This is a genomic window from Leclercia sp. AS011 (assembly GCF_037152535.1).
In the GTDB taxonomy this organism is placed as follows: Bacteria; Pseudomonadota; Gammaproteobacteria; order Enterobacterales; family Enterobacteriaceae; genus Enterobacter.
Window position 1 is genome coordinate 171278 of sequence record NZ_JBBCMA010000004.1, and the last position, 114136, is coordinate 285413.

Here is a 114136-nt window from a genome sequence, read left to right on the forward strand (position 1 = left end):
CGCCGCGCGCAGGTGCGCCCGCTCCAGCGCCTGGTGAATACACTGGCAGGCCAGCCGCCAGTTGGTGTCGAGATCGAACTCCATCGAGCCGGGGACGTTCTCGACGCTCAGGTGTTTCCACTCCGCCTGGCCGACGGCGACCTGATTGCCCTGCAAATCGAAAATCACGGCGCGAACGCTGCCTGTCCCTGCATCTAACGCTAAAAGGTAACTCATGAGCTTGCCTCGTGTCAGGCGCAGGGCTGCTCTTATCCGGCCAGAGCCAGCACCGCGCGGGCTGTCGTCTCTTCCGTCACCAGGCCATTGATACGGCGACCGTTCAGTGCGGCATAAATCGCATCGGCTTTCTCTTCTCCTCCGGCGACGCCGACGATAACCGGCAGCTGCGCCAGTTCATCGAGGGTGACGCCGAGTAATTCCCGGTGGATCTCCAGCTCCTCTACCCGCTCCCCGGCGGCATTGAGGAAATACCCCAGGATGTCGCCCACCGCTCCTTTGCGGGCAAACATCAGCTGCTCGCCTTCGCTGATATAGCCGGAGCGCAGGATGGTAGCGTCCCGGCGCTGGTTCACCGAACCAATCCCCACCACCGCCACATCGGCGGCGGTGGCAGCGAGGATCACATCCCGCACGCTGGATTCCCGTTTTAAGATCCCGGCCACTTCCGCGGATGAGACCCGCAGCGGGGCGGGGATCATGCTGATGCTACAGGCGGCATCCAGCTGGCCGATGCCGGTCATGTAGGGCCCGACGCCGCCGGAGAGGGTCACCAGCCGCACCTGCTGGGAGCTGATAAAGCCGCTCAGATGCTGAATGCAGCTCATGGTGGTTTCACCAAAGCCCACCGCCAGCAGCTGGCCGGGCTCCAGCACGCCCATTAACGACTGCGCGGCACCAATCCCTAACCGCACGCTCATCGGCGGGGTGTTGAGGGCCGGCAGCACGCGGGCCAGCTTCAGGCCGAAGCGCTGTTGCAGCTCGGTCTCCAGCGCCAGACAGCCCTCGTAGCGGGAGTTGATCTGCACCCGGATCACCCCGGACTGCCGACCCTTCTCCAGCAGCCGCGAAATCTTGAGCCGCGGTAATCCCAGCCGCTCGCCAATATCGTTCTGCGTCAGGCCGTCGTGGTAGTAGCACCAGGCCACGCGCGCCACCAGTTCCTCTTCCGTCAGCGCCAGTCCGGCAAATCGTCCCTCTTCGGCAACGCGTTTCTCAGCCATATTTGAACTCTTATAAAAATTTAGATCATATGTTCGCCCTGCCGCAGGTTGAATCTGTGAGCCACACGGCAAAACGGATATTCCGGAATGTTTCTGCATTATCGGGATCATATCCATCAAACTGTGATCCCTGCACGGTTGTAAATATAGTTCACCGTCTACGCTTTTGAACATTATTAATTTCAAAAATCATTTGTTCAATGGCGGAGCGATAATGACAGCACTTATCGAGGCGCGCGGGATCCAGAAGCAGTTTTCCGGCGTTCCTGTACTGAAAAACATTGATTTCACTCTGCTTGCGGGACAGGTGCACGCCCTGATGGGCGGCAATGGCGCGGGGAAATCCACCCTGATGAAGATTGTCGCCGGGGTTGAAACGGCCGACAGCGGTGAACTTTCTATCGCCGGGCAGCCTTTTGCTCGCCTGAAACCGGGCCAGGCGCATCAGCTCGGCATCTATCTGGTGCCCCAGGAGCCGATGCTGTTTCCGAATCTCAGCGTGCGGGAAAACATCCTCTTTCGTCTGCCGCGCGGGCAGGGCACCGCTCAGCGCCTTGCCGATAAGCTGGAGCAGCTCCAGTGCCAGCTCAATTTAGAGGCCGCCGCCAGCACCCTGGAAGTGGCGGATCAGCAGATGGTGGAGATCCTGCGCGGGCTGATGCGCGAGGCCAGGATCCTGATCCTCGATGAACCCACCGCCTCGCTGACGCCCGGAGAAACCGAACGCCTGTTCCGCCAGATCCGCGCCTTACAGGCCACGGGCGTCGGCATCGTTTTTATCTCCCACAAGCTGCCCGAAATTCGCCAGCTCGCCAGCCACGTCTCGGTGATGCGCGACGGGGCAATCGTCCTCAGTGGCGAAACCGCACAGTTTGATGACAATGCCCTGATTGCCGCCATGACCCCGGTCAGCCGCGACCAGGCGCTGAGCGACACGCAAAAGCTGTGGCTGGCCCTGCCGGGCAATCGCCGCACCCAGGCCCAGGATTTTCCGGTGCTGCGGGTGGAGACGCTGACCGGAGAGGGGTTTATCGATCTGAGCCTCGAGATCTACGCCGGGGAGATCGTCGGCCTGGCCGGGCTGGTGGGATCCGGACGCACCGAATTTGCCGAAACGCTGTACGGCCTGCGCCCACCGCGCGGCGGCAGGATCTGGCTCGAAAACCAGCAGATCGACAATGATCCGGTCAGCGCCCGGCTGGAGAAAGGGCTGGTCTATCTTCCGGAGGACAGGCAGGTGTCGGGCCTGTTCCTCGACGCGCCGGTCCGCTGGAACACCGTTGCTCTTAACGAACCCTCGCTCTGGCAGCAGCGCAAGCGCGAGGCGGCGGTGGTGGAGCGCTATCACCGGGCGCTGGGGATCAAACTCAATAGTGCCGATCAGACCGTGCGCACCCTGTCGGGGGGCAATCAGCAGAAGGTGCTGCTGGCCCGCTGCCTGGAAGCCAATCCGCTGCTGCTGATCGTCGATGAACCGACCCGCGGGGTGGACGTCTCGGCTCGCGCCGACATTTATCAGCTGATCAAAAGCGTGGCGGCGCAAAACGTGGCGGTGCTGATGATCTCCAGCGACATGGACGAGTTCCCGGGTCTGGCGGATCGGGTGCTGGTGATGCATCAGGGGGTACTCAGCGGAGAACTGCCGCGCCACGCCGTCAGTCTTGACCGCATGATGGCCCTGGCCTTCGGAGGACAGGCATGAAAACACTGCTCAAAAACCGCGAACTCAGCGCCCTGCTGGCGATCCTCGCCCTGTTTGTGGTGCTGGTGGCGCTCAACCCGGCCTACCTCAGTTTGCAGACCCTGGGGATGATCTTTGCCAGTTCACAGATCCTGATCCTGCTGGCGCTCGGGGCGGGGCTGGTGATGCTGACCCGCAACATCGACGTGTCGGTCGGCTCGATTGTCGGGCTGTGTGCCATCGCCGTGGGGGTGTCCCTGAACAACGGTTACGGCCTGCCGGTGGCGATCCTGTTTGCGCTGGCGATCGGCGCGCTGGCGGGGGCCTTCAACGGCCTGCTGGTGGTGGGGCTGCGCATTCCGGCGATTGTCGCCACCCTCGGCACGCTGGGCCTGTATCGCGGCGCGATGCTGCTCTGGACCGACGGGAAGTGGATTGAAGGTCTGCCGGTAAGCCTGAAATCGCTCTCGGAACCGCTGGCGCTCGGGGTGTCGCCGCTGGGGATAGTGGTGCTGGTGATTGCCGCCCTCGGGGCCTGGATCCTGTCGCGCACCGCCTTTGGCCGGGATTTTTACGCCGTCGGGGATAACCTCGCCGCCGCCCGCCAGCTGGGGGTCGCGGTGAACCGCACCCGGATGGCGGCCTTTACCCTTAACGGCGTACTGGCGGCCTGCGCCGGGATCGTCTTTGCCGCGCAGATTGGCTTTGTGCCGAACCAGACCGGCAGCGGGCTGGAGATGAAAGCCATCGCCGCCTGCGTGCTGGGGGGCATCTCCCTGCTCGGCGGCACCGGGACCTTAATCGGCGCGCTGCTGGGGGCCTTCTTCCTGACCCAGATCGACACCGTGCTGGTGCTGTTCCGCCTCCCGGCCTGGTGGAACGACTTTATCGCTGGCCTGGTGTTATTGGGCGTGCTGGTGCTCGACGGACGGCTGCGCCAGGCGCTGGCGCGACATCAGCGGGCGCTGAAGTACAGCCGTTTCCAGCCAGGCAATAAAGGGGGGAAGCACGTCACCCCGTTTCGCAAACGCAACAAAGAGGTGGCGTAAATGAAGCTTAACTGGGAGTGGATGCTGCTGCTGTTACTGGTGCTGGAGATCCTGCTGTTTGGCACCCTCAATCCACGGATGCTCGACATCAACATGCTGCTGTTCAGCACCAGCGATTTTATCTGCATCGGCATCGTGGCCCTGCCGCTGACGTTAGTGATCATCAGCGGCGGGATCGACATCTCGCTCGGCTCCACCATCGGCCTGTGCGCCATCGCCCTGGGAGTGATGATGCAGGCGGGGGTGCCGATGCTGGCGGCGGTCCCGCTCACCCTGCTGCTCGGGCTGCTGTGCGGCCTGCTCAACGCGGCGCTGATCCACTACACCGGCATCAGCCCGCTGGTGATCACCCTCGGCACGCTGTACCTGTACGGCGGCGGGGCGCTGCTGCTCTCGGGAATGGCCGGGGCCACCGGCTACGAAGGCATTGGCGGCTTCCCGGAGAGCTTTACCGCCTTCGCCAATCTGACGGTGCTCGGCCTGCCGATCCCGCTGGTGCTGTTCGCGTTTATCACCTTCTTCTTCTGGCTGATCGTCCACCGCGGGCGCTTTGGCCGCCACCTGTTCCTGATAGGGCAGAACCCGCGCGCGGCGCGCTATGCGGCGCTGTCGGTTAATGGTATGCCCTATGCCCTGTATGGCCTGGTAGGCGTGGCCTCGGCAATTGCCGCCCTGGTAATGGTCTCCTATTTCGGCTCGGCGCGTTCCGATTTAGGACGCGACCTGCTGATGCCCGCGCTTACCGCGGCGGTGCTCGGCGGGGCGAATATCTATGGTGGTTCAGGTTCGGTACTGGGTACTGCACTGGCGGCATTGCTGGTGGGGTATCTGCAACAGGGGTTACAGATGGTTGGCATCCCCAATCAGGTGTCGAGCGCGCTGTCAGGGGCGCTGCTGGTTGTGGTGGTGATGGGGCGTTCGCTGAGCCTGCACCTTGAAGGGGTGCGGTCTCTTCTCACAAAAAATACCCGGAGCGTATGATGAAAATAAAACTGATGGTGCTGGCCGTGGCGTTAAGCGTGGCGACGGCGCAGGCGGCGGATCGCATCGCGTTTATCCCGAAACTGGTGGGGGTCGGCTTCTTTACCAGCGGCGGCAACGGCGCAAAAGAGGCCGGGAAAGCGCTGGGGGCGGACGTCACCTACGATGGCCCGACCGAGCCGAGCGTCTCCGGGCAGGTGCAGCTGATCAATAACTTCGTTAACCAGGGCTACAACGCCATTATCGTCTCGGCGGTGTCGCCGGATGGGCTCTGCCCGGCCCTGAAACGCGCCATGCAGCGCGGGGTAAAAGTACTCACCTGGGACTCCGACACCAAACCGGAGTGCCGCAGCATCTACATCAACCAGGGCACCCCGGAACAGCTCGGCGGCCTGCTGGTGGACATGGCCTCGAAGCAGGTCACCAAACCGGCCGCCAAAGTGGCCTTCTTCTACTCCAGCCCCACCGTCACCGATCAGAACCAGTGGGTGAAAGAGGCGAAAGCCAAAATCGCCAAAGATCATCCCCAGTGGCAGGTCGTTACCACCCAGTTTGGCTATAACGATGCCACCAAATCCCTGCAAACCGCCGAAGGGATCTTAAAAGCGTATCCGGATCTGGATGCGATCATCGCCCCGGACGCCAACGCCCTGCCAGCGGCAGCCCAGGCGGCGGAGAACCTGAAGCGGGAAGGGGTGGCGATTGTCGGCTTCAGCACGCCCAACGTGATGCGTCCGTACGTGGAGCGCGGCACGGTGAAAGCCTTCGGCCTGTGGGATGTGGTGCAACAGGGCAAAATTGCGGTCAATGTCGCCGATCGTTTGTTGAAAAAAGGCGATCTTAACGTCGGCGACAGCGTGGAGGTGAAGGATATCGGCACCCTGAAGGTCGAACCGAACAGCGTGCAGGGCTATCAGTATGAAGCGAAAGGCAATGGCATCGTGCTGCTGCCGGAGCGGGTGGTGTTCACCAAAGAGAACATCAACAACTACGACTTCTGACAGGGGGGAACATGGCTGATTTAGACGACATCAAAGAGGGTAAGAACTTTGGCCTCGACCGACCGCAGCAGAACGTGCCCTTCACCCTGAAGGGCTGCGGGGCGCTGGACTGGGGGATGCAGTCGCGGCTGGCGCGCATCTTCAACCCGGCCAGCAACCGCACGGTGATGCTGGCCTTCGATCATGGCTACTTCCAGGGGCCGACCACCGGGCTGGAGCGCATCGATCTCTCCATTGCGCCGCTGTTCGCTGAAACCGACGTGCTGATGTGTACCCGAGGTATTCTCAGGAGCCAGGTGCCGCCCGCGACCAACAAACCGGTGGTGCTGCGCGCCTCCGGGGGCAACTCGATGCTGGGCGAGCTCTCCAACGAGTGCGTGGCGGTGGCGATGGAGGATGCCCTGCGCCTGAATGTCTGCGCCGTGGCGGCGCAGGTCTATATCGGCAGTGAGTACGAGCATCAGTCGATCAATAACATCATCAAGCTGGTGGATGCGGGCAACCGCTACGGCATCCCGACCCTGGCGGTGACCGGGGTCGGCAAGGAGATGGCCCGGGATGCACGCTATTTCTCCCTCGCCAGCCGTATCGCCGCCGAGATGGGGGCGCAGTTCGTCAAAACCTATTTTGTGGAAGAGGGCTTCGAGAAAGTGACCGCCAGTTGCCCGGTACCGATTGTTATCGCCGGGGGCAAAAAGTTGCCGGAGCACGAGGCGCTGGAGATGTGCTTCCGCGCCATCGACCAGGGCGCGTCGGGTGTCGATATGGGGCGCAATATCTTCCAGTCTAGCGCGCCGCTGGCGATGCTGAAGGCGGTGAAGAAGGTGGTACACGAGAAGATGAGCGCCCGTGAGGCGTACCAGTTCTGGCAGGAGGAAAAACAAGGGGAATCACAATGAACGTGACGTTAGTGGAGATCAACATTAAGCCGGACCGGGTGGACGAGTTTCTGGAGGTGTTTCGCGCCAACCATGAAGGGGCGATCCAGGAGCCGGGCAACCTGCGGTTCGACGTATTGCAGGATCCGCGGGTGAAAACCCGGTTCTTTATCTACGAGGCTTACAAGGATGAAGAGGCGGTGCTGGCGCATAAGCAGACCCCGCACTATCTGGCGTGCGTCGAGAAGCTTGAGGACCTGATGTCGGAGCCGCGTAAAAAACGCTGTTTTGTCGGGTTGATGCCAGCGTAAAAAACGCCCGGTGGCGCTTCGCTTACCGGGCCTACAACGGCTGGTTTTGTAGGCCGGGCAAGCGCAGCGCCGCCCGGCGTTTTTCAGGCCAGCTCCAGCAGCTGAACCTGCGCCGTGGCCCCTGGCATCAACCTTTGCAGGTTGCTGACCAGCTCCTCCCCGGCCGCTTCCAGCGCCGCTAACGGCATGGCGGGCAGGCTTTCGAGAATAAACCACATGGTCTGCGCCTGGCTGTCCAGCCGGGTGCGCACTCCCTGTCGCCAGTTCCAGCGTCGGCAGGTTACCCCCACATCATCACGCCAGATAACCTCGCCCGCCTCGGGATACTCCACCCCCGGCTGCCCCTCTTTAACGGTATCAAAAGGCTCGCTGCCGTCGGCCAGCGTCAGGCGCGGTGCGCCGGTGTAGGCGGCGAGGTTTTCCCCGCCCACCGGAATGGCATAGCGGATGCTGACCGCATTGTAGATATCCACCACCGGATCGAGCGGCGGCAGCGCACCGTCTTTCAGCACCCGCTTACGCAGGGCGCTGGCGGAGCAGGGGGTACGTTTCGGTTTAGCACCGAAGGCTTTAAACGCCTCATCCCAGGCGGCGAGATGCGCCTCCGCCCAGGGAAAATCATCGTTTAACATCTGCTGGCAGGCCTGGGCTAACGCGGCAGAGGCCACTTCAGGGGCGGTAACCGGCGCGGCTTCGACCACGATGCTCAGCGCGCGGAACCCCGGCGCGATCCCGGCAAGACGCGGATCTATTGACGGCGTGAGGAGGGACATAAATAATCCTGTATCGACTGTTTTAGACCATGGTAATGACCAGTGACCGATAAAGTCAATATAATGACTGCGCAGGGCGCAGATGTGGCCCAGGTAAGCCTGGCGGTTGCGAATCGTATCCGCAACTGGCGGAAAGAGAAAAAGCTGTCGCTGGACGAGCTGTCGCGCCGGGCCAGCGTCAGCAAAGGGATGCTGGTGGAGATCGAAAAAGGGGCCGCTAATCCCAGCATTGCGATCCTCTGCAAGCTGGCGGCGGCGCTGGGCGTTTCGGTGGCCGACATCGTCAACGTCGCCAGCGAGCCGCAGGTGCATCTTATCGAGGAAGCGGCGATCCCGGTGCTCTGGCAGGGGGAGAAGGGCGGCAGCGCCCGGCTGCTGGCGGGCACCGCGGGCCCGGATATGATTGAACTGTGGCGCTGGGAGATGCAGCCGGGCGAAAGCTTCAGCTCGCCCGGCCATCCGGCAGGCACCTTTGAGCTGCTCCACGTGGAAGCAGGAGTATTAACGCTGAAGGTGGAGGAGAGCGTGATGCAGGTAGTGGCTGGCGCATCGGCGGTGGCGAAAACCGACGCGGCGCACAGCTATGCGAACGACGGGAAGAGCGTGCTGCGGTTCACCATGACGGTAGCAGAGTTTCACCGGTAGCAGGTGAGATGCCGGGGGCGCTACGCTTGCCTGGCCTACAAAACCCAACGTCGTTGTAGGCCGGGCAAGCGCAGCGGCGCCCGGCGTGTTTTACGCTTCGGTCACACTCACCCGCAGCGCCGCCAGCGCCTTACGGGCCGCTTTCAGCACCAGCTCACACTGCTCAATCGTCAGCGTCAGCGGCGGTTCAATGCGAATGGTCTTCGAGTTGTTGAGCGTGCCTGCCACCAGCACCCGCTGGCGGAACATCTCACTCGCGAAGCTGTAGCCGGTTTCGTTATCGACAAACTCAATCGCCATCAGCATCCCTTTGCCGCGCGCATCCTGCACCAGGTCGGGATATTCACGCCCTAGCTGGAGGAAACCATCCAGCAGCATGTCGCCTTTCTGCTCCGCCTGAGCGGGCAGGTTCTGTTCCAGCAGCACGTTGATGGTCGCCAGCGCCGCGGCACAGGCCAGTGGGTTGCCGCCAAAGGTGGTGGTGTGCAGGAACGGGTTGTCGAACAGCACTGAGAAGACCTCTTCGGTGGCAACGGTGGCACCAATCGGCATCACGCCGCCGCCCAGCGCTTTGGCCAGGCACAGGATGTCCGGCTGCACGTTCTCATGCTCGCAGGCAAACATCTTGCCGGTACGCCCCATCCCGGTCTGCACTTCATCGAGGATCAGCAGCGCGCCAAACTCATCGCACAGCTGACGCACCGCCGTTAAATAACCCACTGGCGGCAGGATCACCCCGCCTTCGCCCTGGATAGGCTCGAGGATCACCGCGGCCACGTCGTCGCCGGTTTTACGGCATTCGGACAGCGCGGAGCGCATGGCGTTGATGTCGCCGAACGGCACGTGGCGGAAGCCCGGCAGCAGCGGCATAAACGGCTTACGGAAGGTGGATTTCGCCGTCGCAGAGAGAGCACCTAACGACTTGCCGTGGAAGGCGCCGCTGGTGGCAATAAAGGTGAATTTCCCGCGCGGCGACTGGTACGCTTTGGCGAGTTTGATCGCCGCTTCGACCGATTCCGTGCCGCTGTTACAGAAGAAGCTGTATTTCAGTTTACCTGGCGTCAGTGCCGCCAGCGTTTTTGCCAGCATCGCCCGCAGGGGATCCAGCAGTTCCTGGCTATGAAGGGGTTGTTTTGCAAGCTGATTTTGTACGGCGGAAACCACAACTGGATTACGGTGCCCCACGTTGAAAATACCAAATCCACCCAGGCAATCTATAAACTCCTGTCCCTGGGTGTCGACAAGCGTATTAAGACTTCCCGCCTGCCACTCTACGGCTCCGTAATCCCCGCCTGCTGTTACCGATTTTCTGTATTCCAGGAATCCAGGATTGACATGCTCTTTGAAGTAATCAATCACCTCGCGGTTAAGTTGTTTCATCTCCTCATGATCAAGCGTTCGCTTCTCAATGAGATTCAGGGCGTGCGCGGTACAGGCAAGAGCCGACGCGCTGGAGGGTAACCTGTTCAAGATGTGCTCCCGGGAATGGCGTATCACATGATACTGGATTAAGTATTGCAGGCTTTGCGCCACATCCGGTGAGGGGGCAAAAATCGGGATAAACGCCAGGTTAAAATAATGTTACACAATATTTAATCATGCGAAACGGGATTTCGGCGGCAGCGCCCCGGCATTTTCAGAAAGCAGAATGCCCGATGGCAGTGCATTTGCCCTGTTTCAGGGCGGAACGGGCGGGTAACAGGGAGAGGCGGATTCTCCTTTGGGAGTAGTTTCGCTGCGAAACCATTTAATATCAATAGATTAGAAAAGCGTACAAAAAATGCGGTTTAGTCCCGTTTTGCGATCTCAGGCATGTTTAACAACTAAAGATAAATTCGTTAACGCCGAAAAAACGTTACGCCACAAAAATAACATTCAAGTAACCTGCAAGGGATGCCTATGTCGCCTCAACAATTTGTCACACAGTGTGAACACCCACTGAAAGATGACACCACTCTGATGTCCACCACCGATCTGCACAGCTATATTACCCAGGCCAATGACACCTTCGTCCAGGTGAGTGGGTACTCTCTGGGCGAGCTGGTGGGCCAGCCGCACAACCTCGTTCGCCACCCTGATATGCCAAAAGCCGCCTTTGCCGACATGTGGTACACCCTGCAACAAGGGGAACCCTGGAGCGGCATCGTCAAGAACCTGCGTAAGGATGGCGATCACTACTGGGTGCGCGCCAACGCCGTGCCGATGGTGCGCAACGGCCAGACCACCGGGTATATGTCCATCCGCGTGAAAGCCACCCCGGAAGAGATTGCCGCGGTTGAACCTTTATATAAGGCACTCAACGAAGGGCGCAGCAAAAAGCGGGTGCACAAAGGGCTGGTGGTGGCGAAAGGCTGGATCGGCAAGCTGCCCGCGATGCCGCTGCGCTGGCGGGTACGCAGCGTAATGACCGCGCTCTTTCTCGTGCTGGCGGGCACCCTGCTCGCCACCGACGCGAGCTGGGCGGCGCTGGGGGCCAGTGCGCTGGTGATGCTGCTGGGCACCCTGCTGTTTGAGCAGCAGATTGTGCGTCCGGTGGAGAACGTGGCGCGTCAGGCGCTGAAGGTGGCAACCGGCGAGCGCAACAGCGTCGAGCATCTCAACCGCAGCGACGAGCTGGGGCTGACCCTGCGCGCGATAGGGCAGCTTGGCCTGATGTGCCGCTGGCTGATTAACGACGTCTCCAGCCAGGTGGTCAACGTGCGTGACGGCAGCGACCTGCTGGCGAAGGGCAATGACGATCTCAACGATCGCACCCACCAGACGGTGTCGAACGTGAAGCAGACCGTGGAGACCATGAACCAGCTGGCGATGACGGTGCAGAACAACACCCGCACCGCGGTGGACGCCGACAAGCTCTCTATCGCCGCCAGCGACGCCGCCACCGAAGGCGGGCACGCCATGCAGACCGTGGTGAACACCATGGACGAAATTGCCGACAGCACCCAGCGGATCGGGTCCATCACCAAGCTGATTAACGACATTGCCTTCCAGACCAACATCCTGGCGCTGAACGCGGCAGTAGAAGCGGCCCGGGCGGGCGAGCAGGGGAAAGGCTTTGCGGTGGTGGCCGGAGAAGTGCGCCATCTGGCCAGCCGCAGCGCCAGTGCTGCCAACGATATCCGCAAGCTGATCGACGCCAGCGCCAGCAAGGTGATGTCGGGCTCCGAGCAGGTACACGCCGCCGGACGCACGATGGACGACATTGTGGAGAAGGTACAGAACGTTACCCGGCTGATCGCCGAGATCAGCCAGTCGACCTCTGAACAGGCGTCAGGCTTGTCGGAGCTGACCCGCGCGGTCGCCGAGCTGGATTCCATTACCCAGAAAAATGCGGCGCTGGTCGAAACCAGCGCCCAGGTCTCCGCGATGGTAAAACACCGGGCCAAACGCCTGGAAGATGCCGTCACCGTGCTCCATTGAGTCAGTAAGGTTCCAGAAAAGCCGTTTACTCCCGACAGCGTAAACGGCTTTATTATTTGTGCGTTGTGATTATTTTTATCAGTTATTGTTAATGTAATATTAAATAACTAAATAAATCGCCTCAGTTAATTATTCCTGCCTAAGTCAGTTTTCCCCGATGCTCTGTCAAAAATACCACCTCCGGTGGTGACGTAACGATCGATGAGGCGAAATTAATAGCTATCGCCTATCCATTGCCGGAATTATGAAATATAAAAACGATCAAAGTCATAAAGTTAGCGCTTAAGTTACCGATAACGCAGATCGTCTGAGAAATGATCACATTGATGGAGTAAATATGTTCTTACATGACGTAAAGATCGGCACAAAATTATTTCTGGCGTTTGGGTTCTTTATCGTCCTGATGGGGATAAGTGCGAGTTTATCTCTGCTCAGCCTGAACCGGGCGAATAACGGGATGCAGTCCATTATCGCCAGCGATTATCCCACCACGGTAAAAGCTAACCAGTTAATCGACAACTTCCAGGAATTTATTAGCACCCAACAGCTCATGTTGCTGGATGACCAGGGCACGTACCGGGCCCAGTCAGAGCAGCAGCTGAAGGCGATCAGCGAGCGTATCACCGGGATCCTCGGCGACCTGAACACGGCCCTGCAGGATAAAGAGTCCCAGCAGGTGCTGACCGATATTCGCGGAGTGCGCCAGCAGTATCTCGACTCCCGCTATCGTATCCTGCAGGCGGTGCAGAGCAACGACCGGGCGGGGGCCATTGAGGAGATGATGACCAACACCCTCAGCCTGCAGCAGGCCTATAAGGCAAAAGTGCAGGCGCTGATAGCCATTCAGAACAAACATATGCAACGCGCAGGCGTGGAGGTGGACGGCGACTTCAGAAGCAACCGCCTGCTGCTGATCCTCATCACCCTGTTCAGCGTGGCGGTGGGCAGCCTGATGGGCTGGTTTATCGTGCGCTCGATTACCCGTCCGCTGGGCGAGGCGGTTGATTTTGCCCGCTCCATTGCCGACGGCGATCTTACCGGGAGCATCGCCTCGCACGGTAAAGACGAAACCGGCCAGCTGCTCACTGCGCTGATGGAGATGAAAAACCGTCTGCTGGAGATTGTGCAGCAGGTGCAGTTCGGCTCGGAAAATATCTCCACCGCGGCGGCACAGATTGTGGCGGGCAACCAGGATCTGGCTGCGCGCACCGAAGAGCAGGCCAGCTCCGTGGAACAGACGGCGGCGTCGATGGAGCAGATCACCGCAACGGTGAAAAACACCGCATCACATACCGGCGAAGCCACGCATCTCTCCGCAGACGCGGCCAAAGTGGTGAAAAGCAATGGCGAGATGATGAAGCAGGTCACCAGCAAAATGCGTCTGATTAACGAGACCTCCAACCGGATGTCCGACATCATCAACCTGATCGACTCCATCGCCTTCCAGACCAACATTCTGGCGCTGAACGCGGCGGTAGAGGCGGCACGCGCCGGTGAGCACGGTCGCGGTTTTGCGGTGGTGGCCGGTGAGGTTCGCCAGCTGGCTCAGAAGAGCGCCACCTCGGCCAGCGAAATCCGCCAGCTGATTGAGAGCTCAACCAGCCAGACCCAGGACGGCATGGCGCTGGTGGAAAAAGCCAGCGGATTGATTAACGGTATGGTGGGCAACGTTGAGGAGATGGACGGCATCCTGCGCGAGATCCGCCAGGCCAGCCATGAGCAGACGGAGGGCATCTCGCAGATCAACAGCGCGATTGGCCTGATTGACTCCACCACGCAACAGAACTCCGCCCTGGTGGAGGAGTCTGTTGCGGCGGCTTCATCCCTTAACGAACAGGCGATGAACCTGAAGGATCTGGTGAAAGTGTTCCGCGTCAGCGCAGCAGCCACCGCTTAATCCAGCTGATTGATCTCCAGCGACGCGCGGTCGATAACTGCAATAATCTGTTTCAGCTGCGCGTCGCTCAATCCTTCCTGATTGACCTTTAAATCCAGCACCGCTTTAAAATTGTCGAGGGCCCGCTTCATCTGCGGGTTTTTACGCAGCTGGAAACCTACGCAGCGTGCTTTGATGCGCGCCTGAATGTTCTCAAGCTGTTCCAGGTTCTCATCCAGCCAGCGCTGCCCGGCTACGGTGATGGCAATCTGTTTGCGGCCATTCTCTTCGTCGCTGAAGGTGATAAAGCCCTGATCCTGCAAAAAATCCAGCGTCGGATAAATCACGCCAGGGCTCGGGGTGTAGTTTCCCTGGGTCATGCTCTCAATGTCTTTAATCAGCTCATAACCGTGGCTGGCATTGCGGGTCAGGAGGTCCAGAATCACCAGCCTTAACTCACCGTGACCAAAAAAGCGCTGACGGCGTCCGCCGCCTTCGTGTGCCTGTCGCATTAGGATTTCCCTCAAATTTGATATATCTAATTTATATCTAAATGAGTTTTAGATGCAATCTAAAAGATCTTGCATTTTTTCTTATTAGCAATCATTATCATTTAACTTTCATTTTAGATATATCGATTTCACTTTCACGAAGGCAAATTATGACCACAACCCGCTACCCTCAACGTGTCCGTAACGACCTGCGCTTTCGCGAGCTGAACGTGCTCCGCGTGGAGCGTGTCAGCGCCGGTTTTCAGCGCATCGTGTTAGGCGGCGAGGCGCTGGAGGGCTTTACCTCCCGCGGCTTCGACGACCACTCCAAAGTCTTTTTCCCGGAAAAGGGCACGACCTTTATTCCCCCGGTGGTGACGGACGAGGGCGTGGAGTGGGGTGACGGCGTGCGTCCGCAGGCGCGGGATTACACCCCGCTGTATGACGCGGCCCGTCACGAGCTGGCGCTCGACTTCTTTATCCACGACGGTGGGGTGGCAAGCAGCTGGGCCGTGGACGCAAAGCCGGGGGATACCCTCTCCATCGGCGGTCCGCGCGGGTCGCTGGTGGTGCCGGAAGATTACGCCTGGCAGCTCTACGTCTGCGATGAGTCGGGCATGCCCGCCCTGCGTCGTCGTCTGGAGGCCCTGCGCGCGCTGCCGGTGCGCCCGGAGGTTCACGCCGTGGTCACCGTTGCCGATGCCGCCTGTCAGGACTATCTGGCGCACTTAAGCGAGTTCAACATCAGCTGGGTGGTGGGGCATAACGAGCAGGCGGTTGCGGATCGTCTGGCGACGCTCAGCGTGCCGGCAGAGGATTACTTTATCTGGCTGACCGGGGAAGGGAAGGTGGTGAAAAACCTGAGTCGCCTGTTTGAAACCGACGCCATCGATCAGAAGCTGGTGCGTGCCAGCGCTTACTGGCACGCCAAATAATCAGGCCACGTCGTCGAGCTGCGCTTCGCTGACCTGATGTTCCAGCGAGGTGCGCACCTCGTGCAGGGCTCTCTCCTGCTGGGCAAAGTAAGTTTCCATATTGCTCAGCGAGGAGACCAGCAGCCAGGACTCCTCCTTTTCAAGCTCCGCCAGCTCGCTCAACAGGGTGTCGATCTGCTCCCGCACCTGGGCCATCTTTTTGCGGATACGCGTCAGGTCGTTCAGCCTGTCGCTGGCCATCATCGGCTCCAGCCCCTGATGCAGACGGGCCACCAGGGAGCGGATCGCTTTCACGTCGCCACGCTGCTTCGCCTGGTTCAGCTGCACCATCATGGCGTTGGCCTCTTCCTTCAGATCGTCCGCCACCAGATCCGGGTGACAGAGCTTGCTCGCCTGGCGCCAGAGTCGTTTTAACTCGTTCTGATCCTCTTCGGAGAGGTCCTTGCCCTTGCGCAGGCGGATCTCCGCTTCATGCTGCTGCTCGCGGTATTTTTCGTACTCGTCGTTGGCCTCGTCCCGCGCCTGGCGGGCAGGCTCCTCTTCGCGGGTCAGGCCCGTTTCCAGCTCCTGGGCTTCGGCCAGCAGGTTGGCGATCAGGTTACTTTGCTGTTGCAACTGCTTACGCGCCGTGGCGGCCTGCACCGAGTCGGCGGGCAGATCGCGCCAGTGCTGAGTCAGGGTGGTCAGCACCTCCACCGCCTGGGCGACATACTGCTGACAGCGGCGATAGTCCGCTTCCCGACGGCGCGCCTCCGCCTGCTGACGGCGCAGATTCAGCTCCGCCAGGGTTTTGCGCAGGGCAAGGATCTGGCTCATCAGCGGGCCGAGACGGGTGAGGTAGAGGTCGTTAAATTCGTCCAGCTGCTGAACGCGAGCGTTACGCCTGTCGATCAGATCGCGCAGACGCTCTTCCAGCGCCTTCAGCTCCAGCTTGCTGGCAGCCAGCTGTGGATCCCGCCACGTTGTGACGGCGCGCTGGCTCTGTAACCAACGGGCAATAGCCGCTATCGCCCCGGTATAGTTTTTCTGCTCAAGCGCCACGACGATCGCCTGCAGCTCATCGTCAAAGGCTTCGCTTTTTAACCGTGCCAGCTGGCTCTCGATGATGTCGTCATCTTCCAGCTCGATGGCATTTTTAATGATTTCCAGCCGTTTGATCGGTGTGCTCATGATGCTTTTCGCTTTTGCGCTTAAGTATTTGAGTTAAGGATAGTTGTCAGGAAAACAACAGGGAATAATACACATGTCTGATGAATGGCGCGACGGGGGAGTGCGTTAATTTTGCGCCAGAGAGTGAAGTTGTCGCATAGTACTTTTTTAATACATATTACTTATAGTTACCTGTTGGCATTATATCTCCTGTGCTATATTGCCGCTGGATTAATATTTTATTTCATCAGCATTAAACAAAATTTAATCTTGATGTTAGAGGTTATCGAGGGCGGAAAGTGGAGAAATTACGCGATCTGTCGATAAGCTTGTACATAGTATTAGCTCTACGTAATATGCATTAGAACATTTGCTGTACGAATATGAGTAATCGTAAAGGGATGTTCGTTTTGAATGACGATTGTTAATCACCGTTCCCCTTTACATGTTTGTATTCCCACAACACTGTTGTCCCTGGCAAAGTCATGCAGGAAACAAAAATACTGACTTGTGAATCAAGAGTAATACCATGAAAAATTATGATGATTTGCAGCGTTTCAAGGATAAAACGCGCACCGGTGACATCCATTTCAAGGATCTGTCGGCGCAAAACAAACAGGCGTCGAACAGCGGCTGGGCGATTATCAATCAGCTGGCAGGTGTAGATAATGACGCAGCACTGGCGAAGGCCGGCAGCGTGGCGGTGCCCGTTCCGCAGTCCGTTAAACCCGGTGAACTGGATGCGGCTTTTGCCAGCCTGACGAAGACGCCCGTGGCGGAGCCTGCCGGTTCAGCCCCGTCTATCCTGCAGAGCTTAAGTGCTGACAGCGCAGAGAAAGCAGCGCAAGCGCAGCTTAACCCGGCGGCATCTTCTCTGTTCGATCAGCTGCGCCCTGAGGCCACCCCCCACGCGACCGTGAAAGAGACGCCTGTCGCGGCGGCGCCTTCCGCATTCCAGGCCGCGCCCGCGCTCGCGCCGGTCGCTGCACCCGTACCCGCACCTGCTGAGGCAGTGGCCCCGCCAAAACCGGCGGAGCCGGTGCGCTTCGATCAGCTGTTTGCCACCAAAACGTCCGGGCGCGCCAGCCATCCGGTGAAAGATCTTCCGTTACAACCGCTCCTGGAGAGAATCGCTTCATGCCGTTAGTGTGTATTTGCTCGCCAAAAGGCGGAGTAGGGAAAACCACGGTCACGGCCAACCTCGCTTATGCTCTGGCTCGTTCCGGCAATAAAGTTCTGGCCATTGACTTCGATGTACAGAACGCACTGCGCCTGCACTTTGGCGTGCCCTTGTCGGACGGACGCGGCTACGTTGCGCGGGCCAATGAGTCGGCAGACTGGAGCCAGTCGGTGTTGACCGCGGGCAACAATATGTTCGTTCTGCCCTATGGCGAAGTGACGGAAGAACAGCGCATGGTGTTTGAGCATAACCTCACCAGCGACAGCAACTTCCTGGCGCGAGGCTTAAGCTCCCTGCTGAACTATCCGGGGCTGGTCATCCTGGCCGACTTCCCGCCAGGGCCGAACCCGGCGCTGAAGGCGATCTCGCCGCTGGCCGATCTGCATCTGGTGACGCTGCTGGCCGACACTGCGTCGCTGTCCCTGCTGCCCCATATTGAAAACCACCGGCTGACCGGCGGCGCACCGCCAGATAACAAGGCCGGATACTATTTCCTGGTGAACCAGAGTGACAACCGCCGCCATATCAGCCGTGACGTCACTGCCTTCTTACAGCAACGCCTCGGTGACCGCCTGCTGGGCGTGATTAACCGGGATGAAAGCGTGCCTGAGGCCAATGCCTCACAGCAGTCGATACTGGATTTCAACGCCACCTCGGCGGCTGCGTTCGATATCGAGCTGGTGAGTAAGCGTATCGCGGGTATTTTGGGGATCCAGGTCGGTGACGGGGCCGTGCACGCCAATCTGAGAACCTCCAGCTTCTGACGACAATTTCAGGACGTCCTATGAAAAAGGCGCTGTTTTATTTACTGCTATTGGTCTTAGCACCCATCGCCGTATTAATTATTATCACTCCAATGGACAGCCAGAAGCAGTATATCTTCGGCTTAATCAGTATTGGGGCATTGTTGTTGCTGGGCTTTAGCAAACATCATCGTGTGTCGGTGATCATGATGATTGTGGCAGTGTTAATGTCCACACGATATATCTGGTTTCGTGCCACGCAGACGCTGCACTTTAATTCCGAAATAGAGGCCATACTCGGCATCGGGTTATTTCTTGCCGAACTCTATATCTGGATAACCATTATTTTAAGTTATCTGCAAAACCTGTTTCCGCTCCAGCGTAAGATCGTACCGCTGCCCGATGATATGGCGCTGTGGCCGACGGTGGATATCTATATCCCGTCGTACAACGAAAGTCTGGACGTGGTGCGCGATACGGTGCTGGCGGCGCAATGCCTGGATTACCCGGCCGACAAGCTCAAGATCTACCTGCTCGATGACGGCAAGCGTAGCGAGTTTGCGGTATTTGCCGCCAACGTCGGGGTAGGGTACATCACCCGTAACGACAACTCCCACGCCAAAGCGGGCAACCTCAACCACGCCATGAAGCTCACCAAAGGCGAGCTGATCTGCGTCTTTGACTGCGACCACGTGGCGACGCGTATCTTCCTGCAGGCAACCGTCGGGGCCTTCCTGCAAGACCCACGTCTGGCGCTGATGCAGACCCCACACTACTTCTACTCGCCGGATCCGTTCGAGCGTAACCTCTCCGCGGGCCGCGATATTCCCAACGAAGGCCAGCTGTTCTACGGGCAGATCCAGCGCGGGAACGATAACTGGAATGCCACCTTCTTCTGCGGCTCCTGCGCGGTGATCCGTCGCAGCGCGTTAGAGGAGATCGGCGGCTTTGCGGTTGAGACTGTGACCGAAGATGCCCATACCGCGCTGAAGATGCAGCGTCTGGGCTGGAAGTCGGCCTATCTTAATATTCCGCTGGCGGCAGGGCTGGCGACCGAGCGTCTGGTGGTGCACGTCATTCAGCGTACCCGCTGGGCGCGCGGCATGACCCAGATTTTGCGGGTCGATAACCCGCTGCTGGGCCGCGGCCTGAAGTGGCAGCAGCGTCTTTGTTACCTCAACGCCATGCTGTCGTTCCAGTTTGCGCTGCCGCGCGTGGCGTTCCTGACCGCGCCGCTGGCGTACCTGCTGTTTAACCTGAACATTATTCACTCCTCGGCGAGCCTGATTTTCGCCTACATGCTGCCGCACCTGTTCCTCTGTATCTATGTGAACTCGCGGGTCAACGGGCGTTTCCGCTACAGCTTCTGGGGGGAGATCTACGACCTGGTGCTGGCCTTCCATCTGGTGCTGCCGACGGTGATCACCCTGATCTTCCCGAAACGCGGCAAGTTCAACGTGACCGATAAAGGCGCGCTGCTGGACGTGGGCTATTTCGATTTCAGCATTGTGCGCCCACACCTGATCATCGCCGTGCTGCTGGCGGCAGGGGTGGTGGCCGGGATTACGCGCGCCGTCGCCCACGACTACTTTAACGTGGATCCGATGGTTATCGCTCTTAACGTCGGCTGGGGCCTCTACAGCCTGATCTTCCTGCTGGCCGCCATTGCCGTGGCCCGTGAGACCCGTCAGACGCGTAAAACTATCCGTATTGATGCCAACGTGCCGGTGGTGATCCACTACGCCAGCGGCATCTCCTCGCGCAGCCATACCCTGGATCTCTCCATGGGCGGCTGCCGTATTGCGGTGGTGGATGACCGCCACCTGACCGATGAAATCGAAGAGATCGAGCTGCAATTGCAGTCCGGTGCCATCAGCATTCCGGTGAGCGTGATTGCCCACGACGAACAGTACATTCGCCTGATGTTTGCCGAGATCCCGCTGGACCGCCGTCGCGAACTGGTGCGGGTGGTACTGGCCCGCGCCGATGCGTGGATCAACCCGCCAAAACCGCAGGACAACCCGTTCCGCTCGTTGTTTATCATCATTCGCAGCGTGTTCGATCTGTTCTGGCTGACCTGGAAAGACCGTCGTGAAAAGCGCCGTCATCGCCATGAGAACGCACGCCGCGGGAATAACGCCAACGAGGACACTGCTGTATGAAAGGGATGACCCGTAAAGCGCTGCAGATGGCGCTGATGTTTGGCGTGCTGGTGCAGCCGGTGACGGCGGAAGAGCCGACCACCGTGGAATCGCTGCTGCCGGTGGATCTCCCGCCGCCGGTAACAGAGACGGCGCAGCCTGCGGCAGATGCGACGCCTGCTGCGGCCGAAACGGACCCGGCCACGTTGCCTGCCCCCGACACGCTGCCCGCTTTCCAGACTCCACCGGTCGCGGAGACGACCCCGGTGCCTGAGGCTGCGCCTGCCACACCAGCGCCCGATGCCGCGTCTGCGGCGCCGATGGGCATCACTCCTGGCATCACCAGCAGCATCACCGTTGCCCAGATGGGGCAGCCGAACGGCGTGGTGTTGAGCGGTGGTCAGCTGCAGGGCGGGATCGACTTTACTCTCTCTGCGGACCAGGTGATCACCAACGCCCAGCTGGAGCTGAACCTCAAGGTCTCTCCGGCGATGGCCGCCCGCAACACCACCCTGCAGCTGATGCTCAACGGCCAGCCGCTGGGGACGGTGCCGCTGGGCTCCGCCGACAGCAATGTCTCGAGCTATCAGCTGGATATTCCGGCGGCGATGGTGGTGTCCCGCAACAACATCAGCTTCAAAATTAACGACGGAGATGCGCTGCTGTGCCAGCGCGATCTGTCCGACAGCTACCAGGTCACCATCATGCCGAACACCCGGCTGGACCTGGAGGCGCAGCAGCTGAACATCAGCGCGGATCTCAGCCACTTCCCGCGCCCGTTCCTCGATGAAATGCAAATGACGCCGACCACGCTGACCTTCGCGTTCCCGGCCAAAACCCTGCCGGAGCAGGTGGGCGCTGCGGCGCTGATCGCCTCCTGGCTGGGGATCGAAGCGGACTATCGCGGCATCGCCTTTGATGCGCTGCATGACCAGCTGCCGGAGAAAAACGGCATCCTGTTTGGTAAACCGGGCGAGTCCATCGGCGGCTTAACCCTGCCGGCCTCGAACGGGGCCACGCTGCAGGTGGTCGATAACCCGGGCAACCCGATCTACAAGCTGCTGCTGGTGGTGGGAAATAACGAGCAGCAGCTGAAAAGCGCCGCGTGGCGTCTGACCCGCGGGCAGTTCAACGCCCAGACCACCAGCCTGCCGGTTGAAGCGCAGAACATCCCGGTCAGCAAACCTTATGATGCCCCGCGCTGGATCTCGACCGATCGCCCGGTGCTGCTGAGCGAGCTGATGCGTAAGGATCAGAGCCTGACGGTGACCGGCATCTGGCACGAGCCGCTGACCCTGGCCTTCCGCGCCGCGCCCGACCTGTTTATGTGGGATGGCGACACCATTCCGCTGAAAGTGGCCTACCGCTTCCCGTCCGAAAGCTGGATTGACGAGCAGCGTTCCTACCTGTCGATGACCTTCAACGGCGCGTTCCTGCGCAACCTGCCGGTCAACAAACAGGGGCTGCTCGAAAGCCTGTGGCATAAGCTCGGCGGCGATGCGCGTCAGGAGAATGTTGAGGTGCCGCTGGAGCCGTATCTGATTTATGGCGACAACCAGCTGCAACTCTATTTCAACATCCAGACCAAAGAGACCGCGCCGTGCAGCGTGCTGCTCAATAACAACATCAAGAGCCGTATCGACGAAGACTCGAGTATCGATCTGAGCAAAACGCGCCACTTCACGCTGCTGCCGAACCTCTCGTATTTCGTCGGTGCCTCGTTCCCGTTCACCCGTCTGGCGGATTTCTCCCAGACGGTGCTGCTGCTGCCGGAGAACCCGAGCGAAAGCGAGATTAGCACCCTGCTGGATCTCTCTGCCCGTTCCGGTAACGCCACCGGCACCGCGCTGAACAACAACCGGGTGATGTTTGGCCTGCCGTCCGGCGGAGCGAACCTGCTGCGCCTGAGCAACAGCGACGTGCTGGCGGTCTCCTCGTTGAATCAAACCGCCTTTAACCGCGCCCTGCTGGCGCAGTCGCCGTTTGTCAGCAACGAGCACAGCTTTGGCGTGCGCCAGCCCAAAATGTGGGAAAAAGCGCAGCGTCTGCTGGAGGGGGACTGGAACGCGTCGGGCGTGGATGCCGACCGCTACTTCTCGTCTAACGAATCCTGGCGCGGCTTTGTCAGCTTCCGCTCCCAGTGGAACCCGGAGCGTCTGGTGGTGATGGCGATCGGCAGTGACGACGCCCAGCTGGCGCGTCTGCATACCGACCTCAACTCCGCCCGTATAAACGCCGGCATCCGCGGCGATACCGCGATCATCACCGATGAGAACGGCGTGCGCAGCTTCCGCGTCGGCCCGCAGTTCCCGAGCGGCCAGATGCCCTGGTACATGATGGTGGTGTGGTATGCCACGCAGCACTCCGCCATGCTGGCGATTTTTGGACTGCTGTTCGCGTCGATTATTGGCCTGAGCCTCTACTCGTTACTGAAAAAACGCGCGCACAAACGTCTTAACCCACAGGATTCAGATCGTGAGTAAGGGTGGTAACACTATGGACAATAAAAACAAAACCGCCGGACATCTGCCTGTACTTTGCCTGGTCAGCGGGCTGGCGATCGGGGGCCTCCAGGGTGCCCAGGCGGCAGATGCCACGCAGTCGGCCAATAACCCGGCGCTGAAAGCGCTGTTCGATCAGGCCAACTACTGGCACGAGAAGTCTCACGATAACCTGGCAATGGAATCGCTGAAGAAAGTGCTGATGGTCGACGCCAACAACACCCAGGCGTTGTACCTGATGGCCCTGTGGTCGCAGCAGGCCGGTGACATCAAAGGGGCGGCCCAGTGGCGCGAGCGTTTAGCGGCGGTTTCGCCGCAGGATGCCAATTTGCAGGCGCTGGATAATGCCAAACAGATGCAGCAGGTGCCGCGCGGCCAGCTGGAGCTGGCCCGTCAGCAGGCGCGCAGCGGCAACATTCCCGCCGCGCTGGCCACCTGGCAGAGCCTGTTTACCGGCAACCAGCCGCCGCCGAGCCTCGCCCCGGAATACTATCTGACCATGGCGGGGGACAAGTCCCTCTACCCGCAGGCGGTGAGCGAGCTGCGGCAGCTGCGCGTGCAGTATCCGCAGGATAACAACGTCAAAATCGCGTTGGGCAAAGTGCTGACCTACCAGGAGAGCACCCGTCGCGAGGGGATGAACATCCTGCAGGATCTGGCGAGCGGCAATCAGGATGCGGATAAATCCCTGCGTCAGGCCCTGCTGTGGCTCGGGCCGCAGGCGGGCGACGAAGCCTACTACCAGACCTTCCTCCAGCGTCATCCGAACGACACGGCGGTGCAGGATTATTATCGCAAGAGCATCGGTGGGGCGGCCAAAGGCGAAGGCTATGCGGCGCTGAACAGCGGCAATACCGATACCGCGCGCGGCCAGTTTGAGCAGGTGCTGAAGGCCAACCCGGAAGATGCCGATGCGCTGGCCGGGATGGGCTACGTGGCCCTGCGCAAGGGCGACTACGCCGCGGGGGCGCAGTACCTGAACCGGGCGGCCAGCCTTGGCGGTGCGGCCTCTGACGAGCGCAAACAGCAGGCGCAGGATGCCGAATTCTACGGCCAACTGGCCCAGGCCCAGGCGGCGTATAAGCAGGGTAACGTCAGCCAGGCGCTGGCCCTGAGCGCCCCCCTGACCCAGCGCAGCGGCGAGCAGGGGGCGGCGGCGAAGCTGTTCCGCGCCGACGTCCAGCGGCATAACAAAGACTACACCGCGGCAGAGCAGACCCTGCGCGGCCTGCTGACCGAGCAGCCGAATAACGGCTCGGCGCGGGAAAACCTCTACTACGTCCTGCGCGAGCAGAACAAAACCGCCGAAGCCCAGGCGATGTTGCAGACCCTGCCCGCCAGCCTGCAGGCGAGGCTGGCACCGCGCGTCTCCGGCGGCAACCCGACCGATCCGCTGCGTCGTCAGGCCCAGCAGGCTGCGGCCAGCGGCGATCCGCAGCGCGCCATCGCCCTGTTACAGCAGGGCACGGCCCGCTATCCGTCCGATCCCTGGCTGCGTCTGGATCTGGCCCGTCTGCTGCAGAAGCAGGGGCGAAGCGCGGAGGCGGCTAACGTCATGACCCCTGCGTTCCGTCCGAACGCCAGCAACAGCGAACTCTACGCGGCGGCCCTGTTCGCCAGCGAAAACAACGCCTGGCAGCAGTCGCAAACCCTGCTGTCGCGCATTCCGGCCTCCAGCCAGAACAGCGATATGCGCGAGCTCTCCCAGCGGGTGAATTACAACCTGCAGATGGACGTGGCCGAACGCTATCTGGCCCAGGGCGACCGCACCGCGGCGGCCAACACCCTGAAAGCGCTGGCGGCACGTCCGCCGCAAAGCCCGGCCGATGCGGGCAAGCTGGCGCGGATGCTGGCCCAGAGTGGCGATGTCACCACTGCGGTGAGCGTGGTGCATGACAACATGCGCCGCGGGGTGCAGGGTAACGCCGGGGATTATGCCGATCAGGTGGCGGTCCTGAACCAGGCCGGACTGGGCGGCGAAGCTCAGGCCTGGCTTGCCAGCCCGGAGCTGCAATCGCGCAGTACCCCGACCCAGCTGGCGAGCATTCGCAACGGCTACGTGATCAACGAGGCCGATCGTCTGCGCGTGCAGGGCAACTACGCGGCGGCTTACGACAAGCTGATCCGCGCCATGCAAAACGATCCGCAGAACACCGACCTGATGTTTGCCATGGCCCGCGTCTATCAGTCCGGGAAGATGAACAAAGAGGCCGGGGTGGTTTACGACTACCTGATGACCCGCGACACGCCGCAGCAGGATGCACGCGCCGGGGCCATCGACGTGGCCCTTGCCAGCAACAATGTGGATAAAGCGAAGCAGCTTTCCGCCGGGCTGACCAACGACAGTACCCCGGAGCGCTTGCTGCTGCTGGCCCGGGTCTCCGAGGCTCAGGGCAACCATCAGCAGGCGATGAGCTATCTGCGCACCGCGCGCGGCAAGCTGCTCGGCCTGCAAAACAATACCGGCGAAACGGCCCCGATGCTGGGTGGCCTGGCGCTGGCGGACAACCCGTTTGTTGGCACCTCCAGTTCGGGCGCGGTGGCAGATCCTGCGTCCCTCTACGGCCAGGCGATGCCGTGGCAGGTGGCCCAGCTGGCGCGTAATCCACAGACCGCCCCGCCAGGCACCGTGCGTACCGATCTGCCGGTGGAAACCGCCCAGGCCGGGACGCTGCGTCAGGTGGATAACATGATGGAGATGCTGGTGGACAAAACCGCCACCTGGGCGCGGGGCTCTACCGCTCTGCGCGCCCGTGATGGCGAAGAGGGGCTGAGCAAGCTGACGGAGATCAAGGCCCCGCTGCAGTGGTCCACGGTGCCGTTCGGCGATTCGCGTCTGGATGTGAACGTCACGCCGATCAGCCTCGATGCTGGTACCTCTTCCGAGGAGTCCAGCCGCCGGTTTGGTACCGGGGCGCTGATCCAGGGCGGGGTGGCCGAGGAGCTGTATAACGCCTCCACCACCACGCCGCCTGAGCTGCCGAACATCGACAAGATCAAGGTGCCGTCCCAGGGCTCGCAAAGTGCGCAGGGCGTGGAAGTGGCGATGGCGCTTACCGGCGAGCAGTACAAACTTGATGTCGGCTCCACGCCGCTGGGCCAGGATCTGAACACCCTGGTGGGTGGCGTGCAGTGGTCGCCGCAGCTGACGGATTACCTCAAGCTGGTGCTGACCGGCGAGCGTCGCGCGGTGGTGGACAGCCTGCTGTCATACGTCGGGGTGGAAGACAAGTACAGCGGCAAGAAGTGGGGCCAGGTCACCAAAAACGGCGGCAGCGCCCAGCTGAGCTATGACAATACCGATGCGGGCTTCTACGCCGGATTTGGCATCTACGACTACATCGGCGAGAACGTGCCGAGCAACACCAGCGTCAACGGTTCGGCGGGGGTCTATTTCCGTCCGTACTATGCTGCCGATCGCGAGTTAAAAGCCGGCATCAACATGAACTACATGAACTTCGACAAGAACCTGAGCTACTTCAGCTACGGTCAGGGGGGGTATTTCAGTCCGCAGGATTACATCAGCGTCTCCTTCCCGGTGGATTACACCCAGAAGTTCGACAACTGGAAGCTGGGCTTAGGGGCGTCGGTGGGGTATCAGTCCTACTCCCAGGATGAGAGCCCGTACTTCCCGACGGATAAGGCCATGCAGAGACAGCTGGAAGATTATGTCTCCCGTGGCTTCGCCAAAGAGGCATTCTACAAAGGCAACAGCGAGAACGGGCTGGGGTATAACCTGCGCGCATCCACCGACTACAAACTTAATAAAGACATGACCATCGGCGGGCAGGTGGGGTATGACACCTTCGGGGATTACAACGAAAGTACCGCGACCCTCTACTTCCGCTACCTTCTGGGGAACAAGTGATGAATGACCAACAGCTTTTACAGTATTACCAGAATCAACAGACGCAGTCCGGTTGGTTTTCGCTGATCCACGTGATGGTTGAGAAGATGGTCGCCAACGTCGGCGAGGCGCAGAGCCGCTCGTTCCTCGTGCAGATGGGCGACGCGCTGGGCGAACGCTTCCCGCTGGCGCTTGCCCACACCCTGGGCGAACTCGAAGCGCAGATCAATGCCCGGCTCGCGGCTTTTGACTGGGGCTATATTGATATGGATGCCAGCGACACGGCGATCCGCATCGTGCATACCGCCATACCGGTGCCGCCGGAAGAGGCAAAACAGATGGCGTGGAACCACGCCTTCAGCGCAGTGCTGGAGGGGCTCTACGCTCGCTGGCTGCGCGAGCAGGGCGGCAAATCACACGTATCGCTGTGGCGCGAGGCTTCCCCCTCGGCTACGGTTATCCATTTCAGATATCAAAACAATCAATAAGGATCGGCCATGTGGCAGCGAAGTAAAACCCTGATTCTGGTGCTGGGGATGATATTAAGTCATCAGGCCTTTGCCGGCCCCGCCTGGGACAGCTACAAAGCGCGATTTTTAATGGCGGATGGCCGCATCATTGATACCGGCAACAACAGTGTGAGCCACACTGAAGGGCAGGGCTTCGCCATGATGATGGCGGTGCGTAACAACGACCGCGCCGGTTTTGACAAAATCTGGGGCTGGACCAAAAAGAACCTGCAAAACCCGCAGACGGGGCTGTTCTACTGGCGTTATAACCCGGTTGCGCCGGACCCGATCGCCGACAGAAACAACGCCACCGATGGCGATACCTTTATCGCCTGGGCGCTGTTAAAAGCGGGCACCCAGTGGAACGACAGCAGCTATCTGAACGCCTCAGACGCCATCACTAAATCGCTGCTGGCCCGCAACGTGATCAGCTTTGCCGGTTACCGCGTGATGCTGCCCGGCGCGAAAGGCTTTAACCTCAACAGCTATGTGAATCTTAACCCGTCCTATTTCATCTTCCCGGCCTGGGAAGATTTCGCGAAGCGCAGTCATCTGACGGTGTGGCGTGATCTCATCAACGACGGGCAGAAGCTGCTGGTGAAAATGCGCTTCGGTAACACCCAGATGCCCGCGGACTGGGTTTCTCTCTATGCCGACGGGCACGTGACCCCGGCGAAAGAGTGGCCGGCGCGCTTTAGCTACGATGCGATCCGCGTCCCGCTGTATATCAAGTGGGCCAATGCCTCCAGCCCGCTGATGGCCCCGTATACCGCGTACTGGGGACGTTTTGCCCGTAATCAGACGCCTGCCTGGGTGAATGTCACCACTGGCGATCCTGCGCCTTATATGATGGAAGGCGGCCTGCTGGCGGTTCGTGATTTGGCGATGGGACAACTCCCGGCGGGCGATCCACAGATCACCACCCAGGAGGATTATTATTCTGCGAGTCTGAAGATGCTGGTGTCGCTGGCGAAATAGAGACAGTAAAAACCGGCCCGAATACGGGCCGGTAGCAGGATTAATGTGCCAGACCGAAGGTGTATTTGATGATAGCGGACAGGAAGGTGAAGTCCGGATCCGCAAAGGTCACCGCCGTCACGCCCAGGTGGTTAAACAGCGGCAGCACCAGCGCCGGCAGGAAGCAGAGCAGCAGACCATTCACGAAACTCGCCAGCACCGCCCCACGGAACCCACCCGTTGCGTTACCAAAGATCGCCGCGCTACCGCCAGTTATGAAGCTGGCCATAATGCCCGGGATAATGATCGGCAGACCGATGAACGGGAAGATCGCCACGCAGCATAGTTCCGCGACAAAGCTCACCAGGAAGCCCACCAGTACCGCGTTCGGTGACTTGTCGAACAGCACCATCGGATCCACAGCCGGAACAGAACCCGGCGCCACCACCTGCGAAAAGCCCCTGAACGCAGGCACGATCTCTTCGGTAAACATCACCACGCCTTTTTTAGCGATATAGAGACCGCCCGCGAAGGTGGCGGATTTCTCCAGCAGCCAGACAAAGTAAGGTTTGTTCGCCAGCACGTTGTTGAGGAAGGCCTCTTCCGCAAAAATGGAGGAGATGCCCAGCAGGAAGAACATGGTAATAAAGGTCGCCACGTCCGGGTTTTTCAGGAAGCTGAATTTACCGCTGACTTTCACCTCTTCGACGTTGACCGAGGTATCGCCAAACCATTTCCCAAGATACGAGCCGATAATATAGGAACTGGAGGCGGCATGGGCGATACAGTAATCGTTATGGCCGATAATTTTACGGCTAAAGCGCGACAGAATGGTCGGGAACACCGCCATATAAGCGCCGATCACCAGCGAGCCGAAAATAATGGCGAACTGCTCGCTATAACCTAATCCCACCAGGGCGGCGGTGACCGAAAAGGCCATAAAGACGATCAGGTGCAGCGACAGGTAAATGGATTTAAATCGGGTATAACGGGCCAGCAGCACGTTAATGATCATCGCGAAGAATAATATGAACGCCGCCGGTCGGCCGAGGGTATCGATGGTCAGCGCCATAATCGCTTCGTTGCTGGGCACGACCCCACGCAAGCCAAACGCATTGGTAAAGATATCGCTGAACATGGTTAATACGCCGCCGAGAATACTCCCGCCGGTTTTAATTAATACAAAACCAATAAAGGCGAGGAGGGTGCCTTTAATAATATCGGTGAGACTACTTCTTTGTAATGCCAGACCTAAAAAAGCAATGAACGCGACGATAATCGCGGGCGTGCCAAGTATTTTAATAATGTAATCCACGATAGTTTTCCGTATTTAAGAGAGTATCAAAATAGTCAGTTAAAATTTTCAGGCCGAACGCATCCCCGAGAGTTATCCCGATAGTTATTTTCTGGCGCTGTAAAATAAATAGTTAAATAAGTCTGTTAGTTTTGGGTAAAAGCGTCTCCGCAATCACGATTTAAAATATGATCACAAATAAATGTTTTGTTTTTAATGCCGTTTGAATGCGCTAAGACATGCTCATCATTTTTCACACCTGTTAGTCATCTGCATAAAAACCCTGCTATCTGTATGGTCGGATATCTTAACAACATCCGAAAAGTAAATTGTGATGGAGATACCTAAAACGCCATTTCATTTTACAAAAAATGACGATTCGTTTTTGATGGGGCGTTGAAGTCGGGATTCTGGAAGGCGGCTCGCAGAGATGAAAACCGGGACGGGATTTTGCTTTTAGCGGGACGGGGAGAGGAGTAGGGTGAAGGCGTTGCAGGAGAAACTGCAGCCGGGCGTAGGAACCCGATTCAGTACAAGGCGACCCAGATTCACTTTCTGGTGTCCTGCCAGCGCGTATCCCGATAAAATTACGGTGGCGCTGGCGGAGCAGCCGAAAGGCTGGCCGATCCCCTTGTACGTCGGCATTCCTACCTCCGTCAGCGTCACCCCCCGAGCGTAGGAACTCTGGCGGTGATCTCATTCTTTGTACAAGGAGGCTGCCTTATGGCTACGATCCCAACCCCGTCTTATCCCGAATTTGACGAAAGCGTTATTCATCACCTGCTCACCGCGCCGCTCCCCGCCACGGCCGACCTGTTTGAAGTCACGGACCTGTGCACGGCCTATGTGAATGTCTTACTGGAAACGAAAGAGGTGTCCACGCGTCTGGCGTTTTGCGGACGGTTATCTCATGTGCTCGCTCGTCTGGCACAGCTGTGCGATGAAGATTTACCCCCGCACCTGGTGGCGCAGCTTACGGTTGATGAGCCGCCCGAATCCGCGATGCCGCACTGCTGGCAAGACACCTGTTTGATGGTGGAGTATCTGCGCTCGCTGAATCAGGCGTTACTGGGAAATACGCTGCCGGAGAAGGTGGCGGAGGACCTGGCGGGACTGCTGCATGACATGGTGTATATCCTGCGGGATTATGTGCGGGAGCCGTACCGGACGCATTAATATTGTCTGTAATGAGGCTGGCGGTTGCCGCTGGTCTTAATTTATTTTCAAAGCAGGCAACGGAAGTGAGTGCACAATATATTAATATTCTTTATGAACCACTCACTATACAAACGAAAAAGGAGTCAGATAATTTCTTATCTGACTCCTTTTTTATCTTGTGGCCCCTGCTGGACTAGAACCAGCGACCAGAAAATTATGAGATTATTGTTATATGCTTAAAATCGTAAGTTATGCTTTATGAAGAATTAATTATTAATCTAATGTAGAGTAGTGCAATCTAATATGAATTTTCTTGTGCAACATTAATCCTCAGATTTGGCACATCAGTCTCTCAAGTCTTAAACGCTCGAAGCCAGTACATTTAGCTGCCTTGTGAAGTAGTATAGCATTTACTTTTCGAGCCCAAGTTAGTTCTTCAGATAGCTCATTGTAAATAGCTCCAGAGGAATACCTATCCTTTAAACCTCGTGAGATCTTTTGATGATTTGCAAGCGGGCTGTTAAGCCAATGTTCTACAAATTCGTGCGGTTTAATGGATTTTAGTATATCAATATATGCATATTTCCCTTGGCTATTATAGCCGGGAGCCACTAATTCTGAGAAATCGCAAGGTATATTTGTAAAAGACTCAAGAATTTCTTTGATGTACTGCGGGTACATTTTTTTGTTTGCAATTATCATGAAGTGATCAACTAAATCGAACATCTTTGTAGAAACATGTCTATATTCATCTTTGATCCAATAACTATATCCATGCGATGAGTCTCTGAAATTATTAAATCTTTTATTGTTCTGTGATGGGGGGAGTAAATTATCATTAATCAGGCGCTTAAGATAGCAATGTAGTTGATTAAATACTTCATCATAAGTTAGTGAATGTGCCTGAATTAATGACATTAAAAGTTTTAAATTAAATATGTGAAGTATTATTCCTGGATCAGTAAGCTTATTATTTCTTAGCTCATATTCGATATCATTTAAAACACCTTTAGTTTCTTCTGACGTCTTTTCGTCAAAGTTCATCAATCGTAACCATGAAGGCGAGTCGGCGGATTCCAAAAATCTATTAGCACTAATATCATTATTGATTGAATTACTATCATAGTAGCCTTTAGAAAGACAGTTAATCAATGTTTCATCGTTAAAAGTATTTCGTGAGAGATCTATTGTTAGACCATTTTTTTTATAAGAGTCACTTAATTTCAGTATTGCTGGTGCATTGGTCTTATCTTTTGAAACATGATATTTGATGCAGACGGCTGCTCTGTCAGTTAGATCTACCTCGTGAATATTTCCGTATCTGAACGCTATAGAAAATGCTGTGAAGAAAGTAAATACATCATCCATAACGTTATGATTTTGTTTGTATTTTTCATCTATATTGTCAAATAAACGTAAGCAATCTTTTAAGGTGTGCTTCAAGATCCGCATTGATTTGCAATTTGAGGCAAGGAATGTATTAAGAATGCATTTTTTAATTGAATTAGGTATGCATTCTTTGTTTTCTTCTTTGATAAAATATTGAAAAATATCTTCAATGTTTGGCTCTACTTTTAATGTTTGTCCAATGACTTTTTCTTTAGACTCACCAAATGATAACTTTATTTTTTCGTCATGAGCAATCGCAATTACTTTACAACCATGATGCTCAACATACTTGTTTATTACTCCTAGAATACTATTTATGTCAACTGAACAGCGTTCGATATCATCAAAAACAATAACCTTATCAGTTTTCACCTCTTCTTTTATTACAGCGTTTGCTACTTTTCCAATTATCCCACCTAACCCAAATGTCATAGCATCTATACCAACGTTAGCGTCGCTTATACCATTAGCCGCGCCTTTTGCGAAAGCTTTAATGGGAGACATCTTATAAAAAACGTTAGCATATATATCTTCAACGGTTGAAATATCAAAGAGACTTACATAATACATTTCATTTTCTGAAAATATATTTTTTATTTGATGGGTCTTTCCTGACCCCCATTCACCAGTAACAAGAACGGCGTAACCTGGTTTAATTAGGGTGTTATAATAATTGATGTATGTTGTAAAATATGTAAGATTATTCATATAAATTCTCTTATCTTGTTAAAGGGTTAAGGAAGAATACATCATTCTGGATAGTCCGGAGTAAAGGCGGATATCGAATTTATTTAGCTGTTTAGGTTAGCCCTGACTCTTTTAAAATCGGTTTCTGCGTGCTCTCTGGCTTTGATGGCTCTTTCTAATGCAGATTTGATTCGCGAAGATATACTTTGTGAATGACCTATTCCATAGGCAGATTCTTCTAACTGGAATTCTTTCAAACATTCTAAAGCTAATCTAAGGCTGCATTCTGCTTGATGGTCTATGTAGTTAAAAATATTTGAAGGTATTTGTACCTCTCGTTTCCACCAGTCATTTACAAAGGCTTCAAGATCAAAGAGCGAATCGTAATAAGCTATTAGCTTAATAGCTTTACTTGTGGGTAAGTCTCTAAATTGAGGAAAGTTAGGATATAACAAGGGAAGGTAAGGTAAAAAATCTTCCTTTAAATCACATAAATTAACTGTATTGTAGATATCAGGTTTTAAAGGGTATGTCTGTACACCACTTCTATTATTTTCTTGCGCAGTGATACTATAGTTAATTATTGCACGCTCCTGAATATTAAGAACTCTGGCTACAGTACGCAAAAGTTCAGGAGTGAGATATTTTTCTGCATCCTTTTCTTTTTGTTTCTTCGACTCAATTTCTTTTTTACGTGAATTGAAATCTGAGATCCACGCCCCGAGCAATGATGCACCTGCTCCGAATAATGCCCCTGCCACAGCAGAAAACTTCATTGTTAGAAGGAATATCATTCCTAATGCGAAAAGTGTTATTGATGGTCCTAAATGCGGGTTGGTTCTGAAAAAAATCACTACTGAATAAAACGCATTTTTCACTTTCATGTCAGTTGAACCTCATATCCAAGCAAGGAACGTTCCTTTTAGGGAATTGGATTTAACATCTAATGCGACACGATTACGACAATCATTCACAGATACAAAAAAGCCACCTTAAATAGGTGGCATAACCATATGATTATAAAGGAAAAATTTGGTGGCCCCTGCTGGACTTGAACCAGCGACCAAGCGATTATGAGTCGCCTGCTCTAACCACTGAGCTAAGGGGCCGTGGCGGAGGATTATAAAGTAACTCCTCGCCGCAATCCAGCCATACCCACCTGCCTGCTGTTTTTATAAACAACCCATTTTCAATCTCTTATACTTAGAGCCTGAACCATTAAGCGGGAGTAATCATGATCAACGACATCCTTGCGCCAGGCCTGAGGGTGGTGTTCTGCGGCATCAATCCGGGCAAGTCCTCTGCCCATACCGGGTTTCACTTTGCCCATCCGGGAAATCGCTTCTGGAAAGTGATCTATCAGGCCGGGTTTACCGACAAGCTGCTGAAGCCGGAAGAGGAGCAACAGCTGCTGGATACGCGCTGCGGCATCACCATGCTGGTGGAACGGCCGACGGTGCAGGCGAGCGAGGTGAATCTGCATGAGCTGCGCAGCGGCGGACGGGAACTGATTAAGAAGATGGAGGACTATCAGCCCGCGGCGCTGGCGATCCTGGGTAAGCAGGCCTACGAGCAGGCGTTCAGCCAGCGGGGCGTGCAGTGGGGAAAGCAGAGCATTACCATCGGCGTGACCCAGGTGTGGGTGCTGCCTAATCCGAGCGGGCTCAACAGGGCGACGGTGGAGAAGCTGGTGGAGGCGTATCGGGAGCTGGATGAGGCGCTAGTGACGCGGGGGCTTTAGATCCTCTGCTGGCTGATGCCCTCAGCCTGACCGCTCTATGGGAGAAGGCGCGAACTGCCGGGTGGCGGCTACGCCTTACCCGGCCTACGGGATCCGTAGGCCCGTGCAAGCAAAGCGCCGCCGGGCGTTTTTTAGGGGGCACGCTGCCACAGAGCGAAGGGAAAAAAGCCAAAAAAAAAGCTCCCGATTGGGAGCTTTTTTACGTTCAGGACTGTTAGTCGTCCAGGAAGCTACGCAGTACTTCAGAGCGGCTTGGGTGACGCAGCTTACGCAGCGCCTTCGCTTCGATCTGACGGATACGTTCGCGGGTCACGTCGAACTGTTTACCCACTTCTTCCAGCGTGTGGTCGGTGTTCATATCGATACCGAAACGCATACGCAGGACTTTCGCTTCACGGGCGGTCAGGCCAGCCAGTACGTCGTGCGTGGCGGCACGCAGGCTCTCGGTGGTGGCAGAGTCCAGCGGCAGCTCGAGGGTGGTATCCTCGATGAAGTCACCCAGATGCGAATCTTCATCGTCGCCGATTGGCGTTTCCATGGAGATTGGCTCTTTGGCGATCTTCAGCACCTTACGGATCTTGTCTTCCGGCATCAGCATGCGCTCGGCCAGCTCTTCCGGCGTCGGCTCGCGGCCCATCTCCTGCAGCATCTGGCGGGAGATACGGTTGAGCTTGTTGATGGTCTCAATCATATGCACCGGAATACGGATGGTGCGCGCCTGATCCGCGATAGAGCGGGTGATCGCCTGACGGATCCACCAGGTTGCGTAGGTGGAGAACTTGTAACCACGGCGGTATTCGAACTTATCAACCGCTTTCATCAGACCGATGTTACCTTCCTGAATCAGATCCAGGAACTGCAGACCACGGTTGGTGTATTTCTTGGCGATAGAGATAACCAGACGCAAGTTCGCTTCAACCATCTCTTTCTTCGCACGGCGGGCTTTCGCTTCACCGATGGACATGCGACGGTTAATGTCTTTTACCTGCTCAATGGTCAGGCCGGTCTCTTCTTCAATCTGCTGCAGCTTCTGCAGGCCACGGTGCACATCGTCAGCCACGTCACGCAGCTTTTCGGACCATGGCTTGTTCATCGCGATAGCCGCGTTGAACCAGGTTTCGCTGGTTTCGTTGCCGGTGAAGAGGGTGATGAAGTTCTTCTTCGGCATTTTGCACTGTTCAACGCACACTTTCATGATGAGGCGTTCCTGGGTACGGACGCGGTCCATCATGACGCGCATGCTGTTAACCAGGTAATCGAACTGTTTTGGCACCAGGCGGAACTGTTTGAACACTTCAGAAAGCTTCAGGATCTCTTCCTGAGCGGCGGCGTGGCTGCGGCCTTTGGCTTTAATGATGTCGCGGGTGACGACATACTGCGCACGCAGTTCACCGAACTTCTCACGCGCCAGTTCAGGGTCGATGCTGTTGTCATCGTCGCTGCTGTCGTCGTCGCTCTCTTCTTCGTCTTCGTCTTCGTCATCATCCATCTCTTCCTGAGACAGTTCAGACCCGACGTGCGTCGCCGTTGGCGCCATGTCTTCTTCCGCGTTCGGATCGACAAAGCCGGTGATCAGGTCAGACAGACGCGCTTCTTCTGCTTCAACGCGGTCGTACTGCTCGAGCAGATAGGTAATGGCTTCCGGGTATTCGGCAACGGAGCACTGAACCTGGTTGATCCCGTCTTCGATACGTTTAGCGATGTCAATTTCGCCTTCACGGGTCAACAGTTCAACGGTACCCATTTCACGCATGTACATGCGCACCGGGTCCGTCGTGCGGCCGATTTCAGACTCAACGCTCGACAGAACCTGTGCAGCAGCTTCTTCTGCATCTTCATCGGTGTTGTTTGAGTTTTCAGCAAGCAACAGATCATCGGCATCAGGGGCTTCTTCCATCACCTGAATACCCATGTCATTGATCATTTGGATGATGTCTTCGATCTGATCGGAGTCGACGATATCTTCCGGCAGATGGTCATTGACCTCGGCATAGGTCAGATAGCCTTGCTCCTTACCACGTTGGACAAGAAGTTTCAGCTGTGACTGCGGGTTTTGCTCCATAAGACGGTATCCACACTTATTCGTTTGATTGGTGTCGGCGATACGGCTGCCAACCTTTAAAGCGAGGGCGTACTTGTATTTGTGCCGCTGCCTCTCAGTGCGGCTGTCGGGATCTGCCCGAACGGTATTCGGCACTTAAGCCGTTAAATTCTTTTACTTCTTCGCCAGTTCCTGGTTAATCATCCAGAGCTCCCGGCGCTCTTCGCTGCTTAAACCCTGTGTGCGCTCGCGAGCAATCAACTCTTCCTGGCGCAGTTCAAGCATCGAATCAAACATATGGTTGAGCGAGTCGGTGAAGGTCTCTTCAGCGATATCTTTATCTGCTATATCGTCCCACATCGACAGTTTTTCAAGGGTTGCGGACGCTTTTGTTCCGCGATAGTGCTCTAAAAGCTGCCCGGTGGTCAGACCTGGCTGTGACAGACAAGTGTTGACCAGTTCTGCAAATAAGCCAAGTCCAGGCAGCTTGTCGTGGTCCAGACCCGCCAGAGAAGGCACTTTTGGCGCCAGCTCCGGGTTTTGCACCAGCAGTCCTATCAGTATACGCATGGTTGTGCGTTTTAGCTGAGGGACGGGGCGCACCGCACCGCTATCCGCCTGCTTTGGCATTAAACGTTCAAGCTGACTGTCATCCAGAATGCCGAGTTTCTTGCCCAGCTCCTGGCGCAGATAGATGCGCAACGTTTCGCCCGGCACCTGAGTAATCAGCGGCAGGGCCAGCGTGCTCAACTGGGCGCGGCCATCCGGGGTGCTCAAATCGACCTGCGGCATCAGGCTGTTAAACAGAAACGTGGAGAGCGGCTGAGCCTGCTCCATCCGCGCTTCAAAGGCCGCTTTACCCTCTTTACGCACCAGCGTATCCGGGTCTTCACCGTCGGGCAGGAACATAAAGCGTAACTGACGCCCGTCGGTCATATACGGCAGTGCCGTTTCCAGCGCCCGCCAGGCGGCTTCGCGTCCGGCCCGGTCGCCGTCGTAACAGCAGACCACGGTGTTGGTCACCCGAAACAGCAGCTGAATATGGTCGGCGGTCGTGGAGGTGCCCAGAGACGCAACGGCATAGTTAATGTCGTACTGCGCCAGCGCCACCACATCCATATAGCCTTCGACCACCAACAGGCGCTGCGGTTCAGCGTTATCCTGCTGGGCTTCATACAGGCCGTACAGCTGGCGGCCCTTATGGAAAATATCGGTTTCCGGGGAGTTGAGGTATTTCGGCAGGGCATCGCCCAGCACGCGGCCACCAAAACCAATAACCCGGCCACGCTTGTCGCGAATGGGGAACATCACCCGCTCGCGGAAGCGGTCATAGCTACGTCCCTTGTCATTAGTGACCAGCATGCCCGCATCGATGAGGGACTTACGATCTTCGCTATTGCCGCCAAAACGCTTTAACACGTTATCCCAGCCGGGAGGGGCGTAACCAATAGCGAAACGCGCAATAACATCGTCGCTCAGTCCGCGCTTGTTCAGATACTGACGCGCAGGCTCAGCCGCAGAGTGCTTAAGAGACTGTTGGTAAAATGCGTTCAGGCCGTCCATCAGCTGATACAGCGTTTGTCGTTGATGACGCTCTATCTGACTTGGCCCGCTGCCTGCTTCATACGGCACTTCAAGGTTGTGCATGGCAGCCAGCTCTTCGACGGTTTCAACGAACTCGAGCTTGTCGTAGTTCATTAAAAAGTCGACGGCGTTGCCGTGCGCGCCACAGCCGAAGCAGTGGTAGAACTGCTTTTCACCGTTCACGGTGAAAGAGGGGGTTTTTTCGTTATGGAATGGACAGCACGCGTGGTAGTTCTTGCCCTGCTTCTTCAGCTTTACCCGCGCGTCGATGAGATCGACAATGTCGGTTCTTGCCAGCAGATCATTGATAAATACGCGTGGGATTCGTCCAGCCATAGGCCCCGTGATTACACTTCATCCTTCAAACTGTCTCTGCGTTGGCTGCGCTCGTTCACCCCTGTCACTTACTTAAGTAAGCTCCGGGGATTCACTCACTTGCCGCCTTGATACAGTGTGAATGATTTTGTGTAAATCCTGATTCATAAACGAAAACAAGCCGCGCATTCCTTCCGGAAGCACGGCCTTACGACTACTACTCTGTCTGGCAATTGAGGACGTGCGTCCTCAAAAGATTAGTACAGACGAGTACGGCGTGCGTTTTCGCGAGCCAGTTTCTTCGCGTGACGTTTCACAGCAGAAGCTTTAGCGCGCTTACGTTCGGTCGTTGGTTTTTCATAGAACTCACGACGACGAACTTCAGCCAGAACACCTGCTTTCTCGCATGAACGCTTGAAGCGACGCAGTGCTACGTCGAACGGCTCGTTTTCACGTACTTTAATTACCGGCATGTAACTCTCACCTTTATAAATTCGGTTTGCCGCTGGCATCAACGCCAGCTTATTTCAAAATGGTGCGGAATTTTACTGCAATTGCTGCTGCTTTGTAAAGCACCGCGGCCGTTTTTGAAAGGGACTTTTATAAGGGTGAGGAGTATACACGAAGAGAACTCCAGGGGTGAGGAAAGTTTTACATCACCCCGCCCAGGCTCTACACTGCGCGGTATCTGAGTGAGGTAAAACAAGTCATGCGTGTACTGGGTATTGAAACATCCTGCGATGAAACCGGCATCGCGATTTACGACAATGAAAACGGGCTGGTCGCCAACCAACTGTATAGTCAGGTGAAATTACATGCTGACTACGGCGGCGTGGTGCCGGAGCTGGCCTCCCGCGACCATGTGCGTAAAACGGTGCCCCTGATTCAGGCGGCGCTGAAAGAGGCGGGCTTAACGGCAAACGATATTGATGCGGTGGCCTACACCGCCGGTCCGGGTCTGGTCGGCGCGCTGCTGGTCGGCGCGACCATTGGCCGTTCGCTGGCGTTCGCATGGGATGTCCCGGCTATCCCGGTTCACCATATGGAAGGGCACCTGCTGGCACCGATGCTGGAAGAGAATCCACCGGAATTTCCCTTCGTGGCGCTGCTGGTCTCTGGTGGCCATACCCAGCTGATTAGCGTCACCGGCATTGGCAAGTACGAGCTGCTGGGCGAGTCCATCGACGACGCCGCCGGTGAAGCCTTCGACAAAACCGCCAAGCTGCTGGGGCTCGATTACCCGGGCGGCCCGATGCTGTCGAAGATGGCCTCCCAGGGGACGGAAGGGCGCTTTGTCTTCCCGCGTCCAATGACCGATCGTCCGGGCCTGGATTTCAGCTTTTCCGGCCTGAAAACCTTCGCGGCAAACACCATCCGTAATAATGACGACGACGATCAGACCCGCGCCGATATCGCCCGTGCTTTTGAAGATGCGGTGGTGGATACCCTGATGATCAAGTGCAAGCGCGCCCTGGATCAGACCGGCTTTAAGCGCCTGGTGATGGCGGGTGGCGTCAGCGCCAACCGTACGCTGCGTGCCAAACTGGCCGAGATGATGCAGAAACGTCGCGGAGAAGTGTTCTATGCCCGTCCGGAATTCTGTACCGATAACGGGGCGATGATCGCCTACGCGGGTATGGTACGTCTGAACGCCGGGGCGACGTCCGATCTGAGCGTCTCAGTGCGTCCACGCTGGCCGCTGGCGGAGTTGCCGGAGGCGTGACGGTTATCAACCCGGGTGTCAGATTGCACTATCAAACATCCGGGTTGTGGTTAACAGGTAGTAAAGGTGGTAGTCGTTAGAGACATTTAATTTTTCCATCGCCCGCAGTTTGTGTGCACTCACGGTTTTAATGCTCAGGTGCAACCGCCTCGAAATAGTGGTCAGATTCATCCCCTTGCAGATCAAGCGCAGAACTTCCGTTTCCCGTAGCGAGAGCGCCTCGTTGGCCGCTTTTCCTTTTTGAAAGAGCGTGTTCATCAGCGCGTGCTCGACAAAAACCTCGCCGTTAATGACCGCATGGAGCGCCTGATGAAGGATGGTTTCATTCATATTGCGCGTCAGGTAGGCGCTGGCGCCCGCTTCCAGCGCCAGACGGATCATTAGCGGATTGGTATCGGACGAGAGCATGAGTATTTTCAGCGTCGGATAGTTATACGCCAACCATTTGACCAGCGTCAGGCCCTCCATATCTTTTACCGAATGGATAAGCGTACTCCCCAGCAATAGGATATCCGTCGTGTGCTGCGCGAGTAAGGCCATTAGCTCGCCATTCGATGCCGCTTCGCCAGAGATGCCAAAGCAAACGGGGAGGAGGGCGTCGGAAGCATGTCCGGCACCGTCCAGAATCATGGCCTGTACACCCCGACGAATAAGGGTATGTTCATCCGCAATCGCAATATTAATGGTCATCAGGTTTCCTTAAGCGTTTTCCGCAACGTGGTCGAGCGCTACGTAGCCAGAGGAATATCTTATCGGAATCGGATATTGGCTTACTGCTGTGACAATAAATATTATTATATGAAAGTATGCTTGCCTTAATTATCTCGATTGCCCGGTTGACTATTTTGGTTATTTTTATTCCCATCTCCGGTTGACAGAATTACGCGGTTTAGGGTTGCGCCCAGTAATATAACGTCGGGAATATTCTTGCTTTTAAAAAGAGCACTCTTATTGGTGGGCGTGCGTTTTTCATTCAGGCTGAAAATAAGGAATGTTATTTATTACATGTCATAAAGGATGTTGGCTAAAATGAAAAAAAGTATTCTCTCTCTGTTAATTTGCGCGGCTGTGACCTGTTCGGCCTACGCCGAAATAGCGCCCGCCAATGTCGGGCTCGCTCAGGAAGGCGTTACCTACACGGCAATCGTGATAAAGCTTAAGCCCAGTAAGCCGCTGCTGAAATCGACCGCGACGACCGCAACCACAACTTCACATGAACTGTCGCTCAGCGATCCCTCTCTGGTGCCGACCCGCATGTTTCGTTCAAATAAACTTCGTAGCACCCAGTCGGATGAGTTAGCTAAGCTGGATGCCACCTACGGCTTTGATCGCTATATGCGTGTGGAGCTTCCTGAAAACAAAAGCCAGGATCAAAACTATATTAACCGGGCTATTGCTGAGCTGGAGCAAAATCCCGACGTTGAGTTAGTTTATGCAGAACCGATGCCGATCTCGCTGGATGAATACCGGCATGATAATACCTCGACACCGGCCTTACTTAAATCAGTCGGCGCGGCCTCCCTGACGGCATCCGCTGTTCCTGACTTCCGCAACCAACAAGATTATTTAAAATCGGCAACGGAAAAACGGCCGGGTTATTACATGGGGGGCGTGGGTCGTGAAAGCCTGAACGGCTATGCCGGTAGTGATGGCACGGGCATCACTATTATCTCTTCTGAGAACTGCGCATGGAATACGGACCACATCAACCTGCCGACGATGTCCTTATTACAGGGGGATAGCTCCTGGGTTCCGTCGTGTGGCGAACATGATTCAGCCTCAGTGGGCATTATGGCGGGGAGGGATATCGGCGCGGGCATTCGCGGTTTCACCTGGAACAGCAAGGTGGGCTACGCGGGCTGGCAAACCACCAATATGTATAACATGATCCCCCTGCTGAAAGCGGGCGATGTGGTGCAGGTAGGTATGCAGGCCGAAAGCATCAAGCCTGCCGGCTGCACCAAAGACTGTTTAACTCCGTGGGAGGCGCAGCCCGCCTTCTTTGATATTACTAAGGCGCTGACGGATAAAGGCGTTTATGTCATCGCCGCCGCCGGTAACGGCAACGTTAATCTCGACGATCCGCTGTACAACGGCAAGTTTGATCTCTCTGTCAAAGACTCCGGCGCAATTATTGTCGGGGCGATGTGCGCAAAAGATGGCAAAAGAGCCTACTTCAGTAGCTATGGATCGCGTGTGACCAGCGCTGCGTGGGGCTGCTGGGATGTCGTCACCACCGGGGGCGGCGATTTATACAAAGACGGGGTCAATACCTACACCCAAACCTTCTCCGGCACCTCGTCAGCGAACCCTATTATCGCGGGGGTGGTGGCGAGCCTGTCAGGGATTGCAAAAGCGAACGGTATCACCGTCACGCCGAAACAGATGCGTCAGATCCTGCAGGAAACCGGTACGCCGCTGGCAAACGGAGATTCAGCGAAGATTGGTACTTACCCGGATATGGAGCGCGCCGTTGCCCGGATTATGGCCCTGAAATCGGGGGGCGATACCACCCTTCCGGCCCCGACTGCGGTAGCGGGCGCAGATTACACCATGGTTTCTCCAGCTACCGGCGTCAGCACCTGGCCGCTGGACGGCAGTAAGAGCCTGAATGCGACGTCGTATAACTGGAGCGTGACCAAAGGTTCCGGCACCTTCTGGCTGCAGGAGAAGCTCAACGGCACGCTGGTGAGCAGCGTGAACAGCGCCAACGCCTGGGCGGTGATCCCGGCCAACACCGAAGGTGAGGTGACCTATACCCTGACCACTACCGGGGCGGATGGCCGTACTGCTCAGGACAGCATGACCATCAAAGTCAGCAAACCCGCGGCCCCGGCGCTGGATGCCCCGGCCTATAACGCAAAAATTGCCTATCCGACCAAATGCACCAAAGTCTCTTACGACGGCAAAATCTGGATGAACCAGTGGTACGTCAACCCGGGCCAGGAAACCCCGGGCAACGGCGGAAGCTGGGGCGTGTGGCGTCAGCAGGGCGCAACGGGCAACAGCTGTAAATAACCCTCACAGCCTGGCGTTATGCCAGGCTTTTTTACATCTTCAGCATCCCTTTCTCTTCCAGGAAGGCAATAATCGTCCCCAGCCCGTCGCCCGCTTTCAGGTTGGTAAAGGTCCAGGGCCGCTCGCCGCGCATGCGGTTGGTGTCGCGCTCCATCACCTCCAGCGATGCCCCCACGTAGGGGGCGAGATCGGTTTTGTTGATCACCAGGAAATCGGATTTGGTGATCCCCGGCCCGCCCTTGCGCGGGATCTTCTCCCCTTCGGCGACGTCGATCACGTAGATCGTCAGATCCGCCAGCTCCGGGCTGAAGGTGGCGCTCAGGTTATCCCCGCCGCTTTCGACAAAGATCAGATCCAGATTGCCGAACTTCTCGCTTAAGGCTTCCACCGCTGTGAGGTTCATCGAGGCATCTTCACGGATCGCGGTATGCGGACAGCCGCCGGTCTCCACTCCGACAATACGCTCCGGCTCCAGCGCACCCGCTTCGGTGAGGATACGCTGATCCTCTTTGGTGTAGATATCGTTGGTCACCACCGCCAGCTGATACTGGTCGCGCATCGCTTTACACAGGGCTTCCAGCAGGGCAGTTTTGCCCGACCCCACCGGGCCGCCGACGCCGACGCGCAGGGGGTGTTTGTACTCAGACATAGAGACTCCTCAGGAACGGAATAACCGTGAATATTGGGTTTCGTGACGCGCCGAGGCGATGGCGGAGAGCGGCGTGGCCGCCCCCAACTGGTCATCGCGGCGCAAAAGCGCCTGCTCCAGCCCGTCGGCATAACGCTCGCACAGTTCGATGATCAACAGCTGGGCCGCCTGCTGTCCAAAAGGCACCAGCTTGACGCCCGCCATCACCGCGCTCTCAATCCAGCTGTAGCCGAGGCTTAACGCCATTTCACGCAGGCCGATCCCCCAGCGCACGCCGAGCCACGCCATGCCGCACAGCTGGCTTTGCGCGAACAGCGGCAACCAGTCGGGCGGGCAATCAGCCTCCCAGCTTTTGATCAGCCGGGTGAAGGCCGCCCCGCGGTTGCGCTCCTCTTCCCGCAGCTCGCGGGTCTCGCGGCAGGCGAGCAGATACGCCGTCCAGCGCGCGGCAGCTTTCATATCCTGCTGCTCGCAGGCGCGGTACAGGCGGGCAAACAGCGGCAGATCGACGCAGAAAAAGCTCTGCTCCATCTGCTGACACTGCCAGGCTTTGAACGCCGCCGGGGTGGTGACCCAGCCTGCCTCCGCGGCCCACTCCAGCCCCTGCGACCAGGTATAGGATCCCACCGGCAGGCTGCTGCTGGTGAGCTGCATCAGGCGCAGCTGGCGGGACGGATCCATCAGCTCATCAGCGCCAGCAGGGCAGAGGCGATCAGCCCCCCGCCGAAGATTTTACGCAGCCCGTCGTGACGACGCAGCAGCAGGCCCGCAGCAAAGCTGACGCACAGCACCGCGGCGCTGGCGAGCATAAAGCCGCTGGTGAACAGCCAGAAGCTGTGGCCTGCCATCTCAACCCCGTGCGCCCAGCCGTGGAACATCGCCAGCGCCGGCACGGCCAGCAGCAGGCGGTTTTCGGTTTTGAACATCATCGCGCCGCATACTGCCAGCGAGGCGATAATCAGCATCTCCATGCCGCCAAAGCCGCCCAACAGGCTGCCCGCGACGGCTCCGGTCAGCATCATGCCAAGGGTGGCAAAGGGCATCAGCAGTTTGCGGCCGCTCAGGGCGGCGAGCACGCCAGCGCCGGTCAGCATCAGGAGATGATCCAGCCCGGTCAGGGGATGGAAAAAGCCAGCCTGAAAACTGTCGCTGCCGTGTCCCGGATGGGCCAGCGCAGGCAGGGAGAAGGCCAGCAGCAGCAGGGGTAACAACTTGCGCATAATGAATCCTTAATGTGAATGAGCGTGAGAGTGCGAATGGGAATGGCCTTCGCTGGCGTAGGCACCCGCTTCCGGTTCGAACGGCAGGCTGGCGAAGGTCACCTCCAGATCGAACAGCTGCAGCATCTCGTCCAGGACGTGATCGTGGTGATAGCGCAGCTCGCCGGGCAGGATTTGCAGCGGCACGTGACGGTTGCCCAGGTGATAGCAGGCGCGGGCCAGCAGGAAAGGGTCGGCGCAGCGCACCACCGACAGCGGCTCGGCGGCGGCAATGACCTCCACCACCTCACGACCGTCGTCGCTGATGAGCAGGTCGCCGCCGCGCAGCAGCAGGCCGCGCGGCAGCATCAGCCCGGCATCGCGCCCGTCGTCCAGCACCACGCGGGCGCGGCTCTTGACCCGGACATCAATCGGCAGCGTCACGCGGGCGGTGACGGGGTGCGAATGGTCGAGGCGTTGGGTTAAAGCGATCATGAATCCTCCTCAGAACAGGAAATAGCGTTGCGCCATCGGCAGGATCTCTGCCGGGGCGCTGGTGATCAGTTCTCCGTCGATGCGCACCTCGTAGGTTTGCGCGTCGACGGTAATGTTCGGCTGCAGGCCGTTGTGGATCATGTCGGCCTTTTTCACCGTCCGGCAGCCTTTCACTACCGCGGTGGCGCTTTGCAGGTTCAGCTGCTGCGCGATGCCGTTATCGGCAGCGGCCTGCGGGAGAAACGTCAGGCGGGTGGCGTGGCGGGCGGCACCCAGCGCGCCAAACATCGGCCGGTAGTGCACCGGCTGCGGGGTGGGGATCGAGGCGTTAATGTCGCCCATCGGCGCGCAGGCGATCATCCCGCCTTTGACGATGGTGGCGGGCTTCACGCCAAAGAAGGCCGGGGACCAGACCACCAGATCGGCCAGCTTTCCGGCCTCAATCGACCCGACCTCATGGGCGATGCCGTGGGTCAGCGCCGGGTTGATGGTGTATTTGGCGATGTAGCGCTTCACCCGCAGGTTATCGTTATCGCCAGTCTCCTCCGCCAGCGGGCCGCGCTGCACCTTCATGCGGTGCGCCACCTGCCAGGTGCGGATGATCACTTCGCCCACCCGACCCATCGCCTGCGAATCCGACGAGGTGAGCGAGAAGGCCCCGATGTCATGCAGCACGTCCTCGGCGGCGATGGTCTCCCGGCGAATGCGCGATTCGGCAAAGGCCACGTCCTCGGCGATATCCGGGTCGAGATGATGGCAGACCATCAGCATGTCCAGATGCTCGTCGATGGTGTTGACCGTGTAGGGCAGGGTCGGGTTGGTGGAGGAGGGTAGAATGTTGGGATGCGCGCAGGCGGTGATGATATCTGGCGCATGACCACCGCCCGCCCCTTCGGTGTGGAAGGTGTGGATGGTGCGCCCGGCGATGGCCGCCAGGGTGTCTTCGACAAACCCGGCCTCGTTGAGGGTGTCGCTGTGCAGCGCCACCTGGATATCCATCTCATCCGCCACCGTCAGGGCACAGTCGATGGCTGCGGGGGTTGAGCCCCAGTCCTCATGAATTTTCAGGCCAATGGCACCCGCCGCAACCTGCTCGCGCAGGGCATCCGGGTTGGAGGCGTTGCCTTTGCCCAACAGGCCAACGTTGACCGGCAGGGTGTCGACGGCCTGCAGCATCCGCGCGATATACCAGGGTCCCGGCGTGCAGGTGGTGGCGTGGGTGCCCGCGGCAGGCCCGGTGCCGCCACCGATCATGGTGGTGACGCCCGAGACCAGCGCCTCTTCCGCCTGCTGGGGGCAGATCCAGTGGATATGGGTATCGACCCCGCCCGCGGTGACGATCTTGCCTTCGGCGGCGATCACCTCGGTGGCGGCACCAATCGGGATGGTCACGCCGGGCTGAATGTCCGGGTTACCGGCTTTGCCGACGGCGACGATCCTGCCCTCCTTCACGCCGATATCGGCTTTGACGATCCCCCAGTGATCGACGATCAGCGCGTTGGTCAGAACCAGATCCACGCAATCCTGCGCCGTCATCTGTCCCTGGCCCATGCCGTCGCGGATCACCTTCCCGCCGCCGAATTTCACCTCTTCGCCGTAGATCGTCAGATCCTGTTCCACCTCGATCCACAGGTCGGTATCGGCCAGCCGCACTTTATCCCCAGTGGTGGGGCCAAACATGTCGGCATAGGCCTGACGGGAGATCTCAGCCATGATCCACCTCGCCCATCACCTCGCCGCGAAAGCCGACCAGTCGCTGTGCGCCTGCCACCTGCACCAGCGTGACGGCGCGTTTTTGGCCGGGTTCGAAGCGCACGGCGGTACCGGCGGCAATGTTCAGCCGGTAGCCTCTGGTGGGCTCACGATCGAACTTCAGGGCCGGGTTCACTTCGTAAAAATGGTAATGGGATCCGACCTGGATAGGCCGATCCCCGTGGTTCTCGACGATCGTCGTCAGCGTGTTGCGCCCGGCATTGATAACGATCTGTCCGGGTTGTATCTGATATTCGCCTGGGATCATGTTGCCCCCTTACAGGATCGGATTGTGAACGGTGACCAGCTTGGAGCCGTCCGGGAAGGTGGCCTCCACCTGAATATCCGGGATCATCTCCGGCACGCCCTCCATCACCTGGCTGCGGGTCAGGACGTGGCGACCGGCTTCCATCAATTCCGCCACCGTCTGCCCGTCGCGCGCCCCTTCCATAATGAAGGCGCTGATCAGGGCCACCGATTCCGGGTAATTGAGCTTCACGCCGCGGGCGAGACGGCGCTCGGCCACCAGCGCGGCGGTAAACAGCAACAGCTTGTCTTTTTCTCTGGGGGTCAGTTCCATCGTGCGTCTCTCAGGTGTGCCAGATTCGGGGCGGGCAGGGAGCTTTAGCGGTGAGCGGCAGGCGCAGGCGCTGCCAGATCTCGCGCATCGCCTGCTGGCAAATCAGGTTGTCATGGGCCAGAAAACGGACCGACAGCAGGCCGTCGGTGAGGGTCGCTCCCGCGAAATGCTCCAGCGCTGCCAGCGCCTCGCGGGCCTCCTCCAGCAGCGTTTCGCTGGCCGGGTAAAACAGCAGGGTGCCGATCCACGGGTGTTCCGCCACCGGGGTCAGATCGCCGTCGGCCAGGTGCTGGCGCTCGATCAGCAGCGGCTCGCCTTCGAGCCAGACCTCAAGGCGACTCTCAATGCGCCCGTGGCTGAAGGTTTCGCCGATCACCGGGCGGCCGAGGCAAAACAGCTCCCAGGCCAGCAGGGTGCTGCTGCGCTGGAGATGAAACACCGAGCGCAGGGTGGCATTCGCGCCAGGGAAAAAAATGGTGTCCTGCGGCAGCCACTCCAGCGTTGCGTGCTCGTCGAGGGTGAAGTGCTGATCCAGCCGCGCCAGTGCGCCTGTGCTGCGATAGAACTTGCTGGCACCGGGCATGGTGATTAGCGCGTGGCTGTGGGCCTCGAGGTGGACGTCGATCGTCAGTTCATCCCCGCCGACAATCCCGCCCGGCGGGTGCAGCAGATAGAGGTGGCAGGTCTCCTCTTCGGGATAGAACGGGCGTTGTACGGTAAGTGGGCCGACATGGCGGGCAGCGTGAAGGAGGGTTTTTTCAGGGGTGTGACAAAACCGCAAAGCAAGCGAGGCCTGCCAGCCTTTTGCCGTTTTATCAACCCTCTGAGGTGCTAACATGCTTGATCCATCTGCTCGCTATCGGGATTTTTTTAGTATGCCCTGGCGGAAATGAAGGCTGTCATATGAGTCACTTATGGATGGGGTGGAAATGCCCGGCGGCGCTGCGCTTGCCGGGCCTACGGGATGTGCATGTTGTGGGTTTGTAGGCCGGGTAAGGCGCAGCCGCCACCCGGCTTCTCCGTCGCCTGAGGGTGGCCCCCTTATCACGTTCACAGGTTCTGGAACGTCATGTTCTGCTGGACATGAGGTGACGGAACCATTCCACTCTAGCTACATAAAGCCTTACCAGACAGGTATTACCTTACCGGTAATCCTCCGCATCAATATCATACCCGGAGGGTTCCCAGCGGATCGCCAGCAGCGAAACCAACCCAATCAGCGGCGCAAGGGCAATCACCCAGAACACCGCCGTATCCATCGACGCCACCAGCAGTGGGAACATAAACAGCGACAGCGTCGAGCTGCTGCGCATCAGCGTCTGGTTCAGCCCCACGCCAACCCCGCGCAGCGACGTTGGGTAGCTGAGTGAAGCAAAGGTCATGGTGTGTGCCCCCGGACCAAAGCCCTGACCGAACAGGAACAGGGCCAGCATCGCCACCGCCGCGATCCCTTCCGCTGCACCCTCCGGGCGACCAATAATCGCCAGCACCACCAGGGCAATCAGCTGACAGGTATAACCCCCCAGCGACATCCGCCATGCGCCGAAGCGCGGCACCAGCCGCACCGCCAGCAGGCCGCCGACAAACGCGAACAGCAGGTTCAGCGCCAGCGAAATGAGAATGGTGGTCAGCATCGACTGCACAAAGAAGCTGGAGATAATCACCGGCAGGCCAAAGGCCACGGCGTTATAGGCAAAGGACGACACAACCGACAGCAGGGTGGCCAGCGTGGTGCGCTTCAGATAGACCCCGCGGAACAGATTCAGGTAGTTACGCCAGCTGGCTTTATTCACCACCGGGGCGGGCTGGTTGAGCGCCTCCTGCGGCACGTGGGCGTTAATGTTGTACGCCTTGCGCAGGATCGCTGCCGCCTCTTTCAGGTTGCCCTGATTCGCCGCCCAGACCGGCGATTCGCTCATGTACTTACTGCGGATGGCGATGATCACCAGCGCGGGGATCGCCCCGAAGCCGAGGATAATGCGCCACAGCCAGTCGCTGTGCGTCTCCGGCAGCACGCCATAGAAGAAGAGCACCAGCAGATAAGAGATGCTGATGGCGGCATACCAGGTGGGGCACCACATGGCGACGCTGGCGGCTTTGTTGCCGGGGCCTTTCAGCCTGGCGAACTCGCTTAAGAAGGCCATCGCTACGGGGAGGTCGATCCCCACCCCCAGCCCCATCACAAAGCGCGCCCCGGCCAGCACGTACTCGTTCGGGGCAAAGGCACAGGCGATGGCCGCGACCACGAAGAACACCATGTCGGCCATAAACACCCGGTAGCGCCCGATTTTATCCGTCAGGTAGCCGCCAATCAGCGCCCCGACAATGGCGCCGAAGGTGATCGCCGAGGCCACCATGCCGGTGCCCGCAGGCGTGAGGTTGAACTCGCGGGTGATGTCTTTGATACCGAACGCCAGCGCGCCCAGGTCATAGGCATCGAGAAAAATACCGCCCAGCGCAATACCGATAACGATGCGCGCATTGGCCCGGCCCTGTGAACCTTCATTAACCAGTTGGGTGACGTCCGCCGCGTTGCGAACCCATTTGATCTCCCTGTCGGGGGCGTTTCCTGCCGTTGCAAGTGAGGTTGGATCTGCGATCTCTGTCATTTTCTTATGTTGTGTTGGCTGTACGAACAAAAAGAGTACTCACAGCAAGAAAACGATCTAAATCACATTTGGTTATAAGGCATAACTAAGGGATGAAGGCGAAAGGGAGCAAAGACGCTTACTGCGGATCTTTCTTTTTTCTCTTCAGCCTGGCCCAGATCTTGGTTTCCTGGCGACGCCACAGGCGCTGAATGTTGTCATGATGACGCAGCAGGATCAGGCAGGAGAGCATCGACACCGGGAAGGTGAACTGGGGTTTGAACCACCAGACGTAAAACGGGGCAATCAGCGCGCTGACGATGGCCCCCAGAGAGGAGTAACCGCTGAGCAACACGCTGAGCAGCCAGGTACCGGCCATCACGCCGGTGAGATCCCAGCCAATAGGGGCAATGGCACCGAATGCGGTGGCTACGCCTTTACCGCCTTTGAAACCAAAGAAGACCGGCCAGATGTGGCCCAGACAGGCGGCGATGGCTATCAGCCCCAGCCAGAAGGGCGTCACGCCCAGCGCATACGCGCCCCAGACGGGAAGCATGCCTTTCAGGACGTCAAAAATCAGAACCGCTACGGCTGCTCCTTTGCCGCCAATTCGTAGTACATTGGTCGCCCCCGGATTCCCGGAGCCGTTCTCGCGTGGGTCGGGTAACCCGGCGATACGGCAGACCAGAATGGCGCTGGAAATTGAGCCGCAAAGGTAGGCAAGGAGGATCATTCCAGGCGCGATTGCACTCATAACGCTGTTCCGTTTTGAAAATATCGTTTTGTACTTAGCATCTGTGGATAATACGCATAATTCGCCGGGAGTGGTATCCGGTTTAGCCAAAAACCAGGCAGGTCGTGATGGATATAGTATTTATAGAGCAACTTTCGGTAATCACCACTATCGGGGTGTATGACTGGGAACAGACCATCGAGCAGAAATTAGTGTTCGATATCGAAATGGGCTGGGATAACGTCGCCGCCGCGAAAAGCGACGATGTGAACGACTGTCTGAGCTATGCCGACGTCAGTGAAACCGTCATCAGCCACGTGGAAGGCCAGCGTTTTGCGCTGGTGGAACGCGTGGCGGAAGAGGTGGCGGAACTGCTGCTCAGCCGCTTTAATTCCCCGTGGGTGCGCATCAAAGTCAGCAAGCCGGGCGCGGTGGCGCGGGCGGCTAATGTGGGCGTTATTATTGAGCGTAGCCAAAATCTGAAAGGAAACATTTAACGGTATAATAGTTAAACCAATTCCTGTTAAATCAGTCTTACAGCTGTTCCTTCTGCGGTTACCCTCCGGGTAACCCGTTTTTTCTGTCTTTTTAGGGGTTTATTGATGAGCGATATGCACTCCCTGCTGGTGGCAGCAATACTGGGTGTGGTCGAAGGATTGACAGAGTTTTTGCCGGTTTCCAGTACGGGCCATATGATTATTGTTGGCCATCTGCTGGGATTCGAAGGCGAAACGGCGAAAACCTTTGAGGTGGTGATCCAGTTAGGATCCATTCTGGCGGTGGTAGTGATGTTCTGGCGCCGCCTGTTCGGGCTGATTGGCATTCACTTTGGCCATCCGCCGCATGAAGGCACCGGAAAAGGGCGGTTGACCCTGGTGCACATTCTGCTCGGGATGATCCCGGCGGTGGTGCTGGGCCTGGTGTTGCACGACACCATCAAATCGCTGTTCAACCCGATTAACGTGATGTATGCGCTGGTGGTCGGTGGCGTGCTGCTGATAGCCGCTGAACTGCTGAAGCCCAAAGAGCCACGCGCGCCGGGTCTGGATGATATGACCTACCGCCAGGCCTTTATGATTGGCTGCTTCCAGTGTCTGGCGCTGTGGCCGGGCTTCTCCCGCTCCGGGGCGACGATTTCAGGCGGGATGCTGATGGGCGTGAGCCGCTATGCGGCCTCTGAGTTCTCGTTCCTGCTGGCGGTGCCGATGATGATGGGCGCGACCGCGCTGGATCTCTACAAGAGCTACCACTTCCTGACCGCAGGCGACATTCCGATGTTTGCCGTGGGCTTTATCACCGCCTTCATCGTGGCGCTGATCGCCATCAAAACCTTCCTGCAGCTGATCAAGCGCATCTCGTTTATCCCGTTCGCCATCTATCGCTTTATCGTGGCGGCCGCGGTCTACGTGGTCTTCTTCTGATGACCGACTGCCCTCAGTCTTTTGGCTGTGGGCAACGCTGTTCCTTCCAGTCCGCTACCGCCTGAATCCGCCGTTTAGTTAACTCTTCCCGAATCTCTGGCCCTTTGAATCCCGCCTGGATCACCGCCTGGGTCGGCACGGCTTTTGCCACCTCCCAGGCTTCGCGCAGCAACCGCCCCTGCGGATAGTCGCTGGCTTCAAACCCGGTGCGTCCGCGCACGTCGGCTTCGCTGGTTAAGGCGATCTGCTCCACGCGCTGCGGTTTACGCCAGGCGTCGATGTTGTCGAACAGCTTGACGATGGTGGCCGGTTTAAGGATTGGGAAGGTGTGGATCAGGTCGTGGAACTCGGCGACCAGCTTCGCCAGATCGCGGATCTCGTTCGGCACCCGCATGCGCTGACAAACCTTTTCCACCAGCCTGACGCCCGCCGGGCCGTGTCCGTGATGGCGCGGCCACAGTTCGGGCGGCGTTAAGCCCTTGCCGAGATCGTGACAGAGGGTGGCAAAGCGCACGTCCACCTCCGGGCTGAGCATCGCCGCCATGCTTAACGTCATCAGGGTGTGGATGCCGGTATCAATTTCCGGGTGCCACTTCGCCGGGGCGGGTACGCCAAACAGCGCGTCCACTTCCGGGAACAATACTTTGAGTGCCCCGCAGTCGCGCAGCACCTGGAAGTAAACCTGCGGGTTGCGGGTGGTGAGCGCATTCTCAGTCTCTTTCCACACCCGTTCCGGGGTGAGGTGCTCCAGCTCGCCCGCGTCGGTCATCGCCGTCATCAGCGCCAGGGTTTCGTCGGCGATGCGAAAGCTCAGATGGGCATAGCGGGCAGCAAAGCGCGCCACGCGCAGCACGCGGAGCGGATCTTCAGAGAAGGCGGGGGAGACATGGCGCAGGATGCGGTTCTGCAGATCCTCTTTACCGCCGTACGCATCGACGATATGACCGTTTTCATCCTGCGCGAGGGCATTGATGGTCAGATCGCGGCGCTGCAAATCGTCTTCGAGGGTAACGTCAGGGTCGGCATGGCAGATAAACCCGGTATAACCCACGCCGGATTTGCGTTCGGTACGCGCCAGAGCATACTCCTGGCGGCTTTGCGGGTGCAGAAACACGGGGAAATCGCGGCCTACCTGCTGGTAACCCGCATCGAGCATGGCCTGAGGGGTGGCTCCCACCACCACCCAGTCCTTATCTTTGACCGGCAGACCTAACAACGCATCACGAACCGCACCACCGACCAGATAAATCTTCACGCCACACTCTCCCGTATCCAATATTGGCAAAATAATACGTAAGTGTGGCAGAGATGGCGACTTAGTTCATCCAACGGTCTTTACGTTTACGGCTCGGTACCAGATGCGGCAGCACCAGACCCAGCAGCAGACCTATGCCCAGCACGCCGCCGCCATACATAAACCACTGCATGATGATGGTGCGCTGTTTGTCATCCAGCTGCAGGTTGGCCGCGCTCACCTTTTTCTGGGCGACGATCAGCTCGTTCTTCAGCTTCTGGTTCTCATCTTTGAGACCGTTGATCACCCCGTCGCTCTGGGCAACTTTCTGCTGCATCTCAGCGGTGCGCTGATTCCAGGTGGCGTCGATGTTGGTCAGCTTATCAGTCAGGGTTTTGACCTGGTTTTCCAGATCCGGCACGCGGGTGCGCAGGCTCGGGTCGGTGCTAAGCTCTTTAAGGGGGATCCAGGCGGTACGGCCGCTGCTGTCGCGCACCTGGCCATAGTTGGATTCCGCGTTGCTCTGCAACAGCACCACTTCCTCGCCGGCATTAATCGTACCCACGAGGCGATAATTGTCACCCGGACCGCTGCGTACCCAGGTGTTCAGTTCGTCAGAAACGTAGCGCTTCTCTTCTGCGTGGACCACGGTCGCGGCGCTAATAGCAAGTAATGTCAGTCCGATCAGGCGTAATTTAGGCATCAGGCAGTCGTTATTTTCATAAAAAGTGGAACGATATTAGTGGAAACAGTCTTCAGGCTCAAAGGATTCGTCAGCATTCGGAATCCTCTGTGCGCTGATTGCCACTGTAGCAAACTTTACGCCCGTCAAATTGCCCATTGCGTGGCAATCTGGCGCAAAATACTATCTACTGACAAAAAAGTGGCGAGTAAGTTCGCCGTAATTTACCCCACGATATTGCAATCAAAAGAACAAGGCCATGGCTCAGGAAATCGAATTAAAGTTTATCGTTGAAAGCGGCAGCGTTGACGCGCTGCGAAACCATCTGCATCAGCTGAACGGCGAGCATCACGCGCCGGTGCAACTGCTCAACATCTATTACGAAACGCAGGACCTGTGGCTGCGCCGTCATGACCGTGGGCTGCGCATCCGCGGCGTGGACGGGCGTTACGAGATGACCATGAAAATCGGCGGTCGCGTGGTCGGCGGTCTGCATCAGCGCCCGGAATACAACATTGATATCAGCCAGCCCGAGCTGGAGCTGGCGCGTTTCCCGGCGGAAGTGTGGCCGGAAGGCGGTCTGCCAGAGGGGCTGGCAGAGAGCGTCAGCCCGCTGTTCAGCACCGATTTCTGGCGCGAGAAGTGGCTGGTAAACGAAGGCAAAAGCCGGATTGAAATCGCCCTCGACCTGGGGGAAGTGAAAGCTGGTGAGTTCCAGGAGCCCATCTGCGAGCTGGAGCTTGAGCTGCTGGATGGCCACGCCGACGACGTGCTGAAGCTGGCCCGCAAGCTGGTGACCCAGAGCGGTCTGCGTCAGGGCAGCCTGAGCAAGGCCGCCCGCGGCTATCATCTGGCCCAGGGCAATGCCCCGCGCATCCTGAAACCCACTGAAATTCTGCATGTCGCGCCAAAATCCTCGGTCGAGCAGGGCTTTGAAGCCTCGCTGGAGCTGGCGCTGAGCCAGTGGCAGTACCACGAGGAGCTGTGGATCCGCGACGTGAAAGGGGCAAAAGAGCACGTGCTGGCAGCGATGGCGCTGGTGCGTCACAGTCTGGCGCTGTTCGGCGGTATTGTGCCACGTAAAGCGAGTGCTCACTTACGTGATCTGCTGACCCAGGCCGATGCCCTGATGGCCTCTGACGTCTCTGCCGAGACGGCGATCTACAGCCCGCAAACCGCCAACGCGAAGCTGGCGCTCACCGAGTTCCTGGTGACCCGCGGCTGGCGAAGCTTCCTCGATGCGAAGGCGCAGGCCAAAATTGCGGACTCCTTCAAGCGTTTTGCCGATACCCACCTGTCCCGCCACGCCGCTGAGCTGAAAACCATTTTCGGGCATCCGCTGGGCGATCAGTACGGCGATCAGCTGATCCGTCTGGGGCGTAATATTGACAGCATTCTGCTGCTGGCTGGGGCCTATGACGGCCCGGTCGCCCGCGCCTGGCTGGAGAACTGGCAGGGGCTGCTGTATGCCATCAAAACCCGCCAGCACATTGAAATTGAGCATTTCCGCAACGAAGCCATTTCGCAGGAGCCATTCTGGCTGCACAGCGGAAAACGTTAACGCAGGCAAGGAACCCCCATGATGCCGCTTTCTTCACCCTTACAGCAGCAGTGGCAGACGGTATGTGAGCGTCTGCCGAAAACATTACCCGCCTCGTCATTAAGCGAGCAGGCCCGGCAGGTGCTGACCTTCAGCGACTTTGTGCAGGAGAGCGTCACCGCCCACCCTGACTGGCTGGCCGGGCTTGAAGCCTCGCCGCCCCAGGCGGACGAGTGGCAGCACTACGCGCAGTGGTTACAGGAGGCGCTGGCGGACATCAACGATGAAGCCGCGCTGATGCGCGTGCTGCGCCAGTTCCGTCGTCGGGTGATGGTACGCATCGCCTGGGCGCAGGCGCTGATGCTGGTGAGTGAAGAGAGCACGTTGCAGCAGTTAAGTCACCTGGCGGAGACGCTGATCGTCGCCGCCCGCGACTGGCTGTACGACGCCTGCTGCCGTGAATGGGGCACGCCGTGCAGTGAAGACGGCACGCCGCAGCCGCTGCTGATCTTAGGCATGGGCAAACTGGGCGGCGGGGAACTCAATTTCTCCTCGGATATCGACCTGATCTTCGCCTGGCCGGAGAAGGGGGCTACCCGCGGCGGACGTCGCGAGCTGGATAACGCCCAGTTCTTCACCCGGCTGGGGCAGCGGCTGATTAAGGCCCTGGATCAACCCACTCAGGATGGCTTTGTCTACCGCGTGGATATGCGCCTGCGCCCGTTCGGCGACAGCGGCCCGCTGGTGCTGAGCTTTGCCGCGCTGGAAGATTATTACCAGGAGCAGGGGCGCGACTGGGAACGCTACGCGATGGTGAAGGCGCGGATCATGGGCGATAACGGCGATGCCTATGCCAACGAGCTGCGCGCCATGCTGCGCCCGTTTGTCTTCCGTCGCTACATCGATTTCAGCGTCATTCAGTCGCTGCGTAACATGAAAGGGATGATTGCCCGGGAAGTGCGTCGCCGTGGCCTGAAAGACAACATCAAGCTGGGGGCGGGCGGTATCCGCGAGATCGAGTTTATCGTCCAGGTCTTCCAGCTGATCCGCGGCGGGCGTGAGCCCTCGCTGCAGTCCCGCTCCCTGCTGCCCACCCTGGCCGCCATCGCCCAGCTGCACCTGCTGCCGGAAGGCGATGACCGGATCCTGCGCGAGGCCTACCTCTTTTTACGCCGGCTGGAAAACCTGCTTCAGAGCATTAACGACGAACAGACCCAGACCCTGCCGGGAGATGAGCTTAACCGCGCCCGCCTCGCCTGGGGGATGCGCGTGGACGACTGGCAGGCCCTGACCGACGCGCTGGATGCCCATATGGCTGCCGTGCGCCGTATTTTTAACGACCTGATCGGCGACGATGAGAGCGAATCCCAGGACGATGAGCTGTCCGAGCACTGGCGCGAGCTGTGGCAGGATGCCTTGCAGGAGGACGACACCACTCCGGTGCTGACCCACCTCAGCGATGAGGATCGCCATCGGGTGGTGGCGCTGATCGCCGATTTCCGCCTTGAGCTGAACAAGCGCGCCATTGGCCCGCGCGGCCGCCAGGTGCTGGATCACCTGATGCCGCACCTGCTCAGCGACGTCTGCTCCCGGGCCGATGCCCCGGTGCCGCTGTCGCGCCTGACCCCGCTGCTGAGCGGGATCATCACCCGTACCACCTATCTGGAGCTGCTCAGCGAATTCCCCGGGGCGCTCAAGCACCTGATCTCCCTCTGCGCCGCCTCGCCGATGATTGCCAGCAAGCTGGCGCGCTATCCGCTGCTGCTGGACGAACTGCTCGATCCCAACACCCTTTATCAGCCGACGGCCACCGACGCCTATCGCGATGAGCTGCGCCAGTATCTGCTGCGCGTGCCGGAAGAGGACGAAGAGCAACAGCTGGAGGCGCTGCGTCAGTTTAAGCAGGCGCAGCTGCTGCGCGTGGCGGCGGCGGATATCTCCGGCACGCTGCCGGTGATGAAAGTGAGCGATCACTTAACCTGGCTGGCGGAAGCGATTATTGATGCGGTGGTCCATCAGGCATGGGTGCAGATGGTGGCCCGTTACGGCCAGCCGAAGCACCTGGCCGATCGTGAAGGCCGCGGTTTTGCGGTGGTGGGCTACGGCAAACTGGGCGGCTGGGAGCTGGGCTACAGCTCCGATCTGGATCTGATTTTCCTCCACGACTGCCCGGTTGACGTGATGACCGACGGCGAACGTGAGATCGACGGGCGTCAGTTCTACCTGCGCCTCGCCCAGCGCATCATGCATCTGTTCAGCACCCGCACGTCGTCGGGCATTTTGTATGAAGTGGATGCGCGTCTGCGTCCGTCCGGCGCGGCGGGCATGCTCGTCACCTCCACAGAATCCTTTGCGGATTACCAGCAGAACGAGGCCTGGACCTGGGAGCATCAGGCCCTGGTGCGCGCCCGGGTAGTGTATGGCGATCCGCAGCTAAAAGCGCAGTTTGATACCATTCGTCGCGACGTGCTCACCGCTACGCGCGAAGGCCCGACGCTGCAAACCGAAGTGCGCGAGATGCGCGAGAAGATGCGCGCTCATCTGGGGAATAAGCATAAGGATCGCTTTGATATTAAAGCGGATGAGGGCGGGATCACCGACATTGAATTTATCACCCAGTACCTGGTGCTGCGTGACGCGCACAGCAAGCCGAAGCTGACCCGCTGGTCCGATAACGTGCGCATCCTGGAGCTGCTGGCGCAAAACGACATTATGGACGAGCACGAGGCGCTGGCCTTGACCCGCGCCTACACAACCCTGCGCGATGAGCTGCACCATCTGGCCCTGCAGGAGCAGCCCGGTCATCTGCCGCTCGACTGCTTTAACGCCGAGCGGGAGCTGGTGCGGGCCTGCTGGCAGAAGTGGCTGGTGGAACCGTGCGTAACAAAACAAGTGTGATATTATCGCGCGCAAATTGTGAATCTTTCTGGAGTCAGGAATGAAAGTAACACTGCCAGAGTTTGAACGTGCTGGAGTTATGGTGGTTGGCGATGTGATGCTGGATCGCTACTGGTATGGGCCAACCAGCCGCATTTCCCCGGAAGCCCCGGTCCCGGTGGTGAAGGTGGATACCATTGAAGAGCGTCCTGGCGGCGCGGCAAACGTGGCGATGAACATTGCTTCTCTCGGCGCGCATTCGCGTCTGGTGGGGCTGACCGGTATCGACGACGCCGCGCGGGCGCTGAGCAAGACGCTGGCGGATGTGAACGTCAAATGTGATTTCGTTTCTGTCCCGACGCACCCGACCATCACCAAGCTGCGCGTACTGTCGCGCAACCAGCAGCTGATCCGCCTCGACTTTGAAGAAGGGTTTGAAGGCGTGGATCCTGAGCCGCTGCACGAGCGTATCAACCAGGCGCTGGGCAACATCGGCGCGCTGGTGCTCTCCGACTACGCCAAAGGCGCGCTGGCCAGCGTTCAGCAGATGATTAAACTGGCGCGCACTGCCGGTGTGCCGGTGCTGATCGATCCGAAAGGCACCGATTTCGAACGCTATCGCGGGGCAACGCTGCTTACGCCGAACCTCTCCGAATTCGAAGCGGTGGCGGGGAAATGTAAAACCGAAGATGAGATCGTTGAGCGCGGCATGAAGATCATCGCCGATTTCGACTTCTCTGCCCTGCTGGTGACCCGCTCCGAGCAGGGGATGACCTTGCTGCAGCCGGGCAAAGCGCCGCTGCATATGCCAACCCAGGCCCAGGAAGTGTATGACGTCACCGGTGCCGGTGATACGGTCATCGGCGTGCTGGCAGCCACTCTGGCCGCGGGTAATACCCTGGAAGAGGCCTGCTACTTTGCCAATGCCGCCGCGGGCGTGGTGGTGGGTAAACTGGGGACCTCAACCGTTTCACCAATCGAACTGGAAAACGCGGTGCGCGGTCGTGCCGACACCGGTTTTGGCGTGATGAGCGAAGACGAGCTGAAAGTGGCGGTGGCCGCCGCACGTAAGCGCGGTGAGAAAGTGGTCATGACCAACGGCGTGTTCGACATTCTGCACGCGGGCCACGTCTCGTATCTGGCGAACGCCCGCAAGCTGGGCGACCGTCTGATTGTGGCGGTCAACAGCGATGCCTCCACCCGACGTCTGAAAGGCGAGACCCGTCCGGTGAACCCGCTTGAGCAGCGCATGATTGTGCTCGGCGCGCTGGAAGCGGTGGACTGGGTGGTGTCGTTCGAAGAGGACACGCCGCAGCGCCTGATTGCCGGGATCCTGCCGGACCTGCTGGTTAAGGGCGGTGACTATAAGCCTGAACAGATCGCCGGTAGCGAAGAGGTGTGGGCCAACGGCGGGGAAGTGATGGTGCTCAACTTTGAGGACGGGTGTTCAACCACCAACATCATTAAGAAGATCCAGAAAGACAGCGAGAAATAAAAAACGGGCCGAAAGGCCCGTTTTTTGCCGGGTGGCGGCTTCGTCTTACCCGGCCTGCTCAATACCGTAGGCCCGTGCAAGCGCAGCGCCGCCGGGCGTTATTCCACGTCGTTAACCGGTGGGATCGCTGGTGCCGGGCGCACTTCTTCAACAACGCTGCGGTTTTCCAGCTCGGTCAGACGCTGTTCCAGCAGGGCGATTTTCTCGCGGGTACGCAACAGCACCTGCGTCTGCACGTCAAACTCTTCACGGCTGACCAGATCCAGCCGCATCAGCTGCGACTGCAGCACCTGGCGGATTTTCTTCTCAACATCATCACCAAACTCACGAACGCCTTTCGGCATGGATTCATGGACCTGGCGGGCAAGTTGTTCAATTTTTTTTGGGTCGATCATGGTAGTTCCCTTGAAGAAAAGGTGTTAACGACCATTGTAGCGCGTAACCGCGATCCTTAAACCAGAATTGTGTGAAGCTTATGCGTTGCCGAACATAATCATTAGCGTTATAGTTATCCCGCTTATTCTCAGGGCGGGGCGAAATTCCCCACCGGCGGTAAATCAACCTTCGCGTTGAAAGCCCGCGAGCGCTTTGGGTGCAAACTCAAAGGTCAGCAGATCCGGTGCAATTCCGGGGCCGACGGTTAAAGTCCGGATGGGAGAGAGTAACGAACCAGCCGGGCGAGGCCCGCTCACGTTATTTTTTTGCCGTACTACGGCGCTCCTAAGACTGCCCTGATTCTGGTAACCATAATTTTAATGAGGTTTTTTTACCATGAATCAGACGCTCCTTTCCTCTTTCGGCACCTCTGCTGACCGTGTAGAACACGCGCTTGCTGCGCTTCGCGAAGGTCGCGGCGTGATGGTGCTTGACGATGAAGATCGTGAAAACGAAGGCGATATGATTTTCGCCGCCGAAACCATGACCGTTGAACAGATGGCGCTGACCATCCGTCACGGCAGCGGTATTGTTTGCCTGTGCATCACCGAAGATCGCCGTAAGCAGCTCGAATTGCCGATGATGGTCGAGAACAACACCAGCGCCTATGGCACCGGTTTTACCGTGACCATCGAAGCGGCCAGCGGTGTGACCACAGGTGTGTCTGCTGCTGACCGCGTGACCACCGTGCGCGCCGCCATTGCCGATGGTGCAAAACCATCTGACCTGAACCGTCCGGGCCACGTATTCCCGCTGCGCGCCCAGCCGGGCGGCGTCCTGACCCGCGGCGGCCATACCGAAGCGACTATCGACCTGGTGACCCTGGCCGGTTTCAAACCTGCCGGTGTACTGTGTGAACTGACCAATGATGATGGCTCTATGGCGCGCGCGCCGGAGTGCATCGAGTTTGCCGCTAAACACAACATGGCCGTGGTCACTATCGAAGATCTGGTGGCGTATCGCCAGGCGCACGAGCGCAAAGCCAGCTGATAACACAGCATAAAAAAACGCCGGGATAACCCGGCGTTTTTTTTAGCCAATTCCTGCCGTCTGGAGTAGCACCAGACTGAGCCCCATCACCGACATTCCGCACAGCACGCCGTAGCTGGGATTGTTATTCGGGTCGATCTCTTTGGCAAGCGGCATCAGCTCATCTACCGACAGCGCCACCATAATCCCTGCCACCGCCGCCATAATGGCCGCCATCACCACTGGCGATATCAGGCTGCCGAGGATTAACCACGCCAGCACGCCGCCTGCGATCTCCGCCATGCCGGAAATGCCCGCCCAGAACACCGCTTTACGCTTGGATCCGGTGGCCGCATAGACCGGGCCCGCCACTGCCAGCCCCTCCGGAATATTGTGCAACGCCACCGCCAGGGCAATACCGAAACCCAGCTCCAGGTTGTTGCTGGCGGTCACGTAGGTGGCGACGCCTTCCGGGAAGTTGTGCAGGCTGATGCCCAGAGTGAGCAGCAGGGCGGTACGTCTCAGATTACCGGGCAGCGGCTTGCTTCCTTTTTGCATCAGATCCTGCGGATGCGCGTGGGGCAGCATTTTGTCCAGCGCGAAGTAGCCCAGCAGACCAATGACAAACATCCCGTAGCCGAGTACCGGCGACATCCCCTCCGTGCCGAGGGCGGCAGGCAGCATCTCCATCAGGGAGATGAGCAGCATGATCCCGGCGGCAAAGCCGAGGGAAAAGGCCAGCACGCGGTTAGAGGGCTTCTGGCCCAGGACTCCGAGCATGGCGCCGATAAAAGTGGCGGCACCTGCAAGAATAGTCAGAATCAGGGGGACTGACATTCACCTCTCCTTATGATAATGATTCTCATTCACATTAAAGGCTAAACTCACGTAAAGCGAGCGGGTACAGACGCCTTTACAGATCCCTTACATTCAAATTTCCTGATGATCTTCATCATGGTTCTCTGAGTTCATCTTATCCGGATAACGGGTAAGGTAAAGCTATCAAATCGACACCTTGTGTAAGGATATCATCATGACTTCTTCTCGTATGCCAGCGCTGTTTTTGGGTCACGGTAGCCCAATGAATGTGCTGGAAGATAACGTCTATACCCGCGCCTGGCGACATCTGGGCGAGACGTTGCCGCGTCCGAAGGCTATCGTGGTGGTCTCTGCACACTGGTTTACCCGTGGCACTGGCGTTACTGCCATGGAAACGCCAAAAACCATTCATGATTTCGGCGGTTTCCCGCAGGCGCTGTACGACACGCACTATCCGGCTCCGGGTTCCCCGGCGCTGGCGCAGCAGCTGGTGGATCTGCTGGCCCCGATCCCCGTCACCCTGGATAAAGAGGCGTGGGGTTTTGACCATGGCTCCTGGGGCGTGCTGATCAAGATGTACCCGGATGCGGATATCCCGATGGTTCAGCTCAGCATCGACAGCACCAAACCGGCGGCCTGGCACTTAGAGATGGGCCGTAAGCTCGCGTCTCTGCGTGATGAGGGCATTATGCTGGTGGCCAGTGGTAACGTGGTGCATAACCTGCGTACCGCCCGCTGGCATGGGGAAAATACGCCTTATCCGTGGGCCACGTCATTCAATGATTATGTGAAAATGAACCTCAACTGGCAGGGACCGGCCGAGGAGCACCCGCTGGTCAATTATCTGGCACACGATGGCGGCTCGCTCTCGAACCCGACGGCGGAACACTTCCTGCCGCTGCTCTATGTCCTGGGCGCATGGGACGGCCATGAACCCATTACCACACCGGTGGATGGCATCGAGATGGGCAGTTTGAGTATGTTGTCGGTGCAGGTGGGGTAAAAACACGCCGGGTAGCGGCTTCGCCTTACCCGGCCTACAACACCCCAGGCCCGGTAAGCGGCAGCGCCACCGGGCATGGCTTACTCCACAAAAATATGCGGATAGAAGCGGGACAGATCCTGGGTGATCAGCGCCCGATCTTCGCGAATACCAATCCCGGCTGGTTGATCGTTGATCAGCCAACTGCCGATCAGCATATAGCTGTCGCCGTACTTCGGTAACTGACAGAACTGTTGGACGATCATCCCTTCTTCGCCATACGGGCCTTCTACCGCTTCCACGGTATTACCGTTTTCGATAATCGACACGTTGGCACCCTCGCGGGAGAAAATCGGCTTTTTGACGTACTTATCCATCTGCGGATAGTCATCTTCCGCGAAGTACGCCGGCAGCAGATTCGGATGATCCGGGAACATCTCCCACAGCATTGGCAGCAGGGCTTTGTTGGAGATAATGCTCTTCCACGCCGGTTCCAGCCAGCGCACGCCGGCATCTTCCAGCTTGGTGGAGAACACTTCGCGCAGCATGTATTCCCAGGGATAGAGCTTGAACAGATTACTGATCACCTGATCCTGGGTGTCGGTAAACTGGCCTTTTTCGCCAAGCCCGATGTCTTCGATATAGAGGAATTCAGTGGCGACCTCTGCCTCGGCGGCGCAATCCTGCAGATACTGTACCGTACCACGATCTTCGACCGTGTCACGACAGCAGGCAAAGTGCAGCAGGTTGAAGCCGTGCTGCTCGCGCAGTTCAGCGAAACGCTCGATCAGCTTCTCCTGCAGGCTGTTGAACTGGTCGCTGCCTTCCGGCAGATGGCCCGCGTTCTGCTGATCTTCCAGCCAGATCCACTGGAAGAAAGCCGCCTCATACAGGGAGGTGGGGGTATCGGCGTTGTTCTCAAGCAGCTTCGGCTCGCCGGTGCCATCCCACGCCAGATCGAGGCGCGAATAGAGTGACGGCTGATGGGTCGCCCATGACTGACGCACAAAGCCCCAGGTGTGCTTCGGAATGCGGAATTTGGTCAGCAGCTCATCGCTGGCAATGACCTTTTCCACCACCTTCAGGCACATCTGATGCAGCTCTGCCGTGACCGCCTCCAGCTTTTCAACCTGGGCGAGGGTCAGTTTGTAATAGGCATCTTCACACCAGTACGGCTCGCCGTACATGGTGTGAAAGTTGAAACCGTATTCGGTGGCTTTATCGCGCCAGTCCGGGCGCTCAACAATACTGACTCGTTCCATTATCAGCCGCCCATAGAGCGTGTTGAGGTACCGGCCGCGCTACGCTGCATGGTGTTCTGTTTGGCAACAGAATCACCGAAGCCGCCGCGGGTCACGGTGTTGGTGGTGGCCGGTTTTGGTGCCATCGCGGTTTTAGGCACGTTCATAGTGCGGCCTGGCTGGGCGGCACCGTAACCTTTCCCGCTGGCATCGGTGTACTGGCCGTAAGCCGGGCTGGCCGGGTTCTTAGAGCTGAACAGGGGCTGCTGTTGGTAACCCGCGCCGCCGCTCATCAGACGGCCCATCATGTAACCCGCCATCAGCGGCATCCAGAAGCTCCCGCTGGACTGTGCCTGCGCCTGGTTTTCTGCTGGCGCGGTACCGGCCTGAGCCGGGGCTGGTGCCTGCTGGCACTGGCCTTCACCGAACTCGGCCACGCAGTCTTCACGGCTGGCGTATTTCGGCGCGGTACGTTCCGCTTCCTTCAGGGCGTTGTTGTACGAGGCCGTACACTCCGCGCTTTTGCCGGTAGCTGCCGCACAGTCGTCGGCATTCTGATAAAGGGAAACCGTTTCGTCGGTTTTTTCACAGCCTGCCAGCATAAACGCGGCGCTCAGCGCCAGAGCGACAGGGGTGAAATGACGCGCGTTCCAGCTTTTGCGGAACGAGGCGTGATTAATGGATTTTGTCCGTTTCATAATTGTCTTCCAGGACCCAGTGGTAAAACACAGAAAATAACGCTCAGAATAGAGGATGAGTGGTGGAAATTGAAGCGACGGGGGCGAAACCGAGGGATCTTTACGTTGGCTTACGTATTTTTGTCGGACAGAGGGGATTTACCCGGTCTGGTGAACCCAGACCGGGTAACAGCATCAGTTGCTGGTGGTGCGTGCAGCAGCGGCGGTGTAACCGTCAGCAGAAGCGTCCTGCTGTGGGTTTTCCGGGGCTACGGCTTCAGGCGTGGTGGAGATCGGCTTACCTAATGCACTGTTCAACGCCACCAGATCCTGCTCGTTCAACGTACCCAGCGCTTGCTTGATGTTCAGCTGGTTAATCAGGTAGTTGTAACGGGCATTGGAGAGCTGTTGTTTGGCGTTATACAGCGTGGTGGTCGCGTCCAGCACGTCAACGATGGTACGGGTACCGACCGCGTAACCAGCTTCTGACGCATCCAGTGAACTCTGGGCAGAAACCACGGCCTGTTTGTAGGCGTTGATGCTGCTGACAGAGGCGTTCACGTTATTGAAGGAGGAACGCACGGTCTGCACAACGCTGCGGTGCGCGCTTTCAAGCTGTTCGCTGGCGCCGACAAAGTTGTACTGCGCCTGTTTGACCTGCGAATTGACCTGGCCGCCCTGATAGATTGGCAGGGAGAAGTTCAGGCCGATTTTGTTCTGACCCACATCGCTGTCGTTGTACTGAGCACCGCTGGTCCGGGAACCGCTGTAGCTGGTGTTAGAAATGCCGCTGGAGGCGCTCAGGCTCAGGGTTGGCAGGTGACCATCCTGTGCCAGGCGGATCTGTTCGCGGGCCAGATCCTGGCTCAGACGAGCCTGCAACAGGCTGAGGTTACGGTTTTCAGCTTCTTTCAGCAGGGCATTCACCGCCTGCGGCTTATCGGTTTTGAAGTGATCAACGTTCAGCGAGGCCAGTTGCGGATAGTAGTTACCGGTGACCTGACGCAGCTGCTCAAGGGCGTTATCCAGATCGTTACGCGCGGTCACTTCGTTCGCCAGCACGTTATCGTACTGTGAACGGGCGTTCTGCACGTCGGTGATCGCCACCAGGCCCACGTTGAAACGCTGGGTCGTCTGGTCGAGCTGGCGATAGATCGCTTGTTTCTGCGCTTCAGTGTAAGAGAGCGAATCGATCGCGCTCAGGACTTTGAAGTAGGCGGTAGCGGTATTGAGGATCAGCGTCTGCTGGTCGGTCTGATAGGTGACATCCTGAATACCGGCAGATTTCTCCTGCAGGCTCAGGTTACGCCATTTGGACATATCAAACAGCGTCTGGGTTAACTGGAGTGAACCGCTGGTGACGTTGGAGTCGATACCGTTCGCATCACGGTAACCATTGTTATAGGTATAATCGGCACCCAAACCCAGCTGTGGTAATAATGGGCTGCGTGCTTCATTAATTTTTTCAAAGGCAGCATCACGATCGGCAGCGGATTTACGCAGTTCCGGGTTGCTCAGACGTGCCTGCTTATAGACCTGTATCAAGTCTTCTGCCTGGCTCACCGCGCTGAAACCCGTCAGGCTCAGGCCGATGAGGATGGGGAGCAATTTCTTCATTTGCTTTCCTTGTTGTGAAGCTTAGTTAGCGCTGATCTAATTAAAAAATATCTACCGATTCTAGCAGACTTCGCCACTGCAAAAGGTTGGCGTTCCGTGCCATGCGGCAGTAACTTGCACCAATTTACCATACTGTAGTAGAAACCGCAGTTTAGCAGAATTGAATTTCACCTTAACGCCACCATTTATACCGGGATGCAAACATGGATAAACCAGAGAAGTTGCCAGTGACTTTTACAAAAAACGATGTAGAAATTATTGCACGAGAAACGCTCTACAGCGGATTTTTTTCACTGGAATTATACCGTTTTCGCCATCGTTTGTTTAACGGTGAAATGAGTGGCGAAGTCAGGCGCGAAATTTTTGAGCGCGGGCATGCCGCAGTCTTGCTACCCTTTGACCCAGTGCGTGACGAAGTGGTACTGATAGAGCAGATTCGCATTGCCGCGCTGGATACCAGCGAAAGCCCATGGCTGCTGGAGATGGTGGCCGGGATGATCGAAGAGGGCGAAACGCCGGAAGATGTCGCCCGCCGCGAGGCGATGGAAGAGGCCGGGCTGGAAGTGGGCCGGACAAAACCGATCACCAGCTATCTGGCCAGCCCCGGCGGCACCAGCGAGCGCCTGTCAGTTATGGTTGGCGAAGTGGACGCCACGACCGCGCAAGGGATTCACGGTCTGGTTGATGAAAACGAAGATATTCGGGTTCATGTGGTAAGTCGGGAGCAGGCTTACCAATGGGTAAAAGAGGGGAAAATCGACAACGCGGCTTCTGTCATCGCTTTGCAATGGCTCCAGCTGCATTATCAGGACTTACGAAACGAGTGGAAAAAATGAAGCGTTATACACCTGACTTCCCTGAAATGATGCGTCTGTGCGAGACCAATTTCGCACAATTACGCCGACTACTGCCGCGTAATGACGTGGCCGGTGAAACAGTGAGCTATCAGGTGAGCAACGCGCAGTATAGGTTAACCATTGTTGAATCAACCCGTTACACTACGCTGGTGGAAATTGAGCAAACCGCGCCCTCCATCAGCTACTGGAGCCTGCCGTCAATGACGGTGCGGCTTTACCATGACGCGATGGTGGCTGAAGTGTGTTCAAGCCAGCAGATCTTCCGCTTCAAAGCGCGGTATGATTACCCAAATAAAAAGTTGCATCAACGCGACGAAAAGCATCAAATTAACCAGTTTTTAGCCGACTGGCTAAGATATTGTTTAGCACATGGAGCAATGGCGATTCCGGTTTGTTAGCGTCGTAAACCTACCTAAGGACACCATTTGGAAAGCCTGTTGAACCTGACTGTTGCTGGTGGGGCGCCAGTCAGGGTATTGCAAATTACTGATACTCACCTGTTTGCCAAAAAGCATGAAACCCTGTTGGGTGTGAATACCTGGGAGAGTTATCAGGCTGTTCTGGAAGCCATTCACGCTCAGAAGCGCGAATGCGATCTGATCGTCGCCACGGGCGATTTGGCGCAGGATCAAACCTCCGCGGCTTATCAGCACTTTGCTGAAGGTATCGCGAGTTTTAACGCGCCCTGCGTCTGGTTACCCGGTAATCACGATTTCCAACCTTCAATGTACAGCGCGCTGCAGGATGCGGGTATTTCCCCTGCCAAGCGGGTCCACTCGGGCGACAACTGGCAAATCCTGCTGCTCGACAGCCAGGTCTTCGGCGTGCCGCACGGCGAGCTGAGCGATTTTCAGCTGGAGTGGCTCGAAGCAAAGCTGACGGCCGATCCCGATCGCCACACCCTGCTGTTATTGCATCATCATCCTTTGCCGGCAGGATGCAGCTGGCTCGATCAGCACAGCCTGCGCAACTCTGCTGCCCTCGATCGGGTGCTGATGAAATTCCCGCGGGTGAATAACTTACTCTGCGGCCATATTCACCAGGAGCTGGATCTCGACTGGAACGGGCGTCGCCTGCTGGCTTCGCCGTCCACCTGCGTGCAGTTCAAACCGCACTGCGCGAACTTCACCCTCGACACCATCGCCCCTGGCTGGCGCTGGCTGGAACTGCATGCCGATGGCTCCCTGACAACCGAAGTCTGCCGTCTGCAAAGCTCGCAGTTCCGCCCGGATACCGCGTCAGAAGGTTACTGATGTCTGCGCTTCTCTATCTGCACGGCTTCAACAGTTCCCCGCGCTCGGCAAAAGCGACGCTGTTTCGACAGTGGCTGGAGGTGCATCATCCTCACGTCGAGATGATTGTCCCGCAGCTGCCGCCATATCCTGCCGAGGCCGCCGAAATGCTGGAGGCGATTGTCCTGGCCCACGGCGGCGAGCCCTTTGGTGTGGTGGGGTCATCCCTCGGCGGCTACTACGCCACCTGGCTGTCCCAGTGCTTTATGGTGCCAGCGGTCGTCGTCAACCCGGCGGTGCGGCCTTTTGAGCTGCTGGTGGGCTATCTGGGGCACAACGAGAACCCCTACACCGGACAGCAATATGTGCTAGAGTCACGCCATATTTACGACCTCAAAGTGATGCAGATTGATCCGCTGGAAGCACCAGATCTTATCTGGCTGCTGCAACAGACGGGTGATGAAGTGCTGGATTACCGCCAGGCGGTGGCGTATTACGCCTCCTGCCGCCAGACTATAGAAGAGGGCGGTAATCATGCCTTCACGGGCTTTGAGGATCATTTCACCCAGATTGTCGACTTTCTTGGTCTGCACAGCCTCTGACAATCGCTGCGAATTGCTAGTTTAAATCATGACGCAAACCTATAACGCTGATGCCATTGAGGTACTCACCGGGCTTGAGCCGGTTCGCCGCCGTCCGGGGATGTACACCGATACCACGCGCCCAAACCATCTGGGCCAGGAAGTAATTGATAACAGCGTCGACGAAGCGCTGGCGGGTCATGCCAAACGCGTCGACGTTATTCTGCATGCCGACCAGTCGCTGGAAGTGATCGACGACGGCCGCGGCATGCCGGTGGATATCCACCCGGAAGAGGGTGTGCCTGCCGTTGAGCTGATCCTCTGCCGTCTGCATGCGGGCGGCAAGTTCTCCAACAAAAATTACCAGTTCTCAGGCGGCCTGCACGGGGTCGGTATCTCTGTGGTCAACGCCCTGTCAAAACGGGTTGAAGTCACCGTGCGCCGCGATGGCCAGGTGTACAACATCGCCTTTGAGAACGGCGATAAAGTGCAGGATTTGAAGGTGATCGGTACCTGCGGCAAACGCAATACCGGCACCAGCGTCCACTTCTGGCCGGACGAGAGCTTCTTCGATAGCCCGCGTTTCTCGGTCTCGCGCTTAACGCACATTCTGAAAGCGAAAGCGGTCCTCTGTCCTGGGGTGGAGATCACCTTTAAGGATGAGGTCAACAACAGCGAGCAGCGCTGGTGCTACCAGGACGGTCTGAACGACTACCTGGGCGAAGCGGTGAACGGCCTGCCAACACTGCCGGAAAAACCTTTTATCGGTAATTTTTCCGGTGATACGGAAGCGGTGGACTGGGCGCTGCTGTGGCTGCCGGAAGGCGGCGAGCTGCTGACCGAAAGCTACGTGAACCTGATCCCGACCATGCAAGGCGGCACCCACGTGAACGGCCTGCGCCAGGGGCTGCTGGATGCGATGCGTGAGTTCTGCGAATACCGCAATATCCTGCCGCGCGGCGTGAAGCTGTCGGCGGAAGATATCTGGGATCGCTGCGCCTACGTGCTCTCCGTGAAGATGCAGGATCCGCAGTTTGCCGGGCAGACCAAAGAGCGTCTCTCCTCACGCCAGTGTGCGGCGTTCGTCTCCGGCGTGGTGAAAGATGCCTTCAGCCTGTGGCTGAACCAGAACGTACAGGCCGCAGAGATGCTGGCCGAAATGGCTATCTCCAGCGCCCAGCGTCGTCTGCGCGCCGCGAAGAAAGTGGTACGTAAAAAGCTGACCAGCGGCCCTGCGCTGCCGGGCAAGCTGGCGGACTGTACCGCGCAGGATCTGAACCGCACCGAGCTGTTCCTGGTGGAAGGGGATTCGGCGGGCGGATCGGCCAAACAGGCGCGTGACCGTGAGTATCAGGCGATCATGCCGCTGAAGGGTAAGATCCTTAACACCTGGGAAGTCTCTTCCGATGAGGTGCTGGCGTCGCAGGAGGTGCATGACATCTCGGTGGCGATCGGTATCGATCCGGACAGCGAGGATCTGAGCCAGCTGCGCTACGGCAAAATCTGTATCCTCGCGGATGCGGACTCCGATGGTCTGCACATTGCCACCCTGCTGTGCGCGCTGTTTGTGAAGCACTTCCGCACTCTGGTGAAGAACGGTCACGTCCACGTGGCGCTGCCGCCGCTGTACCGTATCGACCTTGGTAAAGAGGTTTACTACGCGCTGACGGAAGAAGAGAAAGCGGGCGTGCTGGAGCAACTCAAGCGCAAGAAGGGCAAACCGAACGTGCAGCGCTTTAAAGGGCTGGGCGAGATGAACCCGCTGCAGCTGCGTGAAACCACGCTGGATCCGAACACCCGCCGTCTGGTGCAGTTGACCATCAGCGATGAAGACGAGCAGCAGACCAATGCGGTAATGGATATGCTGCTGGCCAAGAAGCGCTCGGAAGATCGCCGCAACTGGCTGCAGGAGAAGGGCGACCTGGCGGATATCGAAGGTTGATATAACGACAGGTTTTGTAGGCCGGGTAAGGCGGAGCCGCCACCCGGCATTCCTTCAGGCCGCACAATGATTCTTCCGGTACTGTAAGGGCGTCTCTCCGATGCCCTTTTTAAATGCGCTGATAAAATAGGTCACATCAGAAAACCCTACCCGCGCGGCGATCTCCCGCACGCTCGCCTCTGAGTGCAGCAAACTTTCGCAGGCTTTCCGCAGGCGCAACGTATTCAGGTAATCGTGAATTTTCTCTCCCGTTTCGGCATGGAATTTCCGTGACACGTAGCTGCGGGATTTCCCCAGCTCCTCTGCCAGCGCATCAAGGCTGAATTTTTGCTGGTAATGCTCGTCCAGCCAGAACATCACCTGGCTGGCGATGCCCTGGCTGTTGCCGGGCTGGCCTTCGTCATCGTGTGGCAGCATGGCAAACAGCCCAATCAGCAGGCTGGCGACGCGCTCGCTGTTCATCGGCGGCGGGTAACAGCTGAACAGATGATCGAGATGGCTGTGGCAGTGCGCCATATCCGCCACCCAGGCTTCGCCTCCGCGCTGGGACAGCTTCTGCAGCCGCTGCTGGGTCTGGGGGAAGTCGCGCAGTGCCTTCAGAACCGCATGCTGATCGAGATGAATAATGGTGCGGCGGTAGTTGGCCTCGGCCTGGGGATCGACCATCACCTTGTGCAGGGTAAAGGGCGGAAAGAAAAACAGCCGTCCCGGGCGCATTGTGTAGTGGCGATTATCGACAATCGCCACGCCAAACCCTTCTTCGACATAGAGAATTTCCAGACACTGGTGCCAGTGGTGGTAGCGCACGGTGTTGGCGAACAGGCGACTGAACGACACGATGGCGTCGTTCAGGGTAATCAGCTCAAGGCGTTCCGCCGTGGGTGTCTCACGCATAGTGCAATAAAACTCAACTTTTCCCTTTTCCTGCCTCTTTATAAACCACCTTTTTAAATTTCCTCAACTGCGGGTTTATTCATCTCTCACTCCTGTGACCCGGGTAACATTTCTGCCCCTCGCGGATTAACTATTCTTTGCCGCAGTTGATTACGAGGACCAGCCTATGTGCGCGGCAAACAAAGAAAAATCAAATCCGTTGTCATCCCGCCAGGATCTGGTGGCGGCGCTGAACACCCTGCTGGCAGCGGTGGATACCCAGTTCCCGACGGGCAGCTCCCGCTTTTCGCTGGGTGACACCAGCGCCCACTACGCCACGGAGGTGGCGCAGATGGAGGGGCTCTCCCGGGTATTGTGGGGGCTGTTTCCGCTGATGGCCGCAGGCGATACCACGCCGTTCAGCGATAAATACATCGCCGCCATTAAGCAGGGCACCGACCCGCAGAGCGCAGGCTACTGGGGCGAAACCGGGCCTTACGATCAGCGGCTGGTGGAGATGGCGGCCTATGGCCTCGGGCTGGCGCTGCTGCAGGACCGACTCACGGAGCGGTTTAGCGAACGCGAGCTGATGAATCTGCACGCCTGGCTGAATCAGATCACCGACGCCCAGATGCCGGACAGCAACTGGAACTATTTCGCCATCATGGTGCAGCTCGGCTTTAAGCGTGCCGGGCTGCCGTATGACCAGCAGGCTATCGATCGCCGCTTCGTGATGATGGATGCCTACTATCTGGGGGAGGGCTGGTACTCCGACGGTCCGGGTCGGCCAAAGGATTACTACATCTCGATGGCGTTTCACTTCTACGGCCTGATCTACGCCACTATCAGCGGTGATGAGGCCCGGGCGGAGGTGCTGCGCCAGCGTTCGCGTCTGTTTGCCGAAGACTTTATCTATATGTCTGCCGCCGACGGTGCTTCGGTGCCCTTTGGCCGCAGCCTGACCTACCGCTTCGCGATGGTCGCTTTCTGGAGCGCGGTGGCCTTCTCCGGGCTGGAGGTGTTCACGCCGGGCATCGTGAAGGGGATTATCCTGCGCCATCTGCGCTGGTGGCAGCAGCAGCCGATAACCGATCGCGACGGGATCCTGACCCTTGGGTTTGCGTATCCAAATCTGGCGATGTGCGAGGACTATAACGCCCCCGGCTCGCCCTACTGGGCGCTGAAAACATACCTGATCCTGGCCCTGCCGGAGAGCCATCCGTTCTGGCAGGCCGACGAGCAGCCGCTGCCCCGGCTTGCCGAAAAGCGCGTCATCCCCCATGCCCAGCAGATCCTGATCCACACCGATCATGTGACGATGCTTACCGCCGGGCAGCTGGAGCTGAACAACTACGTCAACACCGAGGCGAAATACACCAAATTTGCCTACTCCAGCCGCTTTGGTTTCACCATCGAGCGCGGGCGTTTTGGCCTCAAGCACGCTGCCTGCGATTCCATGCTGCTGCTGGCCGATGGCGACAACTACTTCCGCGGCCGTCGTGAGTGCGAGGAGGTGCGCGTCGATGAGAACTACATCTTCTCGCGCTGGTCGCCGTGGCATGACGTTCACATTGATACCTGGCTGGTGCCCTTCGGCGAGTGGCATCTGCGCCTGCACCGCATCAACAGCGCGCGCACCTTACAAACGGTCGAAGGCGGGTTTGCGGTGATGAAAACCGAGCCGCAGCTTGTGGGGCGCGGCAGTTACCTGATGGCTGATAACGGCAGCAGCGCCATTGTCGATCTCTCACCAGACATCACCCGCCAACCGGACTGCGTAGTGACGCCGCCGAACAGCAGCATCATGTTTGCCGAATGCGCCGCCATTCCGCTGCTGACCAGCACCATCCCGCAGGGAGAAAGCTGGCTCTGCTGCGCGGTAACCGCGTCTGCACTGAATAAAAACAGGGCGGAAAGCCCACAACTGGACATCACCCATAACCAGGTCGCGATCCGCGCCCCTGGAAGCGAACGTCAGCTGTCGTTCATTTTATAAAGCCCTTACCCTGGATACCGGCGAGGATGGTATGAATAACAAAACTGAATATTACAAAATCAGCAGTTTTATCTTTCTCTATTTCTTTACCTGGTCGGCGAGTATTGGCCTGCTGGCAATCTGGCTCGGCCAAAAAGCCAATCTCAGCGGGTCGGTGATCGGCACCGTCTTTGCGGTGAACGGCATCTTCTCCGTTATTCTCAAACCGATCTACGGCTATATTCTGGATAAGATCGGCATGAGCAAATACCTGCTCTATTTTGTGGTGGCAATGTCCGCCCTGATGGCGCCGTTCTTTATTTATGTTTATCAGCCGCTGTTAATGTCCAACACCATGCTGGGGATTATTATCGGCGCGCTCTATTTAAGCTTCGCCTGGTATGCGGGGGTGGCGGCGTGCGAATCCTATTCTGACCGTTTCAGCCGCCTGAACGGCATGGAGTTTGGGCAGATCCGCATGTGGGGATCCCTCGGCTGGGCGGTGGCTTCTTCGTTCTCCGGCCTGCTGTTTAACCTCTCCCCGTCCTACAATTTTATTATGGGCAGCGTGGCGTCGGTGATCATGCTTATCGTCCTGCTGAGCCTGAAGGTAAACACTAATTCGGCCCATGCCGGTGAAGTGCTGACCAAAGAGAAAATCGCCCCGGCGGATGTCTATGCCCTGCTGCGCAGCCGCAAATTCTGGGCCTTCTGCCTGTACGTGGCGGGCGTGGCGTGGATGATGTTTATCGCCGAGCAGCAGTTCTCCCGCTATTTCGTCACCTTCTTCGATGATGTTCATCAGGGGAACGCGGTGTTTGGCTATCTGGGTACCGTGCAGTCGGGGATGGAATTCGTCATGTACATGGTGATCCCGCTGTTCGTGAATTTTATCGGTGCCAAACGCGGGCTATTAATTGTCGGCCTGATTGTCGGGGCGCGGTTAATTATCTCCGGGATGTGCGACTCCCACCTGTTAATTTCGATCCTCAAGCCGCTGTACGGCCTGGAGATCTGCCTCCTGCTGGTGTCGGTATTTAAATATATCGCCGAGCATTTCGATAAGCGCGTCAACGCCACCATGTATCTGCTGGGCTATCAGGCGATGCTCTACGTCGGCAACGTGGTGGTGTCGTCCCCGGCCGGATATATGTATGACCGCATCGGCTTTGAGCAGACCTATATCATCATGGGCGCCACGGCGCTGACCTTTACCCTGATTTCTGCGTTTACCTTATCCGCCTGCCAGAGCAAATGGCGCGGCGCTAAAACGCTGAACGTTGCAGAACATCACTAATTTACGCCGTCAAAGAAGGAATCGAATTATGTTACGTCACATCACCGAGGAACGTCTGGCCGATATTCCCGCCCCCGTGGATGAGCGCGCCTTTAGCGATGAATTAAGCACGGCGCGCAGCCACGTCCTCGACCTGATTAGCCGTCATTTAACGGCGTTCGGCGACAAATTTCCGGCGGAAACCTGTAAGGACGGGTATTACCCGCTGACGGACAACGTCGAGTGGACCACCAGCTTCTGGACCGGGCAGCTGTGGCTGGCGTGGGAGATGAGCGGTGACGACAAATTCCGCGCCATGGCTGAGAAACACACCCGCTCGTTTGGCCTGCGCATCGCCGGGCGCAACGACACCAACACCCACGATCTCGGCTTCCTTTACACGCTCTCCTGCGTGGCGGACTGGCGGCTGACCGGTAGCCGCGAGGCGCGCGGCTTCTCGCTGCTGGCCGCCGAAGCGCTGCTCGAGCGCTTCCACGAGAAAGCGAAGATCATCCAGGCGTGGGGCGATCTGGCGGATCCCGAGCAGGCCGGGCGGATGATCATCGACTGCAACATGAACCTGCCGCTGCTCTACTGGGCGACCGAGCAGACCGGGGATCCGCGCTTTGCCGAGGCCGCTAAAGCCCACGTGATGCAGGCGGCGACGTATCTCATCCGCGAAGATGCCTCAACCTTCCACACCTACTATATGGACGTGGTTACCGGCGCGCCGCGCTACGGCAATACTCAGCAGGGCTATGCGGATGACTCCTGCTGGTCGCGCGGCCAGGCCTGGGGGATCTACGGCTTCCTGCTGAGCTACATCTATACTGGCGACGCGACGATGATCGCCCTGTCGAAGCGTCTGGCTAACTACTTCCTCAACCGCCTGCCGGAGGATCACGTCTGCCACTGGGATCTGGCCCTGGTGGGCACCGACGCCCTGCGTGATTCCTCGTCGGCGGCCATTGCGGTCTGCGGCCTGCTGGAGCTGGTGAAACATCTGCCGGTGACCGACCCGGATCGCGAGCGCTATCTGGCGTGGGCGAAAGGGATCATGTCCTCGCTGACGAAGCACTATCTGATGGGCAAAGAGGAGAAGGGCAACGGCCTGCTGAAGCATTCGGTCTATCACCTCGCCAGCAATAAAGGCGTGGATGAGTGCGCCAGCTGGGGGGACTACTTCTACGTTGAAGCCCTGGTGCGTTTTACCCAGAGCTGGAAACTGTACTGGTAAGAGAAAAGCCCGGTGGCGCAATGCTTACCGGGCCTGGGGATCACGCCTCTGGAATACGCAGCGTCTGGCCCGGATAAATTTTATCGGGGCTGGAGAGCATAGGGCGGTTGGCCTCAAAGATTTTGTTGTATTTCGACGCATCGCCGTACACGGTTTTGGAGATGGCGCTCAGGGTATCGCCCGATTTAACCGTGTAGTAGGTGGCTTCATGCTGGGTGTCGGTGGCGGTGATGGTGTTCTCCACCTCGCTGACGCCCGCGATGTTCCCCACCGCGACCTGGATTTTTTCCTTCTGCTCCTGGGTCAGCCCGTCACCCGTCACCACGGCCTTACCGTCATTGACGTTGACCTGCACCTTGTCGGCACCCGGTATGTTGAGCTTCTTAAGATGCTCCGAGACTTTATCGCTTTGACCTTTGTGATCGGTCAGGTTGTCCCACAGCTTTTCACCTGCTTCTTTAACGAAGTTAAAAATTCCCATTCCTTCCTCCAGATAACAATGAAATCAGGAATAAGCATAGCAGGTGCGCTTTAAGGTGATAAAAAAAGCCCGGTAGCGCTGTGCGTACCGGGCTTCTGTTTTGCCCGGTGGCGCTACGCTTACCGGGCCTACAAGACCGTAGGCCGGGCAAACGCAGTGCCGCCCGGCGATACTGCGGAGGTTAAACCCCGTTCTCCAGAATACGGATATGCGTTTCCAGAACATCCCCTTTCACCGCCTCGCTCCACGCTTTCATGTGCGGAGTCTGCAGGTGGGCTTCGAGGTGGGCCACGGTTTCCCACAGCTCAACCATCACAATGGAGTCCGGGGCGGTAGTCTGGAAGCTGACGCCTGCGGCGGTGTCCACCATCGGCGCGTAGCCGTGGCAGCCTGCCTCTTCCAGAACGGTTGGGATAATTTTTGCGAACTGATCCAGCACCGCCTGACGGTGATGTTGCCCAGGACGGGTGCGAATTTCAGCAATAACGGTAAGCATGGTCATTTCTCCTGATAACATGCCAACAGTTAAGCAAAAATTTCCGCGAGATGCTTGCGATATTCTGCGATATAGCGTGGCACATCCGGCATTTTAATCACGTCGTTGGTGATAAAGGTTGGCAGCGCCTCCATTCCCAGGAACTGGTTGGCCTTATGGAACGGCAGGTAGACACCGTCAACGCCCACGCCGTGGAAGAACTGATCTTCTTCGGTAAAGGCTTCCATCGGCGCGTTCCAGGTCAGGGAGAGCATGTACTTTTTCCCCTGGATCAGGCCGCCGGAGCCGTATTTCTTCGACGCATCAGAGCGGGTGCGACCGTCGCTGGCATACAGCGCGCCGTGGCCTTCGGTAAAGACGTCGTCCATGTACTTTTTCACGGTCCATGGCGCGCCCATCCACCAGCCAGGCATCTGCCAGATCACCACGTCGGCCCAGAGGAAGTTCTGCACTTCGGCCTGGATATCGTACTCACCGTCGGTGCGCACGACCTTAACATCATGCCCGGCGTCGCGCAGGAAGCCGTCCGCGACCTCGGTCAGGGTGTCATTCAGTTGGCCATTAGAGTGGGCGAATTTTTTCGCGCCGTTGATAATCAGGATATTGCTCATTAAGTTGTCCTCAGAGTAGCGAGTCTGAGGGCCATTCTACGCGCGACAGCGGTGCGGTGAAATTAGCAAAATGTGCAAAGTCTTTTGCTGAAACAGCAATAATACCTTACCAGCCGATCCTGACTTCAAATCCACCATTCTGCCCGTTGCCGAGCGTGACCCTCATCCGGTGCAGCGTGGCGATGCGCTTCACAATCGACAGCCCCAGGCCGCTGCCGGTCTGATCCTGACCGGGCGGACGATAAAAACGCTCTCCGATCCGCGCCAGAGCCTCGGGGGCAATGCCCGGACCGGTGTCGCGCACGGTAAAGCTGTGGGTGTCGAGTGTCACCTCCACCCGGCTGCCGCGCGGGCTGTAGCGCACGGCGTTATCCAGCAGGTTACGCACCAGCAGGCTCAGGAGTAAGGGTTGCCCGGGGCGGGTGATCAGTGGGTCGTTGATGGTCAGGCGAATGTCGATCCCGGCCTGCTGCGCCGGGTGATAGCACTCCATCACCGCCGACTGGAGTAGATCGGCCATGTTCAGGGTTTCGACATCGTCCAGATTGTCCAGCGAATCCAGGCGCGACAGCGTCAGGAGCTGTTCCACCAGCCGCGAGGCCCGGTCAATGCCGGTGTGCAGCTGGGTCAGGGCTTTCGCCTGCGCCTGCGGGTCGTCCAGCGACAGTTGCGCCACCTCGGTCTGCACCTTCAGGGCGGTCAGCGGACTGCGCAGCTCGTGGGCGGCATCTGAGGTGAAGCGGCGCTCCCGGGCCATCATTTGCTGGGTACGGGTGAAAAGCTGATTCAGGGCGTCCACCAGGGGGCGAACCTCCACAGGCACGCCGTGCGTCGCCAGCCGGTCGGTGGCATCCGGGGAGCGGGCGCGCAGGGTCTGGGTCAGCTTTTTCAGTGGCCAGAGTTCGCGGCTCAACAGGACAATCAGCAACAGCAGCATTACCGGCAGGGCCACCAGCCACGGCGTGAGCTGCGATCTGACCACCTCCAGGGCCATCTCCTGGCGGTACTCCCGCTCCTGGCCAACCACCACCCGGTACTTGCCGTCCGGCGCGGTGAGCCATAAGAAGCGCCATTCGTCGTTATCGTCGTTGAGCTGGCCGTTATCAAAGCCTTCCCGGCGATAGTGATACGGAATATCGCGCCCGTTTTCACCGTCGTTGAGCACCATTTTGCCGTCGGGGGTGAAGATGGCAAAGGCCAGGGCATCGTCATCCAGATGCCCGTGTTTCGCCTTTTTCGGCACCTCGCGCATCCGCTGCGGGGCGCGGATCTCATCCAGATCCATGGTCAGCAGCCTTTTGGCAAACAGCATCTGCTGGGTGTCGAACAGCTTATCGAGCTTGTCGCTGGTCTGGTGCCAGGCGACAAGGCTGGCGGCAAACCACGCCGTCAGCGACAGGAGCAGGAACAGCAGCGTCAGGCGCAGCTTGAGGCTGAGGCGTTGGGTCAGTTTCATGCGTCACCCAGGGTATAACCGATGCCGTGCACGGTGCGGATAAAATCGCTGCCGAGCTTGCGGCGCAGATGATGAACGTGGACTTCGATGGCGTTGCTCGAGACATCGTCGTCCCAGGTATAGAGCTTCTCTTCAATCAGCTTGCGCGGCAGCACGCGGCCCGCATTGCGCATCAACAGCTCCAGCAGGGCGAACTCTTTCGGCTTGAGCACCAGGGTGTCGCCGTTGAGGCTGGCCACCAGACGAGTCGGATCGAGCGTCACGCCCCCGTGACGCAGTTCGCTGCGCGCCTGCCCGTGGCTGCGGCGCACCAGGGCCTCAAGGCGGGCGGCCACTTCGATCAGCGCAAAGGGTTTGCAGAGGTAATCGTCGGCCCCGAGGCGCAGCCCCTCGACGCGCTGGTCGAGCGCATCCCGCGCGGTGAGGATCAGCACCGGCTCGCTGCGGCCCTGTTCCCGCCACTCGCGCAGGATCTGCAGCCCGTCGATGCCGGGCAGGGTCAGGTCGAGCACCACGGCATCATAGGGGGCGCTGTAGAGCGCCGCTCTGCCGGTTTCGCCCTCGGTAAACCAGTCCAGGCTAAAGCCCAGTTTCGTCAGCCCGGCCTTAATACCGTCGCCTATCAGCTTGTCGTCTTCTACCAGTAAAATGCGCATGTTCCCTCCCTGTTGCGGCCAGTAAACCCTCTCTAACCTTCGGCTGTACAGTAAAAAAATTTAAATTTTCCGCTTAAGAAGTTGTTAAGGTTTACCCTGTTTAATGGACTGCGAAACGACATTAAAGGGAGAGTTAAGATGAAAAAATTCGCTGCTATTGCTGCCATCATGATGATCACCACTGCGCCGGTTTTTGCGGCTCAGGGCGGGTTTAACGGCCCGTCGGCGACGGCAACCCAGACGCAAACCCAGCAGGGCGGTTTTGTCGATAACGACGCCAACCTCACCACGGCGCAGAAGGTCAAGGATCAGAAGGACGACAGCTGGGTAAAACTGCGCGGCAACATCACCGAGCGCCTGTCCGATGACCGCTACACCTTCCGGGATGAGAGCGGTACGGTGGTGGTAGAGATTGACCACAAGCGCTGGAACGGCGTGACCGTCACCCCGCAGGATAAGGTTGAGCTGCAGGGTAAGGTCGACAAAGAGTGGAACGATTTCGAAATCGACGTCAAACAGGTTATCAAGCTGAATAAATAACCCGCAAAGGGGCCGCCAGAGCGGCCCTTTTTCTTTGTGACTCGACTCGCCAGATGAGGTAGTATCTGCGGCAATATTGCCTGAAACCAACTGGTTTCTGAGTTGAGGAATCCCATTTAATGAGCGATATGGCAGAGCGCCTCGCGCTACATGAATTCACGGAAAACGCCTACCTGAACTACTCCATGTACGTCATCATGGACAGGGCGTTACCGTTTATCGGTGATGGGCTGAAACCCGTTCAGCGCCGCATCGTGTATGCGATGTCTGAGCTGGGTCTGAACGCCAGCGCCAAGTTTAAAAAATCCGCCCGTACCGTGGGTGACGTGCTGGGTAAATACCATCCGCACGGCGACAGCGCCTGTTATGAAGCCATGGTGCTGATGGCCCAGCCGTTCTCTTACCGTTATCCGCTGGTCGACGGCCAGGGGAACTGGGGCGCGCCGGACGATCCGAAGTCCTTCGCGGCGATGCGTTACACCGAATCCCGTCTCTCTAAATATGCCGAACTACTGCTCAGCGAGCTGGGCCAGGGCACCGTGGAGTGGGTACCGAACTTCGACGGGACGATGCAGGAGCCGAAAATGCTGCCTGCGCGTCTGCCGAACATCCTGCTGAACGGCACCACCGGCATTGCCGTGGGGATGGCGACGGACATTCCGCCGCACAACCTGCGTGAAGTGGCGAAAGCGGCCATCACCCTGATTGAACAGCCGAAAACCTCGCTGGATGAGCTGCTGGATATCGTCCAGGGGCCGGACTACCCGACCGAAGCGGAAATCATCACCTCCCGGGCGGAAATCCGCAAAATCTACCAGAACGGGCGCGGCTCCGTGCGCATGCGCGCGGTATGGACCAAAGAGGACGGCGCAGTGGTGATCACCGCGCTGCCGCACCAGGTTTCCGGCGCGAAAGTGCTGGAGCAGATCGCCGCCCAGATGCGCAATAAAAAGCTGCCGATGGTGGATGACCTGCGCGATGAATCCGACCACGAAAACCCGACCCGTCTGGTGATCGTGCCGCGTTCCAACCGCGTGGACATGGAGCCGGTGATGAACCACCTGTTCGCCACCACCGATCTGGAAAAAAGCTACCGTATCAACCTGAACATGATCGGCCTCGACGGGCGTCCGGCGGTGAAAAACCTGCTGGAGATCCTCACCGAGTGGCTGACCTTCCGCCGCGATACGGTGCGTCGTCGTCTGAACCACCGTCTGGAGAAAGTGCTTAAGCGCCTGCATATCCTTGAAGGTTTGCTGGTGGCGTTCCTCAATATCGACGAAGTGATTGAGATCATCCGTACCGAGGACGAACCGAAGCCCGCGCTGATGTCGCGCTTTGGCATCAGCGAAACCCAGGCCGAAGCGATCCTCGAGCTGAAGCTGCGCCATCTCGCCAAGCTGGAAGAGATGAAGATCCGCGGCGAGCAGAACGAGCTGGAAAAAGAGCGCGATCAGCTGCAGGCGATCCTCGCCTCCGAACGCAAGATGAACACCCTGCTGAAGAAAGAGCTGCAGGCGGACGCCGATGCCTTCGGTGACGACCGTCGTTCTCCGCTGCACGAGCGCGAAGAAGCGAAGGCGATGAGCGAGCATGACATGCAGCCGTCCGAGCCGGTGACCATCGTCCTTTCTCAGAGCGGCTGGGTGCGTAGCGCCAAAGGCCACGACATCGACGCCCCGGGCCTGAGTTACAAAGCGGGCGACAGCTTCAAAGCCGCCGTGAAGGGCAAGAGCAACCAGCCGGTGGCCTTTATCGATACCACCGGGCGCAGCTACGCCATCGATCCTATCACGCTGCCGTCGGCGCGCGGGCAGGGCGAGCCGCTCACCGGCAAGCTGACGCTGCCGCCGGGGGCGACGGTTGAGCATATGCTGATGGAAGGCGACGAGCAGAAGCTGCTGCTGGCCTCCGACGCGGGCTACGGCTTTATCTGTACCTTTAACGATCTGGTGTCGCGTAACCGCGCGGGCAAGGCGTTGATTAGCCTGCCGGATAACGCGCACGTTATGCCGCCACTGGTGATTGAGGACGAGAGCGACATGCTGCTGGCAATCTCTGCCGCAGGCCGGATGCTGATGTTCCCGGTCAGCGATCTGCCGCAGCTGTCGAAAGGGAAGGGCAACAAGATCATCAGTATCCCGTCAGCGGAAGCGGCAAAAGGCGAAGATGGCCTGGCGCATCTCTTCCTGCTGCCGCCGCAGAGCACCCTGACCATTCATGTCGGCAAGCGTAAGATCAAACTGCGTCCGGAAGAGCTGCAGAAGGTGGTTGGCGAGCGCGGACGTCGCGGTTCACTGATGCGCGGCCTGCAACGCATTGACCGCGTGGAGATCGACTCTCCGAACCGCGGCAATGCGAGCGATAACGAAGCGTAACAATGCCTCCCCCCCTCCGTTCAGGAGGGGGTCTCGCGAAAAACATCCGTTATAAAAACAAAAGAGTTACCCGCTTACAGTTGCAGTATAATCGTCAGCTGTCAGGGGTTTTTGAGGTCGCTATGCTATTAATTGTTCGTTCCATTCTTGCCGTTATTTACTGCATTCTGGTCTGTGTTTTCGGCTGTATTTACTGCCTGTTCAGCCCGCGTAATCCAAAGCACGTTGCCACCTTTGGCCACATGTTTGCCCGTCTGGGGCCGCTGTTTGGTCTGAAAGTAGAAACGCGTCTGCCGGAAGGGGCAGAGAACTATGGCAACGCTATCTATATCGGTAACCATCAGAACAACTACGATATGGTCACCGCGGCCAAAATCGTCCAGCCGCCAACCGTGACCGTGGGCAAAAAGAGCCTGCTGTGGGTGCCGTTCTTCGGCCTGCTCTACTGGCTGACCGGCAACCTGCTGATCGACCGTAACAACCGCGCCAAAGCGCACGGCACTATCGCTGAGGTGGTGAACCACTTCAAAAAGCGCAAAATTTCCATCTGGATGTTCCCGGAAGGGACCCGCAGCCGGGGTCGTGGCCTGCTGCCGTTTAAAACTGGCGCGTTTCACGCCGCAATTGCGGCAGGTGTTCCTATTATTCCGGTGTGTGTTTCCAACACATCGAATAAGATAAACCTCAACCGCCTGCGTAACGGCCTGGTGATTGTCGAGATGCTGCCGCCGGTCGATGTCAGTCAATATGGCAAAGATCAGGTGCGCGAGCTGGCGGCCCACTGCCGCGAATTAATGCTGAATAAAATCGCTGAGCTCGATAAAGAAGTCGCAGAGCGCGAAGCCGCTGGCAGGGTTTAAGCCGGCTTGAAGGGAAAACGAATTCCCGCGTTGTCAGTACGTTTATACATGGAGCTAATATGTCACTCAGTCGCCGTCAGTTTATTCAGGCATCGGGTATCGCCCTTTGTGCAGGTGCGGTTCCGCTGAGGGCAAACGCCGCCGGGCAGCAGCAGCCGCTGCCCATCCCGCCGTTACTCGAATCCCGTCGCGGCCAGCCGCTGTTCCTGACGTTACAGCGTACCCACTGGTCGTTCACCCAGGGCACGCGGGCGAACGTCTGGGGCGTCAACGGACGCTACCTCGGCCCGACCGTGCGCGTCTGGAGCGGCGATGACGTCAAACTGATCTACAGCAACCGCCTGGCGGAGAATGTCGCCATGACCATCAGCGGTTTGCAGGTGCCGGGCCCGCTGCTGGGCGGCGCGCCGCGCATGATGTCCCCGAGCGCCGACTGGGCGCCGGTTCTGCCCGTTCGCCAGAACGCCGCCACCCTCTGGTATCACGCCAATACGCCAAACCGCACCGCGCAGCAGGTCTATACCGGCCTGGCGGGGATGTGGCTGGTGGAAGATGAGATCAGCAAATCCCTGCCGATCCCCAATCACTACGGGGTCGATGACTTCCCGATCATCATTCAGGACAAGCGGCTGGATAACTTCGGTACGCCGGAGTACAGCGAGCCGGGCAGCGGGGGCTTTGTCGGCGACACGCTGCTGGTGAACGGCGCGCAGAGCCCGTATGTCGAGGTGTCACGCGGCTGGGTGCGTCTGCGCCTGCTGAATGCCTCCAACTCGCGCCGCTATCAGTTACAGATGAGCGACGGCCGGGCGCTGCACGTGATTGCCGGGGATCAGGGCTTCTTACCCGCTCCGGTGCCGGTGAAGCAGCTGGCGCTGGCCCCGGGCGAGCGACGCGAAATCCTGGTGGATATGACCAACGGCGATGAAGTCTCCATCACCTGCGGTGAGGCGGCGGGCATCGTTGACCGTCTGCGCGGCTTCTTTGAACCGTCCAGCATTCTGGTCTCGACTCTGGTATTGACCCTGCGTCCCACCGGCCTGTTGCCGCTGGTGACCGACACCCTACCGATGCGCCTGCTGCCGGAGGAAATCCTGAGCGGGACGCCGGTGCGTACCCGGGATATCAGCCTCGGCGACGATCCGGGCATCAACGGCCAACTGTGGGATGTAAACCGCATTGATATTACCGCCCAGCAGGGCACCTGGGAGCGCTGGACGGTGCGTGCCGACATGCCGCAGGCGTTCCATATTGAAGGGGTGCGGTTCCTGGTGCGTAACGTCAACGGGGCGATGCCGTTCCCGGAAGACCGGGGCTGGAAAGATACCGTCTGGGTCGACGGACAGGTGGAACTGCTGGTCTATTACGGTCAGCCTTCCTGGCCGCACTTCCCGTTCCTGTTCCACAGCCAGACGCTGGAGATGATGGACAGGGGCTCCGTAGGACAAATGTTAATCAATCCGGCACCGTAAGTTTTGCCGGGTGGCGGCTTCGCCTTACCCGGCCTACATGCCCCGTAGGCCCGGTAAGCGCAGCGCCACCGGGCAATAATATCTACGCACAATACTCCTTCATTTCCCACAATGATCCAGCGTATAATCCCGCTCCTTTTGTCTATTTTTTCTTCGGAAGCATTATGAGCGCAATTTCCCTGATCCAGCCGGATCGTGACCTCTTCTCCTGGCCCCAGTACTGGGCGGCCTGCTTTGGACCGGCGCCGTTCCTGCCGATGTCTCGTGAAGAGATGGACCAACTCGGCTGGGACAGCTGCGACATTATTCTGGTGACCGGCGATGCCTACGTCGATCACCCGAGCTTCGGCATGGCGATCTGTGGACGCATGCTTGAAGCCCAGGGCTTCCGCGTCGGGATCATTGCCCAGCCGGACTGGAACAGCAAAGAGGACTTTATGCGCCTCGGTAAACCGAACCTGTTCTTCGGCGTCACCGCGGGCAACATGGACTCGATGATCAACCGCTATACCGCCGACCGCAAACTGCGTCACGACGACGCCTACACCGCAGATAACGTGGCCGGCAAGCGTCCGGATCGCGCCACTCTCGTCTACACCCAACGATGCAAAGAAGCATGGAAAGACGTGCCGGTCATCCTGGGTGGCATCGAGGCGAGCCTGCGCCGTACCGCCCATTACGACTACTGGTCTGATACCGTGCGCCGTTCGGTGCTGGTGGACTCCAAAGCCGACATGCTGATCTTCGGCAACGGCGAGCGTCCGCTGGTGGAAGTGGCGCACCGTCTCTCCCAGGGCGAGCCGGTAGGCAACATCCGCGACGTGCGTAACACCGCCATCATGGTGAAAGAGGCCCTGCCGGGCTGGAGCGGGGTGGACTCCCGTATCATCGACATGCCGGGCAAAATCGACCCGATCCCGCACCCGTACGGCGACGATCTGCCGTGTGCGGATAACAAACCGGTTGAGCCGAAGAAAGCCGAAGCCAAAGCCATCACCGTGCAGCCGCCGCGTCCAAAGCCGTGGGAAAAGACCTACGTGCTGCTGCCGTCCTTTGAGAAAGTTAAAGCTGACAAAGTGCTTTACGCTCACGCTTCCCGAATTCTGCACCACGAAACCAACCCGGGCTGTGCCCGCGCGCTGATGCAAAAGCACGGCGAGCGCTATATCTGGGTCAACCCGCCGGCGATCCCGCTCTCCACTGAAGAGATGGACAGCGTCTTTGCCCTGCCGTACAAGCGCGTGCCGCACCCTTCATACGGTGACAGCCGTATTCCGGCCTATGAGATGATCCGCTTCTCGATCAACATCATGCGCGGCTGCTTCGGCGGGTGCTCCTTCTGCTCCATTACCGAGCACGAAGGCCGCATTATTCAGAGCCGTTCCGAAGAGTCGATTGTTAACGAGATCGAAGCCATTCGCGACACGGTACCGGGCTTTACCGGCGTCATCTCCGATCTGGGTGGCCCGACGGCCAACATGTACATGCTGCGCTGTAAGTCGCCGCGTGCGGAGCAGACCTGTCGTCGTCTCTCCTGCGTCTATCCGAGCATTTGCGAGCACATGGACACCAACCACGAGCCGACGATCAACCTGTATCGTCGCGCCCGCGACCTGAAGGGCATCAAGAAGATCCTCATCGCTTCCGGGGTGCGCTATGACATCGCGGTGGAAGATCCGCGCTACATCAAAGAGCTGGCGACTCACCACGTGGGCGGCTATCTGAAGATTGCCCCGGAGCATACCGAAGAAGGGCCGCTGTCGAAGATGATGAAGCCGGGGATGGGCAGCTACGACCGCTTCAAAGAGCTGTTCGATACCTACTCTAAACAGGCCGGGAAAGAGCAGTATCTGATCCCGTACTTCATCTCTGCCCACCCGGGTACGCGTGATGAGGACATGGTCAACCTGGCCCTGTGGCTGAAGCAGCGCCGCTTCCGTCTGGATCAGGTGCAGAACTTCTACCCGTCACCGCTGGCGAACTCGACCACCATGTATTACACCGGCAAGAACCCGCTGAGTAAGATTGGCTATAAGAGTGAGGATGTGGTGGTGCCGAAGGGGGATAAACAGCGTCGCCTGCATAAAGCCCTGCTGCGTTATCACGATCCGGCTAACTGGCCGCTGATCCGTCAGGCGCTGGAAGAGATGGGTAAAAAGCACCTGATCGGCTCGCGTCGCGACTGCCTGGTACCTGCGCCAACCCTGGATGAGATGCGCGAAGCGCGTCGCCAGAATCGCAATACCCGTCCGGCGCTGACCAAGCACACGCCGATAGTGCATCAGCGTTCGAACGGTAATTCCAGTGTGAAGAAGCCCGTGAAGCGCAAAGCGTAAATAAAAAACCCCGGCTTGCCGGGGTTTTTTTTAACGCAATTAACCGCCAAACTGGTCCGGATCCGGCCCTAAACGCTTGCCTTTATCCAGCTTCGCAATTTCACCCAGCTCGTCTTTATCCAGACGGAAATCCCACACGTTGAAGTTCTCCGCGATGCGCGACGGGGTAACGGATTTCGGGATCACCACCAGGCCGCAGTCCAGATGCCAGCGAATGACAATCTGTGCCGGGGTTTTGCCGTACTTGTCGGCGAGGTCGCGGATAATTTTCTGATCGAAGACTCCTTCGCCGCCCTGTGCCAGCGGGCTCCAGGATTCAGTCTGGATCTTGTGGGTCGCATTCCATGAGTGCAGCTGACGCTGCTGCATCAGCGGGTGCAGTTCAATCTGGTTGATCACCGGGGCAACGCCCGTCTCATCAATCAGGCGCTGCAGATGGTGGACCTGGAAATTACAGACCCCGATGCTCTTCACCAGCCCGGCTTTTTGCAGGTCAATCATCCCTTTCCAGGCTTCGACATAGTGGTCGATGGCCGGAACCGGCCAGTGCATCAGGTACAGATCGACGAAATCGAGTTGCAGCTTGTCCAGGCTCTCCTGTAGAGCCTCCGCCGGACGTTTCTGGTCATCGTTCCACAGCTTGGTGGTGATGAACAACTCATCGCGCGACATGCCAGCGCTGGCCAGCGCTTTGCCCACGCCGTCCTCATTTTTGTAGGCCGCCGCGGTATCAATGGAGCGATAGCCGACTTCCAGTGCTTTATGAATGGCGGAGACGACCTCGTCGTTACCGGCTTTCCATACGCCGAGCCCCAACTGGGGCATTACGTTGCCGTCCTGAAGCTTGATTACGGTTTGGTTTGCCATTTTTCCTCCTTCATTGGACATCCACCAGAGGTAGTCCTCTGGTGGCGTATGTGCATTAAGCCTGGCCTAAATGCCGAAAAACGAAAGGTAAGCGCGTAAAATCGCTTAGCGAGCAGCCTCGTAAATACGGCGGCTCACATCGAGAGTAATGTCGTGATGCTCACCGATCTGCGTCATGCCGTGTTCTTCCAGTTTCGCCAGCAGGGCAGGGATGGAGCTCCCGTCCAGGCCGTAGCCGGAGAGGCGCGTTGGCACGCCCAGCTGCTCGAAGAAGTTGCGGGTGGCGACGATAGCGGCATCGATACGCTCGTCGTCAGAACCCTCGGTGATCCCCCAGACGCGCTCAGCGTACTGCAGCAGTTTTCCGCGTTTGGTGTCGCGTTTTTCATTCCACAGCGCAGGCAGCACCACCGCCAGGGTCTGGGCGTGATCGAGGCCGTGCATCGCCGTCAGCTCGTGGCCCAGCATGTGGGTGGCCCAGTCCTGCGGCACGCCCGCGCCAATCAGGCCGTTCAGCGCCTGAGTCGCGGCCCACATGACGTTGGCACGCACTTCGTAGTTTTCCGGCTCTTTCAGCGCCAGCGGACCGTCTTCGATCAGGGTCAGCAGAATGCCCTCTGCGAAACGATCCTGAATTTTGGCGTTTACCGGATAAGTGACGTACTGCTCAACGGTATGAACAAAAGCATCCACCACGCCGTTCGCCACCTGACGCGGCGGCAGGGTATAGGTGTAAACCGGATCCAGCACCGCAAATACCGGCTGCACGTGCTCGTTCATGAAGGCCTGCTTGTCGCCGGTGGTTTTACGGGAGATCACCGCGCCTTTGTTGGATTCGGAGCCGGTAGCGGGCAGGGTCAGCACGGAGCCCATCGGGATGGCGCTTTTGATGTCGCTGCCGCCGGTCTGCAGGATGTGCCACGGATCGATGCCGTCAGCGTAGTGGGCTGCCGCGGCGATAAATTTGGTGCCGTCCAGCACCGAACCGCCGCCCACGGCCAGCAGGAAAGTGATCTGCTCATCGCGGGCGATTTTCACCGCGTTCATCAGAGTTTCGTAAGAGGGGTTTGGCTCGATGCCGCCGAACTCGCGCACGTCCAGACCTTCCAGCGCGCTGTAGACCTGATCCAGCACGCCGTTCTTCTTCACGCTGCCGCCGCCGTAGGTGATCAGCACGCGGGCGTCGGCCGGGATCTGCTCGCGCAGATCGGCGATGGCGTCTTTACCAAACAGAATGCGGGTCGGGGTATGGAGATTGAAATTGTTCATTGTTCGTTCCCTTAGGTGGGTGAAAATATCGGGCTAACTGATGGTGCCCATTGTGGCGAGCGCAGGCTCGCCTCTCAATGCACATTCCTGCCGTTGTCTTGCCCATTTCTACAGGGTACTGGAGAAACTGTGAAAAACCGCGCACACTGCAACGGTCACAAACCCTGGTCGGATTGAGCAAATATGAACCGCGATGAAACCTGCCTTCAGCTAACGGCGCAAATTAAAACACTGAAAGATAATGGAAAGAATCTCGATGCACTGTTGCCGGACGTGCGCCTGCTGTACGGCACCCAGCCCGGTACCCGCACCCCGGTGATGTACCAGCCGGGTATCATTTTTCTCTTTTCCGGGCATAAAATTGGCTATATCAACGAGCGGGTGTTCCGCTATGACCCGCGCGAATATCTGCTTCTGACAGTACCTTTACCCTTCGAATGTGAAACCTTCGCGACAGAAGCCGTACCGCTGGCCGGGATCCGTTTAAATGTGGATATCCTGCAGTTGCAGGAGCTGCTGATGGATATTGGCGAAGACGAGCTGTTTTGTCCGTCGATGGCGGCCAGCGGGATCAACTCCGCCACGCTGACGGATGAGATCCTCTGCGCCATTGAGCGCCTGCTGGATGTGATGGCGCGCCCGCTGGACGCGCGCATCCTCGGGAAGCAGATTGTGCGCGAGATCCTCTATCACGTGCTGCTGGGGCCGGGTGGCGGGGCGCTGCTGGCGCTGGTCAGCCGTCAAACCCACTTCAGCCTGATCAGCCGGGTATTGAAGCGTATTGAGAGCCAGTACACCGAAAACCTGAGCGTCGACCAGCTGGCGGCTGAGGCCAATATGAGCGTCTCAGCGTTTCACCATAACTTTAAATCGGTGACCAGCACCTCGCCGCTGCAATATCTCAAGAGCTATCGCCTGCACAAGGCGCGGATGATGATGATCCACGACGGCATGAAGGCCAGCGCGGCCGCGCTGCGGGTGGGGTATGAAAGCGCGTCGCAGTTCAGTCGGGAGTTCAAACGCTACTTCGGGGTCACGCCAGGGGAAGATGCGGCGCGGATCCGGATGATGCAGGGGTAGGGAGGACGTTACAGGCCGGGCAAACGCAGTGCCGCCCGGCGCAGTTCCTGTCAGGCACTACAGTACTTCTTCCGGATCACCACCACGATGGTGCCCACCAGCCCGGCAACCAGCAGGAATACCGGCAGGATCATCAGGAAGGTCATGACCTGATCTTCATGGTGTTTAACGAAGGGGATCATATTCAGCGCATAGCCGAGGGTGGTTACCACCCCGACCCACAGCAGCGCGCTCAGCCAGTTAAAGAACTGGAAGCGACGGTTCGAGAGGCCGGAGATGCCCGCCATGGTAGGCAGCAGGGTACGCACAAAGGCCAGGAAACGCCCGGCGAGCAGCGCCAGCAGGCCGTGGCGATCGAACATGCAGGTCGCCCGCTGATGGTATTTATGCGGCAACTGCGCCAGCCAGCTTTTCACCACCCGCGTATTGCCGAGCCAGCGGCCCTGCAAATAGCTCAGCCAGCAGCCCAGGCTGGCGGCGGAGGTCAGGATCACCATCGTCGGCGCGAAGTCCATCACCCCTTTACCGATTAACGCGCCCGCCAGCAGCAGCAGGCTGTCGCCCGGTAAAAATGAGGCAGGCAGTAGCCCGTTTTCCAGAAACAGCGTGGCGAACATTACCAGATAAACAATCCCCACCACGTGTGGGTCCGCCAGTGCTGCAAAATCGTGTTGCCAGAGTGCAGCGATAATCTCTTGAATAACAGCCATGGGCTTTCCTGTGGAACAGCATATATAGGGCTATTGTACTCCCTATTTCGCCTGCGGGCTTTGATCGCAGGCGCAACAAATCAGACTTTTCTGCCCCTAATGTGGAGAAAAGTGTCCGCAGCGTGTTTTTAAGACGCCTGGCTACTCGATACGCGCAAATCCGGCCTCTAAATCGGCAATCAAATCTTCGACATTTTCCAGACCGATATGCAGACGGATCAGGGTGCCGGTAAAGTCCACTTCCCCGCCCGGACGCAGCCCGGCAATCTGCTCTGGCTGGTTCGGCAGGATCAGCGACTCAAAGCCGCCCCACGAGTAGGCCATGCTGAACAGCGAGAAGTTATCGAGGTAGTTTGCCAGCTCGTCATTGCTCAGCCGCTTGTTGAGCACAAACGAGAACAGGCCGCTGCTGCCCGTAAAGTCACGTTGCCAGAACTCATGCCCGACGCTGCCCGGCAGCGCCGGATGGTTGACGCGCGCCACCTGCGGATGCTGTGCCAGCCACTGGGCGATCTGCAGGCTGCTTTCATGATGCTGGCGCAGGCGCACGCTCAGGGTGCGCAGGCCACGGCTGGTCATGTAGGCGGTATCCGCATCCACCATCTGCCCCATCAGATAGGCATTTTCACGCAGCTGATCCCAGCAGCGGGCGTTGGAGACCGCGGTGCCGATCATGCCGTCCGAGTGGCCGATCAGGTATTTGGTCGCCGCCTGAATTGAAATGTCGATACCAAAATCGAGCGCCTTAAACAGCACGCCTGCCGCCCAGGTGTTGTCGATCATGATGATGGCGTCCGGCGCTCTGCTACGAACCGCTTTTACAATGGCCGGAACGTCATGCACTTCCATGGTGAGGGAGCCTGGCGATTCGAGGAACACCACCCGGGTATTGGGTTGGATCAGATCGGCAATCTCCGCGCCGATCTGCGGATCGAACCAGCCGGTGGTCACGCCCAGCTTGCTGAGGATTTTGGTACAGAAGTCCTGGCTCGGTTCATAGGCGGTGTTGGTCATCAGGATATGGTCGCCCTGCTCGACAAACGCCAGAATGGTATTGGCCACTGCCGCCGCGCCGCAGGGGAACAGCGCGCAGCCCGCGCCACCTTCCAGCTCGCACATCGCTTCCTGTAACGAGAAGTGGGTCAGCGTGCCGCGACGTCCGTAAAACAGCCCGCCCTTTGCCCGGTTACGGGTGGCGTGCTTTTTCTCCTCGACAGTATCAAACACCAGCGACGAGGCGCGCTGAATCACGCTGTTTACCGAGCCGAGGGTGTATTTCTTGCTGCGTCCCGCCTGGACAAGGGTGGTATCAAGATGTTTCTCTTTCATGTTTGCCAACCTGTTTTTATACGTCTGGACGTCCACACTACCATGAAAGTAAAAATGGTCGCGAGAAGGGTGGTGGGATCAGCGGAAAATTTTTTAAAATTTGTTTCCGGGAAATTTTTCCTGCGTAAGCGCAAGGAAAATGAAACGAATTTACGGCACTATGTAAATACTAATGAGAACTACTATCAATTCGACGCTGTTTTGATATTATTATGCTCAGAATTTGTGATTTGCGTCCTGGAGATAGCGAGTGGGTAATAATTTGATGCAGACGGATCTCTCCGTCTGGGGTATGTATCATCATGCCGACATCGTAGTAAAGATTGTGATGATCGGCTTGATTCTGGCGTCTGTCGTCACCTGGGCTATTTTCTTTAGTAAGAGCGTGGAGCTGCTTTCGCACAAGCGCCGTCTTAAGCGCGAACAGCAGCAGCTGGCCGAAGCCCGCACCCTGAATCAGGCGAGCGACATGAGCGCTTCCTTCCAGGCCAAAAGCCTGACCACCCTGTTAATCAACGAAGCCCAGAACGAGCTCGAACTCTCTGCTGGCAGCGAAGATAACGAAGGTATCAAAGAGCGTACCGGCTTCCGTCTCGAGCGTCGCGTTGCGGCCATCGGTCGTCATATGGGGCGCGGTAACGGCTACCTGGCGACTATCGGTGCGATTTCGCCGTTCGTCGGTCTGTTCGGTACGGTCTGGGGCATCATGAACAGCTTTATCGGCATCGCCCAGACCCAGACCACCAACCTCGCGGTTGTGGCCCCCGGCATCGCAGAAGCCCTGCTGGCGACGGCGATTGGTCTGGTTGCCGCTATCCCGGCGGTGGTCATCTATAACATCTTCGCCCGCATGATCGGCAGCTACAAAGCGACCCTCGGTGACGTTGCCGCTCAGGTTCTGCTGCTGCAAAGCCGCGATCTGGACCTCAGCGCCAGCGCGGTCAAGCCGGTCCGTTCTGCTCAGAAATTACACTTAGGTTGATTCGCGATGGCAATGCGTCTTAATGAAAATCTGGACGATAACGGCGAAATGCACGAAATCAACGTGACGCCGTTTATCGACGTCATGCTGGTTCTGCTGATTATCTTCATGGTTGCTGCGCCGCTGGCGACGGTGGACGTGAAGGTGAATCTGCCTGCCTCATCCAGCCAGCCGCAGCCGCGCCCGGAAAAACCGATTTATCTCTCCGTGAAGGCCGATAAATCTATGTTCCTGGGTAACGATCCGGTAACGGATGAGTCGGTGATCCCGGCGCTGAATACCCTGACCGACGGCAAGAAAGACACCACCGTCTTCTTCCGTGCCGACAAGACCGTCGACTACGAAACCATGATGAAGGTAATGGACACGCTGCATCAGGCGGGTTACCTGAAGATTGGCCTGGTAGGCGAAGAGAAAACAGTCGCGAAATAAACAATAACGGCACCCCTTGAGGTGCCGTTTTTGTTTTTGCCGGGTGGCGGCCGGCCTATTTGTAGGCCCGGTAAGCGTAGCGCCACCGGGCAATGCGTTAAACTACCCCAGATGCTCCCCGCCGCACACCCCGTGCACTTCCGCGGTCACATAGCTTGATTCCTGACTTGCCAGATAGACATACACCGGTGCCAGCTCCGCAGGCTGCCCTGCGCGCTTCATCGGCGTCTGCTGACCAAACTGCGGGATTTTCTCCTGCGGCTGACCGCCGGAGATTTGCAGCGCCGTCCAGATAGGTCCCGGGGCCACTACGTTGACGCGCACGCCGCTCTCGGCCACCTGTTTCGCCAGCCCGCGGCTGAAGTTAAGGATCGCCGCTTTAGTAGAGGCATAGTCCAGCAGGTGTGGACTCGGCTGATAGGCCTGAATCGACGAAGTGGTAATAATGCTCGCCCCGGCTGGCAGCAGCGGCAACGCCTCCTGGGTTATCCAGAACAGCGCCAGCACGTTCACCGTATAGGTCTCTTTAAACTGCTCCGTTGTCAGGTCGGCAATCTTCTCGACCGCCACCTGCTTGCCGGCCACCAGGGCCAGCACATCCAGTCCACCCAGTTCCTGATGGGCTTTATGCACCAGCGAACGGGCAAATTTTTCATCGCTCAGGTCGCCGGGGATCAGCACCGCTCTGCGTCCGGCTTCTTCTATCAGCTGCTTAACCTGCTGCGCATCCTCTTCTTCAGCGGGCAGGTAGTTAATAGCGACGTCTGCGCCTTCACGCGCGTAAGCGATGGCGGCAGCGCGTCCAATACCTGAATCGCCCCCTGTCACCAGCGCCTTACGATCCTGTAGTCTGCCGCTGCCTTTATAGCTCTTCTCGCCGCAGTCCGGCACCGGATCCATCTTGCTCTGCACACCAGGGACGGGCTGCTTCTGTTTGGGGTATTCGCCGGTGTAGTACTGGGTGGTGGGGTCCTGAATTTTGCTCTGGGAATTTGCCATTGAGGTTCTCCTTGAGTGGGTGATCAGGCTTTAAGCTTAGGAGAATCAACCGGCAAGTGAGGATCATTCAGGATAATCCTTAAATAAAAGCAACAGGCGGAGCGGGACGAACTGGCGGGGGGTTACGGTTTTTGCGCAGGAGGCGTTGCTTTCGCGGCCAGCACCTCTTCATTCAGCGCAACGGTGGTCACGCTGGTGGTGCGATAGCCTTCATCGGCCAGTTTACGGGTGACGCGCAGGGTGGCAGTTTCACGTGCCCGCAAATACTGATAATTGGTTTCGAGGCGGGCCAGTATTTTTTCTTTTAAGTCTGGCCGCTGCGCCATAATGGCGTTAATTGTCGCGCCGTAGATCTCTTCTTTAACCTGTAACGGATAAATTTCCCGGCGATTCTGCCATTTCAGGCGCACCAGGCCCGCCGGAATAGAGAGCAGCTCTTTTGCAATGCGTTGTATTTCCGCATTTTTAATCTCTTTCAGCGCTGCCAGGTTTTGCTCTAAGATAAATTCATCGCTCTTTTTATCATCTAAAGCTAAATAAACGTTGTTGTTATCAACATCCTTCACGTTATTCATCCTCTAGCTTATAGAAAATAGGCGTGTTTTTTTCGCAAGTAATTAGATTCAGCCAGATATCATTACCGGCTTCGTTAATCTCATCGGTTTTTTCCGTCAATATTTGACTTAGTGCCTGCGCATCTATTTCCCCTTCCGCTTGCAGGTCATTGAGCAGGCGGGCGAAGACCTCGATTTTAACCACCCGGAATAACCGGTCCTTTATATGGCGGTCATGCTCTTCGAGCAACATATTGCGGGAGTTACCGGTACGGGTAACACCAATTAATATTTCAGGCGCGTAATCCGCGAGTGTTCTTTTCCCTTTAGTGAAATTTGCATTGCTTTCTGCTTCTGGTGGTGTCGGTTCCACGGTAGAAATGTGAAACTTAGCCGGAACCAGATTGTCGGGCAACATTTTATATTTCCTTTAATTTCAACAGGGTGGGGTTGTCTGGAGTGTGAGATTCGTTGACAATAACATGAGGCAAATTTAAAATCAAAAAAAATGGAGCCTGCCTATATGAACAGCATTTTTTATACTGTCATTACTTTGTTATTGCTTACCGCCGTGGTTCTTTTATTGATGAAAGAGTTCAATAAAAGCAGCGACGCAGAGAACGCGCACAACCCTGCCCAACCAGAGCGCATGTCTAAAGAAGAGGGCGAAGACCATTTTTCTGTGTTAATGAATGCGATTACGCCGGTTTGGTACTGGCGCGTTAATCATGAATATATAGATTTTCTCCATGCCACAATTAAACGAATGAATATGGTGGAAATAAATAGCATTCCTGACCTGTTTGAGGCGCAGCGTCGTTGCAGCGATCTTAACTCGGCGGTTTACAAATATTACGACAATATCAAGAAGCGCTGCCTTAATGGTGAGAAAGTGTCGCATTCCGATCTGGAGGTAATGAACCTGCGCCAGTGTTTCCGCGAGTTCAGCCTGGAGGCTTATCCGTCGCTGGTGGTACTGGTTTGGCCGGAATATCAACGGCCTGTCGTGAAGCCGGAGCAGGTATAGGGTCTGTGTTGTTTAGTTGTTGCAAACACTTTGCCGCGTTGCGATATACTGGATGCTGGTTTCGTTTGCAGACAGGACTTTATGGAACGCTTTTTTGAAAACGCAATGTATGCCTCCCGCTGGCTGTTAGCCCCGGTCTATTTTGGCCTCTCGCTGGCGCTTGTGGCCCTATGTATTAAATTCTTCCAGGAAATTTTTCACGTCCTGCCGCATATTTTCAGCATCGCAGAATCCGACCTGATCCTGGTGCTGCTGTCGCTGGTGGATATGACCCTGGTTGGCGGCCTGCTGGTGATGGTGATGTTCTCAGGCTATGAAAATTTTGTCTCGCAGCTGGATATTTCGTCCGATAAAGAGAAGCTCAGCTGGCTGGGCAAAATGGATGCCTCGTCGCTGAAAAACAAAGTCGCCGCCTCGATTGTGGCCATCTCGTCGATTCACCTGCTGCGGGTGTTTATGGACGCCAAAAATATCCCGGATAACAAGCTGATGTGGTACGTGATCATTCACCTGACGTTTGTGCTGTCAGCGTTTGTGATGGGGTATCTGGATAAGCTGAGCCGGAAGTAAACCGGGTTTTGTAGGCCGGGTAAGCGCAGCGCCACCCGGCTTTTTTGTTATTTATCTGATGACGCCTGCCACAGATTCAACTGCCCGTCGGCCACGTGCTGGTCAATCCGCTGCAGCTCCTCTTCGCTAAAGTGCAGATTATTCAGCGCCTGCACGTTCTCTTCCAGCTGCTCCGTGCGGCTGGCACCAATCAGTACCGAGGTCACGCGCTCATCCTTCAGCAGCCAGCTCAGGGCCATCTGCGCCATCGTCTGACCGCGCGCCTCAGCCATCCCGTTCAGTAAACGCAGACTGTTCAGATTAGCTTCGGTCAGCATATTCTCGGTCAGGCCGCGTACCTTTTTGCCTTCGCGCTGCATGCGGGAGCCGTCAGGAATGCCGTTCAGGTACTTCCCGGTCAGCAGCCCCTGCGCCAGCGGGGTAAAGGCGATACAGCCTGTGCCGTTGGCTTCCAGGGTATCCAGCAGGCCGCTTTTGTCCACCCAGCGGTTAAGCAGGTTGTAAGAGGGCTGATGGATAAGCAGCGGGATCTTCCACTCGCGCAGCAGATCCGCCATTTTCTGGGTCCGTTCCGGGGAATAGGACGAGATGCCGACATACAGCGCTTTCCCGCTCTGCACCGCCTGCGCCAGCGCAGAGGCGGTCTCTTCCATCGGCGTGTTTTCATCTACCCGGTGGGAATAGAAGATATCCACGTACTCCAGTCCCATCCGCTTCAGGCTCTGATCGAGACTGGCGAGCAGGTACTTGCGCGAACCGCCCGCCCCGTACGGACCCGGCCACATGTCATAGCCCGCTTTGGTGGAGATAATCAGCTCATCGCGATACGCCGCGAAGTCGTCGCGCAGCAGGCGGCCAAAATTTTCCTCCGCACTGCCCGGCGGTGGGCCATAGTTATTGGCGAGATCAAAATGGGTGATGCCGCAGTCGAAGGCTTTACGCAGCAGGGCGCGCTGGGAATCGAGGGCGTGGACGTGGCCAAAGCTGTGCCACAGACCGAGTGACAGGGCGGGCAGGCGCAGGCCGCTTTTCCCGCAATAACGGTACTGCATATTCTCGTAGCGGTCCGGAGAGGCGTTCCAGGGCATGATGTCTCCTTTCTTAGTGATTGATTTTCGAAACAGCGTTTCTATTCTATCCTTAGTTCGTTCACAATTCATGGAGATATGCGATGACGCGTATGACCGCCAAAGACTTTCCTCAGGAATTGCTCGACTACTACGATTATTACGCTCACGGCAAAATCAACAAACGTGAGTTCCTCAACCTGGCTGCCCGCTATGCCGTCGGTGGCGTTACGGCGCTGGCGCTGTTCAATATGCTCAAGCCCAACTACGCCCTCGCCGAGCAGGTAAAGTTTACCGATCCCGATATTCTGCCCGAGTACATCACCTATCCCTCGCCGGACGGCCATGGCCAGGTGCGCGGCTATCTGGTGAAACCGGCCAAAGCCACGGGCAAAGTCCCGGCGGTGGTGGTGGTGCATGAAAACCGCGGGCTTAACCCCTACATTGAGGATGTGGCGCGTCGGGTAGCGAAAGCGGGCTACATCGCTCTGGCACCGGATGGCTTAAGCTCGGTGGGCGGTTATCCCGGCAACGATGAGGAGGGGAAGGTTCTGCAGCAGAAGGTCGATCCCACGAAGCTGATGAATGACTTTTTTGCCGCCGTCGGGTTTATGGAAAAACACCCGGATGCCACGGGCAAGGTGGGGATCACCGGCTTCTGCTACGGCGGCGGGGTCTCTAACGCTGCGGCGGTTGCCTGGCCTGAGCTGGCCTGCGCGGTACCTTTCTATGGCCGCCAGCCTCCGGCAGCAGACGTCGCCAAAATTAAGGCACCCTTGCTGCTGCATTATGCCGAGCTCGACAAGAATGTTAACGAGGGCTGGCCAGCTTATGAAGCCGCGCTTAAATCTAACGGCAAAGTGTATGAAGCCTGGATCTATCCTGGCGTAAACCACGGATTCCACAACGATTCTACCCCGCGTTACGACGAACCCGCCGCGGAATTAGCCTGGAAAAGAACCCTGGGATGGTTTGAAAAATATTTGAGTTAACCTGCCGGAAAATACCCGGCAGAGATCCTGATGCCGGGTTCAGGTTATTTATTATTAGGGTGCAGATATATGCTCTTTATTTGCATCATTATGAAATATAAAGGCGGATTATTTTAAGGGGTAATGCCATCGATGCCCTTTTTTAATTTCCACACTTATTAAACAGAAATGAAAAGTTTTATAAAATAACCAATAAAGGGTATCGCTTCGCATTTTATTGCCGATAACGAAGGGAATACTCGTCTCCGGACGAGATCTCCCTCACGGCAAGGAAATATCTATGCAAGTGTTTCGTAATTTCACGATCCGGTTCGTCATGCTGACGATTCTGGGGATTTTCTGTTTAATGTGGGCGGGGGTTGGGCTGTATGGCTCCTGGGCGCTGTCGCGCGTTGCCGATGGCAATGACGTCGATCGTCAACTGGTCAAACAGATGACCGTGCTCAGCCAGGGCAACGATCAGTACTTCCGCTTTGTCACCCGTCTGACCCGGGCGATGGACGTGCAGGCGGCAGGCGGTACGGCGGATCTCACCTCCGTCCAGCAGGCGCTGGACACCATGAGCAAAAAGCTCGCTGAGATGAAAGCCATGTCGCCGGGGCCGATGGATGCGCAGATCTCCTCTCAGGTGATCGCCAGCTGGCAGGCGCTGCTGGAGAACGGCGTAAAACCCCAGATGCAGCTCGCGCAGCAGGGCAATCTCGACGCCTATCGCCAGCAGGCGAATAACGTTACCCCGCCGCTGAGCCGCGCCTTTGGCGACAGTGCCGGACAGTTCAATAAAGCCGCCGACAGCATTCTCGACCGCACCCGCGTGACCGTTGACGGCCTCACCAGCTTCACCCGCACGGTGATCATCACCGCGACCCTTATCGGTCTGCTGATCCTGCTGTTCGCCGATCGTTACCTGGTCGCCATGCTGGTGAAACCGTTGGATCAGCTCCGCTACCACTTTCGTCAGATTGCCCAGGGCGATCTCAGCCAGCCGATTGCCCCCTTTGGCCGTAACTGCGTGGGCCAGCTGGTGCCGCTGCTGACGGCGATGCAGGACAGCCTGCGCGAGGCGGTCAGCACCATCCGCGCCGGCAGCGAGAATATCTGGCGCGGTGCCACGGAGATCTCCTCCGGCAATAACGATCTTTCATCACGAACCGAAGAGCAGGCGGCGGCGCTGGAAGAGACGGCGGCCAGCATGGAGCAGCTCACCGCCACGGTGAAGCTCAATGCCGACAATGCCCGTCAGGCCAGCGAGCTGGCGGATGTGGCCTCTGTCACCGCCAGCCGGGGCGGGGCGCTGGTGGAAAACGTGGTTCACACCATGACCGGTATCTCCGTCAGCTCGAAGAAGATCGCGGAGATCACCAGCGTCATCAACAGCATCGCCTTCCAGACCAATATTCTGGCCCTCAACGCGGCGGTGGAAGCGGCGCGTGCGGGAGAGCAGGGGCGTGGCTTTGCGGTGGTGGCGGGCGAGGTGCGTAATCTCGCCAGCCGCAGCGCCAATGCGGCGAAAGAGATCGAGGGGCTGATCGCCGACTCCGTCTCCCGCGTGGAAGACGGGGCCCGACTGGTGAACGACACCGGCACTACCATGGAAGCGGTGCTGCGCGACATCACCGGCGTGACCACCATCATGAAGCAGATTGCTGCCGCCTCGGAAGAGCAGAGCAAAGGTATTTCCCAGGTGGGAGTGGCGATCACCCAGATGGACGGCGTGACCCAGCAGAACGCCTCGCTGGTGGAGCAGGTGTCGGCCGCGGCCTCCGCGCTGGAGCGTCAGACCGAGGAGCTGCAACGCTCGGTGCAGAAGTTCCGTCTGGCGAGCTAACGGCGGGCGAGCGGTACGTCGCTGATCAACTGGGTCACCTGTGAGAGGTGGCCTATTTTCACTTCGCTGGCGCGCGGAAACTTGCTTCTGTCGATCAGCAGCAGCGACTGGCTGGCGCGGCTGAGCAATTGCGTCTTAAACCCGGCACTGTGCGGGGTGGGATCCCACATCACACCCTGCTCATCCACCCCTTCGCACGAGAAAATAAACAGGTCGATCTCCAGCGCCTTCAGCTGCGTCACCAGGGCCGGATTCACATAGCAGCGATATTTGCGCTCCAGCGTCCCGCCCGAGCAGATCAGGGTGATGCGTTCGCGCTTCGCCATCTCATGGCAGATTGGCAGGCTGTTGGTAAACACCGTCAGGGCGATATCCGGCAGCTGCCGCGCCAGGTGAAAGCAGGTTGAACTCGCATCGAGGGCGAGGGTCATCCCCTCGCTGACCCAGTCGAGGGCGTGGCGGGCAATGTCGGCTTTATCGGCGTAGTGACTTTTCAGCCGTGCGCCAAAGGGTTCGCCCCCGTCGCGGTGATCCGGATGAATGGCCCGCGCCCGTCCGTGCTGGCGCACAATTTTGCCCTGCTGTTGCAGCTGCTTCAGATCGCGGCGAATCGTCTCTTTGCTGACGCTAAGCTCCGCGGCAAGGGCGTCGGTTGTCAGCCAGTCGGAGGCCGCCAGCAGGCGGATCAGATCCTGATGACGGGTGCTTTTCATGAATGGACTCCGCTGCGGGAGACCGAGATCAGCGTCTGGCCAATCGCCACGCCATTCTTGCCGGTGTGCTTAATCTGGTACATCGACCGGTCGGCGCGGCGCAGGGCGTTGACGAAATCATCCTGCTCCTGCACCTCATCGATCCCCACCGAGGCCCCCACCTGCGCCTGGCCGTTATCCAGTTCGAACGGCGTCAGGGCGGCATTCAGGCAGTGGTGCGCGGTGCTGTTCACCAGCAGACTGGTGAGCGGGAAGGGCAGCAGCAGGACAAACTCGTCCCCGCCCAGACGGCCGACTACGGCACCGGGCGGGCAGGTATCGCGCAGACGCTGGCTGAGCTGGATCAGCAGCTCATCGCCGCTGCGATGACCGAAGGTATCGTTCACCGTTTTAAAGTCATCCAGATCGATAAAGGCAATGCACATTGGGCCCTGGGCTTTGAGCTGCGCGAAATGCGTGAGCAGGGCATGGCGGTTGGCGAGGCCGGTGAGCGGATCGTGATTCGCCAGCAGGGCAAGCTGCTCCTCGTACTGCTTCTCTTTGGTCATGTCGATGTGGGTGCCGGTCACCTTCAGCGGGTTGCCTTGCTCATCCCACTCGGTAACGCGGCCACGATCCAGCACCCAGGTAACGGTGCCGTTTTTATGCTGCATCCGGTGCAGCGCTTCGTAGAAGGGCGTTTTGCCGTGCAGATGATCGTAGAAGGCATCAAGCACGTTCTGCCGGTCATCAGGGTGCAGATGGTCGCGCCAGATCTCAAACTGCGCGCTCAGCTCTTTGGGCTGATAGCCCAGCATCGAGCCCCAGCGGCGGTTATAGATAATGAGCTTCCCGGTCGGGACGTCAAGCTGCCATAAACAGAGACCCGTCCCGTCGAGCGCAGCGCTGAGCTTGTTGCGGGCGTCACGCGCCAGCCTGGCAAGCCGGGCATTATGCTTTTTGAGAATCTGAATCTGCTGTTCCAGCGCCTTTTCTGACATGCGAATAATCTGAAGAAAGAAATTATTGATGCCAGTTTACTGGATGGTTGTAAATATGCCGTTGAAAAAAGAGAGGGATTTGCGTTAGGGCCTTTTACCTCTAAAAGGGGCACGACGGCATAATCGCATCGTTGTATAATTAAATACATAACGAATGCGAGGACATGATGAAACAGCGATTTTGGCAAGCCGTAACCCTGGGCATAGTGGCTTTACTGCCCCTCTCTTCTCAGGCATCCCGCCTGATCACCGACCAGACTGGACGTCAGGTAACGATCCCCGATGAGGTCGACCGCGTGGTGGTGCTCCAGCACCAGACCCTGAACCTACTGGTGCAAATGAACGCCACCGACAAAATTGTCGGGGTGATGGCGAACTGGAAACAGCAGTTGGGCGAGGGCTACGCCCGTCTGGCCCCCGAATTGACTCAGAAAGCCACGCTGGGCGATCTTACCCACGTCGACCCGGAAAAGCTGGTGGCCCTGAAGCCGGATGTGGTGTTTGTCACCAACTACGCGCCACAGGAGATGATCGATAAGATCGGCAGCCTCGGTATTCCGGTGGTTGCTATCTCCCTGCGTCACGATGCTGCGGGAGAAAAAGCAAAAATGAACCCCACGATGGCCGACGAAGAGCAGGCGTACGATCTCGGGCTGCGCGAAGGGATCGCGCTGATTGGCGAGATTGTTAACAAGCAGCCAGAAGCGAAAGCGCTGATTGACGCCACGGATAAGGGCCGCAAGCTGGTCAGCGATCGCCTGCATTCTATCCCGGCGGAAAAACGGGTTCGTGCCTATATGGCTAATCCGGAACTGACCACCTACGGCTCCGGGAAATATACCGGCCTGATGATGGCGCATGCGGGGGCGGTTAACGTGGCGGCGGCGACCATTCAGGGCTTTAAAACCGTGGCGATGGAGCAGGTGATCGCCTGGAACCCGCAGGTGATTTTTGTCCAGGACCGCTATCCCTCCGTGGTCAACGAGATCAAAACCGGCGCGCAGTGGCAGACCATTGATGCGGTGAAAAACCAGCGCGTCTACCTGATGCCGGACTACGCCAAAGCCTGGGGCTACCCGATGCCGGAGGCGATGGGCATCGGCGAGCTGTGGATGGCGAAAAAGCTCTACCCGGAGAAGTTTAAGGACGTGGATATGCGCAAAGTAGCCAACGACTGGTATCAGCGTTTCTATCGCACCACTTATCAGGGGATCGACTGATGCGCGTGCTGGCTGCAGGCAGCCTGCGCAGGGTGTGGCCGCAATTAATGGCCCACTTCCCTGAACCGGTTGAGACCCTGTTTGGTCCGGCAGGGCTGTTACGGGAGCGTATTGAATCGGGTGAGGCTTGCGATCTCTTTGCCTCTGCCAGTCTTGATCATCCGCAGACGCTGCGGGCTGCCGGACGGGCGCAATCCGTGGTGTCGTTCGCCAGCAATAGACTCTGTCTGACCGTGCGCAGCGAGGTGCTGGGCGACAGCGATGACTGGTTCTCTGTGCTGACCCGGGCTGATTTACGGGTTGCCACCTCGACGCCTGGGGCCGATCCATCCGGGGATTACACCCGGACGCTGTTTACCCGGATGGGTGACGCTGGCGAAGCAGTGAGAATACGGGCGCTGGCGCTGGTAGGGGGACCACATTCTGCACCCATTCCGGCGGGAAGGCTGGCGGCCGAGTGGATTATCCACAGCGGGCAAGCGGAGGCCTTTATCGGGTATGCCAGCTACGCGGCACCCTTACGCGAGATCGCAGGGCTGACGGTCATTGATATTCCGGCACCCTTTAACCCGCGCGCGGAGTATGGCTGCGCGGTGATCACGCCGCAGGGAAAAGCACTCGCGGATTTTCTGGTTTCTGCAAAGGCGAAAATGATCCTACACCAGGCGGGATTTGGCGGGTAATTCTGCCGGGTGGCGCTGCGCTTACCCGGCCTACAAAAACCAATCCGTAGGCCCGGCAAGCGCAGCGTCGCCGGGCATTTGCCAGCACATTAACCCTGACGTTTGTCTTCGGTATTGGTATCGAAATCGCTGGCGGCATGACGCTCATGCAGCTGTTCGTTCAGCTCGCCGTTGGTGCGGTTAACGATGCGCCCGCGCTTCACTGCCGGACGGCTGGCGATATCTTTCGCCCAGCGCTGGACGTTCTTGTAGCTTTCCGCATCCAGGAACTCCGCCGCGCCATAGACCTGGCCGAGGGCCACGCTGCCGAACCATGGCCAGATGGCGATATCGGCGATGCTGTACTCTTCCCCCGCCACGTAGCGACCGCGCGCCAGCTGTTTATCCAGCACGTCGAACAGACGCTTGGCTTCCATGGTGAAGCGGTCAATCGCGTACTCAATTTTCACTGGCGCATAGTGATAGAAGTGACCAAACCCGCCGCCGAGGAACGGGGCCGCACCCTGCAGCCAGAACAGCCAGTTCAGGGTTTCTACCCGGCCCGCCGGATCTTTTGGCAGGAAGTGACCAAATTTCTCCGCCAGGTAGAGCAGGATATTGCCGGACTCAAACACGCGGGTTGGCGGCGTAGTGGAGTGGTCACGCAGGGCCGGAATTTTGGAGTTCGGGTTGACGTCGACAAAGCCACTGGAGAACTGATCGCCCTCGCCAATGCGGATCAGCCAGGCATCATACTCTGCGCCGGTGACACCCAGCGCCAGCAGCTCTTCCAGCAGGATCGTTACCTTCTGGCCGTTTGGTGTGCCCAGGGAGTAGAGCTGCAGCGGATGCGAACCGACCGGCAGCGCCTTGTCATGGGTGGCGCCCGAAATCGGACGGTTGATGCTGGCGAACGGGCTGCCGTTGGGGTTCTGCTTCCATTCCCAGACTTTCGCTGGCTGGTAGTTGTTGTCGGACATGTTGATCTGCCTTTTTGGGATGTGTTGAGGCAGTTTAGCAGGCATTCCGTGAAGGGTTTAACGAACTGAGCGCATAAGCATATGCACTATTCCTTCTGGCGCTTATATATATAAATTACGCATAAGCTTAATCAAAAATGGCATTTTCATTGTTAATGCGAAAGGGCTTAAAGCTGAATATGATGCGCAAACAGATATCTGTGAAAAATAAAAATTAGCAGTTAAAAAAACTTTCAAGGCAAGGAGTTAGTGAGATATGCGTAAGCCATTAGTATCTGCTGTTCTGGTCGCGCTGGCCCTGGTCGCCGCGGGCTGTGATGATGCCAAAAATAAAGAGACCGCGTCGGCCCCGGCTGCCAAAAGCGATGCGCCGAAAGAGGGCGGTTCCCTGATTATCGGCATTACCTCCGGCGATCCGCTGGCGGTTAACCCACTGTATGCCAGCGACCGTACCACCCTGACGATCATGCAGGCGCTGTATGCTCCGCTCTACAGCTTCAACGATGGCAAAATCGAATGGGGCCTGGCCGAGAGCCTGACGCCCTCCGCCGATAACCTCAGCTACACCCTGACCTTAAAACCGAATCTGAAATGGCAGGACGGCCAGCCGCTGACCGCCGATGACGTCGTCTTCACCTTCAATAAACTGCTGGAGGAGAAACAGCACAGCTTCTTCCGCAGCATGTTCACCTACGGCGGTAAGCCGGTGGCGGTGAGTAAGTTGGACGATCGCACCGTCAAGTTCACCCTGCCGCAGGTGAGCGCCGCCTTTACCGGCACCCTGGTACAGATCTACCCGATCCCGCAGCACGTCTTCGCTAATGAAGCCGATCTGGAAAAGAGCACTAAAAACGATGCACCGGTCGGTTCCGGGCCGTTCAAATTTAAAGAGTATCGCGCCGGGCAGTATTACGCCCTGACCCGCTTTGATGACTACTGGAACGGCAAAGCGAAGCTCGACTCCGTGACCTACCGTTTCGCCAAAGACAGCAACTCCGCCAACCTCGCGCTGCAAAACGGCGAGATCAACCTCAAGATGGTCGATCCGCAGGATGTGTCGCGCCTGAAGAACACCGGCAAGTTTGATTTTGTGGTCTATCCGGAAGGGCGTCTGGCCTATATGACCTTCAACCAGAACGTGCCGGTAATGAAGAGCAAAGCGCTGCGTCAGGCCATCGCATACGCCATCAATAAGGATGAGCTGACCCAGACCGCATTCACCTCGCTGGATTACGCCAAACCGGCCACCTCGTTCCTGACCCCGGATACCCTCTACCAGACGGACGACGTGGAGCAGTACAAGTTCGACCAGCAAAAAGCCAAAGATCTGCTGAAAACCGCCGGCGCACCGGCAAACCTCAAGCTGCGTCTGGCCTATGTGAACACCAATAAAACCCAGGAGAGCCAGGCGCTCTACATTCAGCAGGCGCTGAAGGGGATTGGGGTGAACGTGGAGCTGATGCCGCTCGACTCGAACGCCATGTCCCAGCGCAGCCTCGACATGAACAACACCGCCTGGGAGTTGAACCTCGGCGGCTACATCATGGGTGCCGAGCCGGATGGCTACAAATCGCTGTTCATGAGCAACGAAGCCTACAACTACGCTCACTATAAGAACCCGCAGTTCGATGCCCTGTGGGATAAAGGGGCCGTGGAGACCGACGCTGGCAAACGCGCTGAAATCTACAAGCAGATCCAGCAGACCGTGGCCAACGACATGACCTACTACCCGATTGCGTATACCAACGCCACCGTGGCGGTGGATAAACGCTTTGGCGGCACCAAAGAGGCGGAGCCGAAGCCGGTGTATCTGTTCCAGGATCTGTCAAAAATCTACCAAAAATAAGCTGTCGCCCCGGTCAACCGATCGGGGCTTTTTGTTGGGTAAGTCGTAAGGGCATGTCGTGAACACATTACTCACGCGTCGGCTGCTGCAACTGGTGCCGATGCTGTTCTTTATCTCGCTGGTGGCTTTTTTGCTGGTCAAACTCGCCCCGGGCGATCCGGTGGCGGCCTACATCACCCCGCGCATGGCACCCGAGGATATCGAGCGTATTCGCCAGAGTCTGGGGCTGGATAAGCCGCTGGTAACGCAATATTTTCTGTGGCTGAAAAACATTCTGCAGGGCGATCTGGGCTACTCGCTGATCTATCACCGCCCGGTGCTGGTGATGATTGCCGAGCGCATTCCGGCCACCCTTGGGCTGATGGGGGCCTCGCTGCTGATGGCGATTATCCTCGCCATTCCGCTGGGGCTGCTGGCCGGGGCGTTTAAACACCGCTGGCTGGATCATGTCCTGAACCTGTTCGCCTATATTGGCATCTCGGTGCCGATCTTCTGGTTCGGCATTCTGCTGATCACCGTCTTTGCCGTGCAGCTCAACTGGTTCCCCAGCATGGGGATGCGCACCATCGGCATGGAGGATAACTGGCTGGACGTTGTGCGCCACGGCGTGCTGCCGTGCATTGCGCTCACCTTCTATAACCTCTCCAGCTACGTGCGCTACATCCGCTCCAACACCATCTCGCAGCTCTCGGCCGACTACGTGCAGACCCAGCTGGCCTACGGGGCCACGCGTTCCAGCATCCTGTTCCGTCATGTGCTGAAAAACGTGCTGCTGCCGGTGATCACCCTGTTTGGCCTGTCGTTTGGCGAGCTGGTGGTCGGCGCCTATGTCACCGAGAGCGTCTTCTCCTGGCCGGGCATGGGATTACTGGGGATCCAGTCGATCACTTCCCTCGACTACCCGCTGATTATGGCGATCATCATGCTCTCATCGCTGATGCTGATCGTCGGCAACCTGATCGCCGATCTGTTATATCGCTTCGCCGATCCCCGCATACGTACCCTGAGGTAATCCCGGATGAGCAGACGCTGGCAACAGGTTCGTCACCAGCTGCGCCGCAATCGTCCGGCGCAGTTCTCGTTATTTGTCCTCTTTATTTTTGTCGTCGCCGCGCTCTGTGCGGGGCTAAGTCCTTACGATCCGGATCAGATGTCGCTGGGCGCGCGCACCCTGCCGCCCGATAGTGCCCACTGGTTCGGTACCGACGAGTATGGACGCGACTATTTCACCCGCGCCCTGTACGGCGGGCAGATCTCGCTGATGGTGGGTTGTCTGGCGATGCTTTTTTCAACCCTGATCGGCACTCTGGTCGGCACGGTGAGCGGCTACTTCGGCGGCTGGCTGGATAACCTGATGATGCGCGCGGTGGATATCCTGATGGCGATCCCGGCCTTCTTCCTGCTGCTGGTGCTCAACGCTTACCTGAAGCCAGGCGTGGATAACATCATCTTGATCATCAGCCTGCTGACGTGGATGAACATGTCCCGGCTGGTGCGTGCCGAAACCCTGTCCGTTAAAGAGCGCGAGTATGTGCTTTATGCCCGCGCCTCCGGGGAGCATCCCCTGCGGATTATCCTGCGGCATATTATCCCCGGCGTGCTGCCGACCATTATCGTCGCCGCCACCCTGAATATCGCCTCGGCCATTCTGATGGAGTCGACTCTGAGCTTCCTCGGGCTCGGGGTACAGGCACCTGCCGCCTCCTGGGGCAGTATGCTCAACAACGCCCAGTCGTATATTGGCGAGGCCTCCTGGCTGGCGATGTTCCCCGGCATTCTGATCCTGCTGACGGTATTCAGTTTTAACGTGTTAGGCGACGTGTTCCGCACCGCCTTTGAGCCGGGAGCAAACCGCGATGAATAACTTACTTGAACTCGACAACCTGCAAACCACCTTCCGCACCCGGGATGGCGATGTCCACGCGGTGCGCGGGGTGAGCTTTCACGTTAAGCCGGGGGAGCTGGTGGGCATTGTCGGGGAGTCCGGCTGCGGCAAGAGCGTCACCTGCAAATCGATTATCCAGCTGCTGGGCAGCAACGGGCGCATCACCGGGGGGCAGATCCGTTTCGACAATGACGATCTGGCGCAGAAAACCCCGGAGCAGATGCGCGCCATTCGCGGGAACCAGATCGCGATGATTTTTCAGGATCCGATGACCGCGCTCAACCCGGTGGTGACCATCGGCAGGCAGATGGCCGAGATCCTGATGCGCAATAAAGGCCTGAACAAAAAAGCGGCCCGCGCGGCGAGCATCGCCATGCTGGAGCAGGTGGGCATTGCCGAAGCGGAGCGCCGCTACGATCAGTACCCGCACGAGTTCAGCGGCGGCATGCGCCAGCGGGTAATGATCGCCATCGCGCTCTCCTGCGATCCGCAACTGCTGATTGCCGATGAACCCACCACCGCGCTGGACGTCACCATTCAGGCGCAGATCCTGCGATTGTTGAAAAGTTTGCAGCAGAAAACCCACACCGCCATCCTGCTGATCACCCACGATCTTGGGGTCGTAGCCCAGGTATGCAGCCGGGTGGTGGTGATGTACGGCGGGCTGGTGATGGAGGAGGGCAGCGTGGAGGATATCTTTTATCGTCCGGCGCACCCTTACACCCAGGGGCTGCTGGCCTCCCTGCCGCACCCGGAGCAGACCAGCCATCGCCTGTCGCCCATCGAAGGATCGCCCCCGGGGCTGCTCAATCCGCCTCCGGGCTGTCCGTTTGCCGAACGCTGCCCGCAGCGGATGCCGCAGTGCGAGCGTCAGCCGCCGTTTTATCATCCCGATCCGGGACATCGCGCGGCCTGCTGGCTGCTGGCCGAGAAGGAGGTTCAGGCATGAGCGAACAACATTCCCCCCTGGTCAGCGTGCGGGACCTGCATAAACACTTCACTCTCAACGGCGGCCTGCTGCGCAAAGGGGTGGCGGTGAGAGCGGTGGACGGCGTCAGCTTTGATATCCGGCAGGGCGAGACCTTTGGCCTGGTGGGCGAATCCGGCTGCGGCAAATCGACCCTCGGGCGCGCCATTCTGCGGCTGTTTGATATCACTTCCGGCGAGATAGATTTTGCCGGGCAGGCAATCGCCCAGGCCGGCGAAAAGCAGCTCAAGCCGCTGCGCAAGCGGATGCAGGCGATTTTCCAGGATCCCTACTCGTCGCTGAACCCGGGGATGACCGTCCAGCAGCTGGTGGCGGAGCCGATGCAGATCCACGGCTACAGCCGGGAGGAGCAGCGGGAGCGTACCGACACCCTGCTCTATAAAGTGGGGCTCAAGCAGGAACATCTTCAGCGCTTCCCGCACGAGTTCAGCGGCGGCCAGCGCCAGCGCATCAGCATTGCCCGGGCGCTGTCGGTACGTCCGGAGTTTGTGCTGTGCGATGAGCCGCTGTCGGCGCTGGACGTCTCGGTGCAGGCGCAGGTGGTGAATATCCTGCAGGATCTGCAGCAGGAGCTGGGGCTGACCTACCTGTTTATCGCCCACGATCTGTCGATGGTGCGCCATATCTCGACCCGCATCGGGGTGATGTACCTCGGCAAGCTGGTAGAGGTGGCCCCCTCCGACACGCTGTATCAGCATCCGGCCCACCCCTATACCCGGGCCCTGTTAGCCTCGGTGCCGCAGCCCGATCCGCGGATCCGCAATCTGGAGCAGGCGACCCTGCGCGGAGAGATCCCCGGCCCGACCTCGGTGCTGCCGGGCTGTAAGTTCTGCAGCCGCTGCCCGCACGTGATGCCGGTATGCCGACGCGAAACCCCTGCGATGCAGGAGATCGCTCCCGGCCACTTTACGGCCTGTTGGTTGTTTAAGGTTTGAGGGTAATGTGCCAATATCCGCCGGGTGGCGGCTTTGCCTCACCCGACCTACAAAACCCGTAGGCCCGAGCAAGCGCAGCGCCGTGGGGGGACGCATTTTTTATCAGGAGTGCAAGGAATGATTGTCGTGACCGGAGGGGCGCGCAGCGGTAAGAGCGCCCACGTTGAGGGGCTGGTCGCCCGCCACTATTCACAGGTGTTATATATCGCCACCTCCACCGTCACCGACGAGGAGATGGCGGCGCGCATTGCCCGACACCGTGCCCAGCGGCCCGCCCACTGGCGCACCCTGGAGCGCTATCGCGATCTGGGGGCCGTTCTCCACCAGCAGGTTCAACCCGGCGAAGCGGTAGTGATCGAGTGCATCACCACTCTGCTGGCAAATCTGCTGTACGACGCCTCGGGCGGGGCCGATCCCGACACCCTGGACTTTACGGCGCTGGAGGTGGCATTGCAGCAGCAGATCGACGACCTGATCGCCGCCTGTCTGGCGACCCGCGCCCCGGTGTACATCGTAACCAACGAGCTGGGGATGAGCATTACCCCAGAAAACCGTCTGGCGCGGCATTTCGTCGATATCGCCGGGCGGGCAAATCAGAAGCTGGCCCAGGCGGCAGAAGAGGTCTGGCTGGTGGTCTCCGGGATTGGAGTCAAAATTAAATGAGCTTAGCGATGTTATGGGCGACGCTGCGCCTGATGTCCCGTATTCCGGTGCCGGAAAAATGGGCCGATGGGGTGGAGTTCCGCCAGCTGGCCCGCGGGGTGCCGTGGTTTGTGCTGGTTGGCGCGATGATTGGCGCGCTGGCCGGACTGCTGGCGCTGGTGGTGAGCCAGACCGGCGGCGGGATTTATATTGGCGCGGCGGCCTACGTGCTGGCGCTGGTGCTGCTCACCGGCGGTTTTCATCTGGACGGGCTGGCCGACACCTGCGACGGCATCTTCTCGGCCCGCAGCCGGGAGCGGATGCTGGAGATCATGAAGGACAGTCGGCTGGGCACCTTCGGCGGCCTGGCGCTGGTGTTCGCCATTCTGCTGAAAGTCCTGGCCGTGACTGGACTGGGGCATCTTCCTGCCAAAGAGTGGTTCGCGCTGCTGGTGTGCGCCCCCATTGCCGGACGCGCCGCGCTGGTGCTGGGGATGTATGGTCAGCGCTATGCCCGCGAAGGGGAAGGGATGGGTAGCCTCTATATCGGTCAGGTGAGCTTCCGTCATGCGGCGCTCACCCTGCTGGGCGGGGCGCTGGCGGTGGGGCTGATCGGCGGACTGCACGGCCTGGCGGCGATGCTGGTCACTTACGCCGTGATCTATGGCCTGGTGCACTATCTTCGCCGTCGTCTCGGCGGCCAGACCGGGGATACCCTGGGCGCGCTGGCCGAAACCGCGGAGATCGTCTTTCTGCTGGCACTCTTCTGGGTCTGAACATGCGATTTTTTCTGGTTCGTCACGGACAAACCGCGGCCAACGCCAGCGGCCTGTTTTACGGCAGCACTGATGTGCCCCTGACCCCGTTGGGGATTGAGCAAAGCACGCGGGTGGGCGGTCTGCTGGCGGAGGTATCTTTCAGCGAGGCGATATCCAGCCAGCTGCTGCGCGCGCAGCAGACTGCGGAATTGATCGTCCCGGTGACCGGGTGCGATGCGCGGCTCAACGAGATGGACTTTGGCCGCTGGGAGATGCGGCATTTCAGCAGTATTGCTGAAGAGGAGCCCGAAGCCTGGCAGACCTGGCTGGATGACTGGC

106 protein-coding genes, 1 tRNA gene, 1 pseudogene and 1 riboswitch (2 of these 109 cut by a window edge) are annotated in these 114136 nt (G+C 58.1%); of the genes and pseudogenes, 58 read left to right on the top strand and 50 right to left on the bottom strand.

Annotated features, from left to right (window positions below; translation table 11 throughout):
• Positions 1-216, bottom strand: the 5' portion of a protein-coding gene (lsrK, locus tag WFO70_RS16935; RefSeq protein WP_337017720.1) for an autoinducer-2 kinase. It extends 1365 nt beyond the left edge of the window; only the first 216 of its 1581 coding nucleotides appear in the window; it begins with the start codon at positions 214-216; its stop codon lies off the left edge, out of view.
• Between the two features lie 32 nt (positions 217-248).
• Positions 249-1220 (bottom strand): transcriptional regulator LsrR, encoded by a 972-nt coding sequence (gene lsrR / locus WFO70_RS16940; RefSeq protein ID WP_337017721.1) that lies wholly within the window; start codon positions 1218-1220, stop codon positions 249-251.
• Positions 1221-1434: 214 nt separating this feature from the next.
• On the opposite strand from lsrR, the gene lsrA reads away from it, so the two are divergent.
• The 6 genes from lsrA to lsrG are packed head-to-tail and all read left to right on the top strand — an operon-like array spanning position 1435 to position 7121.
• Positions 1435-2922 (top strand): autoinducer 2 ABC transporter ATP-binding protein LsrA, encoded by a 1488-nt coding sequence (lsrA, locus tag WFO70_RS16945; RefSeq protein ID WP_337017723.1) that lies wholly within the window; start codon positions 1435-1437, stop codon positions 2920-2922.
• A complete protein-coding gene (gene lsrC / locus WFO70_RS16950) occupies positions 2919-3950 on the top strand; it encodes an autoinducer 2 ABC transporter permease LsrC (protein ID WP_337017725.1) in 1032 nt (343 codons plus the stop codon). The genes lsrA and lsrC overlap by 4 nt, the downstream gene beginning before the upstream one ends.
• Positions 3951-4931 (top strand): autoinducer 2 ABC transporter permease LsrD, encoded by a 981-nt coding sequence (gene lsrD, locus WFO70_RS16955; protein ID WP_337017726.1) that lies wholly within the window; start codon positions 3951-3953, stop codon positions 4929-4931. It abuts the gene before it with no gap.
• Complete coding sequence (gene lsrB, locus WFO70_RS16960) at positions 4931-5932, top strand: autoinducer 2 ABC transporter substrate-binding protein LsrB (RefSeq protein WP_337017916.1); 1002 nt, start codon at positions 4931-4933, stop codon at positions 5930-5932. The genes lsrD and lsrB overlap by 1 nt, the downstream gene beginning before the upstream one ends.
• An 11-nt stretch (positions 5933-5943) precedes the next feature.
• On the top strand, positions 5944-6831 hold the full coding sequence (gene lsrF, locus WFO70_RS16965; RefSeq protein ID WP_337017728.1) for a 3-hydroxy-5-phosphonooxypentane-2,4-dione thiolase: 888 nt from the start codon (positions 5944-5946) through the stop codon (positions 6829-6831).
• Positions 6828-7121, top strand: a complete 294-nt coding sequence (lsrG, locus tag WFO70_RS16970; protein WP_285129131.1) for a (4S)-4-hydroxy-5-phosphonooxypentane-2,3-dione isomerase — start codon at positions 6828-6830, stop codon at positions 7119-7121. Before lsrF ends, lsrG begins: the two co-directional genes overlap by 4 nt.
• Before the next feature lie 83 nt (positions 7122-7204).
• Here lsrG and WFO70_RS16975 read toward each other — a convergent pair whose 3' ends face one another.
• Positions 7205-7894, bottom strand: a complete 690-nt coding sequence (locus WFO70_RS16975; RefSeq protein WP_337017730.1) for a B3/B4 domain-containing protein — start codon at positions 7892-7894, stop codon at positions 7205-7207.
• 63 nt (positions 7895-7957) lie between these two features.
• Here WFO70_RS16975 and WFO70_RS16980 point away from each other — a divergent pair, with 63 nt between their 5' ends.
• The gene (locus tag WFO70_RS16980) at positions 7958-8539 is read left to right on the top strand and encodes a helix-turn-helix domain-containing protein (RefSeq protein ID WP_442913394.1); all 582 of its coding nucleotides are present in this window, start codon (positions 7958-7960) and stop codon (positions 8537-8539) included.
• Positions 8540-8629: 90 nt separating this feature from the next.
• Here the strand turns inward: WFO70_RS16980 and ygjG are convergent, their stop codons facing one another.
• Positions 8630-10009, bottom strand: coding sequence for a putrescine aminotransferase (ygjG, locus tag WFO70_RS16985; RefSeq protein WP_337017734.1), 1380 nt, complete (start codon positions 10007-10009; stop codon positions 8630-8632).
• A gap of 429 nt (positions 10010-10438) precedes the next feature.
• On the opposite strand from ygjG, the gene WFO70_RS16990 reads away from it, so the two are divergent.
• Complete coding sequence (locus WFO70_RS16990; RefSeq protein WP_337017736.1) at positions 10439-11959, top strand: methyl-accepting chemotaxis protein; 1521 nt, start codon at positions 10439-10441, stop codon at positions 11957-11959.
• A gap of 337 nt (positions 11960-12296) precedes the next feature.
• Positions 12297-13856, top strand: coding sequence for a methyl-accepting chemotaxis protein (locus WFO70_RS16995; RefSeq protein WP_337017738.1), 1560 nt, complete (start codon positions 12297-12299; stop codon positions 13854-13856).
• Here the strand turns inward: WFO70_RS16995 and WFO70_RS17000 are convergent.
• Entirely contained in the window at positions 13853-14347 is a 495-nt protein-coding gene (locus tag WFO70_RS17000) for a PadR family transcriptional regulator (RefSeq protein WP_337017740.1), read from the bottom strand. The genes WFO70_RS16995 and WFO70_RS17000 overlap by 4 nt on opposite strands.
• Positions 14348-14496: 149 nt before the next feature.
• Here WFO70_RS17000 and WFO70_RS17005 point away from each other — a divergent pair, with 149 nt between their 5' ends.
• Positions 14497-15261: a siderophore-interacting protein gene (locus WFO70_RS17005; protein WP_337017742.1), complete on the top strand. Its 765-nt coding sequence runs from the start codon at positions 14497-14499 to the stop codon at positions 15259-15261.
• On the opposite strand, the gene WFO70_RS17010 is transcribed toward WFO70_RS17005, so the two are convergent.
• Entirely contained in the window at positions 15262-16431 is a 1170-nt protein-coding gene (locus WFO70_RS17010) for a DNA repair protein (protein WP_337017744.1), read from the bottom strand.
• Between the two features lie 508 nt (positions 16432-16939).
• Between WFO70_RS17010 and bcsO the strand changes: the two genes are divergently transcribed.
• The 7 genes from bcsO to WFO70_RS17045 are packed head-to-tail and all read left to right on the top strand — an operon-like array spanning position 16940 to position 28309.
• Positions 16940-17557, top strand: coding sequence for a cellulose biosynthesis protein BcsO (bcsO, locus tag WFO70_RS17015; RefSeq protein ID WP_337017746.1), 618 nt, complete (start codon positions 16940-16942; stop codon positions 17555-17557).
• The gene (gene bcsQ, locus WFO70_RS17020) at positions 17548-18354 is read left to right on the top strand and encodes a cellulose biosynthesis protein BcsQ (protein WP_337017747.1); all 807 of its coding nucleotides are present in this window, start codon (positions 17548-17550) and stop codon (positions 18352-18354) included. Before bcsO ends, bcsQ begins: the two co-directional genes overlap by 10 nt.
• 20 nt (positions 18355-18374) lie before the next feature.
• Entirely contained in the window at positions 18375-20495 is a 2121-nt protein-coding gene (bcsA, locus tag WFO70_RS17025; RefSeq protein ID WP_337017748.1) for a UDP-forming cellulose synthase catalytic subunit, read from the top strand.
• Positions 20492-22957, top strand: a complete 2466-nt coding sequence (bcsB, locus tag WFO70_RS17030) for a cellulose biosynthesis cyclic di-GMP-binding regulatory protein BcsB (protein ID WP_337017750.1) — start codon at positions 20492-20494, stop codon at positions 22955-22957. The genes bcsA and bcsB overlap by 4 nt, the downstream gene beginning before the upstream one ends.
• Before the next feature lie 13 nt (positions 22958-22970).
• On the top strand, positions 22971-26843 hold the full coding sequence (locus tag WFO70_RS17035) for a cellulose biosynthesis protein BcsC (RefSeq protein ID WP_337017752.1): 3873 nt from the start codon (positions 22971-22973) through the stop codon (positions 26841-26843).
• Positions 26843-27310 carry a cellulose biosynthesis protein BcsD gene (gene bcsD / locus WFO70_RS17040; RefSeq protein WP_337017754.1) on the top strand — a complete coding sequence of 156 codons (468 nt, stop codon included), beginning with the start codon at positions 26843-26845 and terminating at the stop codon, positions 27308-27310. The genes WFO70_RS17035 and bcsD overlap by 1 nt, the downstream gene beginning before the upstream one ends.
• Positions 27311-27319: 9 nt before the next feature.
• Entirely contained in the window at positions 27320-28309 is a 990-nt protein-coding gene (locus WFO70_RS17045; protein ID WP_337017756.1) for a glycosyl hydrolase family 8, read from the top strand.
• 40 nt (positions 28310-28349) lie between these two features.
• On the opposite strand, the gene WFO70_RS17050 is transcribed toward WFO70_RS17045, so the two are convergent.
• Both WFO70_RS17050 and WFO70_RS17055 read right to left on the bottom strand, forming a co-directional pair.
• Complete coding sequence (locus WFO70_RS17050) at positions 28350-29603, bottom strand: PTS ascorbate transporter subunit IIC (protein ID WP_337017758.1); 1254 nt, start codon at positions 29601-29603, stop codon at positions 28350-28352.
• Positions 29604-30038: 435 nt separating this feature from the next.
• Positions 30039-30227 (bottom strand): hypothetical protein, encoded by a 189-nt coding sequence (locus WFO70_RS17055; RefSeq protein WP_337017760.1) that lies wholly within the window; start codon positions 30225-30227, stop codon positions 30039-30041.
• 78 nt (positions 30228-30305) lie between these two features.
• On the opposite strand from WFO70_RS17055, the gene WFO70_RS17060 reads away from it, so the two are divergent.
• Positions 30306-30758: a hypothetical protein gene (locus tag WFO70_RS17060; RefSeq protein ID WP_337017762.1), complete on the top strand. Its 453-nt coding sequence runs from the start codon at positions 30306-30308 to the stop codon at positions 30756-30758.
• A 312-nt stretch (positions 30759-31070) separates the two neighbouring features.
• On the opposite strand, the gene WFO70_RS17065 is transcribed toward WFO70_RS17060, so the two are convergent.
• The 3 genes from WFO70_RS17065 to WFO70_RS17075 form a co-directional block, all read right to left on the bottom strand.
• On the bottom strand, positions 31071-32837 hold the full coding sequence (locus tag WFO70_RS17065) for a P-loop NTPase fold protein (protein WP_337017764.1): 1767 nt from the start codon (positions 32835-32837) through the stop codon (positions 31071-31073).
• An 83-nt stretch (positions 32838-32920) separates the two neighbouring features.
• Entirely contained in the window at positions 32921-33700 is a 780-nt protein-coding gene (locus WFO70_RS17070) for a hypothetical protein (protein WP_337017766.1), read from the bottom strand.
• A gap of 149 nt (positions 33701-33849) precedes the next feature.
• A tRNA-Ile gene (locus WFO70_RS17075) sits at positions 33850-33925 on the bottom strand.
• A gap of 125 nt (positions 33926-34050) precedes the next feature.
• Here WFO70_RS17075 and mug point away from each other — a divergent pair.
• Positions 34051-34557 (top strand): G/U mismatch-specific DNA glycosylase, encoded by a 507-nt coding sequence (gene mug / locus WFO70_RS17080; RefSeq protein ID WP_262672115.1) that lies wholly within the window; start codon positions 34051-34053, stop codon positions 34555-34557.
• Between the two features lie 214 nt (positions 34558-34771).
• Here mug and rpoD read toward each other — a convergent pair whose 3' ends face one another.
• The 3 genes from rpoD to rpsU form a co-directional block, all read right to left on the bottom strand.
• Complete coding sequence (gene rpoD / locus WFO70_RS17085) at positions 34772-36661, bottom strand: RNA polymerase sigma factor RpoD (protein WP_337017917.1); 1890 nt, start codon at positions 36659-36661, stop codon at positions 34772-34774.
• 111 nt (positions 36662-36772) lie between these two features.
• Positions 36773-38518, bottom strand: coding sequence for a DNA primase (gene dnaG / locus WFO70_RS17090; protein WP_442913395.1), 1746 nt, complete (start codon positions 38516-38518; stop codon positions 36773-36775).
• Positions 38519-38754: 236 nt separating this feature from the next.
• The gene (gene rpsU, locus WFO70_RS17095; protein ID WP_001144069.1) at positions 38755-38970 is read right to left on the bottom strand and encodes a 30S ribosomal protein S21; all 216 of its coding nucleotides are present in this window, start codon (positions 38968-38970) and stop codon (positions 38755-38757) included.
• 236 nt (positions 38971-39206) lie between these two features.
• On the opposite strand from rpsU, the gene tsaD reads away from it, so the two are divergent.
• Entirely contained in the window at positions 39207-40220 is a 1014-nt protein-coding gene (tsaD, locus tag WFO70_RS17100; RefSeq protein WP_337017770.1) for a tRNA (adenosine(37)-N6)-threonylcarbamoyltransferase complex transferase subunit TsaD, read from the top strand.
• Between the two features lie 18 nt (positions 40221-40238).
• Here the strand turns inward: tsaD and WFO70_RS17105 are convergent, their stop codons facing one another.
• The gene (locus WFO70_RS17105; protein ID WP_337017772.1) at positions 40239-40910 is read right to left on the bottom strand and encodes a response regulator transcription factor; all 672 of its coding nucleotides are present in this window, start codon (positions 40908-40910) and stop codon (positions 40239-40241) included.
• 339 nt (positions 40911-41249) lie between these two features.
• Between WFO70_RS17105 and WFO70_RS17110 the strand changes: the two genes are divergently transcribed.
• Positions 41250-43238, top strand: coding sequence for a S8 family serine peptidase (locus WFO70_RS17110; protein ID WP_337017774.1), 1989 nt, complete (start codon positions 41250-41252; stop codon positions 43236-43238).
• A 31-nt stretch (positions 43239-43269) separates the two neighbouring features.
• On the opposite strand, the gene ureG is transcribed toward WFO70_RS17110, so the two are convergent.
• From ureG to plsY, 10 genes are all read right to left on the bottom strand, one after another.
• Entirely contained in the window at positions 43270-43887 is a 618-nt protein-coding gene (gene ureG / locus WFO70_RS17115; RefSeq protein ID WP_337017776.1) for an urease accessory protein UreG, read from the bottom strand.
• Positions 43888-43896: 9 nt separating this feature from the next.
• On the bottom strand, positions 43897-44568 hold the full coding sequence (locus WFO70_RS17120) for an urease accessory protein UreF (RefSeq protein WP_337017778.1): 672 nt from the start codon (positions 44566-44568) through the stop codon (positions 43897-43899).
• Entirely contained in the window at positions 44568-45107 is a 540-nt protein-coding gene (locus tag WFO70_RS17125; RefSeq protein ID WP_337017779.1) for a HupE/UreJ family protein, read from the bottom strand. The genes WFO70_RS17120 and WFO70_RS17125 overlap by 1 nt, the downstream gene beginning before the upstream one ends.
• A 9-nt stretch (positions 45108-45116) precedes the next feature.
• A complete protein-coding gene (gene ureE / locus WFO70_RS17130) occupies positions 45117-45581 on the bottom strand; it encodes an urease accessory protein UreE (RefSeq protein WP_337017781.1) in 465 nt (154 codons plus the stop codon).
• Between the two features lie 9 nt (positions 45582-45590).
• Positions 45591-47294: an urease subunit alpha gene (ureC, locus tag WFO70_RS17135; RefSeq protein ID WP_337017783.1), complete on the bottom strand. Its 1704-nt coding sequence runs from the start codon at positions 47292-47294 to the stop codon at positions 45591-45593.
• Complete coding sequence (locus WFO70_RS17140) at positions 47287-47601, bottom strand: urease subunit beta (protein ID WP_337017785.1); 315 nt, start codon at positions 47599-47601, stop codon at positions 47287-47289. Before WFO70_RS17140 ends, ureC begins: the two co-directional genes overlap by 8 nt.
• Positions 47602-47610: 9 nt before the next feature.
• A complete protein-coding gene (locus WFO70_RS17145) occupies positions 47611-47913 on the bottom strand; it encodes an urease subunit gamma (RefSeq protein WP_103822891.1) in 303 nt (100 codons plus the stop codon).
• 10 nt (positions 47914-47923) lie between these two features.
• Positions 47924-48751, bottom strand: a complete 828-nt coding sequence (locus tag WFO70_RS17150; protein ID WP_337017787.1) for an urease accessory protein UreD — start codon at positions 48749-48751, stop codon at positions 47924-47926.
• A 304-nt stretch (positions 48752-49055) separates the two neighbouring features.
• Entirely contained in the window at positions 49056-50522 is a 1467-nt protein-coding gene (locus WFO70_RS17155; protein ID WP_337017789.1) for an MFS transporter, read from the bottom strand.
• Positions 50523-50640: 118 nt separating this feature from the next.
• On the bottom strand, positions 50641-51255 hold the full coding sequence (gene plsY, locus WFO70_RS17160) for a glycerol-3-phosphate 1-O-acyltransferase PlsY (protein ID WP_142487131.1): 615 nt from the start codon (positions 51253-51255) through the stop codon (positions 50641-50643).
• Positions 51256-51362: 107 nt separating this feature from the next.
• Between plsY and folB the strand changes: the two genes are divergently transcribed.
• On the top strand, positions 51363-51731 hold the full coding sequence (gene folB, locus WFO70_RS17165) for a bifunctional dihydroneopterin aldolase/7,8-dihydroneopterin epimerase (RefSeq protein ID WP_106995853.1): 369 nt from the start codon (positions 51363-51365) through the stop codon (positions 51729-51731).
• Positions 51732-51836: 105 nt separating this feature from the next.
• Positions 51837-52655, top strand: coding sequence for an undecaprenyl-diphosphate phosphatase (gene bacA, locus WFO70_RS17170; protein ID WP_337017792.1), 819 nt, complete (start codon positions 51837-51839; stop codon positions 52653-52655).
• Between the two features lie 13 nt (positions 52656-52668).
• Here bacA and WFO70_RS17175 read toward each other — a convergent pair whose 3' ends face one another.
• Both WFO70_RS17175 and WFO70_RS17180 read right to left on the bottom strand, forming a co-directional pair.
• Positions 52669-53910 carry a multifunctional CCA addition/repair protein gene (locus tag WFO70_RS17175; protein ID WP_337017794.1) on the bottom strand — a complete coding sequence of 414 codons (1242 nt, stop codon included), beginning with the start codon at positions 53908-53910 and terminating at the stop codon, positions 52669-52671.
• 61 nt (positions 53911-53971) lie between these two features.
• Positions 53972-54592 (bottom strand): TIGR04211 family SH3 domain-containing protein, encoded by a 621-nt coding sequence (locus WFO70_RS17180; protein ID WP_337017796.1) that lies wholly within the window; start codon positions 54590-54592, stop codon positions 53972-53974.
• Positions 54593-54830: 238 nt separating this feature from the next.
• Here WFO70_RS17180 and WFO70_RS17185 point away from each other — a divergent pair, with 238 nt between their 5' ends.
• The 3 genes from WFO70_RS17185 to hldE are packed head-to-tail and all read left to right on the top strand — an operon-like array spanning position 54831 to position 60483.
• A complete protein-coding gene (locus WFO70_RS17185; protein WP_337017798.1) occupies positions 54831-56132 on the top strand; it encodes a CYTH domain-containing protein in 1302 nt (433 codons plus the stop codon).
• 18 nt (positions 56133-56150) lie between these two features.
• On the top strand, positions 56151-59009 hold the full coding sequence (gene glnE, locus WFO70_RS17190) for a bifunctional [glutamate--ammonia ligase]-adenylyl-L-tyrosine phosphorylase/[glutamate--ammonia-ligase] adenylyltransferase (protein WP_337017799.1): 2859 nt from the start codon (positions 56151-56153) through the stop codon (positions 59007-59009).
• A gap of 40 nt (positions 59010-59049) precedes the next feature.
• Positions 59050-60483 (top strand): bifunctional D-glycero-beta-D-manno-heptose-7-phosphate kinase/D-glycero-beta-D-manno-heptose 1-phosphate adenylyltransferase HldE, encoded by a 1434-nt coding sequence (gene hldE, locus WFO70_RS17195; RefSeq protein WP_337017801.1) that lies wholly within the window; start codon positions 59050-59052, stop codon positions 60481-60483.
• A 98-nt stretch (positions 60484-60581) separates the two neighbouring features.
• On the opposite strand, the gene ubiK is transcribed toward hldE, so the two are convergent.
• Positions 60582-60878, bottom strand: coding sequence for a ubiquinone biosynthesis accessory factor UbiK (ubiK, locus tag WFO70_RS17200; RefSeq protein ID WP_337017803.1), 297 nt, complete (start codon positions 60876-60878; stop codon positions 60582-60584).
• Between the two features lie 120 nt (positions 60879-60998).
• Positions 60999-61150: riboswitch (FMN riboswitch) on the top strand.
• Between the two features lie 104 nt (positions 61151-61254).
• On the opposite strand from ubiK, the gene ribB reads away from it, so the two are divergent.
• Complete coding sequence (gene ribB, locus WFO70_RS17205; RefSeq protein WP_337017805.1) at positions 61255-61908, top strand: 3,4-dihydroxy-2-butanone-4-phosphate synthase; 654 nt, start codon at positions 61255-61257, stop codon at positions 61906-61908.
• Positions 61909-61950: 42 nt separating this feature from the next.
• Here the strand turns inward: ribB and zupT are convergent, their stop codons facing one another.
• Positions 61951-62724 carry a zinc transporter ZupT gene (zupT, locus tag WFO70_RS17210; protein WP_337017807.1) on the bottom strand — a complete coding sequence of 258 codons (774 nt, stop codon included), beginning with the start codon at positions 62722-62724 and terminating at the stop codon, positions 61951-61953.
• A gap of 196 nt (positions 62725-62920) precedes the next feature.
• Between zupT and ygiD the strand changes: the two genes are divergently transcribed.
• On the top strand, positions 62921-63709 hold the full coding sequence (gene ygiD / locus WFO70_RS17215; RefSeq protein ID WP_337017809.1) for a 4,5-DOPA dioxygenase extradiol: 789 nt from the start codon (positions 62921-62923) through the stop codon (positions 63707-63709).
• 80 nt (positions 63710-63789) lie between these two features.
• Here ygiD and WFO70_RS17220 read toward each other — a convergent pair whose 3' ends face one another.
• From WFO70_RS17220 to tolC, 3 genes are all read right to left on the bottom strand, one after another.
• Complete coding sequence (locus tag WFO70_RS17220; protein ID WP_337017811.1) at positions 63790-64950, bottom strand: glutathionylspermidine synthase family protein; 1161 nt, start codon at positions 64948-64950, stop codon at positions 63790-63792.
• Positions 64951-64952: 2 nt separating this feature from the next.
• On the bottom strand, positions 64953-65627 hold the full coding sequence (locus WFO70_RS17225; RefSeq protein WP_337017813.1) for a DUF1190 family protein: 675 nt from the start codon (positions 65625-65627) through the stop codon (positions 64953-64955).
• Positions 65628-65801: 174 nt separating this feature from the next.
• Positions 65802-67223: an outer membrane channel protein TolC gene (gene tolC, locus WFO70_RS17230; protein WP_337017814.1), complete on the bottom strand. Its 1422-nt coding sequence runs from the start codon at positions 67221-67223 to the stop codon at positions 65802-65804.
• Positions 67224-67426: 203 nt separating this feature from the next.
• On the opposite strand from tolC, the gene nudF reads away from it, so the two are divergent.
• The 5 genes from nudF to parE are packed head-to-tail and all read left to right on the top strand — an operon-like array spanning position 67427 to position 71835.
• The gene (gene nudF / locus WFO70_RS17235; protein WP_337017816.1) at positions 67427-68059 is read left to right on the top strand and encodes an ADP-ribose diphosphatase; all 633 of its coding nucleotides are present in this window, start codon (positions 67427-67429) and stop codon (positions 68057-68059) included.
• Complete coding sequence (locus WFO70_RS17240) at positions 68056-68478, top strand: DUF1249 family protein (protein WP_337017919.1); 423 nt, start codon at positions 68056-68058, stop codon at positions 68476-68478. Before nudF ends, WFO70_RS17240 begins: the two co-directional genes overlap by 4 nt.
• 27 nt (positions 68479-68505) lie before the next feature.
• Positions 68506-69333, top strand: coding sequence for a 3',5'-cyclic-AMP phosphodiesterase (cpdA, locus tag WFO70_RS17245; RefSeq protein ID WP_337017818.1), 828 nt, complete (start codon positions 68506-68508; stop codon positions 69331-69333).
• On the top strand, positions 69333-69914 hold the full coding sequence (gene yqiA / locus WFO70_RS17250; RefSeq protein WP_142487116.1) for an esterase YqiA: 582 nt from the start codon (positions 69333-69335) through the stop codon (positions 69912-69914). The genes cpdA and yqiA overlap by 1 nt, the downstream gene beginning before the upstream one ends.
• A gap of 28 nt (positions 69915-69942) precedes the next feature.
• Positions 69943-71835 (top strand): DNA topoisomerase IV subunit B, encoded by a 1893-nt coding sequence (gene parE, locus WFO70_RS17255; protein ID WP_285111597.1) that lies wholly within the window; start codon positions 69943-69945, stop codon positions 71833-71835.
• Between the two features lie 54 nt (positions 71836-71889).
• On the opposite strand, the gene WFO70_RS17260 is transcribed toward parE, so the two are convergent.
• Positions 71890-72729: a helix-turn-helix transcriptional regulator gene (locus WFO70_RS17260; RefSeq protein ID WP_337017821.1), complete on the bottom strand. Its 840-nt coding sequence runs from the start codon at positions 72727-72729 to the stop codon at positions 71890-71892.
• Between the two features lie 166 nt (positions 72730-72895).
• On the opposite strand from WFO70_RS17260, the gene WFO70_RS17265 reads away from it, so the two are divergent.
• Genes WFO70_RS17265 through WFO70_RS17275 form a run of 3 tightly spaced genes read left to right on the top strand, consistent with a single transcriptional unit; the run spans position 72896 to position 77196 of the window.
• Complete coding sequence (locus WFO70_RS17265; protein ID WP_337017823.1) at positions 72896-74704, top strand: DUF2264 domain-containing protein; 1809 nt, start codon at positions 72896-72898, stop codon at positions 74702-74704.
• Positions 74705-74735: 31 nt separating this feature from the next.
• Complete coding sequence (locus tag WFO70_RS17270) at positions 74736-75980, top strand: oligosaccharide MFS transporter (protein WP_337017825.1); 1245 nt, start codon at positions 74736-74738, stop codon at positions 75978-75980.
• A 28-nt stretch (positions 75981-76008) separates the two neighbouring features.
• A complete protein-coding gene (locus WFO70_RS17275) occupies positions 76009-77196 on the top strand; it encodes a glycoside hydrolase family 88 protein (protein ID WP_337017826.1) in 1188 nt (395 codons plus the stop codon).
• Positions 77197-77236: 40 nt separating this feature from the next.
• Here WFO70_RS17275 and lysM read toward each other — a convergent pair whose 3' ends face one another.
• From lysM to qseB, 5 genes are all read right to left on the bottom strand, one after another.
• Complete coding sequence (lysM, locus tag WFO70_RS17280; RefSeq protein ID WP_032614158.1) at positions 77237-77677, bottom strand: peptidoglycan-binding protein LysM; 441 nt, start codon at positions 77675-77677, stop codon at positions 77237-77239.
• A 181-nt stretch (positions 77678-77858) separates the two neighbouring features.
• Positions 77859-78173 (bottom strand): putative quinol monooxygenase, encoded by a 315-nt coding sequence (locus WFO70_RS17285; protein ID WP_032614615.1) that lies wholly within the window; start codon positions 78171-78173, stop codon positions 77859-77861.
• Between the two features lie 29 nt (positions 78174-78202).
• Complete coding sequence (locus WFO70_RS17290; protein ID WP_032614156.1) at positions 78203-78784, bottom strand: NAD(P)H-dependent oxidoreductase; 582 nt, start codon at positions 78782-78784, stop codon at positions 78203-78205.
• A gap of 106 nt (positions 78785-78890) precedes the next feature.
• Positions 78891-80240 carry a quorum sensing histidine kinase QseC gene (qseC, locus tag WFO70_RS17295; RefSeq protein WP_337017828.1) on the bottom strand — a complete coding sequence of 450 codons (1350 nt, stop codon included), beginning with the start codon at positions 80238-80240 and terminating at the stop codon, positions 78891-78893.
• Positions 80237-80896 (bottom strand): quorum sensing response regulator transcription factor QseB, encoded by a 660-nt coding sequence (gene qseB / locus WFO70_RS17300; protein WP_337017830.1) that lies wholly within the window; start codon positions 80894-80896, stop codon positions 80237-80239. Before qseB ends, qseC begins: the two co-directional genes overlap by 4 nt.
• A 138-nt stretch (positions 80897-81034) precedes the next feature.
• Here qseB and WFO70_RS17305 point away from each other — a divergent pair, with 138 nt between their 5' ends.
• From WFO70_RS17305 to WFO70_RS17325, 5 genes are all read left to right on the top strand, one after another.
• Complete coding sequence (locus WFO70_RS17305; protein ID WP_333854061.1) at positions 81035-81436, top strand: YgiW/YdeI family stress tolerance OB fold protein; 402 nt, start codon at positions 81035-81037, stop codon at positions 81434-81436.
• A gap of 119 nt (positions 81437-81555) precedes the next feature.
• Positions 81556-83814 (top strand): DNA topoisomerase IV subunit A, encoded by a 2259-nt coding sequence (parC, locus tag WFO70_RS17310; RefSeq protein WP_337017833.1) that lies wholly within the window; start codon positions 81556-81558, stop codon positions 83812-83814.
• Between the two features lie 122 nt (positions 83815-83936).
• The gene (gene plsC, locus WFO70_RS17315; RefSeq protein WP_337017835.1) at positions 83937-84674 is read left to right on the top strand and encodes a 1-acylglycerol-3-phosphate O-acyltransferase; all 738 of its coding nucleotides are present in this window, start codon (positions 83937-83939) and stop codon (positions 84672-84674) included.
• Between the two features lie 59 nt (positions 84675-84733).
• Positions 84734-86146: a cell division protein FtsP gene (gene ftsP, locus WFO70_RS17320; RefSeq protein ID WP_337017837.1), complete on the top strand. Its 1413-nt coding sequence runs from the start codon at positions 84734-84736 to the stop codon at positions 86144-86146.
• Between the two features lie 164 nt (positions 86147-86310).
• Entirely contained in the window at positions 86311-88482 is a 2172-nt protein-coding gene (locus WFO70_RS17325; protein ID WP_337017839.1) for a YgiQ family radical SAM protein, read from the top strand.
• Between the two features lie 39 nt (positions 88483-88521).
• Here the strand turns inward: WFO70_RS17325 and dkgA are convergent, their stop codons facing one another.
• Entirely contained in the window at positions 88522-89349 is an 828-nt protein-coding gene (gene dkgA, locus WFO70_RS17330) for a 2,5-didehydrogluconate reductase DkgA (protein WP_337017841.1), read from the bottom strand.
• Between the two features lie 105 nt (positions 89350-89454).
• Positions 89455-90618, bottom strand: coding sequence for an alcohol dehydrogenase (gene yqhD / locus WFO70_RS17335; protein WP_337017843.1), 1164 nt, complete (start codon positions 90616-90618; stop codon positions 89455-89457).
• Positions 90619-90801: 183 nt separating this feature from the next.
• Here yqhD and WFO70_RS17340 point away from each other — a divergent pair, with 183 nt between their 5' ends.
• Positions 90802-91698 (top strand): AraC family transcriptional regulator, encoded by an 897-nt coding sequence (locus WFO70_RS17340; protein ID WP_337017845.1) that lies wholly within the window; start codon positions 90802-90804, stop codon positions 91696-91698.
• Positions 91699-91748: 50 nt separating this feature from the next.
• Here the strand turns inward: WFO70_RS17340 and yghB are convergent, their stop codons facing one another.
• Complete coding sequence (gene yghB, locus WFO70_RS17345; RefSeq protein ID WP_337017847.1) at positions 91749-92408, bottom strand: DedA family general envelope maintenance protein YghB; 660 nt, start codon at positions 92406-92408, stop codon at positions 91749-91751.
• 141 nt (positions 92409-92549) lie between these two features.
• Positions 92550-93737, bottom strand: a complete 1188-nt coding sequence (gene metC / locus WFO70_RS17350; RefSeq protein WP_337017849.1) for a cystathionine beta-lyase — start codon at positions 93735-93737, stop codon at positions 92550-92552.
• 250 nt (positions 93738-93987) lie between these two features.
• Between metC and exbB the strand changes: the two genes are divergently transcribed.
• Complete coding sequence (gene exbB / locus WFO70_RS17355) at positions 93988-94719, top strand: tol-pal system-associated acyl-CoA thioesterase (RefSeq protein WP_337017850.1); 732 nt, start codon at positions 93988-93990, stop codon at positions 94717-94719.
• Between the two features lie 6 nt (positions 94720-94725).
• Positions 94726-95151 (top strand): TonB system transport protein ExbD, encoded by a 426-nt coding sequence (gene exbD, locus WFO70_RS17360; protein WP_337017852.1) that lies wholly within the window; start codon positions 94726-94728, stop codon positions 95149-95151.
• A gap of 102 nt (positions 95152-95253) precedes the next feature.
• On the opposite strand, the gene WFO70_RS17365 is transcribed toward exbD, so the two are convergent.
• The 3 genes from WFO70_RS17365 to WFO70_RS17375 all read right to left on the bottom strand — a co-directional run bounded on the left by WFO70_RS17365 (position 95254) and on the right by WFO70_RS17375 (position 97122).
• On the bottom strand, positions 95254-96150 hold the full coding sequence (locus WFO70_RS17365; RefSeq protein ID WP_337017854.1) for an SDR family oxidoreductase: 897 nt from the start codon (positions 96148-96150) through the stop codon (positions 95254-95256).
• Between the two features lie 122 nt (positions 96151-96272).
• Positions 96273-96725, bottom strand: coding sequence for a cytoplasmic protein (locus tag WFO70_RS17370; RefSeq protein ID WP_337017856.1), 453 nt, complete (start codon positions 96723-96725; stop codon positions 96273-96275).
• A complete protein-coding gene (locus tag WFO70_RS17375) occupies positions 96718-97122 on the bottom strand; it encodes a hypothetical protein (RefSeq protein WP_337017857.1) in 405 nt (134 codons plus the stop codon). Before WFO70_RS17375 ends, WFO70_RS17370 begins: the two co-directional genes overlap by 8 nt.
• A gap of 105 nt (positions 97123-97227) precedes the next feature.
• Between WFO70_RS17375 and WFO70_RS17380 the strand changes: the two genes are divergently transcribed.
• Positions 97228-97731: an ESA_00282 family adhesion-associated protein gene (locus WFO70_RS17380; RefSeq protein ID WP_337017859.1), complete on the top strand. Its 504-nt coding sequence runs from the start codon at positions 97228-97230 to the stop codon at positions 97729-97731.
• A gap of 81 nt (positions 97732-97812) precedes the next feature.
• Complete coding sequence (locus WFO70_RS17385; RefSeq protein WP_337017861.1) at positions 97813-98301, top strand: TIGR00645 family protein; 489 nt, start codon at positions 97813-97815, stop codon at positions 98299-98301.
• Between the two features lie 47 nt (positions 98302-98348).
• Here the strand turns inward: WFO70_RS17385 and WFO70_RS17390 are convergent, their stop codons facing one another.
• On the bottom strand, positions 98349-99389 hold the full coding sequence (locus WFO70_RS17390; RefSeq protein ID WP_337017862.1) for an aldo/keto reductase: 1041 nt from the start codon (positions 99387-99389) through the stop codon (positions 98349-98351).
• A gap of 83 nt (positions 99390-99472) precedes the next feature.
• Here WFO70_RS17390 and yghX point away from each other — a divergent pair, with 83 nt between their 5' ends.
• Positions 99473-100360, top strand: a complete 888-nt coding sequence (gene yghX, locus WFO70_RS17395; RefSeq protein WP_156264632.1) for a YghX family hydrolase — start codon at positions 99473-99475, stop codon at positions 100358-100360.
• A 280-nt stretch (positions 100361-100640) separates the two neighbouring features.
• Complete coding sequence (locus tag WFO70_RS17400) at positions 100641-102188, top strand: methyl-accepting chemotaxis protein (RefSeq protein WP_337017866.1); 1548 nt, start codon at positions 100641-100643, stop codon at positions 102186-102188.
• Here the strand turns inward: WFO70_RS17400 and fucR are convergent.
• From fucR to WFO70_RS22540, 3 genes and pseudogenes are all read right to left on the bottom strand, one after another.
• A complete protein-coding gene (fucR, locus tag WFO70_RS17405; RefSeq protein WP_337017868.1) occupies positions 102185-102901 on the bottom strand; it encodes an L-fucose operon activator in 717 nt (238 codons plus the stop codon). The two genes, WFO70_RS17400 and fucR, sit on opposite strands and share 4 nt — an antisense overlap.
• On the bottom strand, positions 102898-103365 hold the full coding sequence (locus WFO70_RS22535; protein WP_442913398.1) for a GGDEF domain-containing protein: 468 nt from the start codon (positions 103363-103365) through the stop codon (positions 102898-102900). The genes fucR and WFO70_RS22535 overlap by 4 nt, the downstream gene beginning before the upstream one ends.
• Positions 103366-103467: 102 nt before the next feature.
• Positions 103468-103881: pseudogene (locus WFO70_RS22540) on the bottom strand (PAS domain-containing protein); the annotation flags it as partial.
• A 167-nt stretch (positions 103882-104048) separates the two neighbouring features.
• Between WFO70_RS22540 and WFO70_RS17415 the strand changes: the two are divergent.
• Together WFO70_RS17415 and WFO70_RS17420 are read left to right on the top strand one after the other, a co-directional pair.
• Positions 104049-105101: an ABC transporter substrate-binding protein gene (locus WFO70_RS17415; protein WP_337017872.1), complete on the top strand. Its 1053-nt coding sequence runs from the start codon at positions 104049-104051 to the stop codon at positions 105099-105101.
• Positions 105101-105784, top strand: a complete 684-nt coding sequence (locus tag WFO70_RS17420; protein ID WP_337017873.1) for a molybdate ABC transporter substrate-binding protein — start codon at positions 105101-105103, stop codon at positions 105782-105784. The genes WFO70_RS17415 and WFO70_RS17420 overlap by 1 nt, the downstream gene beginning before the upstream one ends.
• A gap of 89 nt (positions 105785-105873) precedes the next feature.
• Here WFO70_RS17420 and yghU read toward each other — a convergent pair whose 3' ends face one another.
• Positions 105874-106743 carry a glutathione-dependent disulfide-bond oxidoreductase gene (gene yghU, locus WFO70_RS17425; protein ID WP_337017875.1) on the bottom strand — a complete coding sequence of 290 codons (870 nt, stop codon included), beginning with the start codon at positions 106741-106743 and terminating at the stop codon, positions 105874-105876.
• A 256-nt stretch (positions 106744-106999) separates the two neighbouring features.
• Here yghU and WFO70_RS17430 point away from each other — a divergent pair, with 256 nt between their 5' ends.
• From WFO70_RS17430 to cobC, 8 genes are all read left to right on the top strand, one after another.
• Positions 107000-108589, top strand: coding sequence for an ABC transporter substrate-binding protein (locus WFO70_RS17430; RefSeq protein WP_337017877.1), 1590 nt, complete (start codon positions 107000-107002; stop codon positions 108587-108589).
• A gap of 58 nt (positions 108590-108647) precedes the next feature.
• Positions 108648-109601: an ABC transporter permease gene (locus tag WFO70_RS17435; RefSeq protein ID WP_337017879.1), complete on the top strand. Its 954-nt coding sequence runs from the start codon at positions 108648-108650 to the stop codon at positions 109599-109601.
• A 6-nt stretch (positions 109602-109607) separates the two neighbouring features.
• Positions 109608-110453 carry an ABC transporter permease gene (locus WFO70_RS17440; RefSeq protein WP_337017881.1) on the top strand — a complete coding sequence of 282 codons (846 nt, stop codon included), beginning with the start codon at positions 109608-109610 and terminating at the stop codon, positions 110451-110453.
• Positions 110446-111423 carry an ABC transporter ATP-binding protein gene (locus WFO70_RS17445; protein ID WP_337017883.1) on the top strand — a complete coding sequence of 326 codons (978 nt, stop codon included), beginning with the start codon at positions 110446-110448 and terminating at the stop codon, positions 111421-111423. The genes WFO70_RS17440 and WFO70_RS17445 overlap by 8 nt, the downstream gene beginning before the upstream one ends.
• Entirely contained in the window at positions 111420-112397 is a 978-nt protein-coding gene (locus WFO70_RS17450) for an ABC transporter ATP-binding protein (protein WP_337017885.1), read from the top strand. Before WFO70_RS17445 ends, WFO70_RS17450 begins: the two co-directional genes overlap by 4 nt.
• Before the next feature lie 117 nt (positions 112398-112514).
• Positions 112515-113060: a bifunctional adenosylcobinamide kinase/adenosylcobinamide-phosphate guanylyltransferase gene (cobU, locus tag WFO70_RS17455; protein ID WP_337017887.1), complete on the top strand. Its 546-nt coding sequence runs from the start codon at positions 112515-112517 to the stop codon at positions 113058-113060.
• The gene (cobS, locus tag WFO70_RS17460; protein ID WP_337017888.1) at positions 113057-113815 is read left to right on the top strand and encodes an adenosylcobinamide-GDP ribazoletransferase; all 759 of its coding nucleotides are present in this window, start codon (positions 113057-113059) and stop codon (positions 113813-113815) included. Before cobU ends, cobS begins: the two co-directional genes overlap by 4 nt.
• Before the next feature lie 2 nt (positions 113816-113817).
• Positions 113818-114136, top strand: partial view of an alpha-ribazole phosphatase gene (gene cobC, locus WFO70_RS17465; protein WP_337017890.1) — the 5' portion only. Its footprint extends 281 nt past the window's final position; only the first 319 of its 600 coding nucleotides appear in the window; its start codon is at positions 113818-113820; its stop codon lies beyond the right edge, outside the window.

Bases quoted from the DNA above. Each gene is read 5' to 3' on its own strand.
- lsrR (WP_337017721.1), bottom strand. From the start codon at position 1,220: ATGGCTGAGAAACGCGTTGCCGAAGAGGGACGATTTGCCGGACTGGCG.
- lsrA (WP_337017723.1), top strand. From the start codon at position 1,435: ATGACAGCACTTATCGAGGCGCGCGGGATCCAGAAGCAGTTTTCCGGC.
- lsrC (WP_337017725.1), top strand. From the start codon at position 2,919: ATGAAAACACTGCTCAAAAACCGCGAACTCAGCGCCCTGCTGGCGATC.
- lsrD (WP_337017726.1), top strand. From the start codon at position 3,951: ATGAAGCTTAACTGGGAGTGGATGCTGCTGCTGTTACTGGTGCTGGAG.
- lsrB (WP_337017916.1), top strand. From the start codon at position 4,931: ATGAAAATAAAACTGATGGTGCTGGCCGTGGCGTTAAGCGTGGCGACG.
- lsrF (WP_337017728.1), top strand. From the start codon at position 5,944: ATGGCTGATTTAGACGACATCAAAGAGGGTAAGAACTTTGGCCTCGAC.
- lsrG (WP_285129131.1), top strand. From the start codon at position 6,828: ATGAACGTGACGTTAGTGGAGATCAACATTAAGCCGGACCGGGTGGAC.
- WFO70_RS16975 (WP_337017730.1), bottom strand. From the start codon at position 7,894: ATGTCCCTCCTCACGCCGTCAATAGATCCGCGTCTTGCCGGGATCGCG.
- WFO70_RS16980 (WP_442913394.1), top strand. From the start codon at position 7,958: ATGACTGCGCAGGGCGCAGATGTGGCCCAGGTAAGCCTGGCGGTTGCG.
- WFO70_RS16990 (WP_337017736.1), top strand. From the start codon at position 10,439: ATGTCGCCTCAACAATTTGTCACACAGTGTGAACACCCACTGAAAGAT.
- WFO70_RS16995 (WP_337017738.1), top strand. From the start codon at position 12,297: ATGTTCTTACATGACGTAAAGATCGGCACAAAATTATTTCTGGCGTTT.
- WFO70_RS17000 (WP_337017740.1), bottom strand. From the start codon at position 14,347: ATGCGACAGGCACACGAAGGCGGCGGACGCCGTCAGCGCTTTTTTGGT.
- WFO70_RS17005 (WP_337017742.1), top strand. From the start codon at position 14,497: ATGACCACAACCCGCTACCCTCAACGTGTCCGTAACGACCTGCGCTTT.
- WFO70_RS17010 (WP_337017744.1), bottom strand. From the start codon at position 16,431: ATGAGCACACCGATCAAACGGCTGGAAATCATTAAAAATGCCATCGAG.
- bcsO (WP_337017746.1), top strand. From the start codon at position 16,940: ATGAAAAATTATGATGATTTGCAGCGTTTCAAGGATAAAACGCGCACC.
- bcsQ (WP_337017747.1), top strand. From the start codon at position 17,548: ATGCCGTTAGTGTGTATTTGCTCGCCAAAAGGCGGAGTAGGGAAAACC.
- bcsA (WP_337017748.1), top strand. From the start codon at position 18,375: ATGAAAAAGGCGCTGTTTTATTTACTGCTATTGGTCTTAGCACCCATC.
- bcsB (WP_337017750.1), top strand. From the start codon at position 20,492: ATGAAAGGGATGACCCGTAAAGCGCTGCAGATGGCGCTGATGTTTGGC.
- WFO70_RS17035 (WP_337017752.1), top strand. From the start codon at position 22,971: ATGGACAATAAAAACAAAACCGCCGGACATCTGCCTGTACTTTGCCTG.
- bcsD (WP_337017754.1), top strand. From the start codon at position 26,843: ATGAATGACCAACAGCTTTTACAGTATTACCAGAATCAACAGACGCAG.
- WFO70_RS17045 (WP_337017756.1), top strand. From the start codon at position 27,320: ATGTGGCAGCGAAGTAAAACCCTGATTCTGGTGCTGGGGATGATATTA.
- WFO70_RS17055 (WP_337017760.1), bottom strand. From the start codon at position 30,227: ATGCCGACGTACAAGGGGATCGGCCAGCCTTTCGGCTGCTCCGCCAGC.
- WFO70_RS17060 (WP_337017762.1), top strand. From the start codon at position 30,306: ATGGCTACGATCCCAACCCCGTCTTATCCCGAATTTGACGAAAGCGTT.
- WFO70_RS17065 (WP_337017764.1), bottom strand. From the start codon at position 32,837: ATGAATAATCTTACATATTTTACAACATACATCAATTATTATAACACC.
- WFO70_RS17070 (WP_337017766.1), bottom strand. From the start codon at position 33,700: ATGAAAGTGAAAAATGCGTTTTATTCAGTAGTGATTTTTTTCAGAACC.
- mug (WP_262672115.1), top strand. From the start codon at position 34,051: ATGATCAACGACATCCTTGCGCCAGGCCTGAGGGTGGTGTTCTGCGGC.
- dnaG (WP_442913395.1), bottom strand. From the start codon at position 38,518: ATGGCTGGACGAATCCCACGCGTATTTATCAATGATCTGCTGGCAAGA.
- rpsU (WP_001144069.1), bottom strand. From the start codon at position 38,970: ATGCCGGTAATTAAAGTACGTGAAAACGAGCCGTTCGACGTAGCACTG.
- tsaD (WP_337017770.1), top strand. From the start codon at position 39,207: ATGCGTGTACTGGGTATTGAAACATCCTGCGATGAAACCGGCATCGCG.
- WFO70_RS17105 (WP_337017772.1), bottom strand. From the start codon at position 40,910: ATGACCATTAATATTGCGATTGCGGATGAACATACCCTTATTCGTCGG.
- WFO70_RS17110 (WP_337017774.1), top strand. From the start codon at position 41,250: ATGAAAAAAAGTATTCTCTCTCTGTTAATTTGCGCGGCTGTGACCTGT.
- ureG (WP_337017776.1), bottom strand. From the start codon at position 43,887: ATGTCTGAGTACAAACACCCCCTGCGCGTCGGCGTCGGCGGCCCGGTG.
- WFO70_RS17120 (WP_337017778.1), bottom strand. From the start codon at position 44,568: ATGGATCCGTCCCGCCAGCTGCGCCTGATGCAGCTCACCAGCAGCAGC.
- WFO70_RS17125 (WP_337017779.1), bottom strand. From the start codon at position 45,107: ATGCGCAAGTTGTTACCCCTGCTGCTGCTGGCCTTCTCCCTGCCTGCG.
- ureE (WP_337017781.1), bottom strand. From the start codon at position 45,581: ATGATCGCTTTAACCCAACGCCTCGACCATTCGCACCCCGTCACCGCC.
- ureC (WP_337017783.1), bottom strand. From the start codon at position 47,294: ATGGCTGAGATCTCCCGTCAGGCCTATGCCGACATGTTTGGCCCCACC.
- WFO70_RS17140 (WP_337017785.1), bottom strand. From the start codon at position 47,601: ATGATCCCAGGCGAATATCAGATACAACCCGGACAGATCGTTATCAAT.
- WFO70_RS17145 (WP_103822891.1), bottom strand. From the start codon at position 47,913: ATGGAACTGACCCCCAGAGAAAAAGACAAGCTGTTGCTGTTTACCGCC.
- WFO70_RS17150 (WP_337017787.1), bottom strand. From the start codon at position 48,751: ATGTTAGCACCTCAGAGGGTTGATAAAACGGCAAAAGGCTGGCAGGCC.
- WFO70_RS17155 (WP_337017789.1), bottom strand. From the start codon at position 50,522: ATGACAGAGATCGCAGATCCAACCTCACTTGCAACGGCAGGAAACGCC.
- plsY (WP_142487131.1), bottom strand. From the start codon at position 51,255: ATGAGTGCAATCGCGCCTGGAATGATCCTCCTTGCCTACCTTTGCGGC.
- folB (WP_106995853.1), top strand. From the start codon at position 51,363: ATGGATATAGTATTTATAGAGCAACTTTCGGTAATCACCACTATCGGG.
- bacA (WP_337017792.1), top strand. From the start codon at position 51,837: ATGAGCGATATGCACTCCCTGCTGGTGGCAGCAATACTGGGTGTGGTC.
- WFO70_RS17180 (WP_337017796.1), bottom strand. From the start codon at position 54,592: ATGCCTAAATTACGCCTGATCGGACTGACATTACTTGCTATTAGCGCC.
- WFO70_RS17185 (WP_337017798.1), top strand. From the start codon at position 54,831: ATGGCTCAGGAAATCGAATTAAAGTTTATCGTTGAAAGCGGCAGCGTT.
- glnE (WP_337017799.1), top strand. From the start codon at position 56,151: ATGATGCCGCTTTCTTCACCCTTACAGCAGCAGTGGCAGACGGTATGT.
- hldE (WP_337017801.1), top strand. From the start codon at position 59,050: ATGAAAGTAACACTGCCAGAGTTTGAACGTGCTGGAGTTATGGTGGTT.
- ubiK (WP_337017803.1), bottom strand. From the start codon at position 60,878: ATGATCGACCCAAAAAAAATTGAACAACTTGCCCGCCAGGTCCATGAA.
- ribB (WP_337017805.1), top strand. From the start codon at position 61,255: ATGAATCAGACGCTCCTTTCCTCTTTCGGCACCTCTGCTGACCGTGTA.
- zupT (WP_337017807.1), bottom strand. From the start codon at position 62,724: ATGTCAGTCCCCCTGATTCTGACTATTCTTGCAGGTGCCGCCACTTTT.
- ygiD (WP_337017809.1), top strand. From the start codon at position 62,921: ATGACTTCTTCTCGTATGCCAGCGCTGTTTTTGGGTCACGGTAGCCCA.
- WFO70_RS17220 (WP_337017811.1), bottom strand. From the start codon at position 64,950: ATGGAACGAGTCAGTATTGTTGAGCGCCCGGACTGGCGCGATAAAGCC.
- WFO70_RS17225 (WP_337017813.1), bottom strand. From the start codon at position 65,627: ATGAAACGGACAAAATCCATTAATCACGCCTCGTTCCGCAAAAGCTGG.
- tolC (WP_337017814.1), bottom strand. From the start codon at position 67,223: ATGAAGAAATTGCTCCCCATCCTCATCGGCCTGAGCCTGACGGGTTTC.
- nudF (WP_337017816.1), top strand. From the start codon at position 67,427: ATGGATAAACCAGAGAAGTTGCCAGTGACTTTTACAAAAAACGATGTA.
- WFO70_RS17240 (WP_337017919.1), top strand. From the start codon at position 68,056: ATGAAGCGTTATACACCTGACTTCCCTGAAATGATGCGTCTGTGCGAG.
- yqiA (WP_142487116.1), top strand. From the start codon at position 69,333: ATGTCTGCGCTTCTCTATCTGCACGGCTTCAACAGTTCCCCGCGCTCG.
- parE (WP_285111597.1), top strand. From the start codon at position 69,943: ATGACGCAAACCTATAACGCTGATGCCATTGAGGTACTCACCGGGCTT.
- WFO70_RS17260 (WP_337017821.1), bottom strand. From the start codon at position 72,729: ATGCGTGAGACACCCACGGCGGAACGCCTTGAGCTGATTACCCTGAAC.
- WFO70_RS17265 (WP_337017823.1), top strand. From the start codon at position 72,896: ATGTGCGCGGCAAACAAAGAAAAATCAAATCCGTTGTCATCCCGCCAG.
- WFO70_RS17270 (WP_337017825.1), top strand. From the start codon at position 74,736: ATGAATAACAAAACTGAATATTACAAAATCAGCAGTTTTATCTTTCTC.
- WFO70_RS17275 (WP_337017826.1), top strand. From the start codon at position 76,009: ATGTTACGTCACATCACCGAGGAACGTCTGGCCGATATTCCCGCCCCC.
- lysM (WP_032614158.1), bottom strand. From the start codon at position 77,677: ATGGGAATTTTTAACTTCGTTAAAGAAGCAGGTGAAAAGCTGTGGGAC.
- WFO70_RS17285 (WP_032614615.1), bottom strand. From the start codon at position 78,173: ATGCTTACCGTTATTGCTGAAATTCGCACCCGTCCTGGGCAACATCAC.
- WFO70_RS17290 (WP_032614156.1), bottom strand. From the start codon at position 78,784: ATGAGCAATATCCTGATTATCAACGGCGCGAAAAAATTCGCCCACTCT.
- qseC (WP_337017828.1), bottom strand. From the start codon at position 80,240: ATGAAACTGACCCAACGCCTCAGCCTCAAGCTGCGCCTGACGCTGCTG.
- qseB (WP_337017830.1), bottom strand. From the start codon at position 80,896: ATGCGCATTTTACTGGTAGAAGACGACAAGCTGATAGGCGACGGTATT.
- WFO70_RS17305 (WP_333854061.1), top strand. From the start codon at position 81,035: ATGAAAAAATTCGCTGCTATTGCTGCCATCATGATGATCACCACTGCG.
- parC (WP_337017833.1), top strand. From the start codon at position 81,556: ATGAGCGATATGGCAGAGCGCCTCGCGCTACATGAATTCACGGAAAAC.
- plsC (WP_337017835.1), top strand. From the start codon at position 83,937: ATGCTATTAATTGTTCGTTCCATTCTTGCCGTTATTTACTGCATTCTG.
- ftsP (WP_337017837.1), top strand. From the start codon at position 84,734: ATGTCACTCAGTCGCCGTCAGTTTATTCAGGCATCGGGTATCGCCCTT.
- WFO70_RS17325 (WP_337017839.1), top strand. From the start codon at position 86,311: ATGAGCGCAATTTCCCTGATCCAGCCGGATCGTGACCTCTTCTCCTGG.
- dkgA (WP_337017841.1), bottom strand. From the start codon at position 89,349: ATGGCAAACCAAACCGTAATCAAGCTTCAGGACGGCAACGTAATGCCC.
- yqhD (WP_337017843.1), bottom strand. From the start codon at position 90,618: ATGAACAATTTCAATCTCCATACCCCGACCCGCATTCTGTTTGGTAAA.
- WFO70_RS17340 (WP_337017845.1), top strand. From the start codon at position 90,802: ATGAACCGCGATGAAACCTGCCTTCAGCTAACGGCGCAAATTAAAACA.
- yghB (WP_337017847.1), bottom strand. From the start codon at position 92,408: ATGGCTGTTATTCAAGAGATTATCGCTGCACTCTGGCAACACGATTTT.
- metC (WP_337017849.1), bottom strand. From the start codon at position 93,737: ATGAAAGAGAAACATCTTGATACCACCCTTGTCCAGGCGGGACGCAGC.
- exbD (WP_337017852.1), top strand. From the start codon at position 94,726: ATGGCAATGCGTCTTAATGAAAATCTGGACGATAACGGCGAAATGCAC.
- WFO70_RS17365 (WP_337017854.1), bottom strand. From the start codon at position 96,150: ATGGCAAATTCCCAGAGCAAAATTCAGGACCCCACCACCCAGTACTAC.
- WFO70_RS17370 (WP_337017856.1), bottom strand. From the start codon at position 96,725: ATGAATAACGTGAAGGATGTTGATAACAACAACGTTTATTTAGCTTTA.
- WFO70_RS17375 (WP_337017857.1), bottom strand. From the start codon at position 97,122: ATGTTGCCCGACAATCTGGTTCCGGCTAAGTTTCACATTTCTACCGTG.
- WFO70_RS17380 (WP_337017859.1), top strand. From the start codon at position 97,228: ATGAACAGCATTTTTTATACTGTCATTACTTTGTTATTGCTTACCGCC.
- WFO70_RS17385 (WP_337017861.1), top strand. From the start codon at position 97,813: ATGGAACGCTTTTTTGAAAACGCAATGTATGCCTCCCGCTGGCTGTTA.
- WFO70_RS17390 (WP_337017862.1), bottom strand. From the start codon at position 99,389: ATGCCCTGGAACGCCTCTCCGGACCGCTACGAGAATATGCAGTACCGT.
- yghX (WP_156264632.1), top strand. From the start codon at position 99,473: ATGACGCGTATGACCGCCAAAGACTTTCCTCAGGAATTGCTCGACTAC.
- WFO70_RS17400 (WP_337017866.1), top strand. From the start codon at position 100,641: ATGCAAGTGTTTCGTAATTTCACGATCCGGTTCGTCATGCTGACGATT.
- fucR (WP_337017868.1), bottom strand. From the start codon at position 102,901: ATGAAAAGCACCCGTCATCAGGATCTGATCCGCCTGCTGGCGGCCTCC.
- WFO70_RS17415 (WP_337017872.1), top strand. From the start codon at position 104,049: ATGAAACAGCGATTTTGGCAAGCCGTAACCCTGGGCATAGTGGCTTTA.
- WFO70_RS17420 (WP_337017873.1), top strand. From the start codon at position 105,101: ATGCGCGTGCTGGCTGCAGGCAGCCTGCGCAGGGTGTGGCCGCAATTA.
- yghU (WP_337017875.1), bottom strand. From the start codon at position 106,743: ATGTCCGACAACAACTACCAGCCAGCGAAAGTCTGGGAATGGAAGCAG.
- WFO70_RS17430 (WP_337017877.1), top strand. From the start codon at position 107,000: ATGCGTAAGCCATTAGTATCTGCTGTTCTGGTCGCGCTGGCCCTGGTC.
- WFO70_RS17440 (WP_337017881.1), top strand. From the start codon at position 109,608: ATGAGCAGACGCTGGCAACAGGTTCGTCACCAGCTGCGCCGCAATCGT.
- WFO70_RS17445 (WP_337017883.1), top strand. From the start codon at position 110,446: ATGAATAACTTACTTGAACTCGACAACCTGCAAACCACCTTCCGCACC.
- WFO70_RS17450 (WP_337017885.1), top strand. From the start codon at position 111,420: ATGAGCGAACAACATTCCCCCCTGGTCAGCGTGCGGGACCTGCATAAA.
- cobU (WP_337017887.1), top strand. From the start codon at position 112,515: ATGATTGTCGTGACCGGAGGGGCGCGCAGCGGTAAGAGCGCCCACGTT.
- cobS (WP_337017888.1), top strand. From the start codon at position 113,057: ATGAGCTTAGCGATGTTATGGGCGACGCTGCGCCTGATGTCCCGTATT.